Raw genomic sequence first — 82161 nt, 5'->3', positions numbered from 1 at the left:
ATCTGCCAATCAACCACTGCGCTGAGATGTTGACACAAACTCTGAGAAGCGAGGCTGGACTTTCTGCCCAGCCTCTTTTTCCTTGTTTAATTGACCCTTGTAAAATCTGGTTTTTCCTTGCGTAAAAAGGCTCCTACTGCTTCAAACAGGGCCTGTTCCTTAGAAGACAAATGGGTCTGCATAGCTTCTAATTCGAGAGCAGCTTCCAAATCAGGATAGAAGAATCGATTGAGCCAATCTTTTTGAATTGAAAGGACTTTAAGAGGCGTATTCAATAGGAAGTTAGCAAAATCTAGTGCTTCTTTATCCAAATGCTCATCATCTACAGATTTAGTGATAATTCCTAAATCCATAGCTTCTTCTGCACGGATAATCTGATTCGTTGTAAAATATTGAAATAGTTTTGATGGTCCTATTTGTTTGCCCAAGAGATAAAATAGTCCATTATCTCCGGGTAAACCGATACCATTAAAGGCTGGAACTAACTTGGTTTTCTTTCCAATGATACGGTAGTCACAAGCCATCGCTAGCCCAAATCCTGCTCCAGCCGCTGAACCTTGTACGACAGCAATAACAGGCTTAGGATTATTACGGATTGCCATAACTAATCGACCAGGATTCAGAGTGTGATTCAAGTCAAACGGCTCCCGAGTTTCAAGTAGCTTATTAAATTTGTTTATGTCACCTCCACCAGAAAAAATTTTTCCATTTGCGCGTAAGATGATGATTTTCACTCTTTCATCGTCTGCCAAATTATGAAATGTTTGGATTGTCTCTTCAAACATTGTTTTATCAAATGAATTACCGAATCCCGGCCGATTCAGCGAGATTGTCGCAATAGAATCATGAATGTCTAATTCTATAGTTTTATACATATTTTACCTTTCTAACCTAATATTATATAAACAGGAGGCTGGCAGAACCAACCTCCGACTAGTTATTGATTTAGAAAAATGGTAGTTAGTGATGAAGAGGTAGACCAATAACTAGACTTTGTAAATGAAGGAGAAATAATCTTGGTATCCAATTGATAGGATTAGTTGAAGGCAGCTTCGCCTGTCAGTGAACGTCCGACAATCAAAGAGTTCATTTCATGCGTACCTTCATAAGTATAGATTGCTTCAGCATCTGCAAAGAAGCGGGCAATATCGTAATCAGCTACAATACCATTACCACCGCAAGCTGAACGACCAAGTGCAACGGCTTCGCGCAACATTTCAGCATTATTCAATTTACCGATAGAGGTTGCCACTTCATTGTAATCACCTTTTTCTTGCAGGCGAACAATCGATGCACAAAGTGCCATTGCTGTCGTAAGGTTGGATTTCATCTTAGCTAGCTTTTGTTGAGTCAATTGAAATTGAGACAACTTCTTGCCAAATTGCGCGCGACCATTGACATATTTCAAGGTAGCTTCTAGGGCACCCGCAATTGCACCCGTCGCCATGAAGGATACTCCAGCTCTAGTCGTATAAAGAATACGAGCGATATCTTTGAATGAATTGATTTTTTGTAGACGTTCACTCTCTTCCACCACAACATCTGTCAAAGTAATATCGCAGTTTGGTACAATGCGCAAGGCAATTTTATTTTGGATGACAGAAACTTCTACACCTGGTTGATCTCTGCGAACAATAAAGGCTCTTGGCTTACCAGTCTCAACATCACGCGCATAGACTGGAATGACATCTGCCACATTTGCACCACCAATCCAGCGTTTAGCGCCATTGATAATCCACTTGTCTCCCTCGCGACGAGCAGTTGTTTGCAATCCCCAAGCAACATCAGAACCATGGTCAGGCTCTGTGAGGGCAAAACAGGTTCTCAGTTCATGGTTGGCCAATTTCTTAATATATTTTTCTTTTTGGGCATCGTCTCCACCGTAAAGGAATGAGTAGAAACCAAGCCCTGAGTGAACACCGTTTAGCGTTGCAAGGGATGGGTCGAAACGGGCCATCGTATAGGCGAAGAAGAATTGGAAGATGAGACTTGGAGTATCTGCACCCTCGCGGCCTTCATACAATAGTGGACTATATTTGTATTCCAGGGTTCCCATATCTTCGAAAAATCCTTCTGGTACTGTACAATTCGACCAATGGGTATTCAAATCCTTACGGTATTTAGACTCCAAGAGTTCATAAAGGTTTTCCAAAATTGTCAGTTCACCTTCACTCAAATCTTCGGAGATGCGCAATACATCTTCTGGAAATAGTTTTTTTAACCGTTCTTCTTTAGTTGCCATAGTGATTACTCCTTTTATTCTGATTTAAATTCTGCTTTACGTTTTTCAAGAAAGGCATTGATACCTTCAACCTTATCATTGGTATCAAGTAGGACAGAGAAAGCTAAATTTTCAAATAACAAACCTGAATGAATATCCACATCATTTGCGGAGTTGATGACACGTTTAGCCAGCATAACCGCAATTGGTCCCTTAGCCGTTACCCGTTTTGCTACTTTTTCAGCTACAGTCAATAATTCTGCAGGATCAGCTACTTGCATAATCAATCCACTTGCCACACCTTCTTCGGCTGAAAGAATTCGCCCTCCCAAAATAACCTGTTTTGCAATCGATTCATTGGTCAAGCGCACCAATTTTTGTGTACCACCAGCACCTGGTAAAAGTCCCAAGTTAGTTTCTGGCAAACCGAGCAAGGCAGTTGTAGAAGCAATGCGGATATCACAGAACATTGACAATTCTAAACCTCCACCAAAGGCATAGCCATTGATGGCTGCAATGAAGACTAGGCGTGAATTTTGCATTCCCAATAAGAAGTCGCGAGCAAAGGATGAAAGATTTTCCTTCCCTTTTTTAACCAAGAGATTTTTTACATCTGCACCTGCTGCAAAGGCCTTATCCCCTGCCCCTGTCAAGATGACAGCACGAATGTCTTCTTGATTATTGAGATAATCTACAGTTGCTTTTAGCTCTCTCCAAACTTCTGTAGACAAGGCATTCATAGCCTCTGGACGATTGATAGTCACAATAGCTGTATTGCCTTTTTCTTCCAATAGTAAATATTCTAATTGTGGTTTAGACATAGTTCTTACCCTCCTAAAGTGTTACATTTGAATCAATAAAGGCTTTGAATTCTTCATCAGAATATCCCAAAGCTTTCAGTATTTCTTCTGAATCACGACCAATCCGACCAGTCGGTTGATAAGAATCAAAGGTATCATATTCTGAGAATGATACTGGAAGATTAGGCATAACAGCTGTATTTCCCGATTCAAAGGTAACTTCACGAAGATAATTATTAGCCCAGGCTTGTTCATCTTTAGAAACATCTGCATTGTGTTTCAATACTTCGTAAACAATATCTGCCTCATCAAATAAAGCAGTCCATTCAGCCATTGTCTTGGTTCTAAAGACTTGATAAAGTTTTTCCATCAATTCCTTTAGGGTATCCGGATGAGCTTGCAAGATAGCAATCGTCTCTGTATCTGGATGCTCTGCGTACTCATCTAATCCTAGCAAACGGTAGAAGTCAGGGGCCTGACGTTCATAATTACCGAGGGTAATGATAACCCACTGATCATCTGAAGATTGATAGATATGATTCGTAGGGGAACCTGGGGCCATTTTATGTTTTGGATACTCTGCGCCATACCGCTCTTGTGTGGCCACAACACCTGTAGCATTGTACCAAATACCTGTACCGTACAAGGAAGATGTTAAGAATGTTCCTTTGCCACTAACAGTTCTTCCATACAAAGCACCCATGATTCCCAGGGCGATAACAGATGCGACCGTTGAATCTCCAAAGCCGCCTAAAGGCTTAATAGGAAAGTCGCCTTTTGAGCCCCAGTCAACCATTGCACCCGTTCTTGCCCAAAAGGCTGCCATATCAAAACCTGGTCTGCTTGCTGCTGGCCCTTCATAACCATATCCTGTGAAATGAGCATAAATAATCTTTTCATTGACTGCTTTTACTGTTTCATAAGAAATGTTCATTTTCTCAAGAGATTTCAAACGAACATTCGTAATGAAAACATCTGCTTCTTTAATCAAATCAAATAGAATTTTCAGACCTTCCTTGGTTTTCAAATTCAAAGCCAAGAGTTTTTTGTTTGCGTTTTGAACGGTAAAAAGTGGGTTTTCATCATCAGCTTTTGGTGTTCGGAAACCTGGACCTATGTGACGCCAATCATCTCCTTGCAAACCCTCAATTTTGATAACTTCTGCACCCCAGTCAGCCAGCCATCTGGTTGCCGTAGGAACGGCTATAAACGTTCCTAATTCAACGACTTTTATACCCTCTAAAGGTTTTTTCAAACTCATTATATGTACTCCTTTCAATACATTTTTTTATCCTGTCGAATGTAGAAATATCGACAGACCTGCACAATTACATGTCAAGCTTTTTCCAATGTTATTTAACATCAGACAAATATTCCTAATTTGATAAGAATCATTGCGACGATAATAGAGATAACACCACCCAGAAGCCCTGTCCTAAGGTAGACTACAATCCCTTTGCGATATTCTAATTTTGCTAATTCCATGGCATTATTTACACCTGGCGAATGAGCCGAAATAGATGTAGATGCCGCTATGGCCATAAGACGATGGGAGGTTGCTGCCGTCAGACCAGCTTGCTCAGTAAACATAGCATTTACCTCTGCACCAAAAGAGTTGATAGCACCTGCTCCTGTTGCTGTAATAAAGGATACTAGCGAGATTAGAAGCACACCCTTTGTCATTGGAGAAAAGATATCCAAGCCAGCAGTTACCAAGGCAAATCCAGGAACAACTTTGATAACTGAACCTATAGCTGACGTTGCAGCGACACCAAAAATTGGTGCGTAGGCGGACGATAGAGCTCCTGTAATTGTCTTATCCAAGGCTTTATAACGCTTGAAGAAAAGAATGACACAAAGGATACAGCCAGCTGTAATCGAATACAGTACATCAACTTTAAGGAAACCCGCCAAAGCAATCATGACAACAATTGGAAGAATTGACAACGATACAGAAGGTAAATCTTCATCCGCACTGCTATTTCCAAGTCCTGCATAGAAATTAGCACCAGTTTCATCAAATCCTTCACCACGCTTCTCCGCAACTTTTAAATCATAAACGATAAAGAAAGCTTGATAGGCATAGAAAACTAGTGCACAGATTAGGGAAAGTCCCATACCAGCTGTAATAGGCTGACCTGTAAATTGAGAGGGTGTAATATTGGTCAATTGGAGAGACCCACCGATAAAGAGAGCGCCAATAACAGCCGATCCACCATTGGTATAAAGCCTCCAAGGAATATTAAATTTCTTGAACAGTTCTGCCGATACGTCAATGACCGTATAGACAATGACTAAGCCTGAAACTCCAACATAGGATAGGATGGCATACATAACAGGTACAAACGCAACTGCCCAGAACTTTTGATTCTTCTTCAATTTTGAGATAGCTCTGTAGATGCCCATAGCGATAGACTTTGATGCTCCACCGTCATTGAGCAAACGACCAAAAATGGCACCAGCGGCAAAAATAAGAAAGAAGTTTTGAATAAAGGAAGCAAACCCTGGTGCCCAGGCAGTTTTGAGCAATTCCAACATAGGTAAACCTGATGTCAGAATAATGATAAAAGCGGAGAGTAGTGCTGATAGTACTAGATTAAATCCTTTCGCACATAAGAAAATGAAGAATCCAATCCCAAACAGCATTCCGATAAGACTGATTAGTTCCATAGCACACACACTTTCTAGAAACTAAGTCTCATCTTCGATTAGTTCAATCAGACCAGCAGCGCCCATTCCGCCACCGATACACATGGTAATCAATCCAAGTTTGCCTTTTGTTCGTTTCAATTCTGAAATTGTTTTTGAAATCAAGATAGCACCTGTTGCACCAAGTGGGTGACCAAGGGCGATTGCTCCACCATTTGGATTGACCTTAGCTGGATCAAAGCCCAGAGTATCGATGATTGGAAGGGCTTGAGCTGCGAAGGCTTCGTTCAATTCAATAACATCAATATCGTCTACTTTGACATCCAAGCGATTTAACAAACGTGGTACTGCCTCTATTGGCCCAATTCCCATGATATTTGGATCTACCCCTGCAACATTGAAACCAAGGAATTTGGCAACCGGTTTAATGTTTAATTCCTCTGCCCGCTTACGAGACATAAGAACTACAAATCCTGCACCGTCTGAAACTTGCGATGCCTGTCCAGCTGTTACAGTACCATTTTCTTTAAAGACAGGATTCAAAGCACCTAAAGCTTCCATGGTCGAACCATAACGAATACCTTGGTCATCTTTGAATTCAAACTCATTGCCCTCTAGGTCATTTCCAATCACTGGGATAATTTCGTCAACAAACTTACCAGCTTTTTGAGCAGCCTCTGCACGGTGGTGACTTTCAACAGCGAAAGCATCCATTTGTTCACGGGTCACACCATATTTTTCTGCTACATTTTCTGCTGTAATTCCCATTGGCGTATAAAGACCAGGTTCATTATCTGAAATCCATTGATCACGGGTAGCAGGATTTCCTGTCATTGGCAGTTTGGACATAGATTCCACACCACCAGCTACTACTACGTCTGCTTCACCGGACCAAATCATATTTGCTGCTGTAGAAACCGATTGTAGACCTGATGAACAGAAACGGTTAATCGTTTGAGCAGATACACTATACGGTAAGCCAGCTCTCAGAGCAATGAGACGAGCGACGTTGTTCCCTTGTTCCGCTTCTGGTTTGGCTGTTCCGACAACAACGTCATAGATTTCTTCCTTTGGAAGATTCGGTACTTTTGCTAACACCCCTTCCAAAACCTTGCCGGCAAAATCAACCGGATGTTGTAGGCGCAAGAAACCCTTCTTACCCGCTTTAGCAACAGCTGAGCGACCATAGGCAACAATCACTACTTCTTGTTGAGACATGAATATGTTCCTCCATTTTTATAATATATTTTTTAAAATTTTATTTCGTATATTTATAGAAACCTTCGCCTGTTTTACGGCCCCATTTTTTCTCGTTGTACATTTTCTCCAACAACTCAATACCTGGACGACGCTCTCCAGTTTCATCTTGCTGACGTTTGGCAGCTAGATAGGCTAGGTCAATACCGGTCAAGTCCATCAAGCGGAATGGGCCCATCGGATAATTGAGACCTTTTTCGACAGCTGTATCAATATCTTGATATGATGCGATGCCTTCATCATAGAGTTCCATGGCTTTACGAGAAACAGCACGGAGTACAGAGTTCGCTAAGAATCCATCATTTTCTTTCATAACAAAGACAGGGTCCTTACCAGTATTGCGGGCAAAATCCATTAATCGTTCAACAGTTTCCATAGAAGTGTGTTCGCCTTTGACTACTTCAACCAATTTCATTACCAAAGCTGGATTAAAGTAATGGAAATTAGCCAACAATTCTGGTTCTCTAACAGCATCTTTGAACAAGGAAGACACCATGAAACTAGAGTTTGTAGCAAGAATAGTACCTGGTTTTACCAATTCAGTCACTTCTTTGAAGAAATCAAACTTAATCTGGCGATCCTCAATAATGGCTTCAATGACTAAATCTACATCTTCTACTGCTAATTTTATATCTGGTTCAAAGAATAAAACTTTATTGACATCATCGATATGCTCTTGGGTTAACTTCCCTTTGGCAATGCGTCCATTAAGATAATCGACTGTCCACTCTTTTGCTTTTTCTAAAGCTTCTTCATTCTTATCATTCAAAAAGACTGTATAGCCATAGAGGGCTGAATTCAGGGCAATTTGACGCCCCATTAAGCCTGAACCGATGACAGCAACACGTTTAATTTCACTCATTTTTATTTTCCTCCTAAAGATTGGAAGGTATTTTCACACCCTTCAAGTTTCTCTGTATGTCTAAATAATTTGGTAAAAGTTACCATATACCCATTTGATAAAGCATTGCACCAACAAAGGCACAAATAATTGGAATCACAACTGATGTTACAAAGGTATTTAGATAAGATTCCTTGTGAGTCAAGCGCATAACAGCTAAGGAATTGATAACAACTCCGTTATGCGGTAAAGAATCTAGGCCACCAGCAGAGACAACTGCTAGACGATGAATGACCGGAGCCGGAATTCCCTGATCAAGAAAGCGCTGACCAAAGACCTGCAAGCCAACTCCCAATCCACCTGCTGATGATCCGGTAATTGCGGAAGCAATGTTAACTGCGATGACCAACTGGACTACAGGCGGACCAGGAATCTTATCCAGACCGGAAATGATGTACTGAAAGGCCGGTAGAGCCGCCACCACTGTACCAAACCCAACCACTGAACAAGTAGCTCCTACTGCATTCAAAGTGTTTGTGGTCGCTTTTTGAATAGTAGCAAAAATTCCTTTCAAGTGCTTGTAGAACAGCAGGTAAGTCACTGTAATAGTAATGAGTAGACTAATAGGTGGCGAGAATTTCAAGATATTCATAAAAAGGAACAAGACAATCGAAGGCAAGAAACAAAGCCATAATGGAATATTAGGAATATCTGTCTCAGTTTTGATATCTGACTCTGCAATCCTATAACCAGTCTTATAAAATCCTTCTCCCCTTTTTTGAGCCTGCCTCAAACGAAATTCGATATAGCCGACACCCATTATCAAAGCCAAGACGGCAAGAATTAAGCCAAGTATAGGGGCGGCCATGGTCGTAGTCCCCAGATACTCCGTAGGCATAATATTTTGAATCGAGGGTGTTCCAGGTATCATCGACATAGTAATAACTCCAGCAGCTAATCCATTACATGTGTACATGTGCCAAGGGATATCTAGCTCTTGAAATATTTCCTTAGAAATAGCCACCATTGTAAAGACCAAGACATAGACCGAGATGCCACCATATGATAAGGTCGATGAAATAAAAATCAGGGTCAAAATTGCAACTAGTTGCTCCTTACCTGGAAATTTCCGAGCAAATCCTGCAAAAGTATAAGCAATCACTTTTGCTGCTCCAGAATCTCCCATCATCTGACCAAATACTGCTGAGAAGAAGAAAATGAGCCAGTTTCGCTGAGCAAAATTTGCAAAGCCAGTCATATAATTTTCCTGTATCAGCTCGTTTATATTTCCGCCAGATAAAAGAATCATCGGCAACATACTGATAATACTTAGAAAAAGTATTGGAAAGCCCTTATAAGCAAGGTAAATAAGAAGACTTAACGATAGGAGAACCCCTATCAGACTGATAAGTCCAGGATCCATTGATTTCCTCCATGTTCTAAAAAAATAAGTTTATACCTTTTTATAATTGTTAGTTTGTGAATTATTAAATTATTGGAAGCGCTTCATTTACTTTATAGACAAATTATAATACGATATAGTAACTTTGTGAAATGCCAAAACAGAATGCTTTCCATAACAAAATCATTATGGTAAAATGTTAATATAATTTAAAACAATTAAAAAAATGGAGGTGTATAAATGTCGAGTATTTCTAAAAAAAGCATCATTGAAGCCATCATTTCCTTAGGAAGCATCACAGCTGCTGCCGAATCACTCTATGTAACACAGCCCTATATTTCGAGAATATTAAAAGAAATTGAAGAGGAGTTAGGAGCTAAACTATTTGAACGCCGCTATCGTGAAATGAAATTAACTCAGGCTGGTGAAATTTATTTAGCCTTCTTAGAAAAAGTGGACGTACTTCACAGCGTTATGTTGGATCAATTATCCTCTATTGCCAAAGAAAAAAAGGGACTGTTGCGTATCGGCATCAACCCCATGTTATCTCCTATTTTTCTACCAGCTATTTATCCTATCGTTACAAATACAATGGACAAGGTAGAATTTAAATTCGTTGAAAATACTTCAAAAGTCCTTCTAAATATGCTAAATGAAGGCGATTTAGACCTCCTATTTGGTATCGGAAATGAGGACAGCAACTTTGAAACAATCCACGTTTTTGACTCCAGCATGTGTCTCATCGCTTCCGAATCATCCTCTCTCTTCCAACCAACTAGACAGCGCGAGCTACTAAAAAATTCATTGGATATGAAACAACTTCATAACTTGCCTGTCATATTATTGAATGAACACTATGTTTTTAGAAAAATTATTGATACTGCGTATTTTCAAGAAAACATATCAATCAATTGTATCCATGAAACCTCAAATACGTACACAGCAATTGGCATGGTCAAAAAAGGAATTGGGAATATGTTTCTACCAAAGGTTGTAACTATACCTAGTAACTTTAACAAATGCAGTATTTATGAAATTGCTGAGCCATCCTTCACCATTGAATTTGTCTTTTATCGAAACCCAACTATCCAATCACCGTCCTACCTTGATGAGTTTATTGAGCAAGCTGGCAGGACTCTACATGAACATTATACTCAACCAGTTATGGTTAGTCGCTAGTTATTGATAATATACAAATTAAAACCACCAGTGTGAACTGGTGGTTTGCTCTGCGGCTATAAGCCGCTTTTTCCGGCCAGGGTCAAAGACACACTGAAATGATTTCCTCGCGCACCACTTTCTCGAGCAGGTGCTAAAGTACCTCAGTTACTTCTTCCTATTTGGTTCGCCAGTGAACGGATCTACAGTCTCAAACAAAGTTAACTGATCCGCTACCCTGTCTTCCTGTATTTGATTTTGAATGTATTCTGCAATTATCTTTTGGTTTCGTCCAACCGTATCAACATAATACCCTCGACACCAAAAGATTTGTTTCCATACTTGTATTTTAGATTGGCATGTTTGTCCAAAATCATCAAACTGCTCTTACCTTTCAAGTAGCCCATAAATGTGCGATACTGAGCTTGGGTGGAATACTGACGAGCATGTGGATATGATCAGAACAAGCATTCGCTTCACGAATAGTAACCCCTTTTTTCTCACACAAATCTCGGAGAATCTTTCCGATACTAGCTTTGTACTTGCCATAAATGATTTGGCGACGATATTTGGGGGCAAAAACAATATGATATTTACAATTCCACTTCGTATGTGATAAACTTTCTGTATCCTCTCTCATGAGGTACCTCCTTTGTAATGTGATGTAGTGGCGGGGAAACCACTTCTATCATATCATTTTAGGAGGTCTTTTTAATACCACGCTGGAAGCTCTACGGAACCACTAGCATAGCTAGTGGTTTTCAGGAACCAAAAAAGTTCGGAACATTTGCTCCGAACTTTTTGTGTGTTTAGTTTTCTTCTGCGTAGTATTCCGCCCCATAGCCTTCAACTTCTGCGTTGAATTGCCATGTGATGCCGAATTTGTCCGTAACATTTCCGTAGGCCGGTGACCATGGCACTGCCTGCAACTCCATGATGATGGCTTTAGCATCTACTGACAATTTGTCGTAGAAATCCTTAGCTGTTTCAGCATCATCAGTGGTAAGGGCAACGGTGATGTTGTCGCCTACTGAGTAAGGCATTTCTGGGTTGTTATCAGAAAGCATGAAACGTTGACCGTTTGGCAAGCGGAATTGTGCATTCATCACATGATTTTCCAATTCAGCTGGACAATCTGGCAAGAAATCCTTGAACAAATTTACTTGCTCAACTGTTGCACCGAGGGCATTTTTGTAAAATTCGATGGCTTCCAATCCGTTACCATTGGTTACCAAATATACTTCCATTGCTTTAAACATTATGTTCCTCCAATTATCGTCATATGGTTTATCTTTTATTACTTCGTTAACTCGTCTTGCCTAACTTCAGTTATGCCTGCGACTATTGACGCAGAATACATCTGCTGTATCATTATACCCTTCAACAGTCTCCCAGACTGTTGATGCAAGTACTAAAAGTAAACTAAACGACTTTATAAGATAAACCATCATATCACATCTGATTTGTATGGTCAAATACTTTTTTCTATTATTGATAACCGCCGCCAGCAACGCCGAAATACTCTTCCAGGGTCAGGCCAGAATTGTAAATGTCAGTCGCTTCTTGGCCAATATAACGCAGGTGCCAGGCTTCAGCCATGTAGCCTGTGATGGCTTCTTTTCCAGGCTGATACCGAACGATAAAGCCATAGTTGTGGGCGTTTTTAGCTACCCAGTTGGCTGCGGTCGGCTCTTCTAAGAGATTGCCAGCGCTGTCCATTAGGTCAAATGCTAAGCCTGTCTGATGCTCACTATAGCCTGGACGGGCTGAATAGGTATCGGCAGCAACCTGACCATCACGATTGACATAGGACTGATAGAGCCCAGCCTGGGTCTCGTAAGAACGGAAACCACTATAGGAATGCGATACAGCGAACCCTTGTGCCTGCATGTCTGCAATCAGGCTCTGGAAGGCTACCAAAGCTTGCGGGTCCTCACCTGGAGCGTAGGAAGCTGCCAGAGGATGCTTTTTATTGGCAATGACAACTGGTCCGTATTTCCCTTGGACACTGTAATAAGAGCCGTTGTAGTTTGCATCTGTAGCAATGGTCTCCTCGGCCTGTTCAGACGACGAACTAGCATCGCTACTGTTTTCTGACCCTTCAGCAGTTTCGCTGGTTTCTGATGACACTTCAGTCGTGGTTTGCGCTGTCTTGCTTGAATGACTGGTGTCATTTGATTTACTTGATTCTACCTTGCTTTCTGATTGGCCGCATGCTGTTAAGAGCAGAGCGGAGAGCAAGAGAAAACTCAAGTTTTTTTTATTCATCATTATTTGCCTCACGTTTCACTTACTCCATAAATCAAGAACGAATCACCATTTTGTCTCAGATTAAAGACTTGTTTTTTCGTCAAGGTACTCGATTTACCATTGAGATAAACTTCTCTAAATTGATTATGAACGGTCACGACGTAATTGTCACCATCTTTCTTGACATCCGTCACAGTATAATCAATCGTCGTTTGGTAATCAATATTGGCTCTGGCAACACCGCCACCCTCAATATAGTTTACATATATACGATATACCTCACTTGAGGTATCGAAATATCTGTCAAACTGAACGGTACGGTGGGTAATAGAAGACCGCATTGACTCGATATAGTCATTCATGAAGGTCTGGATTTTTTCCTTGGTTTCCTGCTCCTCTTTGGCCTGAGCTTCCTTGCTTTCCTTAGCTTTTTGAGCGTCCGTCAACTTCTTGCTTTCCTCAGAAGACATGGTCAAATCCGCATAAATTTCGCCAACTGCTGGATCGACCAGAACCTTGGTAGATTCCGTTGTAAATGTTGCGCCCTCAAAATTAAAGCTAACCTTCAAATCAAGATGTTGATTGTCTAGAACTTCAACGCTGTCTGACAGTGATTTGGCAATTTCCTTATCACCAGAGAAGACCTTGATGTCCTTGATAGAGCCGTTATCGACCGGCAGGTGTAGGTTGAGCGTTTTCTGAACAGGCGATAGAGTCATGACAATCCTGTTTTCTTCAGCTTGGCTGAGATTCGGCTGCAAGCTGGTTTCAAAGTCTCCAGATTTGGTTTTGCCCTTAGCCTTGAATTCTTTATTGGCAAAATGATGTTCACCCAAAGACGTTTCTTTGTTGGCTTCAATCTTTTGATCATCAATAGATAATTCAGACAGGTCACTATTGACAAGAATTTCAACCGGATAACTGGTCACTTGGTATTCTGGAAAAAGACCTAATTTACGTCCTTTTTCACGTAATCCGAGCAACTTATTTCCACGTTGGTCGTTAAAAGTATTTTTTCCGCCAGATGCTTCAATGGCATCTAGCTCACTCTTGATATCGACGCCTTCAGAGTTCAAATATTGGATAAAATCCTTAGCCTCTGACTTGGACCACTTGTCATCATTAGAAGATAGGAGGGTCGCAATCTGGTCGTAATCATTGCTGTCAACTGCTGTTTGGAATTCATCAACAGCGATGTCCATTCCAGTCACAGAATCCATATAGTAGTAGCCCGCGCCGAGTGCAAGTAGGGCCACTGCACCCAAGCCAAAGAGAATCTTCTTTTTCTTGCTCTGTGGCTTGGTTTGATAAGTGGTAAAGACAGGTTGTTCCACAAGGACCTGCTCCACCTCTTGAACAGGCTGGGCTGGCGCTACAGGTACTACTTCCGCTACTGGCTGTACAGGCTGGGCTGTTTGAACTGCTTCTGCTACAGTCTCTGCACCATTCTCAGCCACATTTTCTGCAGCTACTTGTTGGTCGCTGTCCAATCCTGCTATGGCCTTGATTTGCTTTAAGTCAAAGTCAACTTCCTTGGCCTTAACAAATTCAGCAGGGGTTGGCTTTCTACCAACAACCTTTTCAAATAAATCAATCCATTTTTCTTTCGTTGCCATATTTCAACTCCTATTTGATTAAAAGAGACTTGACCAGAACATTTGTCCTACGATAGAGGCTGCAATAATTCCTGATACAAAGATAATCAGACCATTTACCAAAATAGCAATAAAGTAGCGATACAAGGAGTCCATCTGTGATGAATTAGTAAAGTTAGCAAGGGCATAGACGCTGGCTGAACCCACGGCAAAGAGGGCTAAAGAGGTCGCAACACCAACCAGAGAGAAAATTCCCAAAACAGCTGACAAGGCCGCAATTGCATAAAGCAATACGTTTACCGCAAACAAACGACCATAATATTCAAGAGTGTAAGCAAATGTATATTGCTGTTCTTTGTAGATAAAGCGTTTCACCACAAATCCTGCCAGGACAATTGAAAAAATAATCAGAGCAATTCCGATAAAGGTCTTAAACAAGATATCCAGTCCAACACTTACTGCAGGTGCGGAAGAACCATAAGCATCGTAGCCATTAGCGCCCTCAAACAGACTACCGAGTTCTGAAGTCAGACTATTTGTAAAGCTATTGACACTGTTTGCCGCCTTAACCATTGGGAAATAAATCGTCAGGGCTGCGAAAAAGGCGATGAGCAAGAGAGAGGTCAAACCGTTATATTTGTGGGTATGGCTGGCAATTGAAGTTGGTTTCTTCCAAGCAGACACAATCCACTCTCTAAACTGCTTGAAGAAGAGACCGAATGCTGATGGTGCAGCTGGCGCTTGTTGTAAGGCCTGCGGATTTACCTGCTGTACCGTTGGCTGTGGCTGTACTTGTTGCGCTTGAGCATTGGTTTGCTGAGCGAAGGCTTGAGCTGGTTCCTGAACTGGTTGCTGGGAAGGAATGTCTACTGGAGCTGAAACAGACTCTACAGTGGACTCTGCATCAACTTTTTCTTCTTGAACAACTTCTTCTGTAGGTATATTTTGATGGCCATCCTCTTAAAATTCTCCAGCGGCAAGAGCAGCTTCAATCTCATGAGCTTCTGGCGAACGACCATTGATAGCTTCAAAATATTCAATCCAATCAATCTTTTTCATATTGTTTCTCCTTTTGTTTTGATAGATTGTGCAGAATACACTAGTTTAGTATAGCATATTTATTGCATTTTTTAAAACTATTTATACAAGATTGTTACAAGAATTTTAAGATTTGAAAAAATGAAAAAAGCAAGCAATGGTCTCGCTGCTTATAAGATATCTATTAATTGCTGGTAGTTGCTGATGGTGTAGGTTGGTGTGAGATGGCTTGTATTTTCTAGGCCAGCTGGATTGTACCAGACTGTATCCATGCCAGCGTTGATACCGCCTTGGATGTCTGCCGTCAGGCTGTCACCAATCATGAGCGCTCTGAACAGGTCAAAACCGGTAATCTGCTCTGCTATTTTTTCATAAAAATCAAGCTCCGGCTTCTGGGTCCCCATCTGCTCAGAGATAAATACTTGCTTGAAATAGCTGCCAATGGGTGAGTGTTTGAGACGATTTTCCTGGATGTAGGTGATGCCGTTGGTCGCGCCATAAATCTGGTAGCCACGCTCCGTCAAGGTCTCAAGCAAATCATCCGCTCCCTCAAAAATCTGTCCTTGACGACCGATAAATTCTTGGTAACGAAGGGCCAACTCAGCTCCGTCTTCCTGCCGTCCGAAATGGGCAAAGGCCCGCGAAAATCGAGTATTGACCAGCTCCTTCTTGGTAATCAAACCCTTTTCCAAGTCCTTCCACATGCCCTGATTGAGCGGACGATAGACATCTTTAAAGGCCTGAATGTCCTCCACTTCCATAAATTCCAGAAACTGAGTGAGGGCAATCTCCTCACCAGTCGCAAAATCCAACAAAGTATGGTCAAGGTCGAAAAGTAGAAATTTGTAGGTCACGATGTTTTTCCTTTCAAAGGCGAATTATTTTATCAAAGGTTAATGAAACTATTATACCATAGAAGTTATTTCTTACCATATTTACCTTATCCTATTTCGAAAATGTGCTTTGAGTCCTTTCTTTTGATACTCTAATTCTTCAAAATAGTGTAGAAAGTCTCTTATTTTTTTATCAATTAATAGTTTATTCGCGATATTATTTATCCATTCTTCTGGTATACTATCAATTTTATACAGAGCACCAGCTAGTGTTCCAGTTATCGCTCCGATTGTATCAGTATCACCACCTAGGTTTACCGCTTTTAGAATAGCTGATTTAAAACTATCTGTCGTGCCTACACACCAAATTACAGCTTTTAGTGTATCTACAACATAGCCTGTAGAAGCTATTTCAGAAGATGGTAATTCTAAAAATTCTTTATTGAATAAGTCTGCATAGTATTCTTCAAACTCTTTCCTGTAAGGGTGAGATTGATCGAAAGATTCTAGAAATATTTTTTTTGTTCCTTTTATTGTATTTTCTAGATTATTATTCAATAACAAGCCAATAAGTATTTGAATATATAAGATTGATGCAACTACAGTTCTTGGATGTCTATGGGTAATTTTTGTATATCTTTCAATTATTTTTACTTTCTTAGGAAAATCAAATTCTTCTTGCAATAGAATCGCTAAAGGGGAAAGCCTCATCAGAGCCCCGTTTCCGTTATCCATTTCAGATTGTCCACCTGCTTCTTCAGGGAAAACACCTGACAAGTAGCGTTCAATAGCCTGATTAGTTCCAATTCCAATATCAAAACAATCACCGTATGGGGTCAAATAGCCATTGCGATAAGCCACAAATTTATCCATTAATGCTGGTAAATCAGAACACTCTGAAAGATGTTCCATTAATGCCAAGGATAAAGAGGTATCATCAGACCAAGTTCCCAAAGGTTGGTTATAAGTTCCATGACCAATCATATCCGTAATATTATAGGTCCCTCTTTCTTTGAACTCAACTGGAACACCTAAAGCATCACCAATAGCTAAGCCATAGATAACCGCCTGTAGCTGTTCTTTCACAGCAAGTAAGCCCATTTGTCTAGAGTCTTCTATCCATTTTTCATGTAACCTCATTGTTTCTCCTTATCTATTTCAGCAATGTCATTTTAATCATAATATCGTTTCCTTTTTCGATAACCTCATTAATCACAAATTTAGAATTTGAATTTAGTAGTAATTCAAGCTCACTCGGATATTGACTTATTTGATTTAACATATTTAGCTATAGCACTTTTGCCTACATTTTTACTTTCTTTACTTCTAACACAGATTCCCAACTTTCATACACTTCCATAAAGCGTTTTTCTTCATCATCTTTATAGCCTTCAAATACAACCTTTTCAATATTTTCGTGGTTGAAGAAAATGGCATCTTCTGGATTGATCCCTTCTGGATAAATTACTCCTACATAATCACTATACACATTCTCCCCATCTGATTCAAAAATAGGACCTCTTCCTACAATCATCAACTTTGTTATTGATTCCTCTAAGTAGATAATACTTCCTAATGGTAATCATTCATTTGTCATTTTAATTTCTCTTTTTGTTTCTTCTTATCTATCATTTTTCCACGCCATTTGCCATACCATTGCTCATTGGAGACTTTAAAGAACTGGCGGTATTCTTTACGGTATTTAAAAAAGTAAAAAACTGCCACAAAATTTTTCAATGTTATACTGGCAACAAATATCATAAGAGCAGTCACGAATAGAAAGGTCCAACCGTACAAAAAGCTGAATATATCTGGTCTAATGTTAGACACTTCTCCAAAATTGAAAGTCCAGCGATTGACAATAGAGAGTAGTAACAGAACACCACCATATTTCTTGATTACAACCATCAGACTCTCTCCCCAATCCTTACCAGCAGGAACCCCTTGGTAAAGCTGTTGTTTTAGCTGTTTTGCGCTAGACTCTACCAAAGATTTCCAGAGATAGATACAGATTAGTAATTGAAGGGCAAATCCAATCCAACCGAATGCCCCTACTGTAAGACCAACTGACATAGGAAGCATTCCTAACACACCAATCAATGTAACAACTATTGAAATCATGACTCCAAATAGTAACTGAAATGCATAGTCTGATTTTGGAAATAAATTTATTATAAGCATGAAGCCTTCCAAAATAATAAACTTTTTTATCCAAGGAGACAGGATTAAATCCATTTGGTGAATAGTTCTGATTGTATACTCACCCAGACTGATTGAATCAACTGAGGTGACGTATGTCGGTAGAGCTACTCCTAACATGTAAAACAAGCCTATCAGAAATGCAACAGGTAAAATTAGGATGAACCTCTTTAACAAACTCATTGAAGATACTAAATCATTACTGTACCGCATGATTTCTGATTTTTTTACAACCTTTTTTGACTGTTCAAACGTTGCGGATAAGAGTCCTTTATTACGCATGTTTTAAACCTCCGCCAAACCAACTTGCTACCGTATTCCAAGTACCTTTCACTGCTTTACCTAGTCCATTCTTAACGGCATCATAGCCATCATCCAAAACAGCAGCCTTTGGATTAGAAAGTAATCTAATTTTTTCCCTAAGCTCCTTTTGCTCAAATTTTTGAGTTTGGAAATAGTGCTCACTTGTCGGCCAATATAAACCAGAAACATCAAACAAACCAAAAGGAGCAAAATTCGAAAATTCACCAAAAGGTTCATTGATTTTATAAAATTTAATATTTTCCATACTTATTTTAACAAATTATAAAACATCATCTCGGTCTAAAGAATATTTATTTATAAAATTGTCTACAAAATCTTTATCATAAAGGTTTATTATCTTCAAATCACTTTTTATTCTCCATAAGAAATTCTCTTGCTCCAAAGTTATTTTTTCGAGATTTTGTTTTATCAATTCTATAAGCTCTTGACGTGTACTAGAAAGTTGTAAAAATGTAATCAAAGGATCTAAATCATACATCTCTAGGAATGAATCCTGAATAATTTTTTTTATATATAGATTAACTTTGACTTCTATCTCTTTATCCTCTCCTGCGCCCTTATTTATCCAAAATAATATCAAGTTATCCAAGATATGTTTATAGGTTTCATCATATCCATATAATCTATTGACTATAAAACCTCTGAGTAAACCTTTATCAAAAAGTTCTGTTAAGCAATTGAAACCACTATCGTATCCCCAAGCAGTTAATAACATAGAGATTTCAAAGACATACTCTCCTTGTTGCAATAACTCCTCCAATTGTCTTACTCTAGTAGATGAGATATCCTCTTGTTCTAGTTCAGAAGCATCTATGGCATAATCCGCCCCTTCTGGTATCTCATATAATAATTTTCTAATGTACTCTTTTCAATTGGAAAAGCCTCTTTGCCACTATCTACCGTATAAACCTTGTCAGCAATCCTATTATAATCTTTATGTGTTATCATTCTCTATTCCTCAAAATAAACTTTCTGTATTTTTGAAGTATTTATATCTTCCTCCCCATTTTTCAGATGTAACTCTTTTCCTTTACTTCTAGAAATATGTTCAGTTACATCTATTTCTCCCCCGAATCCATTAAGGCTAAAGGTTATATAATAAATGTCATTAACAATCGCATCACTACTCCATGTACCTGTAGTATTATTCTTTTCAAAATTTATAAACTCAATTTTTTCAACACCTTCATAATTCTGAGCTAAATACTCCACCATTCTATCCTGCTCTTCTTTATACTTCACTTCTTTATTGCTCTCAGCCATTCCACATCCTCCTAATATTAAAATGGTCATTGCGACTACTAAACTAATAAAAATTCTTCGTTTTTTCATTTTATATCTCCTAATCACAGTTAATCACTGGAGCAACTGCCATGGCCTGCATGCCGTTAGCCTGATTGTCTTCAACTTGGAGGACTTGGAAGTTCTGTGATAATCCTCTGATATCTCTAGTATCTAATATCTCACCTTTTAAAAGGGTAAACGGTTTGTCAGATTTATTCGTATCTATCCAATAGGAAACATTTGATAGAATCTTACTGTCTTGAGTTGTTGTTAACATTTACTTTTGCTCCCAAAGTTTAATAGTCAAATCATCATTTTGAAGAATTTGTTCAGAATGGACAAGGTCAATATAATCACTTCCATAAGCCCATATCTCACCGGTCTGTTCCTTAACTGAAGCTCCAACTTTCCATTCACTATTATCATTTATGTAAAATTTATATGTAACATTTCCAGTTGCATCGTTTGAAACGACCGGTTCCTGATAAAAGGTAATCGTTGTGATTTCATTTTTATCTGGCGCAAAATATTTTGACGAAAAATCTTTAGCTATCTTTTTTGCAATTTGTCTCTCTTCCTTCAATGTTTCTTTCTGAGAAGTCATACCACACCCTCCTAAAATTAAAATCATTAGTGTTGCTAAAATACTGATAAGTAATCGGCTTCTTTTCATTTGATTTAACCCCTGTCCTTTTCAACTCATTTGTATTTATATTTTACCATACTGTTGCGGGATTTGGTTTCAGGAACAAGAATTTGGTTGATACATCTCCAAAATGCAAACAAGTCCTCAAAATCAAAGACTTCATGGGCTTTTCATTCTATAGTTGTATCAATCAACTTCTCCCCTTTTCCAAAAATAGGTCGGTCACGCGCATTCTCCTTGGATTGGTCTACAGACCGTGCTCGCACAAAAAACAGCCAACTTTCGTCAGCTGTTGAGTTTCTTAAAAATTCACATTGTCTGGATCAGATTGGACGCTGACGCCTTCAACACTATCCAAGGTCGCCACATCATCTGCCGACAATTCAAAGTCAAAGATGTTCAAATTGCTTTCAATATTGGCTGGTGTGACAGATTTTGGTAGAGGCAAGAATCCTTTTTGCAGGCTCCAACGTAATGCCACTTGGGCAACAGATTTGCCAGTCTTTTCAGCAATTTCTTGCACTACTTTATTCTTGAAGATGCTGCCTGTTCCCAGTGGACTATAGGCTTCAAGAAGAATGTCGTGCTCACGGCAGAAGGCTGCTAATTCTTCCTGCGTGCAACCCGGTGCCAAGAGAACTTGGTTGACCTGTGGCTTGATTTCAGCTGTTTCAAACAAGGCTTCCAGGTGATGGATCATAAAATTGGATACACCGATAGCGCGGACCTTGCCTGCCTTGTAGGCTTCCTCCATGGCCTTCCAGGCACCAGCATTTCCAGCCTTCCAGGCATCATTCTCACGGAGCGCCTTTGGATTTGGCCAGTGAATCAAGAGCAAGTCAAGATAGTCAACGCCTAATTTTTCCAGCGATTCCTCAATCGACGCCTTAGCAAGCTCATAATCGTGCTTGTCGTTCCAGACCTTTGTCGTCAGGAAAATATCCTCACGCGCCAGGTCACTATCTGCGATGGCACGACCAACACTGCGCTCATTTCCATAAATCTGCGCCGTATCGACATGCGTGTAGCCAACCTTGAGGGCGTGCGCCACACTCTTGTAGGCATCATCGCCTTCTTTAATCTGCCAAGTACCAAAACCAATCTTTGGAATCTTGACACCATTTGAAAGTGTATAGTTTTCCATGTTTCCTCCTTTTTGAAACACTAGGACTCTGCGTCCTTTCTTCGTATATCGTAGTAGGCATCTGTCCGCTCATTTGCCGAAATTCCCTGAGCTTCTAGCTAGGCTAACTGCTGATGGATCTCGATTTTCTTGACCAGATAGGCATGGGTCTCCTGCAAGGCCGCAATCTGAGCCTCCAGCTGGGCCTGCGTTTTCTTGAGCAAGTCCGACGACAGGGCAAGATTGTGGAACTCCGCCAAAATCTCCTGGATATCCTCCAAGGGCATTCCCACACGGCGATAGTGGACAATGGCCTTGAGCCGGTCAATGCTCCGCTCATCAAACTGACGGATACCCCGCTCATTTCTAGGAATCTCCACCATTCCCTCTTTCTCATAAAAACGGATGGTCGGCGCTGAAATCCCCAGCAACTCCGAAATTTCTTTAATCGTGGACATAGCTGCCTCCATCACTATTGTATCGACTTAAACCTACTTTTAGTCAAGTCTGAGGTTTATTTTTTTGAAAAATAGCCTGTGAATTCAACTGTATCATTCCCAGAAAGCCCCTACTTGACCTGACCACGTTGGTAAGAGGCATTGTAGACTTGAAAATCATGGTCGTGCAGGACCTCGGCCGCCTCTGCCAACCAATTGACATTACGAATGAGACCACGACCGACTTGGATCAAATCAGCCTGGCCATTTTGCAAGATATATTCTCCCAACTCTGGACTATTAAGCAAGCCAACAGCTGTAACTGGAATACTGACAACTTCTTTGATTTTGGCAGAAAAACCAGCCTGATAACCACCATAGATTGGAATATTTGGTCGCGTATCCATGACACCGCCAGTTGAGATATCCAGGCAAGCCACGCCCAGTTCTTCCAACCATTTAGCAATTTGTTGGTAATCTTGGAGTGTATTTTGCTGGCCAGTCTCATCGTAGGCGGTCACTGACAAGCGCACCCAAACTGGACCAGTAAAGACAGCTTTCACACCTTCGATAATTTCTTTCAAGAAACGGAATCGATTTTCCAGACTACCACCGTAGGCATCCGTCCGCTGATTGGTCAAGGGTTCCAGAAATTGATTGACTAAATAGCCATGCGCCCCGTGAATTTCAATCATGTCGTAGCCAGCCTGAGCTGCACGCGCCGCAGCCGCCACAAAAGCAGACTGAACACGCTCAATATCTTCAAGGGTCATTTCCTGCGGTACCTTGTAATCTTGGTTAAAGGCAAGAGCAGTCGGAGCAAGGGGCAGTTCCGCATCCTTGGCCTTACGGCCACCATGACTGAGCTGGATACCGACCTTACTTCCGAAAGCCTTCAATTCCGAAACTAATTTGGCTAGAGCCTGTGCCTGTTCATCTGTCCAAATGCCCAAGTCATGCTTAGATAACCGACCATCTGGTTCTACAGCCGTCGCTTCTTGGATAATCAGGCCAACTCCGCCGATAGCACGCGCGCCATAGTGGGCATGATGGAAGGCCGTTGGCAACCCATCTTCAGCCTTGACTTCGTACATACACATAGGTGGCATGACCACACGATTTTTGAGCGACAAACCAGCAATCTCAACCGGTGACAATAATAATGACATAACTACCTCCTCTTACCTGAACTCAACAAATACTATTATAGCACTAATTAGAATAAAAATCAGAATATGAACACGACAGAAAAATCCTCTGACTATTGTCAGAGGACTCACTAAGCTTTCCAGCGTTTGGTTTTCTTGAGCATCATAGGATAGCTGGCCTTCATTAACCATTTGATAAAGGCATTTCCTTGACCATTTGAAATAGCAGTTTTGCCCTTAGCTAACATTTCTTCAAAACTGATGTCTGGCTCTACAAAACGACCGTTGACATAACAATAAGAGCAATAGATAGACGATTTCGTCCCATCTTTCTCACTTCCACGAACATCTAGGCCATGTAAATTCAAAGGCATAGCACAAGACTGACAAAATTTTTCCATAGTATTTCCTTTCGATGAATTCTTTCTTACACTCTCTCCTTCAACCGCTCCACAAAAAGATAGGCTGCTGGGCAAATGAGCGTGTTTTTCAAGGTCAGATGGTTAATCTGATAGAAACGCTTTCGGTCGGTATGGGGAAAGGCTGCGCAGGCCTTGGGACGGGCGTCATAGACGTCACAGAGATTGTCAGGGCCCAGAAATGGACAGGGCATGGACTGGAAGACCTTGTCGCCATCCTCATCCACCCGTAGATAGGTGGACTCAAAGGTCGACAATTTCATCCGAAAGAGCTTGGCCATGCGGGTAATATCCGCCTCCGTCAAGTCTGGTCCTAAATCCTTGCAACAATTGGCACATTGGGTGCAGTCAATTTCTTGGAAGACTTCGTCGTGCAATTCCTTGACAATTATATCTAAATTTTTCGGTGGCTTTTTCTTCAAGCTAGCCAAAAATTTGCGGTGCTCTCCCTGTTTTTGCAGGGCCAGCTGCCGGTACTTCTCAATATCTAAGCTCATAAACTTCCTTTTCTCAATGGTCTAAAGTGCTCTGCTATTTTCCAAAGCCTTTGTAGAAAAAATCCTACGGGAAACCTCAGCGACGGGTAGGCCAATGATGGTATGAATGTCACCTGAAATCCCGGCCACAAAGCGTGGGTCCAGCTCCTGAATACCGTAGGCACCAGCCTTGTCCAGGGGCTGCTTGTCATGGATGTAGGTCTGGATAGGCTCCTCAAGCGCCGGGTAATAGTCGACAAAGTCAATCTCTGCCACAGTGTAAAAGACATCCAATGAATCCGCAGTGCGTAGGCAGACCGAGGTCACAACCTGATGGGTCTTGCCGAAATAAGAGCGCAACATGGCCTCAGCCTCCGCCAAATCAAGCGGTTTATTAAAAATTCGGTCGTCCGCCACCACAATGGTGTCCGCTGAAATGTAGAGCTTACCCGGCTCCAGAGGCAGGTCAGACTTGGCCTTGGAAATTTCACAACAGGTCTTGGCGGCCCGGGTCAGAAAATCATCCGCAGCGAATTCAGCCATAAACTGTTCTTCAATCCTGCGTTCATCAACTTCTACCGACTGGATTTCTGGCGCTAAAAATTGCAAAAGCTCTTTTCTGCGGGGCGAGTTGCTGAGCAGGACATAGGAGTCAATTTGTCCTGCTTGGCCTTGACTTTGGTAATCGAAAATTGTTTTCATTGCTCAACCTATAGGAAAGGGGCTAGGCATCTGCCCAGCCCTTCCTGACTTATTTTTTATCATCTTCATCCATGCTGAGGACGCTGAGGAAGGCCTCTTGTGGTACTTCGACAGAACCGATGGCTTTCATGCGTTTCTTACCGGCCTTTTGTTTTTCTAGGAGTTTGCGTTTACGGGAAACGTCACCACCGTAACACTTGGCCAAAACGTTTTTGCGGAGGGCCTTAATGTCGCTACGGGCCACGATTTTTTGACCGATAGCGGCTTGGATTGGCACCTCAAATTGTTGACGTGGAATGATTTTCTTGAGCTTGTCCACGATGATTTTCCCACGTTCGTAGGCAAATTCCTTGTGGACGATAAAGCTGAGGGCATCGACCTTGTCGCCATTGAGGAGAATATCCATTTTCACCAGTTTAGATGAGCGGTATTCAGAAATCTCGTAGTCAAAGCTCGCATAGCCGCGGGTTGAGGACTTAAGCTTGTCAAAGAAATCAAAGACAATTTCAGCCAGCGGGATTTGGTAAATGACATTGACACGATTATCATCGATGTAATCCATAGTCACAAAGTCACCGCGTTTGCGTTGGGCCAATTCCATGACTGCACCGACATATTCCTGCGGTACCATGATTTGTGCCTTGACGTAAGGCTCTTCGATAGTGGCGATCTTGGTTGGGTCTGGAAACTCAGATGGGTTGGCCACATCGATCGACTCACCGTCTGTCATATTGACATGGTAAACCACCGACGGCGCTGTCATGATCAGGTCAATGTTGAATTCCCGCTCAATCCGTTCTTGGATAACATCCATGTGCAGCAGTCCCAAGAAACCACAGCGGAAACCAAATCCAAGGGCCTGCGAAGTTTCAGGCTCAAATTGCAGACTCGCATCATTGAGCTGGAGTTTTTCCAAGGCCTCACGCAAGTCATTGTACTTGTTGGAATCAATCGGATAGATACCAGCAAAGACCATTGGGTTCATCTGTTTGTAGCCAGCCAAGGGTTCAGAGGCAGGATTGTCAGCTAAGGTCACCGTATCACCGACACGGGTATCCGCAACCGTCTTGATGGAGGCCGCAATATAACCTACGTCACCCGTTGCCAGGTAGTCACGCCCCATGGCTTTGGGTGTGAAAATTCCCACTTCTGTCACGTCAAAGGTCTTGCCATTGGACATCATTTGAATGGTGTCGCCGGGCTTGACCACACCATTGACAATGCGGACCTGCAAAATAACACCGCGGTATGGGTCGTAAACAGAGTCGAAAATCAATGCTTGAAGGGGCGCCTCGACATCACCAGTTGGTGCAGGCACTTTTTCAACGATTTGCTCAAGGATTTCCTCGATGCCAATACCCGCTTTTGCGGACGTCAAGACAGCCTCTGAGGCGTCCAGTCCGATTACATCTTCGATTTCATGACGGACACGTTCTGGGTCAGCCGCTGGCAAGTCAATCTTGTTGATAATGGGCAGGATTTCCAAATCATTGTCCAGGGCCAGATAAACGTTGGCCAAGGTCTGAGCCTCAATACCTTGAGCAGCATCGACCACCAAAATCGCACCTTCACAGGCTGCCAAAGACCGAGAAACTTCATAGGTAAAGTCAACGTGCCCCGGTGTGTCAATCAGGTGGAAGGTATAGGTCTCACCATCCTTGGCCTTGTAATTGAGCTGGACAGCATTGAGCTTGATGGTAATGCCACGCTCACGCTCCAAATCCATGCTGTCTAGGAGCTGGGCCTGCATTTCACGGCTAGAAACTGTCTCTGTTTTTTCCAAAATACGGTCAGCCAGCGTTGATTTCCCATGGTCAATATGGGCAATGATAGAGAAGTTACGAATCTTCTCCTGTCGTTTTTTCAAATCTTCTAAATTCATCATTCATCCTTTAAGGGTAATACTCTTCATTATATCAATTCATTATAGTTTTGGCAAGAAAGCTACTGTCTTCAAGCCTAAAGTACCAGCTTTGGCGAATAGCTCCGATATGCTCTAAAACAGGCAAAGAATAGAACATTTACTCAACTTCTGCTATTATTTCTTTGTGCTATGCTTGTTCATAACCCTACTCCTTTCTATTTTGGGTACAAGAAAAGCACTCGAATACTCGAATGCTTAATAAAGGCTCTATAATTTCTGTAGTGGGTAAATCCACTGTAGAGATTATGTAGCCTTTTTGAGTGTATACAAAAAATCCCATATGACCTATAATGAAAAGCAACCACACTCACATTAGAAAGACTCATATGGAACTACTTCATCATACCACAGAACTAATTGGAATCAAAGACAAAAACATCAAAATTCTCTTCGTTTTAAAACATCAGACCCATCTGGAAATTCGGGCAAGGCTGGATTATGACAGCCCTAGCTATCCTCATTGCCAAGGGGAGTGTATCAAGTACGATTTTCAAAAGTCGTCAAAAATCCCTATTTTAGATTGTCAGGGGTTTCCAACCTTCCTCCTGCTTAAAAAACGCCGGTTTCAATGCAAATCTTGCCAAAAAGTGACCGTATCTGAGACACCTCTGATCAAGAAAAACTATCAGATTTCCCAACCTATTTGGGAGAAAGTCACACAACTTCATACAGAAAATATGACCAATATAGCCATCGCTAGGAGACTACATATCTCCGTGTCAGTCATCCAGAGGAAACTGGCTCAATTTCAATTTGAGAATGATTTTATGAAATTACCAAAAGTCTTAAGCTGGGATGAATTTAGTCGGAACAAGGGAAAACTCGCCTTTATTGCTCAGGATTTTGAGACGAGATCGATTGTGACCATTCTTGACAACAACCGCCAAACCACCATCAAGAACTATTTCTACAAGTATCCTAGGGCGGTCAGAGAAACTGTCAAGGTCGTGACCATGCTATGTTTAGCGTCTACTACAAATTGGCTAGCCCCTTCGCTTTCCTATCTCTAGGCTCAGGCTGAAACAGTCTATTCCCAGACTGTTTCACTCCCAAAAGCTAAAATTGTCCTTGATAGATTTCACATTATCCAACACCTGAGCCGTGCTATGATGACGACTAGAATTGATATTATGAAGACTTTCGATACGCGTTCCCTACCTTATCGATCCATGAAAAATCACTGGCGTATTCTCCAAAAAGATAGCCGTAAACTGTCTCTGAATAGCTTCTATTCCCGAACTTTTGGGCAAACAGTAACACCGAAAGAGGTTGTCCAGAAGACATTGAATTTCTCTGTGGAACTGAAATTCTATTACGAACTCTACCAGGTCCTTCTCTTCCATTTCCAAGAGAAGAACTTGAAACATTTCTTCGATCTTCTAGAGGACAATCTGAATCTTGTCAATCCAACCTTTAGGACTGTTTTTAAGACATTTCTAAAGTATAAAACGTACATCACGAACACCATGGTGCTTCCATATTCCAACGCTAAACTGGAAGCGACCAATAAACTCATCAAAGACATCAAGAGGCAAGTATTCGGATTTAGGAACTTTACGAACTTTAAAAACAAGATATATATTTCTTTGAATATACAAAAAGAGAGAACGAATTTCGTCCTCTCTAGGTGTTAGCTTTTCACCTACCCACTACAGTTGACAAAGAGCCTAAAAAAAGCAAAAACCCCAGAAGAGTTTTTGCTGCTGTCAAACTGATAGATGGACCTGCTCATCAAAGAGGGCTAAAAAAATTTCCTCCTGAGAGTGTGTCACAACAATCACCAGTTTGTCCTTTATTTTCTCGAGACTATCTGCAATCAATTGTTCGCTTTGAGAATCTAAGCCTGTTGTAGGTTCATCAAATAAAAAGACCTCTGCATCACGGTAAAGGGCACGCGCCAAATCAAACCGTCTCTCTTCCCCACCTGATAATTGCTGAGAAGAGGTCAAGAGAGTAGCAAATCCATCTCCCTGCCGATAGAACCAGTCCTCTAAACCAACTTGCCGCAAGCAACCCATTGCTTTATTCTCATCTAAAGGCGCAAACAAGGTCAAATTATCCCCGATGCTAGCTGTAAATAGATTGGTTTTCTGCGGTAGGTAATAGACTTTCCGAAAGAGGGCAAGCTGGTCCAGTTCTGCCAGATTCCTCTGGTTGACCAGGACTCTTCCAGCCTCTGGTTTCTGAATCCCCAGCAAGAGGCGGAGCAAGGTCGTCTTCCCACTCCCACTCTTGCCCAAGATAGCATATTTTTTATTGGCTTGAAAAAGATAAGAAAAATTCTCCACAATCAGATGGTCCTGATAGCGACAGTCAATCCCTTCCAGACCAAGGCTCGTAATGGATTCCTTCAAAACTGGCTTGGCAGCTTGACCTTCTTCCTTCCTATTTAAGAGACCTGTCAACTCCTCCACAACCGTCCGACTAGACAGATAATCCGTCAGCAAGCCTGACATGGTTTGGATAGGCCCAGCCACCGTCCCCATCAGGGTTGTCATAGCAATCAAATCTGAAATGTTCAGCAGACCTTGGAAAACAAATATCCCTCCAATAATCCATGAACCTGAATAGACTATGCTGCTCAAACTGTAGGAAACCGCATAGGTCTGGGATTGTTTTTTGGCAAAACGGTTAGCACGCCTGGTGTATTCCTGATTGGATGCCGCCAGCTTGTCTTTAAAAACTGGCGTGATGGTGCTGATGCGGATAAAAGAGAGAGCTTCTACAAACTCACTAAACAAGGCGAGATAAGCATTCTTCTCCTCTTGACTGTCCTTTGTCGCACGAGCTAAAATCCCCTTATTAATCATCGGAGCCAAAAATGGAATAAAGCAGAGCGCCAACATAATCATAGCCATGGTTCCTTGAAGATAAAGAGCCCCTATCAAGGAAAAACTAAAGACTAATATGCTTGTCACCATGGATAGAAGCGGCGTTAGATAGGTAGTTTCTAAGATGTTCAGATGATGAACCAAGACATGGACCTTATCTGCCTGACTGTCTTTTGCTGCCTCTCCTAAGTCCTCACTCGCATAGACCATCATTAATTGATTGCGCGTCTCTTCCATAATCTGATTGATTGCCTTAAACTTGAGATAGCGCGGCAGGTAATCAAAATAACCGTCACATAAAAAGAATACCACTGCAATCACCGAACTAGTCACAAATGCCTTTTGGTCACCAGATAAGGCCGCTTCCGAAACACGCGCATAAATAAAACCCGTTGCCGCTAAAATCAGAGCATAGACCACCGACACAGCAATATAAGCAACTACTGCCAACTTGCATTTTCTAAGGTAGTAAATCAAAGTTCAGACCTCCAATCCATTTCCATTTATATAACTATAGTATATTATAATAATACTTTTGTTGCAATGATAACAAAATTAAAAAAAGCCAGGACTTGCCTGACTTCTTATAGGATTGATTGGATTAGCTGAAGATTGAACTGAAGTTCATCGAAGCGACTTAACGAAGTTTTAACTTGATTTTCAAAGCTGAACAGCTGTAAACTGACTTCCGTCAGTTCCCATCTCCCGATAGCAAATATCTCCCAGATATTTGCTACATCTTCTCTTCCAACTCCACATCCGGATACTTGTCCGCGAACCAGCGGAGGGCGAAGTCATTTTCAAAGAGGAAGACGGGTTGGTCAAAGCGGTCTTTGGCTAGGATGTTGCGGCTTGAGGACATGCGTTCATCCAGGTCTTCTGGCTTGATCCAGCGGACAGTCTTTTTACCCATTGGGGTCATGACTACCTCGGCATTGTACTCGCCTTCCATGCGGTGTTTGAAAACTTCAAACTGGAGCTGCCCAACGGCACCCAGCATATACTCGCCAGTCTGGTAGTTCTTGTAGAGCTGGATAGCCCCTTCCTGTACCAGTTGCTCGATTCCCTTGTGGAAGGATTTTTGTTTCATGACGTTTTTAGCAGAAACTTTCATAAAAATTTCAGGGGTAAAGGTTGGTAGCGGTTCGAACTCAAACTTGTTCTTGCCTACGGTCAAGGTATCCCCTACCTGATAGGTCCCTGTATCGTAAACCCCGATAATGTCACCCGCTACTGCATTTTCCACATTCTCACGGGATTCTGCCATGAACTGGGTCACGTTGGACAACTTGGCTCCCTTACCTGTACGAGGCAGGTTGACCGCCATGCCGCGTTCAAATTCGCCCGAAACCACACGGACAAAGGCGATACGGTCGCGGTGACGAGGGTCCATGTTGGCTTGGATTTTGAAAACAAAGCCTGAAAAGTCTTTGTTGAGTGGATCAATGACATCACCAGTTGTCGTCTTGTGTCCATGTGGCTCTGGAGCAAATTCCAAGAAGGTGTCAAGGAAGGTCTGCACACCAAAGTTGGTCAGGGCTGAACCGAAGAAAACAGGTGTCAAATCGCCGTCCAAAATCGCCTGCTCTGAAAATTCATTCCCAGCTTCCGCCAAAAGTTCAATATCATCCAGAACTTGAGCATAAAAGGGGTTAGAGCCAAAAAGCTTGTCGCCTTCATCCAAGCTTGCAAAACGCTCATCACTACGGTAGAGTTCCAAGCGTTTGTTATGGAGGTCATAAAGTCCCTCAAAGGATTTCCCCATACCGATTGGCCAGTTCATCGGGTAGCTAGCAATGCCCAAGACTTCTTCCAACTCCTGCAACAAATCAAGCGGCTCACGACCATCACGGTCCAACTTGTTGATAAAAGTAAAAACAGGAATATTGCGGTGCTTAACAACCTCAAAGAGTTTTTTGGTTTGGGCCTCGATACCTTTGGCAGAGTCCACCACCATGACAGCCGCATCCACCGCCATCAAGGTCCGATAGGTATCCTCAGAGAAGTCCTCGTGTCCTGGCGTATCCAAAATGTTAACACGCTTGCCCGCATAGTCAAACTGCATAACAGACGATGTAACAGAGATACCACGCTGTTTCTCGATATCCATCCAGTCAGACTTGGCAAAGTTACCAGTCTTTTTCCCCTTGACCGTACCTGCTTCACGAATTTCGCCCCCAAAATAGAGCAACTGCTCAGTAATGGTAGTCTTACCCGCGTCCGGGTGAGAGATGATCGCAAAGGTGCGGCGTTTCTTGATTTCTTCTTGTAGTGACATGATTGTTATTCCTTTTTTCTTTGGTCCATAGCAGAGCTGACTTCTTCTTTTGCCCACCAAATCAAAAGAGTACAAAAAAAGAGAGCCACTACTGCAACTCTCTCATTATACCGAAATTCAAGGGAATTTTCAAACTATCTGAAAATCAATGTCTAACCCAGTTCCAATCCGTTTTTTTTAGAAGATTCTGAACCAAACTATTAACTAGCAGAACAGCAAATACAAAGAGCCCGGTCTCCAATAAGAAGTTGAAGGCAACATTTTCACTGTTAATCAAGGGCGTTTTTGATAAAAATCCATAATTGCCCTTCAAAAAGAGATTGGCTAGCAACATCAAACTATGGGTCAACAGTGTCACCCGAATCACAAAGGTCCTGTCCAAATCATCCTCCTTCTGCTCAGACAGCAGATAGATAAGGCTGTTAACCGCCAAAGCGTAATGGCCGATAATAAAGCTCAAAATGGTGACGTGAGGGAAAGCAAAGGGGTCAAAAACTGGATAGACAAAGGCCACAAGAGAGCCAAAGAGTCCCAGGCAGGCAAAATACCGCTTGAGCGGACCAGGCTTGGCAAAAAGCATAAAGAGCATAGACAATCGACAATGATAGAGGGGGAGACTCTCGGACAAGGTCCAGTCTACGGCCATGTACCAGGAATAAAGGGCAATGACCTGAAGGCATTGCAAGCCCCAAAAGAATCGTCTGATCTTAGGCGAACGATGATAAACAACTGCTAAGTAAAGCAGGCCAACATAGATGAGCAAGAGCGACAGATAGGTCAAAATATCCAGCTGGGGAGCTTGACTGCGATGACTGGTAAAAAACACTTCAAACACTGGAGCCTCCTTGACAAGTATTTTAATTAGTATATCAAATATCGACAGAAGTAACAAGAGCTAATTGAATAAATAAGTCTTTCTTTACTTTTCTAATTCCTCAACCAGCTTGGCCAAATTCATAGAATTAGAGCCCTTGAGAAGGATTTGGTCGTTTGGACCTAAAACTGACTGAACCTGTTTAACCAAGTCATCAAACTGATCCTGCTCTGCATTTTTCCTAAAGAAATAGACTTTTCCAATCGGGAACATCTGACTAGCCAACTGGGCCAGACCTTCAATATCCTGACCGTAGAAAATGACGGTGTCTAGCACATCAGGCGACAGGCTCAAAATCATCTGATTGTGGAGATCAACGGACTGGCTACCCAGTTCTTTCATATCTGCTAAAACTGCGATTTTCTTGCCGCCTTCATTTGCTGGAATGCTAGAGAAGGTTTCCAAAATTAATCGCATGGCCGTTGGATTGGCATTATAGACATCGCTGAGAATGTCTGCTCCGTTTGTTGCCTTCTTCCATTCGGTACGATTGCGGGTCAAGTTCAGACTGGCAAGGGCTGACTTGATTGCCTCATCAGGCACACCCAAGGTCTTGCCCACATAGCTCGCTACCATAGCGTTGGTTGCGTTATACTTGCCCGTTACTGGTAGGAAAATGTCACCGTCCATAAAATTGACGGTGAAGGTCAAGCTATCCTTTGACTCGACTAGACTGGTCACCTGCAAATCAGCCTGCTCGCCGAAGCAAACGAGGTCTACATGGCTCGGCAAGAGCTTATCCGCAATCGGATCTGCAGGGATCAAGAGTTTACTTCCTGGCTCCATTCCATCTGCAATCTGCAATTTTCCTTTAGCAATCTCTTCTCGTGAGCCGAAAAATTCCAAATGGGCTTCACCAAAAAGGGTAATGACAGACAGGCTTGGCTTGGCAATTTCAGATAGGAGATGAATGTCACCCAAGTGGTCTTGACCCATTTCCAAGACCAATTTTTCCGTATCATCGGGCATGTGAAGAACTGTGTAAGGCAGACCAATTTCGTTGTTGTAGTTGCCTTGGGTCTTATAGGTTTTATAGGTGGTGGCAAGGATGTCGTGGATCATGTCTTTGGTCGTGGTTTTTCCATTTGAACCAGTGACCGCAATGAGGTCAACACCTGTTTTTTCTAAATAGTAGGCAGCTAATTTTTGTAGCGCAGCCAGACAGTCGTCCACTAGGATATGGGGGACATCAAGAATGACCTCAGACAGGGTAGCCGCGCAGCCATTTTCAAAAGCCACAGGAATAAAGTCGTGACCGTCACGCGCACCCTTGAGCGGAACAAAGAGGTCGCCCGCTTCAATCTTGCGGCTGTCAAATTCGACCTGGCGGAGCGGTGTGTCGGGGTAGTTCGTTACATCATTTTTTGCGCCCACAACTTGAGCGACTTCGTGTAAAGTTAATTTCATTTGATTTCTCCATGTATCGTCATTTAGTTTATCTTTTATTACTTCGACGAATGAGGAAACTTTTTTTCCTTATTTCCAACCTCAAACAAGGTCATTGTTTGAGGTTATCTTGCCGTACTCTAGTACAGCCTACGACTCGTTGCCTAGTACTAAAAGCAAACTAAAAGACTATAAAAAGAGCCGATGGGCTCTTTCCATTATATCACTTTTGCTTTTATTTAGCGAACCTGGGTAAGAACGCCGTCCTTCATCTCGTAGACATTATCGCATTTTTCAATCATACGCTGGTCATGGGTCACCATGATGATAGACTTTTTCCGCTCCTTGCTCTCTTTGGCCAAAAGATTCACCACTTCAAAGGCCCGATCACTATCTAGGCTGGCTGTCGGTTCATCTGCCAAAATCAGGGCTGGATCATTATAGAGAGCCCGTGCGATGGCAACCCGCTGGCGCTCACCGCCAGACAAATCCTTGGGAAACTTGTTTTTGAGATGGTCCACACCCAATTCAGATAGGAGTTCGTTTCGCTTGCTCGGTTCAGCTTTCTTATTGACCTTATCGACCAAGGTTAATTGTTTTTCGACTGTTAAAAAAGGAATGAGATTGGAGGCCTGGAGGACAAAACCGATGTCACGGTAGCGGAGCTTGGCCCGTTTTTTCTCTGGCAAATCAGAATAATCTTCTTGGTTAATGAGAACACGGCCAGCTGTCGGTGTTTGTAGACCACCTGCCAGGGTTAGAAAGGTAGATTTTCCCGAACCAGACGGCCCGATAATAGCCACAAATTTCCCCTCCTCAATAGAGAAATTGGTCGGCTTGAGGGCAGTGATAGTCTGACTTCCGTCCTGGAAGGTTTTACTTATATTTTCAAAAATCAATGTTTTCATATCAACCTCCTAGGATAGATTTTTCAACGGGTCGACCTTGAAGATCGAGCGAATAGAGAAACTTGCCCCCAGTAAAGCAAAGACAATCAGAGCAGCCCCAATAGTCAGATAGAAGGTCCAATTGTTTTCAAATGGCACAGCGCTTGGCAAACCTAAGGAAGACAAGTAGGTTCCAGCCAGACCAATGACTGTCCCAAAACCTGCCAGCAGGAAGGTTTGAGCTAACACAGATCTTGAAATATAGGCATTTGACAGACCTTGGATTTTCATAAGCCCGAAAATCGGAGACTTTTGGGTTGTCAACACAAAGATGAAAATACCAATGACAATGGCTGAAATCACAATCAAAAAGCCAATCATAAAGCCGAAGGTCATATTTTGCGCCTTATAGCCTGGCAAATTCTCAATAAAATCAGCGGTGGCAACATTTTCCAAATCTGCTGGAAACTTATCTGCTGAACCTCGAACAATGATCGCACTGGCCAGCTTACTAGAGACCTGCTGATCGTCACCCTGCATGAGATCACCAAAGGCTTCCAAGTCCATATAGACCACCGGAGCTACACCGAAGTAAGCCTTGTCCGTATAGCCAACAATGGTCACTTTTTCATCCGTACCAGATAGATAAATCTCATCTCCTAGACCAAATCCCTCAACCTGAGCTAGATTTTGCTCGACAACAATCTCTCCAGCTTTTTCATAGAGACGGCCTTGGACAATATTGGGCTCTAAGAAACTATCAGCCTCAACCGCAAAGATATTGACTTTTTCTTTGTCATCCGAACTGGCATCTTCCTTAACATAGGCGACACCAGCCTGTTGGCGGATGAGAGCCTTCTGGTCTGCCTCCACTTGGTCAATCAACTGAGCATCAATTTTTGAGGCTGTTATCAGACGATTGGCTTCCGAGGATACCAAGACAGAATCTGCCTGCCACTTGTCCACCGCAGTACGGTTTTCCTGCATGAGACCATAGGCCAAGCCTGTCAGGAAAAAGACCAGATAAGAAATCAAGATTAAGAGCCCTAAAATCAGGCCGTAGCGCAGCTTGTTTTGCCGCATTTCTTCAATCGCTAAAAACACTTTTATTCCACACTTTCTAAGACCACAAAGCTTGTGTTGATGGTCAAGTCCTCTCTCAAAAGAACCTTGACATTGCACTTCTTGTCCACGTAGGATAGGATAGCCGCCTGCTTTTCACTTGAGACCGCCTCAGCAATGGCGATAGTCAAGTCAAAACGGTCATTTTCTAACTGACTTTCCACCTGGACAGGCATGGTTTTATTATTTTCTTGGCTGGCATAATAGCCTTGTACACACATGGTCACGCAGGCCGCCAGGGCAATATTGACCAGACTGACAGGTGTCTCGCCTTTCTCAGTCACCCCAAAGCTTGTAATAGGATTTCCGTATCCAGCCGACGTCGCTTGAAAAAGAGCATCCCCCTTGACTTTCGTTTGATACATAACTTTCCTCCAAACATATACATATCATTGTAGACCATTCTGAAAGCCATTGCAAGAAAAAAGATTGGAGCATTCCAACCTTTCTCACTGCATTAAATCAAATGGCTTTCTCGTTTGTCAAACATTTCCTTGGCTAGGCTAACCAGCTCTTCAATCAAGTCTGGATAAACCAAGCCCATATTGTCCCAAAGCAGGGGATACATGGACCACTGGGTAAATCCTGGCATGGTATTGAGCTCATTGAGGAAAATGTCGCCTTCTTCTGTCAAGAAGAAATCACAACGGGACAGTCCGCAACCACCGATGGCACGGAAGGCCTTGGCGGCATTGTCACGCATGACATCCATGATAGCTTCGTCAATCTTAGCTGGGATGTCCATGGTAATCTTGTTATCAATGTACTTGGCATCGTAGTCGTAAAAAGCAACGTCCTTGACCACTTCACCAGGCAGGGTCGTTTTCACGTCAGCATTTCCCAAAAGCCCAACCTCAATCTCACGAGCAGTTACCCCTTGCTCAATGAGAATACGGCTGTCATATTTGATTGCAAGCGCAATAGCAGAGCGGAGTTCAGCCTCGTTCTCAGCCTTGCTGATGCCGACTGAAGAGCCCATGTTGGCTGGCTTGATAAAGACCGGGAAATGCAGTTTTGTCAGGGTTTCAGCGATGGCCTCCTCCAAATCCTCACCTTCAAAGTAGGTCGTGTAGGCTACCTGGGCAATCCCTGCTGACTCCAGCACGCGCTTTGTCGTAATCTTGTCCATGGCAACGCTTGACGCCAAGATATTGGTCCCCACATAAGGCATTTTCAGAACTTCTAGGAATCCTTGAATAGAACCGTCTTCACCCATAGGGCCGTGAAGAACTGGGAAGACAACCGCATTTTCTTCATAAATGTCGCTTGGACGGATTTTTTGTTCTGCTACAATCGTGTCATTGGTCATCAATTTTTCATCCGCTGACGGCCTTGATGAAAATTCCTGAGTTTTGATAAAGTCACCTGCCTGTGTGATAAAGTAGGTCTTAACGAAAAACTTATCATAATTGATGGCCCGCATTACACTCTCAGCAGACAAAACAGACACTTCACGCTCAGCTGAACGACCACCGTAAAGCAAAACTAGCATTTCTTTTGACATAGATATTCCTTTTCTAAAACTTGATAATTCTCTACTTATTATAACATATATAAGTTGAGAAGATAATGATTCAAGGTTCCACAAGACTTTCCGTTAACCAACTTAACAATTTTTCCAGATGACAGTCTGCGACGGTTTAAGAAGAAAAACGATTTATTTTTCTTCTTAAACCTACTAGTGCAAATTTTAGGTAGACCGCCGTAAAGCGGCTACCGTTGATTGACTAGAAACTTGAGTTTCAGTCAATCATAGCTCTGTCCTATTCTCAATAGCCCGTAGTAGGGTCACTTCATCCGCATATTCGATGTCACTGCCGACTGCTAGTCCACGCGCTAAACGGGTGACTTTGATACCCGCTGGTTTGAGAACGCGCGAGATATACATGGACGTCGCCTCGCCATCGGCCGTTGCATTGGTCGCAACGATGACTTCATTCACTTCACTATCCATGAGCCGAGTAATCAGTGTTTTTAAGTTGATATCATCTGGTCCGACACCATTCATAGGAGAAATCAGACCGTGCAAAACATGATAAAGTCCGTGGTATTCCTGAATATTTTCCAAGGCTGTCACATCTCGACTGTCTTCTACAATTAAAATGGTCGACTGGTCACGACTGGTATCTTGACAAATGCCACAAGGATCCTGGTCGGTCAGATTGCCACAAATGGTGCAGTAGGCCAAGTCCCGCTTAGCAGCCAGCAGATTCTTGGCAAATTCATTGACCACGTCATCCTCCATACCAATAGTATAGAAAGCCAGGCGAGTGGCCGTCTTGATGCCGATCCCGGGCAATTTTGAATAACTGTCAATTAACTTAGCAATGGGGGTTGGGTATAACATAGAACTCCTTAATTCATTGGGTAAAGTGAATGGTATAGATTAATAATTTCTGTCACAATAGTCATGCTAGCTGTGGAATTAAAATCTGTCAGATTTGGTAGAACAACTGCTACAGCAATTTTAGGATTAGCACTTGGGGCATAAGCTACGATATTGGTATTTACAGCACTTATAACCTGACCATTTCTATCCGTCGTAAATGTCTCTGCAGTACCTGTTTTGGCACTGATAGACACAGCAGCACCATTACTGATTTGACGCCCGGTATTAAAGCTACCACTTCCATTTGCTACCTGATAAAATCCCTGTTGTAGAATAGCCAAATCCTGTGCTGAGATAGCAACTTTATTGAGTTCCTGACTTGTCTTTTTCTCAATCAAATCACCTAATCCCCCATCTGAACTGTTCCCATAAATCCCCTCCACCAAGTGAGGAGCTACTCTAGTTCCATTATTGGCGATTGTCGCTACATATTGAGCCATCTGCATCGGTGTATAGTTATCAAACTGTCCAAATGCATTCGTAATAAAGTTTGCGGTGGAATATTCTTCTGGTAAGAAACCTGTTGATTCAAGCGGTAAGTCAATTCCTGTTGGAGCACCTAATCCATATTCCGCAAAAGTAGAACGAAGTTTTGTCATGGCATTTGTCAATGCATCTCCATCGTTCAAAAACATATTTGGCGAATAGGTTTGACCTAATAACCCCAAAGCAATTTTTACCATGTAAGCGTTTGAAGAATATTCCAGAGCCTCTGTCGCATCAATATTACTACCATAGGCCCCATACCAAGATGTAATTGGTGCTGAACCTGCAAAATAGATTGGTTCGTCTAACTGCACTTGATTGCCACTGATAACTCCATTTTCCCAACCAGATGAAATAGTTGCACCCTTGACAATAGAACCTGGAGTAAAGACGCTTGTGATAGTTCCAAGAGCATCCTCGGTAATACTACTTGTCCCCTTTTCATGTTTATAACCCGACATGGCCAGCACTGCACCAGTAGTCGGTTCTAAAGCTACAGCATATACACCATCTGAATAGAGTGCGCTTCCGGTTGATAACTCACTTTCAAAGTATTTCTTCAATATGGCATTGACACCATCTTGGAAAGCCAAATCAATGGTCAACTGGATATTATTTCCTTTTTGACCTTCTTGGATTGTATCGATAGACTCGACATTTCCATTTCGATTGAGCTTGACTTCCTTGAGCTCTCGTTGTCCTTGTAAGACGCCTTCGTACTGCTTTTCAAGGTAGGCAGTTCCCACACGGTCGTTCAGATAATAGCCCTTGGCCAGATAATCTTCAGCATCTTCTGCAGGGAGACCAACCTGCTCCGTCGTCACCGTTCCAATAATCGAGGAAAGCGAGGTATCTTTGACAAGACGGTCCCAATTGGTCACTGTTGTAACCCCGGGCATGTCCTGCTCATGAGAAGCAATCAAGGCAATCTGTTCTGCATTGAGGGGCTGGGTTGCTAGGCGGACGGTCTCAAAAAAGCCAGCCTTGTTCATTTGGGTAAAGAGGTAGACAACCTTCTCTTCAGCCTCCGTCAATTGTAAATCTTTGGGGTCCAAGCTTTCTACGGCATTGGCATAAATTGTTCCTTCGCTCAGGAGGTTTCCATCGATACCGAACCGCTTCTCTCTTGGGAGCTCTGCGACAACCTTTTCATAGATATCTGTATCCGCCAAGAGGTAATCTGCCTTGTCCCGCTCCGACACACGAATATCCTCAGGTAAGGACACCCAGGCTACCAATTTTTCCGCAATATCCCGAATTCCTTTGGCAGTGATTTTATTTGACCGAGTAAAGGACACCACCTGGCTTAACTTATTTTCAACAAGCGGAAGACCTTTGGCATCATAAATCTGACCGCGGACCGAGCTTCTTGACACCACTTTTTGACTGGCAGTCTCTAATTTTTGGACATAAAAATCTTTATTGATTAGCTGCATATCCACTAAACGAGCAATCAGGACTGAAAACAGGAAGACGACAATGGCAAACAGCATGTTCAACCGCCTTGGGATAATCCTATCCTCTCGCCCCACTCGCGAAGGCAATTTATTCGACACATCGGACCTCATTCTAGAAAGTTTCTACTTATTATACCACAGGCGAAAAATATTTTTGAAACCCAACTGTCGATTCAAATAATATTTTCTCTATAAACGTTGAACAAGCTGACAATTCTCAACCAACCATTTTCTGTGCACAACACTCTCAACAAACCGCTGATCATGGGAAATCAAGAGCACACTTCCCTGGTATTCCTGCAAAAATTTCTCCAGAGCTTCGATAGCTGTAATATCCAAATAATTTGTTGGCTCATCTACTATCAAAAGATTTGCATCCGATAACAAGACCTTGGCCAAGGAAACCCGAACACGTTCACCACCAGACAGATTTGCCACCTTCTGCTGGGCCTTATCGTAAGAGAGTCCCAACATGCCCAATAAATTGAGAACCGTTACCTTATCTTGAAGCGATGTCGAGCTAGCATTCACAAAGGCTGTTTCTTCTTCATTGAGACTTGTCAAATCTTGGGAGAAATAAGCAATTTTTAATTTTGGATTGTAATAGCCTTCTAATTCTTTTGAAATCAATTTCCGAACAAAACTTGTTTTTCCACAGCCATTTGACCCAACCAAAGCTAGTTTATCCCCAAAAGTCATACCAAGCTGAGGAAAATCAAATAAATACTTTTCCCCAATCCACAGCTGTCCATCCTGCAAGCGAAAGAGACTGTGAAGACCAGTATCCAAGGCACCTTTCGCTTCCATCTTTACCCACGTTTCCTTTCTAGGTTGTTCAACCTTTTCCAAACGCTCCATCCGTTTTTCCAAATGCTTGGCAGTCTTGGCCATAGACTTGGCTTGACTGTCATAGGAACCCATCATGGCATTAACCTTCCACTCGGACGATGAAAAACCTTTCTTTTTCTTCCCCATCTTTTGAGCCTTTGCCTGACGCTCTTGCTGGGCTTTTTTTAGTTGAGTGACTTTTTTCTGATAGGCTTCATAGGCCTCCTGCTGCCCCTCTCGCCTAGCTCGGCGACTTTCTACAAATGCCTCGTAATTCCCAGGATAAACCTGAATAGTTCCTTCTTCTAAATGCCAAATGTGACTGGCTATTTGATTGAGAAAATGCCGATCATGGCTGACAACCAATAGGCTGCCACGATAACGTTTGATTTGTTTAATCAGCTTTTCCTGATGTTCTTGGTCTAAGTTGGCAGTCGGTTCATCCATGATTAACAACTGCGGTCTTTGGGCAAAAGCCTCTTGAATAGACTTCCAAACCTGTTCCCCGCCTGAAAGGCAAGTAACCTCTTGTAATTGTGGGACATAGGCCCAATCCGCTTTTACCTCAATCTGACCAGCAAAATCCCTATCCAGTCCTAGTAAGATTTTCAAAAAAGTAGACTTGCCAACACCATTATTTCCAACCAAACCAACCTTTTGACCAGCTTGAAGGCTTAACTGCTGGATTGTAAACAAACTACGTCCCGCAAATTCCTTCTCTAATTGAATACATTTTATCATTTCCATATAGACCTCTTTTCTTCGTATAAGGACTTATATCTTTGAAAAGTGCATGCAAAAAAGCCATGCAAAACATGACCTTTCCCTATGGAAAAGTCACATGAATAGTAAGCCCTTATGAGCAGTATTATCCCTTGTATCGTCGGTTCATGTAACCTCACAACAAGTTTTAAGAACGACTAATAAGTAGCTTAATTATTCATGTAACTTCACCTCACGTATTTTATATATTTATTCTAAACAAGTTCAATGAATTTGTCAAATCTTGGTCAAGGGTGTCGCTGTATCTGGCGAGGTATCATAGACCTGGAAATCCACTCCAACTCCTAAATCAGCCTGCGCCAACTGATTAACCATGGTCATGTGAGCCAATTCCTTGATATTGTTTTCCTTTGATAAATGCCCAAGGTAAATCTTTTTAGTCCGATTTCCTAGTGAGCGAATCATGGCATCTGCCCCATCCTCGTTACAAAGGTGGCCCTTATCAGACAAAATCCGTTGTTTGAGGTTCCAAGAGTAAGAACCCGCACGCAAGATTTCAACATCATGGTTAGACTCAATCAAATAGGCATCTGCGTTGGCTACAATCCCAGCCATTCGATCGCTGACATAGCCAGTATCCGTTAACATGACAAAGGACTTATCATCCTTCATAAAGCGATAAAATTGAGGACAGGCCGCATCATGACTGACACCAAAAGACTCTATATCTAGGTCACCAAAGGTCTTCATGGCACCCAATTCAAAGATATGTTTTTGAGCCACATCAATCTTACCCAATTTGCTTTCCATTGCCTGCCAAGTCAATTCGTTGGCATAAATATCCATACCATATTTACGTGCCAGAACACCGATACCATGGATATGGTCGCTATGCTCATGGGTGACTAAAATCGCATCAATATCTTCTGGCTTGCGGTCAATTTCTGCCAAAAGGCTGGTAATCTTCTTACCAGAAAGCCCCGCATCCACCAAAATTCGTTTCTTAGGCGTCTCCAAATAAAAACAATTGCCGCTGGAGCCCGACGCCAAAATACTATATTTAAAACCTACTTCCGTCATAACTCCTATTCTTCCTCAAGAGTGTCATCCCACTCATCCATAGCAATTTCCTTACTGTATGGCAAGACAATAGTAAAGGTCGAACCATGTCCATATTCTGACTTGGCCCAAATGAATCCCTTGTGTTGCTTGACAATTTCTTTGGCAATGGCCAAACCTAGACCAGTACCACCCTGGGCGCGTGAACGAGCCTTATCTACACGATAGAATCGGTCGAAAATCCTTGGTAAATCAGCCTTTGGAATGCCCAAGCCTTCATCCGAAATTGAAACAATCAACTGACTATCTGTCGTTTTCATACTAAAGGTAATAGTCCCACCGTCAGGTGAATACTTGATGGCATTGTTTAAGATATTATCCAAAACTTGGGTCAGCTTATCTGTATCAATTTCGACCCAGATTGGACTTATTTGATAATCACGAACAATGGTATAAACTTTATCAGAATCAGAATGCTTCATCTGATCAAAACGGTTGAGAATAAAGGTCACAAAGGCTGTAAAGTTAATCAATTCAACATCCATTTCACCGACTTGATTATCAATCCTTGACAAACTTAACAAATCGGTAATCATTCGCATCATGCGGTTGGTCTCATCTAAGGATACCTTAACAAAACTTGGTGCAACTGATTCCGTCAACGCCCCCTCATCCAGGGCTTCTAAATAGGATTTGACAGATGTCAAAGGTGTACGCAATTCATGGCTGACATTTGAGACAAAGAGACGGCGTTCCCGTTCTTCCTTGGCCTGCTCGGTCATATCATGCAAGACGACAACCAAGCCTGAAATTAGACCGCTTTCGCTCCGAATGGTTGCAAAATTGGCCCGAAGGGTAATAAATTCCTGGTTTTCATTGGTGTGCTCAAGCACAATTTCCGGTGTCTGAGCCAGCAATTCACGAAAACTGTATTCCTCCTGGAGGTCCAAAACATCCAAGATATCTGATTGCGTCGCCTCCTGTACGCTCAGACCTAATTGTTTCTGGGCCATGTCGTTAATCATAATGATGCGCCCCATTCGATCGGTTGCCACAACACCATCACTCATATAAGACAAAATGGAACTGAGGCGTGTTTTTTCCTGTTCCAAATTATCATGCGTTAGACGAATCATTTCAGACAAATCGTTCAAGGAGTTGGTCATATCCGTAATTTCCGGACTACCTCTTAGATCCAGAACATCCGCATAATCTCCTTCCATGAGCGACTTAACACGTTCATTTAATTGTTTAATCTGCTTATTGTCCCGGTAATTCTCAATCAAGAGAACAGTAATGGCAATCACAAAGCCAATACTGATGACAATAAACCAGAATTCCGAGGTCGTTATCAGGTAACGCAGTTGATTAATCATTGGCTTTTATAAAGTATCCGACGCCACGGCGGGTCAAGATGTATTCAGGGCGGCTTGGAATGTCTTCGATTTTCTCACGCAAACGACGAACCGTCACGTCTACCGTCCGGACATCACCAAAGTAATCATAGCCCCAAACTGTTTCCAGCAAGTGCTCGCGGGTCATGACTTGACCAATGTGTTGGGCCAGATGATAGAGCAGCTCGAACTCCCGGTGGGTCAATTCCAATTCCTTACCATGTTTTTTGGCAACAAAGGCATCGGGCAAAATCACCAGGTCTCCAATGACCAATTCCGCCTTGCCAGCCACTACAGGAATGGACTGGGTCTCTGTCAACTCGCTCCGGCGAAGTAGAGCCTTGACGCGGGCCTGCAATTCACGGTTAGAGAAAGGCTTGGTCACATAATCGTCCGCTCCAATTTCCAAGCCAATAACCTTGTCAAATTCGCTATCCTTGGCAGACAACATAATAATGGGCACATTGCTGGTTTTGCGAATGTTACGGGCCACTTCCAAACCATCCAACTCTGGCAACATCAAATCCAGAATGACAATGTCCGGAAACTCCGCTTCAAATACTTCTAAGGCCTCGCGACCATCAAAAGCTGTCACGACCTCATAGCCCTCACGGGTCATGTTAAATTTAATAATATCCGAGATGGGTCTCTCATCATCTACAACTAGAATTTTTTTCATATTACTTATACCTTTTATTTATTTCTTCTATTATATCATAACTTATCTGGAAAATTCATGTTTAAAATCTATCCCGCTATTCTATGTTATATTTTCTAACATATAGAATTCTTAAATTGTCAGAATATACTTGACATTTAATCTTTGCAATGATATGATGCTTAGTATCGCGTTAGATAAAGGAGATTCTCATGTCATTAGTATCGTTTAAGAATGTTAATAAATATTACGGCGACTACCACGCCCTACGCAATATCAACTTAGAATTTGAACCTGGTCAGGTTGTTGTACTCCTCGGCCCTTCTGGTTCTGGAAAATCCACATTGATTCGTACCATCAATGGACTGGAGTCTGTAGAAGACGGTGAATTGGTGGTACACGGCCACACCGTATCTGGTTCATCTACCAAGGAACTAGTTGCTCTCCGCAAAGAGGTCGGCATGGTTTTCCAACATTTCAACCTCTATCCTCATAAGACAGTCCTAGAAAATGTTACCCTAGCCCCTATCAAGGTTTTGGGCATTGACAAGGCAGAAGCAGAGAAGACTGCGCAGAAATACCTAGAATTTGTAAACCTCTGGGACCGCAAGAACTCTTATCCAGCTATGCTTTCTGGTGGACAGAAGCAGCGTGTGGCTATCGCCCGTGGACTGGCTATGCACCCAGAACTCCTGCTCTTTGATGAGCCAACTTCTGCCCTTGACCCTGAAACCATCGGTGATGTTCTTGCAGTTATGCAAAAATTGGCCCGCGACGGCATGAACATGATTGTTGTAACCCATGAAATGGGCTTTGCCCGTGAGGTGGCTGATCGTATCATCTTCATGGCAGAGGGCGAGGTTTTGGTGGATACGACCGACGTCAATGGCTTCTTCGACAATCCAACAGAACCACGCGCCAAGCAGTTCCTCAGCAAGATTATCAACCACGAATCAGATAAGGTTAAGATCTAGGAGGTGCCTATGGATACAAAGAAAATCAATTTATTTTTCGCCATTCGGATGCTCTTGATTGGTGTGGTCCTCCTCTTTGCTTTCAGTCAAACCAAGGTGCAGACTGAAACTCCTGCTCAAGCTGTCAGCAGCGACCAGGTCCAGGCTATCATTGACCGTGGTGTTCTCCGTGTCGGCGTCAAACAAGACGTACCAAACTTTGGTTTTAAAAATCCAGACACTGGCGAATTTGAAGGAATGGAAATTGACATTGCCCGCAAAATTGCACAAGAACTGGGCGTAGATATCGAATTTACACCAGTTACAGCACAGACCCGTGGTCCACTTCTAGACAACGAGCAGGTCGACATGGTCATCGCGACTTTCACCATCACGGAAGAACGCAAACTCCTCTATAACTTTACCAGCCCTTACTATACAGACGCTGTCGGCTTCCTGGTTAATAAGGATTCTGGTATCAAGACCTTCAAGGATTTGGACGGTAAGAACATCGGGGTTGCCCAAGGCTCTATCACACGAAAACTAATTTCTGATTTAGCTGATAAGCACGGCATTTCCGTAACCTTCGCAGAATTGGGTTCTTATCCTGAACTCTCTGTTTCTCTCCGTGCCCATCGCACAGATGCCTTCTCAGTAGACCAGTCTATCCTGTCAGGCTATATTGGTTCCCAGTCTAAGCTCATGGACTTCAGCTTCTCAGCATCGGACTACGGCATTGTGACTAAATTATCCAATAACGACCTTAATGATTACTTAAACGGTCTCATCGAAACATGGACAGCGGATGGCAGTCTACAGGCTATCTACGATGCCAACGGACTCAAACCTGTCACTGAAACAGATGAATAGGGAGCGGGAAAGAACTCGACTAAGGGAAAGAGAGTTCGTCTGAACTCTCGAGTTTCTAGGTTCAGGCTAAAACGGTCTATTCCCAGACCGTTTTACTCCCTCCCCCGCACAGCTCCAAGGTACGGGGAACCTTTGGAGGTTGGAAATTGAACGAACACAGTTCATATCATTCGTTAGGGCTGGTTCGGAGCGTAAAACGCGAACGAAACCGCCAATCAACCATTGTGCTGAGATGCTGACTCGAACCACAGCAAGTGAGCCGAGACTCACATCCAACCACCTACTACTACATACTAGAAAGGAACGGTTATGTTTGTTTTTGCAACTAGCCCCTATGCTTGGGAAAACTGGCTGAGCTACTTCAATGATTTTCCAGTCTTTTTCCAAGGCTTCCTCTTTACCCTAGCTATTTCTATCGGTGCCTTTATCACGGCCATGCTGCTAGGAATTCTCTTCGGTAGCCTATCATCCAGCAAGAAAAAATCACTCAAATTGTTGGCCCGTATTTATGTTGAATACTACCAAAACACACCACTCTTGGTGCAATTCATGATTGTCTATTACGGTCTGCCCTTGATTTCCAACTATGTGCTCATGCCATCTATCTATTGGACAGCGGTTATCTGTGTCGGGCTTTACCACGGTGCCTATATTGCCGAAGTTATCCGTGCAGGTATCGAGGCAGTACCGACTGGTCAGACTGAGGCTGCCCTATCTCAAGGCTTTACTGCCAGCGAGACTATGCGCATCATCATCTTGCCACAGGCTATACCAACCATTCTTCCACCATTAACCAACCAAGTGGTTAACTTGATTAAAAATACGGCCACGGTCGCTATTATCTCTGGTGCAGACATCATATTCATGACCAAGTCCTGGTCTGCCATGAATGCCAACTACATTCCAGCCTTTGCAGGCGCGGCCTTTCTCTACTTTATCATGTGTTTCCCAGTTGCTAGCTGGGGACGCCGGATTGAAGAGAAAAACAAGGCTGCCTTCAGTCATTAAGGAGGTCTATGATGAATACTATTTCAGAACTTCTCAAACCATCGACCTTCCAATTGCTCTGGTCTGGTTTGCAGCTAACTCTCTACATTTCAAGCATCTCTGTGGTCCTATCTGTCCTCTTCGGAATGATTTTGGCTATCATGCGAAATGGAAAAAATCCACTCTTCAAGTGGATTGCAACGATCTATATCGAATTTGTCCGTAACGTACCCAACCTGCTCTGGATTTTCACTGTTTTCTTGGTATTTCAGATGAAGTCAACGCCAGCTGGTATTACAGCTTTTACCATTTTCACGACCGCTGCTATGGCAGAAATCATCCGCGGTGGTCTCAATGCCATTGGTCCAGGTCAAACAGAGGCTGGTCTGGCGCAAGGATTCACACCTGTCCAGATTATGATTTATATCATCATGCCACAGGCCATTCGCAAGATGTTGCCAGCCATCATTTCACAAATCGTAACGGTCATCAAGGACACCAGTTTCCTCTATTCCGTTATTGCCCTCCAGGAACTCTTTGGCTCCAGCCAAATCCTCATGGGACGCTACTTTGAGGCCGAGCAGGTCTTTGCTCTCTATCTCATGGTTGCCCTCATCTACTTCCTCATCAACTTCGCCATTTCCAGCCTATCACGCTACGTGGCTAAGTCTTGGGCAAGCAGTATTGAATAAGAATGACAACTCCTGATTTTCGGGAGTTTTTTTCTATGCAAAAAGAAGTCCTTTCGGACTTCGCTGATTTACAAAATCGTTCTGCTAGTTGATAGAAAATGACTATGTTGAAGGACAAAATCGTGCTGATAATATTCGAGATTTTTGAGCGAACGAATTTATGAGATAACGGTTACTCAGAAACAATCAACATAGATTTAATCACTTTACGATCCGCCATATCCTGATAGGCTTGGTTAATTTCACTGAAATCATAGGTATTTGTGAAAACTTTACCAGGGTTAATCCTTCCATCCAAGACGGCTTCGAGTAATTCATTTTTGATATAGGTAGTGACCGATGCTGAACCACCGCCGAAGGAAATATTCTGTGAAAACGTCGAGCCAATCGGACGGTTATTGTAGTGAGGAATACCAACATAGCCGATACGACCACCATTATGAAGGACCCCCAGTGCCTGCTCAATAGAAGATTCTGTACCAACGCACTCAAGGGCAGCATCTGCTCCTCCACCTAAAATTTCACGCACCTTTGCAATACCTTTCTCACCACGTTCAGCAACAACAGCAGTTGCACCCAGTTGAAGGGCTAATTTCTGACGATCTTCATAACGGCTCATCATAATGATTTGAGACGCACCTCGCATTTTAGCAGCAATAACGGCACATTGACCGACAGCGCCATCTCCAATCACAACGACCTTGTCGCCTTGTTTCACTTGTGCTACCCTCGCAGCATGATATCCTGTAGGCATGACATCTGCCAAGGCCAGTAAAGACTTCAGCAGATCTTCTGAGTAATCAGATGGCTGACCAGGTACTTTAATCAGTGCCCAGTTTGCATAGTGAAAACGCAGGTATTCTGCCTGGTAACCGTTTCCCCAGTTGGTCGGAGCTACATGATTATCACAAGTGCCGTCAAATCCAGCACGGCAGGCATCGCATTCACCACAACCATGTGTAAAGGGTACAATGACAAAATCTCCGGGATGAATATCTGTCACTTCGGGACCAACTTCTTCAACAATACCAAGTGCCTCATGTCCAGAATTGACAGAATAACCTTCTTTACCATCCCCATGAGAGTATGACCAGAGGTCCGAACCACAAACACAGGCACGGACAATTTTTATAATGGCGTCATCCGGTGCTTGAATCGTTGGTTTATTAACCTCTTCGATAATCATTGACCCAGCTTTTTCAAAAATAGCAATTTTCAATTTAATATTTCCTTCCAAAAATTAATGATTTGTATTTATAATTTTAGCAGGTACACCTGCAACAGTTGTATTATCAGGTACATCCTTTGTCACAACACTTCCAGCACCTACTATAGCATTTTCACCAACCGTCACCCCTGGTAATATAGTTGCTCCCGCACCAATCCAAGCATTGTTCTTAATATGGACGGATTTCAAAATTAAGCCCCGTCGCTGTGATGATTCTTGAGGGTGATTAACTGAGATAATCATAGCACGAGGACCAATCAAGACCTTGTCCTCAATAACAATCCCACCTAAATCTGTCATCATCACATCCGTATTGATAAAAACTTCCTTACCAATGGAAATATGGCGTCCGAAATCCGTTCGGAAAGGCAATGCAATTGACGTTGTATCATCCAACTTCTTACACATGATTTTTTCCAGCAAGTCACGTTTACTTGCTTCGCTTTGGACTTCTGTATTCAATTTTTCTATAAGCGGTAAGGTTACAGCAGTAATTTCGTGAATAAGTTCGTAAACAATGTCTCCTTTTTTAATGATTTCTCCTGTTTCAATAAACGATTTAATTTCTTGATGCATACTTCATACCTTATTTTAGTTACTGTTTCCTTTCCTGTTTTCTTTAGATATTTTATTACAAACACAAACCATAATCAAATACTTGTTTTATGTTCTACGTATGCCTGTAAGGCATATGTTGTGGTATAATAATTCTAAAAAAAAACACTAGGAGATAGTAATGGATATCCGTGTTCTTAATTACTTTGTCACAATCGTACAAACCAAATCTATATCTAATGCCGCCAAGGCCTTGCATATCACACAGCCAACCCTTTCTCGACAAATTCGAGACTTGGAAACAGAATTAGAAACTCAGCTTTTCGATCGTAGTAGCCGAGAAATTCAGATAACCGAAGACGGGCGTTACCTTTACAATCGCGCCATAGAAATTCTATCCTTAGTCAATAAAACAGAAAATAACATCCGTAGAAACGATGGTATTTCGGGTGAACTTAGTATTGGAGCCGCGGAAAGCCAATCTCTGGATATCATGGCACGAGCCGTTAAAAAATTGACCACTACTTATCCAGAAGTTAAAGTACACATTCTTAGTGGTAACGCTGACTATGTACAAGAATATTTAGACCAAGGCAATATTGATATCGGTATAACCTTTGGTCCTTTTGATGAAAGTAAATATAATCACTTACCTCTTCCAAATAGAGATTCTTGGGGGATACTTGTTCCAAAAAATCATCCCTTAGCCACTCTTCAGACCCCAAAACTTCATGATGTAATCAAATATCCACTGATAGTATCTGCTCAGCCCAACATCACCTTTGAAGAACTAGATAAAGTTGGTGATTATCGCATTGTTGCAACTTATAATCTTCTATATAATGCTGCTCTTCTTGTCAAAGCAGGTGTTGGTGTTGCACTTTGCTTGAACGGCATTGTCCTGACTGATGAATATAGCCAACTAAAATTTATAAAATTACAAGAAGGTAACCATGACCCTCTACAAGTTCTCTGGAAAAAACAAAACAATCAATCCAGGGTCGCCAATAAGTTTTTAAAAATTTTAAAAGAGATTTCTGAAACGAATGTCCAGTAAAATGACAATCAGCTTTCTAAAGAAACCTAGTCTACTCTATTTTGAAAACTTGGGAGTTTTTCGCTATCAAAAAAGAAGCCCTTTCGGACTTCTCCTTATAGTTATTATTCAGCATCAGTTGGACGTGACTTGCGGGCAATATCTGCTAAGATGTGGTCCACAAATTCTGCGACAGATTGAGTTTGTGTTGCCTTGCTTCCGTAACGACGAACGTTGACAGCATTGTCTTCCATTTCCTTGTCACCAACGATGAGCTGGTATGGAATCTTGCTAGTCTGGCTCTGACGAATCTTGTATTGCATCTTCTCGTTACGTTCATCCACGTGTACGCGAACGCCACGGTCTTGCAATTCTTTTGCAACCTTCCAAGCATAGTCCAAATGAGCTTCCACAGAGATTGGAATCATAGTCACTTGGGTTGGAGCCAACCAAGTTGGGAAGGCACCCTTGTAGGTTTCGATCAAGATGGCAGTGAAGCGTTCCATGGTCGAGATAACACCACGGTGAATCATGACTGGGCGGTGCTCCTCGCCGTCAGCACCAATGTAGGTCAAGCCAAAACGTTCTGGCAAGAGGAAGTCCAACTGAATGGTTGACAGGGTTTCTTCGTTACCAAGGGCAGTCTTGACTTGGATATCCAATTTCGGACCGTAGAAGGCAGCTTCACCCTCAGCCTCAAAGTAGTCCACGCCCATTTCATCCATGGCACCCTTCAACATACGCTGGGCATTTTCCCACATCTCATCGTTGTCATAGTACTTCTCTTTGTCCTCTGGGTCACGATAAGACAGGCGGAAACGGTAGTCGTTTAGGTTGAAATCTGCGTACACATCGATAATCAACTGGAGAGCTTTTTTAAACTCTTCTTGGATTTGCTCAGGTGTCACGAAAATATGACCGTCGTTGAGCGTCATCTCACGTACACGCTGCAAACCAGTAAGAGCACCAGATTTTTCATAGCGGTGCATCATACCAAGCTCAGCGATACGTACTGGCAATTCACGGTAAGAACGCACATGGTTTTTGTAAACTTGAATGTGGTGCGGACAGTTCATCGGACGAAGAACAAACTCCTCACCGTCGCCCATGTCCATGGTTGGAAACATATCTTCTGAGTAATGCTCCCAGTGACCTGAAGTCTTGTAGAGCTCAACAGAAGCCAACGGTGGCGTATAAACGTGCTGGTAACCAGAAGCCAACTCTTTATCTGTGATGTAACGCTCCAAGGTACGACGGATAGTTGCTCCGTTTGGCAACCAGAATGGCAAACCTTGACCAACTTCTTGGCTAATCATGAAAAGATCCAATTCCTTACCAAGTTTACGGTGGTCACGCTCTTTGGCTTCCTCACGCATTTGAAGGTAAGCCTTGAGGTCTTTCTTGTCAAACCAAGCTGTACCATAGACCCGTTGCATCATTGGATTTTCGCTCTTACCACGCCAGTAAGCACCTGCCACATTGAGCAATTCAAAAATCTGGATACGACCTGTTGACGGAACGTGTGGGCCACGGCAGAGGTCAACGTATTCACCCTGGGTATAGATGGTCAAACCGCCTTCGTCATCAGAATGTTCCTGAATCAATTCCAACTTGTAGGGATCATTTTTGAAAATCTCAAGAGCTTCTTCCTTGGTCACCTCACAGCGTTCTGAAGGGAAGTTTTCCTTGACAATCTTCATCATTTCTTCCTGAATACGTGGCAGGTCTTCATTTGAAATCTGACCAGCCGCATTGTCCGTGTCATAGTAGAAACCGTCTTGAATAGCTGGACCAACACCCAACTTAATGTCTGGGAAAAGGCGACGAGCCGCTTGGGCAAACAAGTGAGCTGCTGAGTGACGCAAAATGTCTAAGGCATCCTCATGGTCAGGTGTTACGATTTCAAGCGTGCCGTCCTCTTCAATAGCACGAGTAGTATCAATCAATTTACCATTGAACTTACCAGCAAGCGCCTTTTTCGCCAAAGACTTGCTGATGCTCTCAGCAATTTCAAAAGTAGTCACACCAGCTTGGTACTCACGAACAGCACCATCTGGGAAAGTAATTTTAATCATAATATAAGATATAAAGGGCGTTAAGCGGACACAGACAAAATAGGAAACAGAACGACGACGCAAGCGTCTAGTTCTCGTTTATCTTTTTGGCCCAGTCCGTAGCCCGTATTCAGTTCAACCAAATACGGAGACCCTAGTCCTTTCTATTTTTTATTTATTTTTTAATCCCCAATAACTCTTCTTTCTGAGTTAAAAAGGTTTCCATTTCTTTTTGAATATCAATATCTAGGCGGTCAGCTAATTCGATTAACCACCAGATATTTTCAGCCATTTTATGCTCCAAGCTATAGGGCGTTTCGTCATAGTAACGACCCTGCCTGGTCATAATCAGACGGTTCATGTTGCCAATATCATTGGTCAAGGCCAAGAGGTCCTCTTCAATAGACCATTCTTTGTCATGGTGCTTGAGTTCCAACTCTCTATAGGCTATTCGCACATCTTGGCACCGTTTTAATAAGTCATCAGGTAGCATAACTACTCCTCCAAAATAAAATACGACATCCTCACAAAAGGACGTCGTAACGTGGTTCCACCTTCATTCATCACCAGCTCAAAAAAACTGATGACCTCAGAATGGCGATAAGGGAACCACCCTTTTATGTTTGCATAAAATCATACCGAGTAGTGTCCATCCTATCCTCTATGCGCTCACAGCAACCGCGCACTCTCTCAAAGATTTCCTAGAATGGATAAGTCTCTAACAGTTATTATAGCAGGATTTTCGGATTTTTCAAGGATTTTTGCGAGAATTTCTAGATTTTCCAATTCCAAGCATCTTCCTCATCAAAACCCCTACTCCTACTCCGAGAAAACCTATGAGAATGTAAGGAATAACGTAGATTTCTGAGCCCTCTGCATTTGGAAAAATCAGGGTATCGACTGGCAGATAAAGCAAGCCTTGTAGCAGTGGAAACCACCAGGAAAAGCCGTTTTTTATTGAATAGATTGTCGATACAAGTAAAATAAAGACCGGCTGGTAGATGATAATTAAGTTAATCAAAATCCCTTTTATAGTATAGTCATCCAGCGGAGAATACATAATCAGCACCGGCACCAGATAATAGACCAGCAAAGTAGGCAAGATGTACCAAAAGATTTTTCCTGAATTCTTCATTTTCATCCCTCCTAATCAAAGAAATTACGAACGGATTTGACCTGAGCAACTGATTTTCTGAGAATGCGAGCTGTGGTGTCGGTTGATTTGACAACGGCCTTGGCTGGTAAGGTGACCGCTCCCTTGAGCAATACTTCTGCCACACTGTCTTGATTGGTGTGTTCCTTCTGGAAATCATGGGAAATTTTCAAATCCAGGTAATACTCAAAAACTCGGTGACCGAAATTCTTGGCGGAAATTTCATAGAGCTTTTTCTCCAGCAAGTAGGCATTCATGCTTGGCGTCGCCAAAATTGCATCAATGACCACATCTGCTATGTCCTTTTCCCGCTTAAAGAGAGTTCCAAACATCTTGTCCGTCACCAAATTATCCAAATAAGGATTCGAATGGGCTAGGATTGGAGTGCCTGATGCCAGGCTTTCCAAGAAAGTCAGACCCTGGGTTTCACTGGTCGATGCCGAGATAAAGAAATCAGCCGCCTTATAGTATAGAGCAGTATCGCTCGGCGCAATCATGCCCGTCATCTGAATATGACTGGCCATCTGCATGCGGTCAATCATCTCCTGCAACTCTCCCGCATAAGGACCACCACCAACGATAACCAGCTTGACCTTGGGATTTTCAGCCAAAATAGCCGGCATGGCCTTGACAAGGGCCTGAATATTTTTTTCATTGGAGATACGAGACAGGCTGAGCAGCATGGTTTCATCCTTAGCAATCCCCAGTTGATGCCTCAGTTCATCAATATCCTCTTGGCAAATCTCAGGTCGGTCAAACTTGGCCAAATCAATTCCTGTCGGTATGACCCTTTTGGAAATAGGAACCTGATACTTATTCAGCAAATCTTCTACAATCTCGCTGGGACAGATAATCCCATCAAGGTCACGGAAGAAGGGTTTGAGGATATACTTGACCATGCTAGGGCGGATAATTTTCCCCTTAGCAATATAGTGGACGTAGTCCTCATACTGGGTATGGTAGGTATGAATAACTGGAATCCCCAATTCCTTGGCAATCAATTTCCCCAAAATCCCCAGAGAAAACTCCGTATGGGTATGAATAATATCCAGCTTGTAACGGCTGGCAATTTTCAAGGCATCCACAAAGCCAGCATAGGCCACTCGACGGTCCTTAAAGGCAAAGAAGGGCACACTAGGAATGCGGATAATATCCCAATCCTCATAGCGGTTGACACCCTCATCAGTGGTCGTAAAAATAAATACTGCATGACCTAGTTTTTCCAGCTCCGTTTTCAGGGTCCGAATAGACGTCGCAACCCCCGAAACCTGCGGAAAATAGGTATCTGTAAACAATCCAATACGCATTTACAACTCCATGACTTGGCGATAGGCTTCTACTAGCTGGTGGGCTACATTGTCCATCGAGCGACTAACTGCCACCTGATAACCTGCCTCGCGCTTGTCTACTTTTTTATCTAAGATATTTTGAATGGATTGGACAAAATCATCGACAGTCTTGCCCAATTCAGCACTTGTTTCATCAATCCAGCCTTCATAAACTGGAATATCTCTCAGCACAACATGTTGGTGGCTGGCTAGAGCTTCCAAGACGACAATCCCTTCCGTCTCTTCATAGGATGGGAAGAAAAAGGCATCCGCTCCGCTCATTGCCCCCTGAAAAACAGCACCCTTGAAGTAACCAGGAAACTCGACATTAGGCGGATGAGCTCCTTCTACAATTTTCCGGATATAGGATGGAATCATCCATTTATTGATAGAGCCCAGCCAAATGAAGCGCACATGGGGAAGCTTTTCAGCCACCTTGACAAAATCCTCTATGCCCTTGCGGCGGAAATAAAGCCCGGCACAGACCACGACTGGTTGTCCCTCTTTAATACCGAAATAATCCCGAAAAACAGCCTCTTTGCGAGCATCTTTCTTGTACTTGTTCAAATCAATCCCATTGGACACGGCAACGATTGGAGTTGTCACCCCATAGGATTGGATGAGCTGCTTAGAATACTCTGACGGGGTAATGATAAAATCTGCTTTTCGGTACATGCTGGCCAGATATTTTCCCACAAATGGCGCCAGGCGATTGGATCCGATAAAGGAATTTTGAAAATCTTCCTTGGTCGAATGCCCGTGCAAGATGACCTTCTTTCCATGACGTTTGGCAGCGTGCAAAAGCAACCAGGAACGTGGCCCATAGGTATTGATATGAATGACATCATAATCCCCTAAAAGGTCCGTCGTATAGGGAATTCCAGCCATGTCCAGGGCTTCCATTTGATGGTGGAGGGCCCGACCAATCCCTGATTTTTCCAGAACTGTCTTGCCTTCCAAATAGAGTAAAACTTTCATGATTCTATTATAGTTGATTTAAAAGAAAAAATATAGCGGAAACATGAAAAATCCAAGAAGACAAGGCTTAGCTTTATTCAACCTTCTACACTGATAATAAATCGAGGAGCAGAAAACCAAAAAGAAGCTGACACAAGGTCAACTTCCCATCATAATAAATATATATTTTAGCCGAGTTCAGCTTTTTTTCTTTTCACTAAACCAAATCCAAGCATTCCCACTACAAGTCCAAGAGATGTCAAAGCATCTACTTGTCCAGTATTCGGCAATGTTTTAGCAGTTTGTCCTGAGGATTGATTGCTAACAGATTGTTCAGTGTTACCAGTTCCTTGGGATGAGATGCTGGTTTCCTCTGCTGAACCGCCAGCTGCAGCACCACCACCAACTAGATGCGAAATTGTTGGAGTAACTGTTGTTTCTTGCAAGATTTCAGTAGGTAAAATGTGACCCTGACTTAGAATGGCTGTAATGTCAAGCTCTGGTAATTCATGTGTAACGCTGTCGCCTTTTGCTGTGATAATTGAATCCTCAACCAGTGTTTCAACCTGCGGTTCGTCGACTGGAGCTACAACAACTGGCTCGTCGGCTGGTGTTATAACGGCTGGTTCGTCAACTGGCGTATCTACCTGAGGTTCCTCAACCGGAGCTTCTACCTGTGGTTCGTCTTCTGGGGTGACAACTGCTGGTTCATCAACTGGGGTCTCTTCGACTGGCGCCGGTTGACTGCCGATAATGATAACTTTGGCAATTGGTTCGATAATTGTAGTTGTACTTGTCGCTGTTACTTCGCCAGTGACTGCGTCAATTTTATAAGTTGTGGTTGTCGTCTCACTGCCGTCAACACCACCAGTCTCACTATAGTAGCCCACAGGTTTAGTAGAATCTGACTCATAGCGAGTACCATACTCGATCATCACTGTCTCAACTACCGGCTGTGTACCTTGGTAATGACTTTCTCTTCTGGTGCAACAATGACTGGAGTTCCATCGGTTGGAATGCTTGCTCACTTGAAAAATTATTGATCTGTACCGTCTCTTCCGAATAAGCATCTACAACGTGACCGAGCTCGTGAGCCATGACATAGGTTTCCCAGGTAAATTGACCTTTCTCCACATCGATAACACCACCTTTGAAACCGGCATTATTCATATTGATAGTAGCATCATATCCAAGGGTATTTCCACCAAAGCCATAGGGGTCGTCATAAATTTTGATAAGACCGTATTGTGATTTGGCGGCGTCTGGCATGGTCTGGTAGAAATTATAGAAATTGTCAATAGCACTATTTTTAACTGTGAAGTTGCCATAAATCTTGATCAAATCTTCCTTAGTGACCAAATCGCTACGGTTCATGTAGACATTATAGCGGTTTGTCAAACTAGCAAAGAGATCTTTGACGCGATTTAAAGTTGCATCAGAGGCAGTTGTACTACCGATTTTTGCGTAAATTGCCTCACTTCTGAGCATGATAGCCTTGGCTTCCGCATACATACAGGCCGGGATAACCGTGCCAAAAGTGTAGCGGTCACTCGGGCTAATCGCTCCCAAGACGGACGCTCGGTTAGACATGGTCACCAATTCCTGCATGGCCAATTTTTGCTGGTCAAACCAACCTTAGTCGTTTCTATTGAATACAGCCATTTGTGGATTTTACGCACGAGAATAGGCACTAGTACGAGCGTAACGCGTTGTACCAACCATCAGTGAACCAAGGTCAGAAATGGTCAAATTTCTTACCGTCGTATTTGTCAGAATATCCCCGTAACCATTTGCCCATAACGTTGATTGATCGATAACAATCTAGTCACTTGGCTTTTCTTTTGTCAAGTCAACGCTGAACTGTGCTGTATAGTGACCTGTCGTCGCATCAAACATCTTTTGTTCAGGAGTATCATCTTGCAACTCTATAATATTGCTCCGTCGCCTGCAGTTACTGGCTCAACATAGGGAATATCCTCTTCAAACAGTTTTTCATTAGGATCTAATGGGAACTTAGCTGTTGCATACTCAGTACCTGGCAAGGTAGACATGGTATTATATTGATTGTGATAAAGAATTAGCTCAGGATCTGATTCTCCTGGTACTTCCTCAACCACAAGTGGCTGTTCTACAGGAATTTCCGCTGGTGCTGGCACTTCAATTACCGGTTCTGTCTCAGTTTCAACAGAAACTTCTACTGATATAGCCGGTTCTTGATTTTCTGTTACCGCAGGTGCTACCACCTCAGCCTGCACATCCTGGTTGCTCACCGCAACTGTTGCTGGATTTTCAGTTGGCAAACTATCGGCGTTAACAATCTGACCACCTAAAAATAGACTCACACAGACTGATGCGGCTCCTACTGAAAATTTACGAATACTAAATCGTTGCTTACGAAACAAATCTGTTTCCCCCTACATTCATCTTAAAAACTTACTGAAAGCAAGTCAGACTCTTATATCTGGAGAAGGCCAAAGCAAAGACTAATTTGAATCAAAAATCGAAAGAATTTTTCAGCATGAACTTGTAGACACTACTTCCTGTAAAAATATAGAAAAAAGAGTATCTAATCGATACCCCTTGATCTGATTTTCTATTACTTTTCTACTTGTTCTTGAGTTCAATGACCATATCCCGAATCTGGGCTGCCAGTTCAAAGTCAAGCACTTCTGCTGCTTCCTGCATCTGAGCCTCCAGCTTCTTAATCATGGCCTTACGTTCGTCACGGTTGAGACTGTCAAAGTCAACTACTTCTTCCGTCTCCTTGGCAATGGCCTTAGTTACACTAATCAGGTCACGGATCTCTTTCTTAATGGTCTGTGGAATGATGCCATGTTCTTCATTATAAGCCATCTGGATTTGACGACGGCGGGCGGTTTCGTCCATAGCCTTCCGCATGGACTCGGTGACCTTGTCCGCATACATAATCACATGGCCCTCAGAGTTACGAGCTGCCCGACCGATTGTCTGGATGAGCCCTCGTTCATTACGGAGGAAACCTTCCTTGTCAGCATCTAGAATAGCAACCAGACTGACTTCTGGCACGTCAATCCCTTCACGCAAGAGGTTAATCCCTATCAAGACATCAAAGACGCCCAAGCGAAGATCACGGATAATCTCCGTACGCTCCAAAGTCTTAATGTCCGAGTGCATATACTTGACCTTAACGCCCATTTCTTTCAGGTAGTCGGTCAAGTCCTCTGCCATTTTCTTGGTCAGGGTAGTGATAAAGGTCCTCTCGCCTTTGTCAACACGCGCATGGATTTCGCCCAAGAGGTCATCCATCTGCCCCATGGTTGGACGAACCTCAACTTCAGGGTCCAAGAGCCCGGTCGGCCGGATAATCTGTTCGACAACGGTCTCTGTCTGCTCCATCTCATAGTCACCCGGCGTCGCTGAGACATAGACAATCTGATGAACATGACTCTCAAATTCTTCCCTGCGCAGCGGACGATTGTCTAGTGCACTCGGGAGACGGAAACCATAGTTGACCAACATCTCTTTCCGTGAGCGGTCACCGTTGTACATCCCCTTAATCTGCCCCATAGTCATGTGGCTCTCGTCAATCATGATGAGATAATCTTCAGGGAAAAAGTCCAGCAGGGTGTATGGGGGCTCGCCCTCGCTTCGCCCGTCCATGTGTCGTGAATAGTTCTCAACTCCGTTGGTGTAGCCCATTTCCCGTAGCATTTCAATATCATACTCGGTTCTCTGTTTCAATCGCTGAGCTTCTAAGAGCTTGCCCTCAGCCTCAAAGACCTTGAGCTGCTCCTCCAGTTCCGCCTGGATTTTGGCAATAGCCGTTTCCATGTGGTCGTCGTTGGTCACGAAGTGAGTAGCGGGAAAAATCGCCAAATGGTCAACATCGCCTAATACCTTGCCAGTCAGACTTTCAATCTCACGAATGCGGTCGATTTCATCACCGAAAAACTCCACACGGAAGGCGTGTTCATCTCGAGAAGCCGGGAAAATCTCCACCACATCGCCACGGACACGGAAACGCCCCCGTTGGAAGTCGATGTCGTTGCGCTCAAACTGAATATCTACCAGACTATTGAGCAACTCATCGCGCGAAATCTCTTGACCCGGACGCAGGCTGACTACGCTATCCGAATACTCCTTGGGCGATCCGAGACCGTAGATACAGGAAACGGAGGCAACAACGATGACATCGTTGCGTTCAAGAAGAGCCGAGGTCGCTGAGTGACGAAGCTTGTCAATTTCATCATTGACCGAGCTATCTTTTTCAATATAGGTATCTGATGAAGGCACGTAAGCCTCTGGTTGATAGTAATCGTAGTAAGACACGAAGTATTCTACCGCATTTTCTGGGAAGAATTCCTTGAACTCACTGTAGAGCTGACCAGCTAGGGTCTTGTTATGGGCGATAACCAGAGTGGGCTTATTGACACGGGAAATGACCTGGCTCATGGTGTAGGTCTTACCCGTACCAGTCGCCCCCATGAGAATCTGAGTTTTTTCGCCCCCTTCGATATTATCCACCAAGGTTTCAATGGCCTGGGGCTGGTCACCAGACGGTGAATATTTGGACACTAGTTTAAATTGGTTTTCAGTATTTCGATTAATCATTTGCTCAGTTTTCTTTCTTCTAGTAAATCTTGCAACATCTCTTCGGAAAAATGCTCAATTGGGCCGGGTTCAACATCAAGAATCGAAGTTGCCGCCGTATATTTCAATAAATTCTTTATCTTAATTCCATATTGTTTAGCATAAAAGACAGCTCGCTCACTGTCATGAAATAATATCAATAAGTGCGTGTAGGTGTCCGACAAACTGGCCCTTGCACTCGTTTTATCCCCAGTCGCAAATGCGATTGTCTTCCCTACAGATACTACTGTTTTTTCAGAAACATTTCCAAAAAGACGGCTCAAGCCTGCTCCTAGTGTCTGTTCTTCTAGGCAGATAAACTCAATTTCGTTTATAGGAATGGACACAGCTTTTCTTCGAAATATTCCCCGATAGAGAACAAAGTGCTTCTCTGTCAGTTCAAATGCTTTTAATCCAAAAAAGAGGCGCTGTATAGAAACGATAATAACCAGATGTGAAGCCAAGGTTGGAATGCCAAAGATCAGTAAAAATAAAATCCCACCGAAGATCACTGTCGCTACATCTTCTCCCCATAAACTGATAAATAAATCAACCGTTAGATAAGACAATGGCAAGCCAAAAAACAAACTCAGACCCAAGGCCAACAAAGATTTCCATCTGCTATAACGAACAATCATACCCATTCCTTTCACTATTCTATTTTACCACAAGTCCGCTTGAACTTACTCAAAATCAATTGTCCTAAAATATTAAATTTTCTCACAATTCACTGACTCTGTATGTCAGAAATTCTAACATTATAAAAACCTCGATTTTGCATTAATTTTCATAATATGATACAATGGGAAAGTTATTTTATAATAGAAGGAGTATATAAATGAAGAAAAAATTATTCATGCTATTGGCAAGCATTTTGCCGGTCTTCTTTATTTTTACAGGTGTCCAGGCAGATGATACGATCGATATCGTCTTTGACAATGCCTATGCACCATTTGAATTTAAAGATTCTGACCAAACTTATAAAGGATTAGATGTTGATATTATCAACGAAGTTGCAAAACGTTCAAATTGGAAAATGAATCAATCCTTCCCAGGATTTGATGCTGCTGTCAATGCGGTCCAGTCTGGTTCGGCCGATGCCCTCATGGCTGGTACGACCATTACCGAAGCCCGCAAAAAGGTCTTTACCTTCTCAGACCCCTACTTTGATACGAAGATTATCATTGCAACAACCAAGTCTAACAAGATTTCTTCCTATGAAGACCTCAAAGGCAAGACAGTTGGTGTTAAAAACGGTACTGCTTCTCAAACCTTCCTCGAAGAAAACAAGGACAAGTACGGTTTTACTATCAAAACCTTCGACACAGGGGACACAATGTACAACAGTCTTTCCACTGGCGCTATTGACGCTGCTATGGACGATGAGGCGGTTATCCAATACGCTATCCAACAAGGGCAAGACCTGAGCTTGGACATCCCTGGCGAACCAATTGGATCATTTGGTTTCTCTGTTAAAAAAGGAAGCCAATATGAGTACCTCGTTGATGATTTCAATAAGGCTCTTGCAGCTATGAAAGAAGACGGTACCTACGAAAAAATCATGAATAAATGGTTTGGTGCAGCTACCGCCTCTGCTGATACGCAGAACTACTCATCTCGCTTGAAATTATCTGGTGATGCTACTAAAAAAGCAAACCCTATCAAGTCAAGCTACACGATCGTTTCAGATTCATCATTTGCCCCATTTGAATACCAGGACGAGTCTGGTAAGTACGTCGGCATTGACATGGAATTGATCAAGGCCATTGCGGAGCAACAAGGAATCACCATCACTATCCAAAATCCTGGTTTCGATGCAGCCCTTAACGCTGTCCAAGCTGGTCAAGCAGATGCCGTTATCGCTGGTATGTCGATTACTGACGCTCGTAAGGAAATCTTTGATTTCTCAGATGCCTACTACTCGTCAAATATCCTACTGGCTGTTAAAAACGGCAGTGACATTGCATCCTATGAAGATCTCAAAGGCAAGACAGTCGGTGCCAAAAACGGTACAGCGTCTTACACTTTCTTGGAAAGCAACAAAGACAAGTACGGTTATACTTTGAAGGCCTTCGACGAGGCTTCTGGCATGTACGACAGTCTCAACTCTGGCTCAATTGACGCCCTCATGGATGATGAAGCGGTCCTCCTCTACGCTATCCAACAAGGTCGTGACTTCGCTACTCCAATCCCAGGTGAAAAATCTGGTGAATACGGATTTGCTGTGAAAAAAGGCAGCAATCCTGAACTGATTGAAATGTTCAACAATGGCTTGGCTGCATTGGTAGAATCAGGCAAATACGATGAGATTTTCAACAAATACTTCAATACCAAAGAAGAGACAACACCAAGCTTAGCCACTGAAACAGTTGATGAAACCACCATTTTTGGTCTCTTGAAAAACAACTACGGTCAGCTCCTGTCTGGTCTTGGTATTACTGTTGGTTTGGCTCTCTTGTCGTTTGCCATTGCTATCGTCATCGGTATTATCTTTGGTATGTTTGCGGTGAGCCCAATCAAGGCCCTTCGTGTTATCTCATCCGTCTTCGTTGATGTGGTTCGTGGTATTCCGTTGATGATTGTTGCAGCCTTCATCTTCTGGGGTATTCCAAACTTGATTGAATCCATGACTGGTCAACAATCACCAATCAACGACTTCGTAGCCGGTACCATTGCCCTATCGCTTAACTCCGGTGCCTATATCGCAGAAATTGTCCGCGGTGGTATTCAAGCCGTTCCTGCGGGACAAATGGAGGCATCACGCAGTTTGGGTATTTCCTACGGGACAACCATGCGCAAGATTATCCTACCACAGGCCGGTAAAATCATGCTGCCAAACTTCATCAACCAATTTGTTATTACATTGAAAGATACGACCATCATCTCTGCGATTGGTCTTGTCGAACTCTTCCAAGCTGGTAAGATTATCATTGCCCGTAACTACCAATCCTTCCGTATGTATGCAATCCTTGCTATCATCTACTTGGTGGTTATCACCCTCTTGACTCGCTTGGCACGTAAACTTGAAAAAGGAGGCAAATAATGGCTTTATTAAAAATCAATGTTGAAGACCTGCACAAGTCTTACGGGAAAAACGAGGTCTTGAAAGGCGTCTCTGCAAAATTCTACGAGGGGGATGTTGTCTGCATTATCGGTCCTTCTGGATCTGGTAAATCAACCTTCCTTCGTACACTCAACCTCCTGGAATCCATCACAAGTGGTCATGTTATGGTAGATGGTTACAATCTGACTGACCCTAAAACAGATGTTGATGCCTTCCGTGAAAATGTCGGAATGGTATTCCAGCACTTCAACCTCTTCCCACACATGTCCGTCTTAGAAAATATCACCTTTGCTCCTATCGAACATAAAAAATTGAATAAGGCTGAAGCTGAGAAAGTCGGCATGGAATTACTGGAAAAAGTCGGTCTAGCAGACAAGCGTGACGCTATGCCAGATAGCCTGTCCGGTGGTCAGAAACAGCGTGTAGCTATTGCCCGCGCGCTGGCTATGAACCCAGACATCATGCTCTTTGATGAACCAACGTCTGCCCTTGACCCAGAAATGGTCGGCGACGTACTCAACGTTATGAAAGACCTAGCTGAGCAAGGCATGACCATGTTGATTGTTACGCACGAGATGGGCTTTGCCCGCAAGGTTGCTAACCGCGTCATCTTTACAGACGGCGGTGAATTCCTTGAAGACGGCACACCCGAACAAATCTTCGACAACCCACAACACCCACGTCTCAAAGACTTCCTGGATAAGGTCCTGAACGTATAAAGATTAGAAAAAACCTTGCTTTGTCAAGGTTTTTTGAGTTTCTTCAAATTATTATTAGCGTCTTTTCTGGATGTAATATAAAGCCCATCTTGCCCCGATACAAGGAAAGTAGAGTGAAAAGGTCGATTTCCCAGCACCGGGACTATTAATCATCATTATACTGTCACCTTGTAAGACCAGCCCTTCTCTGTTTTTTCGAGCCTGCTAAATCCCATCTTCTCAAACAGACGCTGGGAACCAATATTCCAATCATAAATTTCTCCTACTCGAATTTCTGTGAAGCCTAGCTCTTTCGCACGTTCTATCATCCGTTTTAAGACCTTGCCACCAATGCCCCTTGCCCAGTAACGGCTATCGCCGATGGAAATCGCAAAGTCATCTGCCAGCAGGGTCACGTCTCCAATCGGTCTCCAACCACACTTTTCCCGAATTTCTATCCAGTAGCACTCGCCATTTTCCGATAAAAAACTGTACATCCTAGCTAATTTTTCCAAGCTGTAGACTTCTTTCACACCGTCAACCAACCAGACTAGCTCCTTATTTTGATGCCAGTCAAAAGCAAGCTCATATTGACCATCATAGGCACGAAGGCGTACGGTAGCATCAATTTCTAGTTGCTCTGCTTGTCTTATATTCCTTATTGGCATTGTGATTTCTCCTTTTTCCCTTTCATTATAGCATAAGGCTGTATTATATGTGACAAATGCTCAAAATAGGTATATAATTACTACATAGTGATATTAAAAGGAGAAATTCTTATGTCAAATGTACTTTTATTCGGAGCAAGTGGCTTTTTAGGTCAAGAAGTGATGGAAAAATTGATTGCGAGCGGTCATCAGCTAACTGCTATTACACGGTCATTTGATCCCGAAAATAGCAAAAAATTCCGTCCAGACGTCAACTGGGTAGAGGCCGACCTCTATCAAGCAGATAAGTGGAAGGAATTGCTTAATGACCATACTGTTGTCATTAACTTGGTCGGCATGGTCAAAGAAGAGTCCGAAAAAGGCTTAACCTATGATAAGGTCATTCTCGGTGCTGCCAAGGTGATTGCGGATGTTATGGCAGATAAAAGTGACCACCACTACATTTACGTATCCACCCACCTCGAAGGGCTTGCGACGCCAGATGGCTACCGCAAGGCTAAAAAAGAGGCGGAGGATTATCTCTTGGCGCAATCCTTCAAAACGAGCATCGTCCGTCCTAGCATGATGTACGGTCCAGGCAAGGCAGGGACAAGTGAAAGAGCCCAGGCTATTCTGGAAAAAATGGATCCTGCAAGTCCAGCTTGGGCCGGTCGACCAATTGCCGTGGAAAAGGTTGCCCAGACCATTGCTAACATTGTCAACGGAAAAACTGACCAAACCATATTCGAAAATGATGATATGGCTTGACAAATTATTCCCAATCAGATATAGTAATACTATCAAAAGAATACGAGGTAAAGGACCATGGACACAGACAAGTAATCTCTATTAAGTTTATACTTAGAGGTAGCTTGCCTGTGTCTATTTTTCCTGTTCTCCTATTCCCAAAATAGGTCTTTTTTGAGCAGGCACGCTACTGAGTAAGTAGTGTGTTTTTTTCTCATACAAGGAGGCCTTATGCTCATCACAACACAAAATCTCTCGATCCACCACCAAAAAGACCTGCGTCCACTCGTAGCCAACCTCACCCTCACCATCAATAGTGGCGATAAGGTGGCGATCATTGGTGAAGAAGGCAATGGCAAGTCCAGCCTTCTCAAGACCTTGCTCAATCCAGACATGGTAGCAGACTATCTCCTGATAAGTGGCACGATTCAGCGCCACTTCACCGCACCGATCTACATCCCACAGTCTCTTCCTTTGGAAATGGCAGAGCTGACACTCAATGACTACTTATTTTCTCAAGTAGATCTGGATATTGATTTCGGACTGCTCTATCGCTACGCCGACCAACTGGCTTTTGACAGTGACCGATTGAGCAGTGACCAATTGATTTCTAGCCTGTCCGGTGGAGAAAAACTCAAAATCCAACTCATCAAATCGCTCGCTAAGCATTCTGATATTATTTTTCTAGACGAACCGTCAAACGACCTAGACCTAGATACGCTCTCATGGTTAGAAAACTATATTGCCACTAGCTCCAAAACGATTGTCTACGTCTCACACGATGAGGATTTTCTTGCCAAAACTGCCTCAAAAATTGTGCATTTACAATCTGTAAAGAAAAAAATGCTGGCTAAAACAAGCGTTCAGACCATAGATTATCAAGCCTACCGTGACCAGCGCGAGGCAGCCTACTATAAACAGGTCCAGCAAGCGCAAAACGACCGCAAGGAATTTGAAAAAGCCATGGAAAAACACCGTCGCCAAAAATCTCAGGTCCGGAATACCTTGCTCAATACCCATGATGCAACAGCTGGACGGCTAGTAGCCAAAAAGATGAAATCTGTTTTAGCTAGGGAAAAGCGCTATGAAAAACAGGCAGAAAGCATGACCAAAATGCCCTACCATGAAGATGCCATTCACCTGTTCTTTTCTGACATTCAGCCGTTGCCAGCGCACAAACAGATTATCGACGTACAGGGGGAAGAACTGTGGTGCCATGAGCGCCTTTTGGTTAAAAATCTCTTCATGAAGGTCAAAGCCGGTGAGAAAGTCGGCATTATCGGAGCTAATGGTATCGGAAAATCCAGCCTCATAAAGTTCCTCTATCAGCATCTGCAAACCAGGTCTGACCTACAGCTGGGCTACATGCCTCAGCACTACGCAGATTTATTGCCATTAAGCAAAACTCCTCTCGCATTTTTAGCAGGAGAAAAGGACAAAGAGGAACAAGAGGCTGCTCTCACCTACCTGGCCAGTCTCCAATTCACCCGCGAAGAGGTTCACCATGCTATTTCCGATTTATCAGGTGGGCAACAAGCAAAATTGCTGCTCTTAAAAATGGTATTGGACAAGGCCAATGTTTTACTACTAGACGAGCCCAGTCGCAATTTTTCACCCATTTCACAGCCCTACATTCGTGAATTATTCTCGGATTATCAGGGGACACTTATCTGCGTCTCGCACGATCGACGATTTTTGAAGGAGGTCTGTCATCAGGTTTACAAACTAAGCAAGCAAGGACTATACAGGCTAGACAGCATCTAAAAAAAGTCTCACAGCGAGACTTTTTCATAGTGCAGACAAACTAAATTCTGGATAAATAAACTGAGTAGCACTACTAAGAAAAAACAAAAATTTAGTTTATTTTGCGAGCGGAGCGAGCCCTAAGCCAGGACTTTCCGCTGTGATGAAAATGCCTGAAACGTTGTCGTTTCAGGCATTCGGAGTATTTGAGACCTTAGGCTCAAATACTAGGTATAGAATTCCGTAAGTAGCTCAAACAGTCTGGGGGACTGTTTGAGGAGTAAACCCAGACACAAGAAAGTTTACTACCTTCCGACATCACCTCAGGAAAGTCTGAAAAGAGATTTTGTCTACAAACTCAAAAAGTCTCATAGCGAGACTTTTTTGTATTTTTATTCAATTAGGCTGGTTCTAATCATAAACTCATTTCTAAAACAAGCCCAGGGCTGAACCATCTGCTGCCACGTCCATGTTGAGAGCCGCAGGTGCTTTTGGCAAACCAGGCATGGTCATGACATCACCGGTCAAAGCCACGATAAAGCCAGCACCTAATTTTGGTACAAATTCACGGACAGTAATATCGAAATCAGTCGGTGCCCCCAGCGCAAATGGATCATCTGAAAAACTGTACTGGGTCTTGGCCATACAAACAGGCAATTTATCCCAGCCATTCTTGGCAAATTCGGCCAATTGATTGCGGGCTTTCTTTTCAAAAACGACACCCGTTCCACCGTAAATCTGCGTCACAATCTTACTGACCTTGGTTGCCAAATCATCGTCAGACTGATAAATGGCTTGGTAGTTGGCCTGCTGTTTTTCAATGGTTGCGACTACCGTTTCAGCCAAAGCAACTCCACCGGCCGCACCGTCTGCCCAGACACTGGCAAGTTCGACAGGAACACCGATTTGACCACACAGTTCTTTGAGTGCAGCGATTTCGTCAGCTGTATCAGATACAAATTCATTGATGGCAACGACAGCTGGAATACCGTATTTCTGGATATTTTCGACATGGCGCTTGAGATTGGCAAAGCCAGCTTTAACAGCCTCAACATTCTCAGTCGCAAGGTCTGATTTTGCGACACCACCGTGCATCTTCAGAGCTCTCAGCGTGGCAACAATCACCACGGCATCAGGCGATTTTGGCAAATTCGGTGTCTTAATATCCAAGAATTTCTCTGCACCCAAATCTGCTCCAAAACCAGCCTCTGTGACCGTATAATCTGCCAAACGTAGAGCCGTCGTAGTCGCAAGGACTGAGTTACAACCATGGGCAATATTGGCAAAGGGACCACCATGAACCAAAGCGGGCGTACCATAAATGGTTTGAACCAAATTTGGTTTAATCGCATCTTTGAGAATGAGAGTCAGCGCTCCTTCCACCTGCAAATCCCGAACAAAAACAGGTGTACGGTCATAGCGATAACCAATGACAATGCTTGCCAAGCGTTCTTTGAGGTCGTCTAGGTCCGTCGCCAAGCAGAGAATGGCCATAATTTCAGAGGCAACCGTAATATCAAAGCCATCTTCACGCGGTACACCGTTCAGCGGTCCACCCAGACCAACTGTGACCTTACGAAGGGCGCGATCATTTAGGTCTACCACCCGTTTCCAAATAATCCGGCGCGGATCCAAGCCCAACTCGTTTCCTTGATGCAAATGATTATCAATCAGAGCAGACAGGGCATTGTTAGCTGTTGTAATGGCGTGCATATCCCCTGTGAAATGCAAATTGATATCTTCCATCGGTAGAACCTGCGCATAGCCACCACCAGCAGCTCCGCCCTTGACACCCATTACAGGTCCAAGCGATGGCTCCCGCAAGGCAATCATGGTTTTCTTGCCAATTTTTGCCAGAGCATCTGCCAATCCAATAGTCACAGTGGACTTGCCTTCTCCAGCTGGAGTTGGGTTGATGGCTGTTACCAAAATTAACTTGCCAAGCTCATTGTCCTTGACTGCATTGATTTTATCAAAAGACAATTTAGCCTTGTATTTTCCGTATAATTCGAGGTCATCAAATCCAATTCCGACCTGCTCAACAATCTCTGTAATCGGCTTGAGTGAAACACTCTGTGCAATTTCAATGTCTGTTTTCATGCTGGCTCCCCTTAGCGAAATATTTTTTTCCAGTATATCACATCCCCTTGGAAAATCGGAAACATTTTTATGAAAAATAGTAAGAGTATTCGGATTTTGTGGCGGACTATCATTCAATAACAGTTATAGTTTGATTCCATTTTAGTAATAGTCTATTGGTCGCGAAAACTTTACGAAAAATGGAAAATTTAGTACAATATGGACATGAAAATCATCATTACATCAGGTGGAACCAGTGAGGTTATTGACCAGGTCAGGGCTATCACCAACCACGCAACAGGTACCTTAGGAAAAATCATTGCCGAACAGGCTCTGGCAAGAGGGCACGAGGTAACTTTGGTGACAACCAAGCAAGCTGTCAAGCCAACATCTCATCCTCATCTGACAATTGTAGAAATCACCAATGTAGAGAGCCTGAAAGAAACTCTTGAACCTCTTGTCAAGACCCACCAAGTCCTCATCCACAGCATGGCCGTTTCCGACTACACACCGGTCTATATGACTGACTTGGACGAGGTTAGGGAAACAGAGGACATCACCAGCCTGCTGGAGAAGAAAAATACGGAAACCAAGATTTCATCCAAGGCTGACTACCAGGTGCTCTTCTTGAAAAAAACACCCAAAGTTATCTCCCATGTCAAACAATGGAATCCAGGCATCCAGTTGATTGGCTTTAAGTTACTGGTCGACGTGCCCAAGAAAGAACTATTTGCCGTGGCACGAGATAGCATCCAGCGTAACAAGGCAGACTACATCCTGGCCAACGACCTAGTGGACATTACTGCCGACAAACATCTGGGCTACCTGGTGTCTCAGACCGAGGCTATTCCTGCGGATACCAAGCAGGACATCGCCCAACTCATTTTAAATACCGTAGAAAAGGGGTAAGACTATGGCAAGAATTACACTTGCGGTGACAGGGTCAATTTCCGCCTACAAGGCTGCTGACATCACCAGCCAGCTGACAAAACTCGGTCACTCTGTGACAGTCCTCATGAGCCGCTCTGCTATGGACTTTATCACGCCCTTGACCCTTCAAGCCCTGTCCAAAAATCTGGTCCATACCGACCTCATGCTGGAGGAAAATCCTGCCTCTATCAAGCATATCGATATTGCCAAGGAAACGGACCTTTTCCTGGTGGCTCCTGCCTCGGTCAATACTATCGCCAAGCTGGCAAACGGTATGGCAGACAATATGGTGACGGCGACGGCTCTGGCCATCCCTATCGGGGTGCCAAAATTGGTCGCTCCTGCCATGAATACCAATATGTACCTCCACCCAGCCACACAACACAATCTGAAGAACTTGACAAGCTATGGCTATGAAGAAATCAAGCCTCGGGAGGCCCTGCTTGCCTGCGGTGATTTTGGAACTGGGGCCCTGGCTGAGGTTGACATCATCATAGAGAAAGTGAGTAGAATTTTAAGTGAGAAATAAACAGTCCAATCAGGTGGCCATGACAGCCATTTTTATCGCCATTATGATCATTATCGAGGTCATCAGTCAGGCTATTTTTGCCAGCTTCGTACTTCCTGTCAAGCCAACCATTACCCACATCCCTGTCATCATTGCTAGCATCCTCTACGGACCAAAGCTGGGAGCCAAGCTAGGCGGCTTCATGGGCGTCATGTCCATTATCCGAAATTCCATTATCTTATCGCCTATGAGCTATGTCTTTAGCCCCTTGGTGGAAAACGGAAACTTCTACTCTATTCTGATTGCCCTTGTCCCACGAATTTTGATTGGGGTCACGCCTTATTATATCTACAAATGGCTGAGCAATAAGCCTGGGCTGGCTCTGGCGGGTCTGACTGGTACCCTGACCAATACCATTTTTGTCCTGTCCGGTATTTTCATTTTCTTTGGCTCTGTCTACAAGGGCGACATTAAACTGGTCCTAGCAGGCATCGTTTCTATCAACTCCATCACGGAATTGATTGTCTCAGCCCTATTGACCGTAGCCATTGTTCCGATTTTGCAGAAAGTTGTAAAATAAATCTCAGAAAATCATGTGAAAGCATGATTTTTTTTTTTGAAAATGGTATAATGAAAGCGTTTAATAGAAAAATTTTTTTTAAGGAGATATCCTATGTCTTATCAAGAAACCTATCAAACCTGGCTAGATGTTGCTGACCTGCCTGACTACCTTCGTCAGGATTTATTGGCCATGGATGAAAAAACCAAAGAAGATGCCTTTTATACAAATCTTGAATTTGGTACAGCAGGTATGCGTGGCTATATCGGTGCTGGTACCAACCGCATCAATATCTACGTGGTGCGTCAAGCAACCGAAGGTTTGGCAAAATTGGTCGAGTCTAAAGGTGAAGAAGCTAAAAAACGTGGGGTAGCGATTGCTTACGACACTCGCCACTTCTCTCCAGAATTTGCCTTTGAATCCGCACAGGTCTTGGCAGCCCATGGCATCAAGTCTTACGTCTTTGAAAGCCTACGCCCAACACCAGAATTGTCCTTTGCTGTCCGCCACTACAATGCCGTTGCAGGTATCATGGTGACTGCCAGCCACAACCCTAAAGAATTCAATGGTTACAAGGTTTACGGCGAAGATGGTGGACAAATGCCACCAGCAGATGCGTCTGCTTTGACGGACTACATCCGTGCTATTGACAATCCATTTGCAGTGGCATTGGCTGACTTGGAAGAAAGCAAGGCTAACGGTCTGATTACGGTTCTCGGTGAAGAGACAGACCGCCTCTACCTGGATGAGCTAAAGTCTATCAATATCAACAAAGACTTGATTGCTGAGCATGGTAAGGACATGAAGATTGTCTATACCCCACTTCACGGTACTGGTGAGATGTTGGCTCGTCGTGCCTTGGCTGAAGCTGGTTTTGAATCTGTAGCAGTTGTTGAAAGCCAAGCAACAGCTGACCCAGACTTCTCAACAGTTGCCTCTCCAAACCCAGAAAGCCAGGCTGCCTTTGCACTTGCCGAAGAACTTGGCCGCGAAGTTGGTGCTGATGTATTGCTGGCAACAGACCCAGATGCTGACCGTGTCGGTGTCGAAGTCCGTCAAGCAGACGGTTCATACTGGAACCTGTCTGGTAACCAAATCGGTGCTATCATTGCTAAGTATGTCCTTGAAGCGCATAAACAAGCAGGTACCCTCCCAGCAAACGCTGCCCTTGCTAAATCGATTGTGTCAACTGAACTGGTAACTAAGATAGCTGAAAGCTACGGCGCAACCATGTTCAACGTCTTGACAGGTTTCAAATTCATCGCTGAGAAAATCCAAGAATTTGAAGAAAAACACAACCATACTTACATGTTTGGTTTTGAAGAAAGCTTTGGTTACTTGATTAAGCCATTCGTGCGCGATAAGGATGCCATTCAAGCCGTTCTGATGGTCGCAGAGATTGCTGCCTACTACCGCTCTCGCGGCATGACCTTGGCAGATGGTATCGACGAAATCTTCAAGGAATACGGTTACTTCGCTGAGAAAACCATCTCTGTTACTCTTTCTGGTAAAGACGGTGCCGAGCAAATCAAGGCTATCATGGCTAAGTTCCGTGAGCATGCTCCTGAGCAGTTCAACAAGACAGACATTGCTCTATTCGAGGACTTCGCTCTGCAAAAGGCTGTCGCTCTTGACGGAACGACAACTGAACTGACAACACCTCCGTCAGATGTGCTCAAGTACACCTTGACAGACGATAGCTGGTTTGCCGTTCGCCCATCAGGTACCGAACCAAAAATCAAATTCTACATCGCAACAGTTGGCGCAACCTTAGGTGAGGCTGAAGAAAAAATCGCCAATATCGAAAAAGAAATTACAGAATTTGTAGGATAGAAATAAGGTCACAGCTGAGCTGTGGCTTTTTCTATGGTTATATTTTAGCAACTAATAAAATCAGTTACGCCACTTCATCCGCTCGATGATTGACCGGATCAATAACTTGTGGTTGGAAGCACCGAAAAACTCAAAAAACGGCTCTATAAGACTGTAGTGGGTAAATCCCCTATAGAGATTATGGAGCCTTTTTGAGTATCAAAAAGTCCCATATGACCTATAATGAAAAAAGACTAAACCATCATTAGAAAGGAATCATATGGAATAGATAAACAGTCAGGGAAGTGATTGTTTATCCCCGAGCCAAGAAATAATAAAGCGAGGATAGTATCACAAACTTACTTGGAACGAAAGACAAAAATATTATTATCACTAATGAATACGATATGGGAACGCACAGAGAGCTTCATGGTCATTTGGACTATTCAGCTCCTAAATGCCACTCTTGTCATGGTCAAATGGCTAAATACGATTTCCAGAAAGCCTCTAAAATTCCATACTTAGAATCTGCTGGTTACCCTCTGCTTATCCGCTTGAGAAAGCACCGTTTCCGCTGTAAAAATTACGGAAAAATGGCTGTCGCAGAAACTTCTCTGGTCAAGAAGAACCACCAAATTGCAACCGTCATTCACCAGAAAATCGCTCAGCTTCTCATCGAAAAACAATTCATGACAGACATTCTTGGTTATCGTCGTATGATGCTATTTGTCAATCGCAAGCTTGAAACAAACTACAACAGGAAGCGGATTCGACGCTTGATGCACATTCTAGGTCTACGTTCCATTATCAGAAGAGCCAAGGGTTATTGTACAATGAAAATTTCTGTCGGATCTATGAATCCTGCATTGACACAGAGACCTAAGATATGGGTAAAAATGCCTTCAATAACCTGTCTATCTTGGAAACGACGGACATAATTCTTTCCGTAGGTAGTGAAATGAGGCACCTTATCATCCAGTAGAAGACCAAGAAACCAACGATAGGCAGTGTTCACTCCAATTTCCTTAATGGTTGACGCATGGAGCGAATACCGAAGAGACAACGCAGGATTGGAATTTTAATGAGCAGAATAGGGTCAAGACTAGGGGCGACCCGTATCATCGCTATAGCTATCTGCGACTAAGTCATAAATAAAGGAAAAATCAATAGCTTCTTCTATTTGACGAAGGAGACGATTTTGAGGAACAAGGTCATCTAGACTATAGAAACTAAATTGACCGCGATTGTAGTCTGAGTTTTCTTTGTGTAACATAGCGATTTTCCCTCTGTTTATTAGCTAGCATTCCTATCTCAATTATACTAATTTACATATGAAAAAGCCGTTAGAAATACAATTCTAACGACTTTGTCTTCAATCTGTGAGAAGACCAATTTGGTCTTCTCTTTTTTAGCCTGCTTACTACTAGCGTAGAACAGCTTATTGGAAAAGCTAACCTTTCCAATTTCTATTTTCATTCTTTGCTTGTATAGTTGGAGGACACACAAGAAAGAGAATAGATTAGTCTTCGTTATTACGACGACGTTTTCCAACAAGTGCAAGAGCTGCCACAAGCATTGCTGCACCAAGAACAGTTGCTGAAGATGAAGCTTCACCCGTATTTGGTAATTGAGCTTGACCCGCAGCTGGAGTTGCTGGTTTAGCCGGAGTAGCAGGAGTTCCTGGTTTACCTGGCTCTGGAGTTACAGGAGTAACAGGCTTGTCAGGAGTCGGAGTAACTGGTTTACCTGGTGTAGGTGGTACTGGACGACCTGGATTTGGAGTTACAGGACTTGTAGGATTTGTTGGAATCTTACGGTAAATATGAGTTGTATTACCATCGCTGTCAGTTGTAGTCTTCACATATACGTAACCTGGAATTGAGTTACCTTTATTTGGTGTTGTGCCATCTTCTTGTGGATTGATGACATTTCCATCTTCGTCAACGTGGTTGGTTACAACTTTCTTAGCAGGTGTTACTTTACGGTATACATAAGTTACTACAGTTTCACCTTCAACAACTGTACCGTTTTCAGTACCGTCAACTCGAACAAGTTCGTATTCCTCACCGTTAAATGTGATTGTACCTGGCTTGTTATCTGTTGTGTCGTATGGTGTGTCTACATCTGATGATGGTGTATCTGTTACTGGAGTAGAAATAACTGTACCATCTTCAGTGATATAGTTCACGACAACTGTACCTTTAGGTGTTACTTTACGGTAAACGTGAGTCACATTGCCATCTTCGTCAACAGTAGTCTTACCTGTAAACTCATAACCTGGAATTGATGTATTTGGTTTAGTGCCATCTTCTTGAGGTGAAATAGACTTACCATTCTCATCAACGTGGTTGGTTACAGGAGATTTAACTGCACTAGATACTTTACGGTATACGTAAGTTACTTGAGTTGTACCCTCTACTACAGAACCATTTTCATTACCTTGAGTCAATACTGGAACAAGTTCATAGACAGAACCGTCAGCTGTAGTAATTGTAGTTGGTTTGTTATCTGTTGTATCGTAAGATGTACCTGTTGAAGTTGAGCTTGTATCTTCTACTTGAGCAGCAATCACATTACCTTCAGTGTCGATGTAGTTAACAACAACGTTACCCTTCACTTCTTCATATACATAAGTCACTTGCTTGTCTTCGCCTGGAGTTACTGATCCATTTTCTTCACCAGTAGTCAAGCTTGGAACAAGTTTGTATGTCTTACCATCTTCAGTAGTGATAGTACTTGGTTTGTTATCTTCAGTTGTGTATGTCTTACCTGGTTCAGCGTTCTCTTCGTCCTTAACTGGAGATTTGATTACTGTACCGTCAGTAGTTACATAGTTAACTGTTACTGAACCTGCTGGCTCGTAAACGTAAGTTACTTCTGTAGTACCTTCTACAACTTTACCAGACTCGTTATCGCCAGCTTTCACTTCTTTGTAGAAGTATGTAACACCATTGTGTTTGATAACTGCTGGTTTGAAATCTGTTGTATCGTAAGTTGTATCAAGAGCCGCATCAGTTGTATCGTTTACTGACGTTGCAATTGTTTCACCATTCGTGTTCACATAGTTAACGACAACGCTACCGTTTGGATTTGGAGCTGGAGTTGTTACTTTTTGGTAAACATAAGTTACTTGAGTTGTACCTTCAACAACAGAACCATTTTCTTCACCCTTAGTCAATACTGGAACAAGTTTGTACTCAGTACCATCTTCAGTTGTGATAGTTGTTGGTTTGTTATCTGTTGTATCGTAAGATGTACCTGTTGATGTAGATGGTGTATCTGTTACAGGTGCTTTGATGACATTGCCTTCAGTGTCGATGTAGTTAACAACAACGTCACCTTTCACTTCTTCGTATACGTAAGTTACTTGCTTGTCTTCGCCTGAAGTTACTGATCCATTTTCTTCACCAGTAGTCAAGCTTGGAACAAGTTTGTATGTCTTACCATCTTCAGTAGTGATTGTAGTTGGCTTATTGTCTTCTGTTGTGTACGTCTTACCTGGTTCAGCGTTCTCTTCATCCTTAACTGGAGATTTGATTACTGTACCATCTGTAGTTACATAGTTAACTGTTACTGAACCAGCTGGCTCGTAGACGTATTGAACAGTTGTAGTACCTTCAACAACAGTACCTTTCTCAGCAGCTGATGTGTCTTTCACTTCTTTGTAGAAGTATGTTACACCATCTTTTGTGATTGTTGCTGGTTTGAAATCAAATGTTTCATAGACAGTTCCAGTTGTTGTTTCTGGTGTATCTACAACATCAGAAGCGATTTTCTCACCTGCAGTATTGTAATATTCAACCACAACGTTACCAGTCTTAGCTGCTGGAGTTTCAACCTTACGGTAAACATAAGTTACTTCAGTAGTCTTACCAGATTCAACTTCTCCATTTTCAGTACCGATAGTTGCACTTGGAACCAATTCGTAGGTTGTGCCATCTTCAGTAGTGATTGTAGTTGGTTTGTTATCAGTTGTGTTGTACTCACTACCTGGAGCTGCATTTGTTTCATCATTCACAGGTTGCTTGATAACTGTACCATCTTCAGTGATGTAGTTCACAACTACGTTACCAGCTTGTTCGTAAACGTACTTAACAGTAGTTGTACCTTCTACAACGTCACCTGTTTCAGCTGCTGAGTCAGCTTTCACTTCTTTGTAGTAGTAAACTGTACCGTCAGTTGCTGTGATAGTTTCTGGTTTATTATCAAGAGTTGTGTAGGCTGTACCTGTTGATGATGCAGGAGTATCTTCAACATCTTCGGCAATCTTCTCACCAGCAGTGTTGTAGTACTCAACAACAACGTTACCTTTCACTTCTTCGTAAACGTAAGTGACTTGCTTATCTTCACCAGAAGTGATTGTTCCGTTTTCTTCGCCTGTAGTTGCATTTGGAACAAGCTTGTAAGTCTTACCGTCTTCTGTTGTGATTGTTTCAGGTTTGTTGTCTTCAGTTGAGTATGTCTTACCTGGCTCAGCATTCTCTTCATCCTTAACTGGAGATTTGATAACTTTACCGTCAGTTGTTACATAGTTAACTGTTACAGAACCAGCTTGCTCGTAAACGTAAGTGATTTCAGTAGTGCCTTCCACAACCTTACCAGTTTCAGTAGCTGAAGTTGCATCTACTTCTTTGTAGTAGTAAACTGTACCATCTTCAGTTGTGATCTTAGCTGGTTTGTTATCAGTTGTATCATAGTCTGTACCTGTTGAAGTTGCCTTCGTATCAACTACTTGAGAAGCAATGACTTTGCCATCAGTGTTTACATAGTTAATAACAACGTCACCCTTGACTTCTTCGTAAACGTATGTTACTTCCGTTACACCTGGAACAACGTCACCTGTTTCAGAACCTTTAGTAAGGGTTGGAACAAGTTTGTATGTCTTACCATCAGCAGTTGTGATAGTTCCTGGCATAACATCTGTTGTATCGTATGGAGTACCTGTTGAAGTTTCTGGAGTGTCTGTTACAGGTGCTTGAAGAACTGTGCCATCAGTTGTTACATAGTTAACAACTACTGAACCTTTCACTTCTTTGTAGACATAAGTAACTTCTGTTGTCTTACCTGCTTCAACTGTACCTTCTTCAGTACCGATTGTTGCTGCTGGGATCAACTCGTAAGTCTTACCATCATCAGTTGTGATAGTTGTTGGCTTGTTATCTGTTGTGTCGTATGGAGTTCCTGCTGATGATTCTTTTGTATCTTCAACTTGAGTCTTAATCACTGTGCCGTCCTCAGTGATGTAGTTAACGACAACCTTACCTTTCACTTCTTGGTAAACGTAAGTTACTTCTTTAGTTACGCCTGCTTCAACAGTACCTGTTGGAGTTGCGCCTGAAGCCAAGTTGCTATCTGCTGCTACTGTACCAACTGGGTAGTCACCTGCTGGAACAAGAGCATATACTTTACCGTCTGCTGTTGTGATAGTTGCTGGTTTTTCAGTACCTTCAGCTGTGTTGTAGTCTGAACCTGGTTTACCGTCTGTAGTGTCCGAAACTGGAGCTTTCAATTCAAGACCGTTAACGTCCACATACTTGATAACAACGTCACCAGCTTTTTCGTAAACGTAGGTTACTTCTGTAGTACCTTCTACGACTGTGCCAGTTTCTTTAGTTGCATCTTCAGCTTTGATTTCTTTGTAGTAGTATACATCGCCAGTTGCATCTTCAACAATCTTCGCTGGAACTTGGTCAGCTGTTGAGTAGTCTGTACCTACAAGAGCATCGTTTGTATCTACAACAGGAGTTGCAATAACTTTGCCATCCTCGTTTACATAGTTAACAACAACATCACCATACTTAGGATTTTCTTTGAAGTAAACCACTTCATTAATGTCTGCATCAGTTGCAGTAACAGTCTTATCTTTTACTGTTTCTGTCATTGGAGCATCAGCACCTTCGAGAGTTGTACGAGTTGCTGTGTAGTCTGTGATTTCTGGAATGAGGTTACCATTAAGAACATCTGTCGAGTCAGCTGTCCATTCACCATAAGTCACTTCACCTGTTACAAGGTTCACTTGAGCTGGGCGAGTAAAGGATACTGTTTCAGTCTTAACAAGTGGCGTACCTTCTGTAGAGTCTTTAGGCAAGATGTTGCCTGCAGCATCTACACGAACTGGAGTTCCATCTTCATACTTGTACTCAACTGTACGAGTAACTTCTTGTGTTGTCTCAAGGTTATTAATAGTGTCTGGCCAAACAGGTGAGTTTGGATCGGTTGGATCTACTGGCTGACCTGGAACCGCTGTATTTGGAACTTCTTCGACACGTGGCTTAATAACAACTAAAAACTCTTGTAAAACTGCTGTGTCAGTATCATAGTCTTGACCGTCAGTAGTCGTAAAGTTATCTGAAACAAGCTCATAACCCAATTGCTTATACTTGTTGATTGTATCTTCAGTTGAGTAGTTGATATCAGTACCTGAACCACCAGTCAATGTACCTGAATCTTCCAAGTAATCTGTCGCTCCTTCAATTTGGTAGCGGATGATCGCTTGTTGCTCTAAAGGTTTATAAACATATGTAGTTGTTAACGCGGCCGGAGTAGAGGCACCACGCAAAGTTTGTTGGATACCATAAGGTTTGTAACCCAAGTCAACATATGTGCCATCTACAGACTGCCATGCAAATGGAGTATCAGCGCCCGTATTCGCTTTAGTCCATACTTGTGAGCCGATGAAAATTCTTCCGTAAGGACCGGTAGTTGATGTGCCCGACCAGTTAGCAACTACGCGATATTTAGAACCATCAGCATTAGCTGGTGATTCTGCAAATACCATATATCCTTTTTCTGGATCAATAGTATGGTCTGCCCAAATTCTTGCCTCAGTATTATAATCATACGATACTCTATCCGGAGTATAACTCAAATGAGAAGTCTCAAGCAACTTGAAGAATCCACTAGTATCCAGACCCTCCCAATCTACAGTTCCAGTGTAGGTTGGATCCAATACAAAAATCTCGTGGACGTACTCAGTATTCGAGACAATTGTTCGAATTACCTTATACTGAATAGTATTTGTTGGATCCGTTGTAGAATTAACTACACCAGCCACATAAACCGTACCTACTGGATAACCACCTTGGGCAGGTTCTACTTGCTTTTCTACAAACTCATAACCTTCAAATTCACGTTGACCAGAAGATGTAACAGTTTGACCACCGATTGTTTGAAGGTTATAGGTCGCTAAAATCCGGCCATCTTCAACTTTATAAGTGGTTGTGTTAATTTGATAAACTGGAATAATTGTATTGTTATAAATTGATCCAGTTCCGTCACCTATGAATCTCAAGTTTCCATAGGTACTACCGTTGACAGCAGTTTGAGTTTCATATAGCATTTGGATATTTTCATTATCCGTATCGATTGTTTTCGGATAAGTATATAATACACTAGAACCTGGTTCGACTGTATGTTTCTCTATTACTTGTCCATCTGCCTTACTAACCAATTCAGCCAAGATGGTGTTTGTAGTAGGATCTGAGTTCAATGAGAATCGCATATAGGCGTCAACTTCAGTTCCGTTGAAAGTGGAACTTTTCATATTCACATTATAAGAATATAAATCATAAGAATCAAATGTATACCATCCAGGTTCAGTTGTAGCAGTGATGCCAGTTCGAAGTGTATGTGGTTTGATACCAGCTCCGTTTGGATCGTCCATAGACGGAGTTGCTGTTGTTGACGCCTCAACTAAGACACCCAAACCTTCACCCACTTGCAAGTCAGAAAAAGTATTGTTCAATACAATCTCGATTGCATCAGTACCTAAGTACTTCCGCAATTCCAAGGCCAAGGCTTCAACGTTTGAACGAACTGCATCGATTTGAGCGTTTACTTGGACAAGAGTTGCTAC

At 42.8% G+C, this 82161-nt stretch carries 70 protein-coding genes and 5 pseudogenes; 16 read left to right on the top strand and 59 right to left on the bottom strand.

Going from position 1 to position 82161, the window contains the following annotated elements:
• Window positions 1–86: 86 nt before the first annotated feature.
• From ACHBIE_RS06595 to ACHBIE_RS06560, 8 genes are all read right to left on the bottom strand, one after another.
• Window positions 87–875 (bottom strand): enoyl-CoA hydratase/isomerase family protein, encoded by a 789-nt coding sequence (locus tag ACHBIE_RS06595; RefSeq protein WP_105110832.1) that lies wholly within the window; start codon window positions 873–875, stop codon window positions 87–89.
• Between the two features lie 161 nt (window positions 876–1036).
• Entirely contained in the window at window positions 1037–2242 is a 1206-nt protein-coding gene (locus ACHBIE_RS06590; RefSeq protein WP_105161304.1) for an acyl-CoA dehydrogenase family protein, read from the bottom strand.
• Window positions 2243–2256: 14 nt separating this feature from the next.
• Entirely contained in the window at window positions 2257–3042 is a 786-nt protein-coding gene (locus ACHBIE_RS06585; protein WP_105161303.1) for an enoyl-CoA hydratase/isomerase family protein, read from the bottom strand.
• Window positions 3043–3055: 13 nt separating this feature from the next.
• Complete coding sequence (locus tag ACHBIE_RS06580; RefSeq protein ID WP_105110829.1) at window positions 3056–4282, bottom strand: CaiB/BaiF CoA-transferase family protein; 1227 nt, start codon at window positions 4280–4282, stop codon at window positions 3056–3058.
• Window positions 4283–4383: 101 nt separating this feature from the next.
• Complete coding sequence (locus ACHBIE_RS06575) at window positions 4384–5691, bottom strand: hypothetical protein (protein ID WP_394733007.1); 1308 nt, start codon at window positions 5689–5691, stop codon at window positions 4384–4386.
• A gap of 21 nt (window positions 5692–5712) precedes the next feature.
• Window positions 5713–6888: a thiolase family protein gene (locus tag ACHBIE_RS06570; RefSeq protein ID WP_257117628.1), complete on the bottom strand. Its 1176-nt coding sequence runs from the start codon at window positions 6886–6888 to the stop codon at window positions 5713–5715.
• Between the two features lie 40 nt (window positions 6889–6928).
• Window positions 6929–7789: a 3-hydroxyacyl-CoA dehydrogenase family protein gene (locus tag ACHBIE_RS06565; RefSeq protein ID WP_202850082.1), complete on the bottom strand. Its 861-nt coding sequence runs from the start codon at window positions 7787–7789 to the stop codon at window positions 6929–6931.
• A 79-nt stretch (window positions 7790–7868) separates the two neighbouring features.
• Window positions 7869–9026 (bottom strand): GntP family permease, encoded by a 1158-nt coding sequence (locus tag ACHBIE_RS06560; RefSeq protein ID WP_105122723.1) that lies wholly within the window; start codon window positions 9024–9026, stop codon window positions 7869–7871.
• A 384-nt stretch (window positions 9027–9410) separates the two neighbouring features.
• On the opposite strand from ACHBIE_RS06560, the gene ACHBIE_RS06555 reads away from it, so the two are divergent.
• Window positions 9411–10349 carry a LysR family transcriptional regulator gene (locus ACHBIE_RS06555; RefSeq protein ID WP_125266493.1) on the top strand — a complete coding sequence of 313 codons (939 nt, stop codon included), beginning with the start codon at window positions 9411–9413 and terminating at the stop codon, window positions 10347–10349.
• A gap of 147 nt (window positions 10350–10496) precedes the next feature.
• Here the strand turns inward: ACHBIE_RS06555 and tnpA are convergent.
• The 21 genes and pseudogenes from tnpA to lepA form a co-directional block, all read right to left on the bottom strand.
• A pseudogene (gene tnpA, locus ACHBIE_RS06550) lies at window positions 10497–10968 on the bottom strand (IS200/IS605 family transposase).
• A gap of 169 nt (window positions 10969–11137) precedes the next feature.
• On the bottom strand, window positions 11138–11587 hold the full coding sequence (locus tag ACHBIE_RS06545) for a VOC family protein (RefSeq protein WP_394733004.1): 450 nt from the start codon (window positions 11585–11587) through the stop codon (window positions 11138–11140).
• A gap of 229 nt (window positions 11588–11816) precedes the next feature.
• Entirely contained in the window at window positions 11817–12599 is a 783-nt protein-coding gene (ldcB, locus tag ACHBIE_RS06540) for an LD-carboxypeptidase LdcB/DacB (RefSeq protein WP_394733003.1), read from the bottom strand.
• 8 nt (window positions 12600–12607) lie between these two features.
• Window positions 12608–14194 carry a hypothetical protein gene (locus ACHBIE_RS06535; protein WP_105110822.1) on the bottom strand — a complete coding sequence of 529 codons (1587 nt, stop codon included), beginning with the start codon at window positions 14192–14194 and terminating at the stop codon, window positions 12608–12610.
• 18 nt (window positions 14195–14212) lie between these two features.
• Window positions 14213–15037 carry a DUF6574 domain-containing protein gene (locus ACHBIE_RS06530; RefSeq protein WP_394733010.1) on the bottom strand — a complete coding sequence of 275 codons (825 nt, stop codon included), beginning with the start codon at window positions 15035–15037 and terminating at the stop codon, window positions 14213–14215.
• Window positions 15038–15381: 344 nt separating this feature from the next.
• Window positions 15382–16065: a YjjG family noncanonical pyrimidine nucleotidase gene (locus ACHBIE_RS06525; protein WP_394733001.1), complete on the bottom strand. Its 684-nt coding sequence runs from the start codon at window positions 16063–16065 to the stop codon at window positions 15382–15384.
• 81 nt (window positions 16066–16146) lie between these two features.
• On the bottom strand, window positions 16147–17184 hold the full coding sequence (locus ACHBIE_RS06520) for an ADP-ribosylglycohydrolase family protein (protein ID WP_394732999.1): 1038 nt from the start codon (window positions 17182–17184) through the stop codon (window positions 16147–16149).
• A 163-nt stretch (window positions 17185–17347) separates the two neighbouring features.
• Window positions 17348–17626, bottom strand: a pseudogene (locus ACHBIE_RS06515) (DUF4176 domain-containing protein); the annotation flags it as partial.
• A gap of 11 nt (window positions 17627–17637) precedes the next feature.
• Window positions 17638–18525, bottom strand: a complete 888-nt coding sequence (locus ACHBIE_RS06510; protein WP_394732997.1) for a hypothetical protein — start codon at window positions 18523–18525, stop codon at window positions 17638–17640.
• Window positions 18518–18811, bottom strand: a complete 294-nt coding sequence (locus ACHBIE_RS06505; RefSeq protein WP_394732995.1) for a hypothetical protein — start codon at window positions 18809–18811, stop codon at window positions 18518–18520. Before ACHBIE_RS06505 ends, ACHBIE_RS06510 begins: the two co-directional genes overlap by 8 nt.
• A 15-nt stretch (window positions 18812–18826) precedes the next feature.
• Complete coding sequence (locus ACHBIE_RS06500) at window positions 18827–19315, bottom strand: hypothetical protein (protein ID WP_394732993.1); 489 nt, start codon at window positions 19313–19315, stop codon at window positions 18827–18829.
• 203 nt (window positions 19316–19518) lie between these two features.
• The gene (locus tag ACHBIE_RS06495; RefSeq protein ID WP_105111481.1) at window positions 19519–19899 is read right to left on the bottom strand and encodes a DUF1433 domain-containing protein; all 381 of its coding nucleotides are present in this window, start codon (window positions 19897–19899) and stop codon (window positions 19519–19521) included.
• Between the two features lie 10 nt (window positions 19900–19909).
• On the bottom strand, window positions 19910–20128 hold the full coding sequence (locus ACHBIE_RS06490) for a hypothetical protein (RefSeq protein WP_257104682.1): 219 nt from the start codon (window positions 20126–20128) through the stop codon (window positions 19910–19912).
• Window positions 20129–20524 carry a hypothetical protein gene (locus ACHBIE_RS06485; protein ID WP_394732991.1) on the bottom strand — a complete coding sequence of 132 codons (396 nt, stop codon included), beginning with the start codon at window positions 20522–20524 and terminating at the stop codon, window positions 20129–20131. It abuts the gene before it with no gap.
• 274 nt (window positions 20525–20798) lie between these two features.
• Window positions 20799–21641 carry an aldo/keto reductase gene (locus ACHBIE_RS06480; RefSeq protein ID WP_394732990.1) on the bottom strand — a complete coding sequence of 281 codons (843 nt, stop codon included), beginning with the start codon at window positions 21639–21641 and terminating at the stop codon, window positions 20799–20801.
• 98 nt (window positions 21642–21739) lie between these two features.
• Window positions 21740–22078: a MerR family transcriptional regulator gene (locus tag ACHBIE_RS06475; RefSeq protein WP_238143453.1), complete on the bottom strand. Its 339-nt coding sequence runs from the start codon at window positions 22076–22078 to the stop codon at window positions 21740–21742.
• 110 nt (window positions 22079–22188) lie between these two features.
• A complete protein-coding gene (locus ACHBIE_RS06470) occupies window positions 22189–23226 on the bottom strand; it encodes an NADH:flavin oxidoreductase/NADH oxidase (RefSeq protein ID WP_394732989.1) in 1038 nt (345 codons plus the stop codon).
• A 110-nt stretch (window positions 23227–23336) separates the two neighbouring features.
• Window positions 23337–23606, bottom strand: a complete 270-nt coding sequence (locus ACHBIE_RS06465; RefSeq protein WP_172023369.1) for a zinc ribbon domain-containing protein — start codon at window positions 23604–23606, stop codon at window positions 23337–23339.
• Between the two features lie 26 nt (window positions 23607–23632).
• On the bottom strand, window positions 23633–24121 hold the full coding sequence (locus ACHBIE_RS06460; RefSeq protein ID WP_172023371.1) for a YkgJ family cysteine cluster protein: 489 nt from the start codon (window positions 24119–24121) through the stop codon (window positions 23633–23635).
• Between the two features lie 21 nt (window positions 24122–24142).
• Entirely contained in the window at window positions 24143–24802 is a 660-nt protein-coding gene (locus ACHBIE_RS06455; RefSeq protein WP_394732988.1) for a Maf family protein, read from the bottom strand.
• A gap of 49 nt (window positions 24803–24851) precedes the next feature.
• A complete protein-coding gene (gene lepA / locus ACHBIE_RS06450; protein ID WP_105110806.1) occupies window positions 24852–26684 on the bottom strand; it encodes a translation elongation factor 4 in 1833 nt (610 codons plus the stop codon).
• Between the two features lie 368 nt (window positions 26685–27052).
• Here lepA and ACHBIE_RS06445 point away from each other — a divergent pair.
• Window positions 27053–28360: pseudogene (locus ACHBIE_RS06445) on the top strand (transposase).
• A gap of 72 nt (window positions 28361–28432) precedes the next feature.
• Here the strand turns inward: ACHBIE_RS06445 and ACHBIE_RS06440 are convergent.
• The 14 genes from ACHBIE_RS06440 to yycF form a co-directional block, all read right to left on the bottom strand.
• Window positions 28433–30034 (bottom strand): ATP-binding cassette domain-containing protein, encoded by a 1602-nt coding sequence (locus tag ACHBIE_RS06440; RefSeq protein ID WP_394732987.1) that lies wholly within the window; start codon window positions 30032–30034, stop codon window positions 28433–28435.
• A gap of 256 nt (window positions 30035–30290) precedes the next feature.
• Window positions 30291–31835 carry a peptide chain release factor 3 gene (locus tag ACHBIE_RS06435; RefSeq protein WP_105107860.1) on the bottom strand — a complete coding sequence of 515 codons (1545 nt, stop codon included), beginning with the start codon at window positions 31833–31835 and terminating at the stop codon, window positions 30291–30293.
• A gap of 145 nt (window positions 31836–31980) precedes the next feature.
• On the bottom strand, window positions 31981–32670 hold the full coding sequence (locus ACHBIE_RS06430) for a TIGR02206 family membrane protein (RefSeq protein ID WP_238140724.1): 690 nt from the start codon (window positions 32668–32670) through the stop codon (window positions 31981–31983).
• A gap of 84 nt (window positions 32671–32754) precedes the next feature.
• Window positions 32755–34116, bottom strand: coding sequence for a UDP-N-acetylmuramoyl-tripeptide--D-alanyl-D-alanine ligase (gene murF / locus ACHBIE_RS06425; RefSeq protein WP_394732986.1), 1362 nt, complete (start codon window positions 34114–34116; stop codon window positions 32755–32757).
• A 218-nt stretch (window positions 34117–34334) separates the two neighbouring features.
• A complete protein-coding gene (locus ACHBIE_RS06420) occupies window positions 34335–35003 on the bottom strand; it encodes an ABC transporter ATP-binding protein (protein WP_394732985.1) in 669 nt (222 codons plus the stop codon).
• Between the two features lie 9 nt (window positions 35004–35012).
• Window positions 35013–36086: an ABC transporter permease gene (locus ACHBIE_RS06415; protein WP_394732984.1), complete on the bottom strand. Its 1074-nt coding sequence runs from the start codon at window positions 36084–36086 to the stop codon at window positions 35013–35015.
• A gap of 2 nt (window positions 36087–36088) precedes the next feature.
• Window positions 36089–36469, bottom strand: a complete 381-nt coding sequence (locus ACHBIE_RS06410) for an OsmC family protein (RefSeq protein WP_394732982.1) — start codon at window positions 36467–36469, stop codon at window positions 36089–36091.
• 92 nt (window positions 36470–36561) lie between these two features.
• Window positions 36562–37608: a D-alanine--D-alanine ligase gene (locus ACHBIE_RS06405; protein WP_394732980.1), complete on the bottom strand. Its 1047-nt coding sequence runs from the start codon at window positions 37606–37608 to the stop codon at window positions 36562–36564.
• A 246-nt stretch (window positions 37609–37854) separates the two neighbouring features.
• Entirely contained in the window at window positions 37855–38451 is a 597-nt protein-coding gene (gene recR / locus ACHBIE_RS06400) for a recombination mediator RecR (RefSeq protein ID WP_394732979.1), read from the bottom strand.
• 8 nt (window positions 38452–38459) lie between these two features.
• Complete coding sequence (gene pbp2b / locus ACHBIE_RS06395; protein ID WP_394732977.1) at window positions 38460–40547, bottom strand: penicillin-binding protein PBP2B; 2088 nt, start codon at window positions 40545–40547, stop codon at window positions 38460–38462.
• Window positions 40548–40625: 78 nt separating this feature from the next.
• The gene (gene vga(F), locus ACHBIE_RS06390; RefSeq protein WP_394732976.1) at window positions 40626–42011 is read right to left on the bottom strand and encodes an ABC-F type ribosomal protection protein Vga(F); all 1386 of its coding nucleotides are present in this window, start codon (window positions 42009–42011) and stop codon (window positions 40626–40628) included.
• Window positions 42012–42263: 252 nt separating this feature from the next.
• Entirely contained in the window at window positions 42264–43067 is an 804-nt protein-coding gene (locus tag ACHBIE_RS06385; protein ID WP_394732974.1) for an MBL fold metallo-hydrolase, read from the bottom strand.
• A gap of 5 nt (window positions 43068–43072) precedes the next feature.
• Entirely contained in the window at window positions 43073–44422 is a 1350-nt protein-coding gene (gene vicK / locus ACHBIE_RS06380; protein WP_394732972.1) for a cell wall metabolism sensor histidine kinase VicK, read from the bottom strand.
• Window positions 44415–45119: a response regulator YycF gene (gene yycF / locus ACHBIE_RS06375; RefSeq protein WP_105122701.1), complete on the bottom strand. Its 705-nt coding sequence runs from the start codon at window positions 45117–45119 to the stop codon at window positions 44415–44417. The genes vicK and yycF overlap by 8 nt, the downstream gene beginning before the upstream one ends.
• Window positions 45120–45310: 191 nt before the next feature.
• Between yycF and ACHBIE_RS06370 the strand changes: the two genes are divergently transcribed.
• From ACHBIE_RS06370 to ACHBIE_RS06355, 4 genes are all read left to right on the top strand, one after another.
• Window positions 45311–46072: an amino acid ABC transporter ATP-binding protein gene (locus ACHBIE_RS06370; protein ID WP_105110792.1), complete on the top strand. Its 762-nt coding sequence runs from the start codon at window positions 45311–45313 to the stop codon at window positions 46070–46072.
• 9 nt (window positions 46073–46081) lie between these two features.
• On the top strand, window positions 46082–46921 hold the full coding sequence (locus ACHBIE_RS06365) for a transporter substrate-binding domain-containing protein (RefSeq protein ID WP_105122700.1): 840 nt from the start codon (window positions 46082–46084) through the stop codon (window positions 46919–46921).
• Window positions 46922–47230: 309 nt separating this feature from the next.
• On the top strand, window positions 47231–47929 hold the full coding sequence (locus tag ACHBIE_RS06360; protein ID WP_394719763.1) for an amino acid ABC transporter permease: 699 nt from the start codon (window positions 47231–47233) through the stop codon (window positions 47927–47929).
• An 11-nt stretch (window positions 47930–47940) separates the two neighbouring features.
• A complete protein-coding gene (locus ACHBIE_RS06355; RefSeq protein ID WP_105110789.1) occupies window positions 47941–48600 on the top strand; it encodes an amino acid ABC transporter permease in 660 nt (219 codons plus the stop codon).
• Window positions 48601–48772: 172 nt separating this feature from the next.
• On the opposite strand, the gene ACHBIE_RS06350 is transcribed toward ACHBIE_RS06355, so the two are convergent.
• Complete coding sequence (locus tag ACHBIE_RS06350) at window positions 48773–49819, bottom strand: zinc-binding dehydrogenase (protein WP_394732971.1); 1047 nt, start codon at window positions 49817–49819, stop codon at window positions 48773–48775.
• Between the two features lie 21 nt (window positions 49820–49840).
• Entirely contained in the window at window positions 49841–50392 is a 552-nt protein-coding gene (locus ACHBIE_RS06345) for a DapH/DapD/GlmU-related protein (RefSeq protein WP_394733008.1), read from the bottom strand.
• 172 nt (window positions 50393–50564) lie between these two features.
• Between ACHBIE_RS06345 and ACHBIE_RS06340 the strand changes: the two genes are divergently transcribed.
• A complete protein-coding gene (locus ACHBIE_RS06340; RefSeq protein WP_394732970.1) occupies window positions 50565–51440 on the top strand; it encodes a LysR family transcriptional regulator in 876 nt (291 codons plus the stop codon).
• Window positions 51441–51544: 104 nt separating this feature from the next.
• Here the strand turns inward: ACHBIE_RS06340 and thrS are convergent, their stop codons facing one another.
• The 10 genes from thrS to ACHBIE_RS06290 all read right to left on the bottom strand — a co-directional run bounded on the left by thrS (window position 51545) and on the right by ACHBIE_RS06290 (window position 62163).
• Window positions 51545–53494, bottom strand: a complete 1950-nt coding sequence (thrS, locus tag ACHBIE_RS06335) for a threonine--tRNA ligase (RefSeq protein WP_105122730.1) — start codon at window positions 53492–53494, stop codon at window positions 51545–51547.
• Window positions 53495–53648: 154 nt separating this feature from the next.
• Window positions 53649–53966, bottom strand: a complete 318-nt coding sequence (locus ACHBIE_RS06330) for a MazG-like protein (RefSeq protein ID WP_105122696.1) — start codon at window positions 53964–53966, stop codon at window positions 53649–53651.
• 258 nt (window positions 53967–54224) lie between these two features.
• On the bottom strand, window positions 54225–54608 hold the full coding sequence (locus ACHBIE_RS06325; RefSeq protein ID WP_105122695.1) for a hypothetical protein: 384 nt from the start codon (window positions 54606–54608) through the stop codon (window positions 54225–54227).
• A gap of 11 nt (window positions 54609–54619) precedes the next feature.
• Complete coding sequence (locus ACHBIE_RS06320) at window positions 54620–55933, bottom strand: glycosyltransferase family 4 protein (RefSeq protein WP_105122694.1); 1314 nt, start codon at window positions 55931–55933, stop codon at window positions 54620–54622.
• A complete protein-coding gene (locus tag ACHBIE_RS06315) occupies window positions 55934–56932 on the bottom strand; it encodes a glycosyltransferase family 4 protein (RefSeq protein WP_105122693.1) in 999 nt (332 codons plus the stop codon).
• Window positions 56933–57099: 167 nt separating this feature from the next.
• Window positions 57100–57846: an LPXTG cell wall anchor domain-containing protein gene (locus ACHBIE_RS06310; RefSeq protein WP_161943361.1), complete on the bottom strand. Its 747-nt coding sequence runs from the start codon at window positions 57844–57846 to the stop codon at window positions 57100–57102.
• Window positions 57847–57853: 7 nt separating this feature from the next.
• Window positions 57854–58519 carry a hypothetical protein gene (locus ACHBIE_RS06305; RefSeq protein WP_161943360.1) on the bottom strand — a complete coding sequence of 222 codons (666 nt, stop codon included), beginning with the start codon at window positions 58517–58519 and terminating at the stop codon, window positions 57854–57856.
• A gap of 317 nt (window positions 58520–58836) precedes the next feature.
• Window positions 58837–59313 (bottom strand): YSIRK-type signal peptide-containing protein, encoded by a 477-nt coding sequence (locus ACHBIE_RS06300; RefSeq protein WP_105122691.1) that lies wholly within the window; start codon window positions 59311–59313, stop codon window positions 58837–58839.
• A 202-nt stretch (window positions 59314–59515) separates the two neighbouring features.
• Window positions 59516–61501 (bottom strand): excinuclease ABC subunit UvrB, encoded by a 1986-nt coding sequence (uvrB, locus tag ACHBIE_RS06295; protein WP_105122690.1) that lies wholly within the window; start codon window positions 61499–61501, stop codon window positions 59516–59518.
• Window positions 61498–62163 carry a hypothetical protein gene (locus tag ACHBIE_RS06290; RefSeq protein WP_394732969.1) on the bottom strand — a complete coding sequence of 222 codons (666 nt, stop codon included), beginning with the start codon at window positions 62161–62163 and terminating at the stop codon, window positions 61498–61500. Before ACHBIE_RS06290 ends, uvrB begins: the two co-directional genes overlap by 4 nt.
• 194 nt (window positions 62164–62357) lie before the next feature.
• Between ACHBIE_RS06290 and ACHBIE_RS06285 the strand changes: the two genes are divergently transcribed.
• The gene (locus ACHBIE_RS06285; protein WP_105122688.1) at window positions 62358–64562 is read left to right on the top strand and encodes an ABC transporter substrate-binding protein/permease; all 2205 of its coding nucleotides are present in this window, start codon (window positions 62358–62360) and stop codon (window positions 64560–64562) included.
• Entirely contained in the window at window positions 64562–65302 is a 741-nt protein-coding gene (locus tag ACHBIE_RS06280) for an amino acid ABC transporter ATP-binding protein (protein WP_105110775.1), read from the top strand. Before ACHBIE_RS06285 ends, ACHBIE_RS06280 begins: the two co-directional genes overlap by 1 nt.
• 155 nt (window positions 65303–65457) lie before the next feature.
• On the opposite strand, the gene ACHBIE_RS06275 is transcribed toward ACHBIE_RS06280, so the two are convergent.
• Window positions 65458–65949, bottom strand: coding sequence for a GNAT family N-acetyltransferase (locus tag ACHBIE_RS06275; RefSeq protein WP_105122687.1), 492 nt, complete (start codon window positions 65947–65949; stop codon window positions 65458–65460).
• Between the two features lie 111 nt (window positions 65950–66060).
• Between ACHBIE_RS06275 and ACHBIE_RS06270 the strand changes: the two genes are divergently transcribed.
• Entirely contained in the window at window positions 66061–66696 is a 636-nt protein-coding gene (locus tag ACHBIE_RS06270) for an NAD(P)H-binding protein (RefSeq protein WP_105122686.1), read from the top strand.
• Between the two features lie 210 nt (window positions 66697–66906).
• Window positions 66907–68439: an ATP-binding cassette domain-containing protein gene (locus ACHBIE_RS06265; protein ID WP_105122685.1), complete on the top strand. Its 1533-nt coding sequence runs from the start codon at window positions 66907–66909 to the stop codon at window positions 68437–68439.
• Window positions 68440–68847: 408 nt separating this feature from the next.
• Here the strand turns inward: ACHBIE_RS06265 and ACHBIE_RS06260 are convergent, their stop codons facing one another.
• Complete coding sequence (locus ACHBIE_RS06260) at window positions 68848–70518, bottom strand: formate--tetrahydrofolate ligase (protein ID WP_105122684.1); 1671 nt, start codon at window positions 70516–70518, stop codon at window positions 68848–68850.
• Window positions 70519–70722: 204 nt separating this feature from the next.
• Between ACHBIE_RS06260 and ACHBIE_RS06255 the strand changes: the two genes are divergently transcribed.
• The 5 genes and pseudogenes from ACHBIE_RS06255 to ACHBIE_RS06235 all read left to right on the top strand — a co-directional run.
• A complete protein-coding gene (locus ACHBIE_RS06255; RefSeq protein WP_161943037.1) occupies window positions 70723–71406 on the top strand; it encodes a phosphopantothenate--cysteine ligase in 684 nt (227 codons plus the stop codon).
• A 4-nt stretch (window positions 71407–71410) separates the two neighbouring features.
• Window positions 71411–71956, top strand: coding sequence for a phosphopantothenoylcysteine decarboxylase (coaC, locus tag ACHBIE_RS06250; RefSeq protein ID WP_105122683.1), 546 nt, complete (start codon window positions 71411–71413; stop codon window positions 71954–71956).
• Window positions 71957–71975: 19 nt separating this feature from the next.
• A complete protein-coding gene (locus ACHBIE_RS06245; RefSeq protein ID WP_161943036.1) occupies window positions 71976–72515 on the top strand; it encodes an ECF transporter S component in 540 nt (179 codons plus the stop codon).
• 93 nt (window positions 72516–72608) lie between these two features.
• Entirely contained in the window at window positions 72609–74327 is a 1719-nt protein-coding gene (locus tag ACHBIE_RS06240) for a phospho-sugar mutase (RefSeq protein WP_394732968.1), read from the top strand.
• A gap of 329 nt (window positions 74328–74656) precedes the next feature.
• Window positions 74657–75139 (top strand): annotated as a pseudogene (locus ACHBIE_RS06235) (IS3 family transposase); the annotation flags it as partial.
• Here ACHBIE_RS06235 and ACHBIE_RS06230 read toward each other — a convergent pair.
• Both ACHBIE_RS06230 and ACHBIE_RS06225 read right to left on the bottom strand, forming a co-directional pair.
• Window positions 75139–75579, bottom strand: a pseudogene (locus ACHBIE_RS06230) (transposase); the annotation flags it as partial. The pseudogenes ACHBIE_RS06235 and ACHBIE_RS06230 overlap by 1 nt on opposite strands.
• 246 nt (window positions 75580–75825) lie before the next feature.
• On the bottom strand, window positions 75826–82161 hold a 6336-nt coding region (locus ACHBIE_RS06225), incomplete at its 5' end, for a MucBP domain-containing protein (RefSeq protein WP_394732967.1).

It is taken from the genome of Streptococcus sp. A23, from assembly GCF_043674155.1.
GTDB classification, from domain to species: Bacteria; Bacillota; Bacilli; order Lactobacillales; family Streptococcaceae; genus Streptococcus; species Streptococcus suis_V.
This window is presented reverse-complemented; position numbering and strand designations above follow the sequence as displayed.

Coding starts and splice junctions, on each gene's coding strand:
- ACHBIE_RS06595 (WP_105110832.1), bottom strand. CDS start 875: ATGTATAAAACTATAGAATTAGACATTCATGATTCTATTGCGACAATC.
- ACHBIE_RS06460 (WP_172023371.1), bottom strand. CDS start 24,121: ATGAGCTTAGATATTGAGAAGTACCGGCAGCTGGCCCTGCAAAAACAG.
- ACHBIE_RS06285 (WP_105122688.1), top strand. CDS start 62,358: ATGAAGAAAAAATTATTCATGCTATTGGCAAGCATTTTGCCGGTCTTC.
- ACHBIE_RS06565 (WP_202850082.1), bottom strand. CDS start 7,789: ATGAGTGAAATTAAACGTGTTGCTGTCATCGGTTCAGGCTTAATGGGG.
- ACHBIE_RS06340 (WP_394732970.1), top strand. CDS start 50,565: ATGGATATCCGTGTTCTTAATTACTTTGTCACAATCGTACAAACCAAA.
- uvrB (WP_105122690.1), bottom strand. CDS start 61,501: ATGATTAATCGAAATACTGAAAACCAATTTAAACTAGTGTCCAAATAT.
- ACHBIE_RS06280 (WP_105110775.1), top strand. CDS start 64,562: ATGGCTTTATTAAAAATCAATGTTGAAGACCTGCACAAGTCTTACGGG.
- ACHBIE_RS06585 (WP_105161303.1), bottom strand. CDS start 3,042: ATGTCTAAACCACAATTAGAATATTTACTATTGGAAGAAAAAGGCAAT.
- ACHBIE_RS06455 (WP_394732988.1), bottom strand. CDS start 24,802: ATGAAAACAATTTTCGATTACCAAAGTCAAGGCCAAGCAGGACAAATT.
- ACHBIE_RS06330 (WP_105122696.1), bottom strand. CDS start 53,966: ATGCTACCTGATGACTTATTAAAACGGTGCCAAGATGTGCGAATAGCC.
- ACHBIE_RS06260 (WP_105122684.1), bottom strand. CDS start 70,518: ATGAAAACAGACATTGAAATTGCACAGAGTGTTTCACTCAAGCCGATT.
- ACHBIE_RS06520 (WP_394732999.1), bottom strand. CDS start 17,184: ATGAGGTTACATGAAAAATGGATAGAAGACTCTAGACAAATGGGCTTA.
- ACHBIE_RS06470 (WP_394732989.1), bottom strand. CDS start 23,226: ATGTCATTATTATTGTCACCGGTTGAGATTGCTGGTTTGTCGCTCAAA.
- ACHBIE_RS06325 (WP_105122695.1), bottom strand. CDS start 54,608: ATGAAGAATTCAGGAAAAATCTTTTGGTACATCTTGCCTACTTTGCTG.
- murF (WP_394732986.1), bottom strand. CDS start 34,116: ATGAAATTAACTTTACACGAAGTCGCTCAAGTTGTGGGCGCAAAAAAT.
- ACHBIE_RS06315 (WP_105122693.1), bottom strand. CDS start 56,932: ATGAAAGTTTTACTCTATTTGGAAGGCAAGACAGTTCTGGAAAAATCA.
- ACHBIE_RS06385 (WP_394732974.1), bottom strand. CDS start 43,067: ATGACGGAAGTAGGTTTTAAATATAGTATTTTGGCGTCGGGCTCCAGC.
- ACHBIE_RS06255 (WP_161943037.1), top strand. CDS start 70,723: ATGAAAATCATCATTACATCAGGTGGAACCAGTGAGGTTATTGACCAG.
- ACHBIE_RS06575 (WP_394733007.1), bottom strand. CDS start 5,691: ATGGAACTAATCAGTCTTATCGGAATGCTGTTTGGGATTGGATTCTTC.
- ACHBIE_RS06410 (WP_394732982.1), bottom strand. CDS start 36,469: ATGTATCAAACGAAAGTCAAGGGGGATGCTCTTTTTCAAGCGACGTCG.
- ACHBIE_RS06490 (WP_257104682.1), bottom strand. CDS start 20,128: ATGTTAACAACAACTCAAGACAGTAAGATTCTATCAAATGTTTCCTAT.
- ACHBIE_RS06360 (WP_394719763.1), top strand. CDS start 47,231: ATGTTTGTTTTTGCAACTAGCCCCTATGCTTGGGAAAACTGGCTGAGC.
- yycF (WP_105122701.1), bottom strand. CDS start 45,119: ATGAAAAAAATTCTAGTTGTAGATGATGAGAGACCCATCTCGGATATT.
- ACHBIE_RS06310 (WP_161943361.1), bottom strand. CDS start 57,846: ATGATCGAGTATGGTACTCGCTATGAGTCAGATTCTACTAAACCTGTG.
- ACHBIE_RS06270 (WP_105122686.1), top strand. CDS start 66,061: ATGTCAAATGTACTTTTATTCGGAGCAAGTGGCTTTTTAGGTCAAGAA.
- ACHBIE_RS06480 (WP_394732990.1), bottom strand. CDS start 21,641: ATGGAAAACTATACACTTTCAAATGGTGTCAAGATTCCAAAGATTGGT.
- ACHBIE_RS06555 (WP_125266493.1), top strand. CDS start 9,411: ATGTCGAGTATTTCTAAAAAAAGCATCATTGAAGCCATCATTTCCTTA.
- ACHBIE_RS06510 (WP_394732997.1), bottom strand. CDS start 18,525: ATGCGTAATAAAGGACTCTTATCCGCAACGTTTGAACAGTCAAAAAAG.
- ACHBIE_RS06570 (WP_257117628.1), bottom strand. CDS start 6,888: ATGTCTCAACAAGAAGTAGTGATTGTTGCCTATGGTCGCTCAGCTGTT.
- recR (WP_394732979.1), bottom strand. CDS start 38,451: ATGTTATACCCAACCCCCATTGCTAAGTTAATTGACAGTTATTCAAAA.
- coaC (WP_105122683.1), top strand. CDS start 71,411: ATGGCAAGAATTACACTTGCGGTGACAGGGTCAATTTCCGCCTACAAG.
- ACHBIE_RS06290 (WP_394732969.1), bottom strand. CDS start 62,163: ATGGGTATGATTGTTCGTTATAGCAGATGGAAATCTTTGTTGGCCTTG.
- ACHBIE_RS06265 (WP_105122685.1), top strand. CDS start 66,907: ATGCTCATCACAACACAAAATCTCTCGATCCACCACCAAAAAGACCTG.
- ACHBIE_RS06560 (WP_105122723.1), bottom strand. CDS start 9,026: ATGACTGGCTTTGCAAATTTTGCTCAGCGAAACTGGCTCATTTTCTTC.
- ACHBIE_RS06370 (WP_105110792.1), top strand. CDS start 45,311: ATGTCATTAGTATCGTTTAAGAATGTTAATAAATATTACGGCGACTAC.
- thrS (WP_105122730.1), bottom strand. CDS start 53,494: ATGATTAAAATTACTTTCCCAGATGGTGCTGTTCGTGAGTACCAAGCT.
- ACHBIE_RS06505 (WP_394732995.1), bottom strand. CDS start 18,811: ATGGAAAATATTAAATTTTATAAAATCAATGAACCTTTTGGTGAATTT.
- ACHBIE_RS06275 (WP_105122687.1), bottom strand. CDS start 65,949: ATGCCAATAAGGAATATAAGACAAGCAGAGCAACTAGAAATTGATGCT.
- ACHBIE_RS06405 (WP_394732980.1), bottom strand. CDS start 37,608: ATGTCAAAAGAAATGCTAGTTTTGCTTTACGGTGGTCGTTCAGCTGAG.
- ACHBIE_RS06475 (WP_238143453.1), bottom strand. CDS start 22,078: ATGTCCACGATTAAAGAAATTTCGGAGTTGCTGGGGATTTCAGCGCCG.
- ACHBIE_RS06305 (WP_161943360.1), bottom strand. CDS start 58,519: ATGCAGGAATTGGTGACCATGTCTAACCGAGCGTCCGTCTTGGGAGCG.
- ldcB (WP_394733003.1), bottom strand. CDS start 12,599: ATGATGAATAAAAAAAACTTGAGTTTTCTCTTGCTCTCCGCTCTGCTC.
- ACHBIE_RS06245 (WP_161943036.1), top strand. CDS start 71,976: ATGACAGCCATTTTTATCGCCATTATGATCATTATCGAGGTCATCAGT.
- ACHBIE_RS06590 (WP_105161304.1), bottom strand. CDS start 2,242: ATGGCAACTAAAGAAGAACGGTTAAAAAAACTATTTCCAGAAGATGTA.
- ACHBIE_RS06435 (WP_105107860.1), bottom strand. CDS start 31,835: ATGTCACTACAAGAAGAAATCAAGAAACGCCGCACCTTTGCGATCATC.
- pbp2b (WP_394732977.1), bottom strand. CDS start 40,547: ATGAGGTCCGATGTGTCGAATAAATTGCCTTCGCGAGTGGGGCGAGAG.
- lepA (WP_105110806.1), bottom strand. CDS start 26,684: ATGAATTTAGAAGATTTGAAAAAACGACAGGAGAAGATTCGTAACTTC.
- vicK (WP_394732972.1), bottom strand. CDS start 44,422: ATGATTAATCAACTGCGTTACCTGATAACGACCTCGGAATTCTGGTTT.
- ACHBIE_RS06535 (WP_105110822.1), bottom strand. CDS start 14,194: ATGGCAACGAAAGAAAAATGGATTGATTTATTTGAAAAGGTTGTTGGT.
- ACHBIE_RS06465 (WP_172023369.1), bottom strand. CDS start 23,606: ATGGAAAAATTTTGTCAGTCTTGTGCTATGCCTTTGAATTTACATGGC.
- ACHBIE_RS06420 (WP_394732985.1), bottom strand. CDS start 35,003: ATGAAAACATTGATTTTTGAAAATATAAGTAAAACCTTCCAGGACGGA.
- ACHBIE_RS06580 (WP_105110829.1), bottom strand. CDS start 4,282: ATGAGTTTGAAAAAACCTTTAGAGGGTATAAAAGTCGTTGAATTAGGA.
- ACHBIE_RS06495 (WP_105111481.1), bottom strand. CDS start 19,899: ATGAAAAAACGAAGAATTTTTATTAGTTTAGTAGTCGCAATGACCATT.
- ACHBIE_RS06545 (WP_394733004.1), bottom strand. CDS start 11,587: ATGTTTAAAGCAATGGAAGTATATTTGGTAACCAATGGTAACGGATTG.
- ACHBIE_RS06485 (WP_394732991.1), bottom strand. CDS start 20,524: ATGAAAAGAAGCCGATTACTTATCAGTATTTTAGCAACACTAATGATT.
- ACHBIE_RS06365 (WP_105122700.1), top strand. CDS start 46,082: ATGGATACAAAGAAAATCAATTTATTTTTCGCCATTCGGATGCTCTTG.
- ACHBIE_RS06320 (WP_105122694.1), bottom strand. CDS start 55,933: ATGCGTATTGGATTGTTTACAGATACCTATTTTCCGCAGGTTTCGGGG.
- ACHBIE_RS06355 (WP_105110789.1), top strand. CDS start 47,941: ATGAATACTATTTCAGAACTTCTCAAACCATCGACCTTCCAATTGCTC.
- ACHBIE_RS06240 (WP_394732968.1), top strand. CDS start 72,609: ATGTCTTATCAAGAAACCTATCAAACCTGGCTAGATGTTGCTGACCTG.